Raw genomic sequence first — 115,343 nt, 5'->3', positions numbered from 1 at the left:
TCAAACAGCGACTCTAGCGCCAACTATGCCAATCCCCCACCTCAAAGTGCTCATAAGGGGCAGTACAGACAAAAAAGGAGAGCGAACGTCTGCATCGGCCGCCGAAGAAAAACGCGCTCCCCCCCACCTCATATACAACCATTATGCTAATTGGTATTTTCCCGCAAGCTCACCCAACAGAAGACTGCGTGTGCTTTTGCAGAAACAAACCCCGACATTTGCACAAAAATGAGGAGTCAGCCGCCTTTGAGCGACTGGCTCCTCGTTCCATTACAACAAAGGGAGCGATCCGCCCTCTCTGCACTTTACAGCCCCAACCCATCGACCCAGGCCTTTAGCTCCGTCGCCGACACACCGGCGCGAAAGCACCTGCCCTCCCGCAGGTCGGCCCCGCGACAGGAGCCCTGCAGCTCCTGGTTGGTGCGGCCCATCCCGCTGCCGCCGGAGGTGGCGAAGGGGACGATCACCTTGCCGTCCAGGCGGTAACTCTCCAAAAAGGTGTTGATGATGGTCGGCGCCAGGTACCACCAGATGGGGAACCCCAGGTAAATCACGCCGTACTCCTCCATCCCCTCCACCCGGCCGGCGATGGCCGGGCGGGAAGAGGGGTCTCTCATCTCCACGCTGCTGCGGCTGTTTTTGTCCGTCCAGTCCAAGTCTGCCGGGGTGTAAGGCCGCTCCGGGCAAATTTCATACAGGTCCGCCCCCACGGTGGAGGCCAGTGTCTTTGCCAATTTTTCGGTGGTTTTGCTGGCGCTGAAATACGCCACCAGTTGTCTGCTCATCCCGTCCATCTCCTTCTTTCTCACTGTTCTGCCCGCGGCGGCAGTTCCAGGCCGCCGACCCACTGGGCCATCTCCTCATAGGAGGTGCCGCCGGCAAACCGCCGGCCGGTAAGCCAGGTGACCCCTTCCCCGCAGAGGGGGTGCAGCTGCTCGGCGCTGGAACCGATGTCGCTGCTGCCGGAGGTGCAAAAGGGCACCACCGTCTTGCCGCCAAAGTCGTAGCTCTCCAAAAAGGTGCTGACGATCCGGGGGGCCTGGCCCCACCAGATCGGGTAGCCCAAAAGGACGATGTCGTACCCCTCCATCCCCTCCATCCGGGCGGCGATGGCCGGGCGGGCGGCGGCGTCTCCCATCTCGACGCTGGCGCGGCTGCCGTTGTCGCTTTCATTCAGGTCGTCGGCCGTGTAGGGGATTTCCGGCTCGATTTCATAGAGGTCTGCGCCCAGGGCCTGCGCCGCATAGCGGGCCAGGGTCTCGGTGTTCCCCGTGGCCGAAAAATAGGCCACCAGCACCCGTTGCGGCCTTTCCTCGCTCTCTCCCGTCGGGGCCGACTGGCTGGGCGAGGGGTCGGACCGGCCCCCGTTTGCCGGCGCGCCGCAGCCCGCCAGGCAGCAGAGTGCCAGCACCAGTGTCAGCAAAAAGGGCGATCGCTTCATCTTTGATTCCTCCCAAAGGCCCGCGCGCGCTGCGCGGGCCGGTCTCTGTTTTGTCCGGGGCCGTCGGCCCCTTTACAGGCTGGTCAGCACCGGGTTTCGCAGGTAGTCGTACACCCGCTTCACCTCGCTGGGCTCCCCGGGGTCCAGCAGGGTGGGGCGGCCCCTGTCCAGGGTGGCGATTTGGGCCATCTCCCCCTCGTCCAGCGCAAAGTCCCAGACGGCCAGGTTTTCCGCCATCCGCTCCCGGTGCACCGATTTGGGAATGACCGCCACCCCCTGTTGCAGGTCCCAGCGCAAAATCACCTGGGCGGGGGTCTTGCCGTGCCGCCGGGCGATGGCCACCAGCACCTGGACTGGTTCGGGGTGGACAGCGCCGCCCTTCAGGTCGTCGCCACCTACAACCTCATCTACAACGCCACCTTCTTGGTGGAGCGGGGGATCGGCTACGCCCTCTGTCTGGAGGGGCTGGTGAACACCCAGGGGCGCGACCTGGCTTTTCGCCCCATCGAGTCGGAACTGTCGGTGGGGCTGTACATCGCCACCAAGAAGTACCAGACCTTCTCCCCCGCCGTCAAGGCCTTTCTGGAGCAGATCCGGGAGGGGGCGCGATAGGGCTTTTGTCGGAGAGAGAGGGTTTTGGGGGAAGAGAGGTGGTCAAAGACGCCCCTCTCGCTCACCAACTGCGGGTCGCCCTGTGGCTTTGCGCGCAGATTGCCGGATGGGCAAAGGGGGGGGGGAGGATGCCAATTGGCATCCTCCCCTTGTTTTCTGTCGGTTTTATATTGCGGGCATGGGCACAAGGCGGCCCCTCCCACAAAGTGGGGGCGTTCTGGATGCAGTGATCGATCGCTGCGCCCGTCCCGCATAAAAGGGCGCCACTTTCAGCGCGGGTGCAAAACCGCATCAAAAAAGTCCCGAATGCAAATTGCACGTCGAGACCCCCGCCCGAATCCGAGTTGCTAAAAAAGATGCCTGCCAAAAACGCAGGCACAAAGCAAAACGCACCCCATAAAGTGAGGTGCGTGACTTGGGAGCGGCAGCTTGCCGCTGGTTGGACCGGCAGGATTCGAACCTGCGGAATGACGGAGTCAAAGTCCGTTGCCTTACCCCTTGGCGACGGTCCAATAAAATGTTTAAAGCTGTGAAGGTCGTTCACAGCTTTAAACACACATATGGGGTGGATAGTGGGATTCGAACCCACGATCTCCAGAGCCACAATCTGGCGTTCTAACCAAGCTGAACCATACCCACCATAATGGCGCGCCTAAAGAGACTCGAACTCCTGACCCACTGCTTAGAAGGCAGTTGCTCTATCCTGCTGAGCTATAGGCGCATAGTTGTGGCGACTGCCGCCCTTGTGGCAAACCGGCAGGAGCGCTGGAGCGGGTGATGGGAATCGAACCCACGTAGCCAGCTTGGAAGGCTGGAATTCTACCATTGAACTACACCCGCATGTGGCAGCGATAGTTAGTTTACCACATTGGCCCCCTTTTTGTCAAGACAATTGGGGCACAAAATTAAGGCGTTCGCGAGACAGATGCGGGACGGCGGTCGGGGGGGACATCCTCTCCCCCACCCCCTTCCCCACAGCCACAAAAAGCGCCCCTGCGGGGTCAAAATCCCGCAGGGGCGCTTTTCCTTTTAGATGCTAAAATCTCACATGGCGGCGACGACGAGGCCCTCTTCGCCCACGGTGACGGCGATGTCGGTGGGCGGGGCGGCAAACTGCTGCACAATGAGCTCGCTCACCGGGTCCTCCACCTCGCGGCGGATGCACTTGGCAATGCTGCGGGCGCCGGCCTTCTCGTCAAAGGCCTTCTGGGCGATGAAGCGCAGGGCGTCGTCGCCGTAGCGCAGGGCGATCCCCCGCTTGGCGATCGACTCGGCCAGCTCCTTCATCTGCATCCCGGCGATCTTGGCGTACTGCTCCACATTCAGGGGGTCAAAGACGATGATCTCGTCCACCCGGCCCAAAAACTCGGGGCGCAGGAACTCGGAGAGGGACTTCTTGGCGTTCTCGCGGGAGACCTCGGCCTTGGTCTTGGCAAAGCCCATGGCGTTCTGGTTGCGCTCGCTGCCGGCGTTGGAAGTCATGACGATGATGGTCTTTTCAAAGTTGACCCGGCGGCCGTGGGCGTCGGTGATGCGGCCCTCGTCGAGGATCTGCAGGAGGACGTTGAGGACGTCGGGGTGGGCCTTCTCGATCTCGTCCAGGAGGATGACCGAGTAGGGCTTGCGCCGCACCTTTTCGGTGAGCTGTCCGGCCTCGTCGTAACCCACATACCCCGGAGGGGAGCCGATGATTTTAGAGACCGAGTGCTTCTCCATGTACTCGGACATATCCAGCCGGATGAGGGGGTCCACCGAGTCGAAGAGGATGGAGGACATGACCTTCACCAGCTCGGTCTTCCCCACCCCGGTGGGGCCCACAAAGATGAAGGAGGCGGGGCGGTGTTTGTCGGTCAACTGCACCCGGTGGCGCTTGATGGCCTTGCAGAGCTGGTCCACCGCCTCGTCCTGGCCGACGATCTTCTGGTGGATGGCCTCCTTCAAGCCGGCGACCTTCTGCAGTTCGGTCTCCTTGATTTTGGAGGCGGGGATGCCGGTCCAGAGCTGGATGACGGTGGCCAGGTCGTCCTCGGTCACCTGGACCGAGCAGGCCGCGGGCTCCAGCTCCAGCAGCCGGTCTTTGAGCTGCAGCACCCGGCTCTTGACCTCGGCCAGCCGCTCGTAGTCGATCTCCTCCCCCTTCTCCTGGGCGCTCTCGATGTCCCGCTGCTCCTGCTGCAGGGCGTCGTACTCCTTGCCCAGCTTCTCGTACTCGGCCAGTTCCTTGCTGGCCAGGGAGGCGCAGGCGCAGGCCTCGTCGATCAGGTCGATGGCCTTGTCGGGGAGGAAGCGGTCGGTTATGTAGCGCTCGGACATCTCCACGGCGGCGGCGACGATGTTGTCGCTGAGCTTGACCTTGTGGTAGCGCTCGTAGTACTGCTTGATGCCCCGCAGCACCTCGGTGGCGTCCTCGATCGAGGGCTCCTCCACCTTGACCGGCTGGAAGCGGCGCTCCAGGGCGGCGTCCTTCTCGATGTACTTGCGGTACTCGTCGTAGGTGGTGGCGCCGATGACCTGGATCTCCCCTCGGGAGAGGGCGGGCTTTAAGATGTTGGCGGCGTTCATCGATCCCTCGGAGTCGCCGGTGCCCACCAGGTTGTGGATCTCGTCGATGAAGAGGATGATGTTGCCCAGGCCCTTGACCTCGCTGATGAGGCCCTTCATCCGGCTCTCGAACTGGCCCCGGAACTGGGTGCCCGCCACCAGGGAGGTCAGGTCCATCAGGTAGATCTCCTTGTCGGCCAGCCGGGCGGGGACGTTGCCCGAGGCGATGCGCTGGGCGATCCCCTCGGCGATGGCAGTCTTGCCGACGCCGGGCTCGCCGATGAGGCAGGGGTTGTTCTTGGTGCGGCGGGAGAGGATCTGGGTCACCCGGTAGACCTCGCTGTCCCGGCCGACGATGTTGTCCAGCTTCCCGTCGAGCGCCTTCTGGGTGAGGTTTTCACAGTAGGTGTCCAGGTACTTGCGCTTGGGGCGCGCCTCTCCCTTTTTCTTCTTTGAGGGCTGTTTCTGGCCCTCCTTGGGGGGCTCGGCGCTGGTCTCCGGCACCTCGCCGTTTTGGAACATGTTGAGGAAGGGGAAGGTGGCGGAGCCGCCGGCCTCAAAGTCGGACTCCTCCCCCTCGGGGCTCTGGCCGGCCAGCTCCATGAGCTGCTCGCTCATGGCCTCGATGTCGTCGTCCCCAATGCCCATTTTATCCAGCAGGTCGTTGACCGGTTTGACCCCCAGCTCTTTGGCGCAGGTGAGACAGAGGCCCTCGTTGATGGTCTTGTCCCCCTCCATCCGGGTCATAAAGACCACGGCCATACGTTTTTTACAGCGCGAACAAAGCATAACAATAACTCCTAAATTTGAAGGCTCCCACCGGGCAAAGCCGCCCGGGGGCGCGGAATAACGAGACTATTATACACCAATCTGGTAAAAAAGGGTACTGGAATCATCAAGAAAACGGGAGAGCACACGCCCTCCCGCCTACAAATCGATCCTTCCCTGGTGCCCGAAGGACAGTATACCAAATATCCTCCCTAAATAAATGGACCCATTTTGTAGAAAATGTTAAAAAGATATGACTGGGAGATGACCTCGCTGTTGACGCCCGGCCAGCCCCCGGTGAGGGAGATGAGCAGCCCCAGCACCGCCGCCGCCAGAAAGAGGATGAGGCAGCCCTGCAGCACCCCCAGCAGCGCCCCCAGAAAGTGGTTGGCCCCGCTGATGAGGGGGAGGTGGTTGAAGATGTCGAAGGCCCGGGCGATGAGCCCCACGGCGATGCCGAAGAGGATGAGAAAGACCAGGAAGAAGGCCATGTGCAGGGCCATCACCACCACCGGCCCGCAGGCGTAGTCAGTGACGGCGGCGGCCATCCCCTCCACCCCTTTGGAGAGGGACTGTTCCAGCTGGTGGGCGGCGATCTGCCCCTCCTCGCCGCTGAGGTGGGCCAGCCAGCCGGCCCACTTCCCCATCCCCTGCTGGAGGGCAGCCCCCGCGTCGGTGCCGGTAAAGCCCTGCAGGTTTTGCAGCACGCTGTCGTAGACCGGCTGGCGGACAAAGTGGGCAAAGACCCAGCGGGCCGCCGGCTCGCTGGCAAAATAGGCCCCGACCAGGGCCGCCAGCCCCCCCACAAAGCTCACCAGGGTGCGCATAAAGCCCCGCTTGGCGGCCGTGCAGGCGGCGATGATGACGATGAGCAGGGCGGCCAAATCGTAGAGCAGCCAAATCACGCGCATTCTCCTCTCTCAGCGGTCGGCCCTGGGGCGGGCGGGTTTCGCGGCCGTTCCCCCTTCTCCCACCCCAGGACAGGGGTTGAAGGGGCTACAGGGTCAGTTTTTCCAGGCTGTCGTTGGTCTGCACGAAAAGGGCCTTGCCGGCGCCGCTCAAGTCCAGACAGGGCTTGCCGATGTCGGTGGTGGAGAGGACGGTGCCGTCCTTTTTGTAGACGGTGAGGTCGCTGTGGCCGAGGACCGCGATCTTCCCCCCGGAGGCGTAGACCCCCACGATCTCGCGGCCCACCTCCACCGTGGCCTTGACCTGGCCCTTCTGCCCCACCAGCAGCACCTTGTTCAGGTGGCTCTGGGTGTTGTCCCCCAGGGCCACGGCGTAGTCGCCGCCGCCGATGTTGCCGATGGCGAGGACGCTGCCCTCAAAGGCGGTGCTCCCCGCCAGGGAGCCGTCCTTCTTCAGCGCGAAGACCTGGTCGTCGCAGACCAGTTGGATAGTGCTGCCCTCCCACCGCATCTGCAGGGCGAGGGAGCCGGGGAACTCGGTGCGGGAGAGCTCCTCCTCCCGGTGGATGTTCAGGGCGTAGACCACGGTGGTGACCCGCCCGTCCACCGCATTGACGCAGGCCACCGCCAAATTCCCCCCGCTGCCCATGGACACCGAGAGGATGTACTCCTTGGAAGAGGACCAGCCAAAGACCAGCTGCTGGTTGCGGTCGTAGACCGAGACCTGGCCCAGGTACCGGTCAGAGCCGGTGGCCACCGCCACGTTGCCGCTGGCGTCCACGTCGGCGTCGACGATGGTCATCTCGGCAGTCTTTTTGTAGACCTGGGTGGTCTTGGAGTAGAGGGCGAACTCCCGGTTGCCCCGGTCAAAGACCACCGTGTTCCCCCCCCGCACCTTCATCTGGGGCTCGTCCATGCTGTGGGGGATGTTCTTCACCTGTTTGGCGGTCTTGTTGTAGGTGATGATCTCGCTGTCGGTCAGCACCTCCAGCGCCCCCATGGTGGAGCACTGCAGGTCCCTGGGGACCCCGCTGCCCAGATCCAGGGGGTAGCCCTCCCCCTTTTGCAGGTTGGAGGTCATGTTGCCCCAGACGGCGCCCAGGTTTTCCGCCGTGAGGAGGTGGCGGTAGCCGTACCCCACCACCAGCACCACCGCCAACAGGGCCAGCAGGACCAGCTTTTTGACGGTCTTCTTCCGCTTTTTCTTGCGGCGGGCAAGTTCGATGTCAGAGAGTTCTCGCACGGGGAGTCACCTTCTTTCTCACCAGAGTGTGGGGGCCAGGGAGCGCACCGCTTCCCAGCCGGGGAGGTCGTAAAAGACCCGATCTAAGTAGAGGCCCCGGGCCGGGGCGGTCTGCCCGGCCTGCAGCCGGTCCCTGCCGGCCAGGAGGGCGCAGACGTCGTCGGGGAGGAGGCCACGCGCCATCTCCACCGCGGTGCCCACCAGGATGCGCACCATGTTGTAGAGAAAGCCGTCGGCCCGGGCGGTGAAGATCAGCCGCGGCCCCTCCCGGCGCACCGAGAACTCCTCCAGACAGCGGACGGTGTCCTCCTGCTCGGTCTTGGGGGAGCAGACGGCCCGAAAGTCGCGGCGGCCCTCAAACTGGCGGCAGATGGCGTTCAGCCGCCCCTCGTCCAGCCGCCCGGCCTGCTGCCAGCAGAGGTCGGCCCCGAAGGGGGGGCGGCAGTGGCTCTCCAGCAGGCGGTAGCTGTACGCCTTGCCCAGGCAGTCGTAGCGGGGGTGAAAGCCCGCCGGCACCTCCCTGGCGTGGTAGACGGCGATGTCCGGCGGGAGGTGAAAGTTCAGCGCCAGGGGCAGTTTTTCGCAGGGGATCGGCCGCTCGGTGCCAAAGGAGAGGCAGAACATGTTGGCGTGCACCCCCGCGTCGGTGCGGGAGCAGCCCTTCACGTCGGGCCGGTGGCCCAGCACCCGCTCCAGCGCGTCCTGGATGGCCGCGCAGACGCTGGGGGCGTTTTTTTGCACCTGAAAGCCGTGGTAGGCGGTGCCCCGGTAGCACAGGGCGATGAGGATGTTTCGCATAGGCCCCTCCCGTGGGTGGTTTAGAGGTAGTTGAGCAGGATGCAGCCGGTCACCACCGCGGCCATGCAGAGGGTGGCGCCGCCGTCCACCAGCCGCAGTTTGAGCTGCTTCATCCGGGTGCGGCCCTCGCCCCCCCGGTAGCAGCGGCACTCCATGGCCAGGGCCAGCTCGTCGGCCCGGCGGAAGGAGGAGACAAAGAGGGGGATGAGGATGGGGATGAGGGATTTGACCCGCTTCATCAGCCCGCCGGAGTCGATGTCGGCCCCGCGGGACTTCTGGGCGGCCATGATCTTGTCGGTCTCCTCCACCAGGGTGGGGATGAAGCGCAGGGTGATGGTCATCATCATCGCCAGCTCGTGGGCGGGGAAGTGGAGCTTGCTCAGGGGGCTGAGCAGCCGCTCCAACCCGTCGGTGAGGGCGATGGGCGAGGTGGTGTAGGTCAGCAGGGAGGTGCCGGCGATGAGGCAGACGATGCGCACCGACATGACGGCGGCAAAGCGCAGCCCCTCCCAGGTGATGTGAAAGACCCAGAACTCCCAGATGGGCTCGCCGGTGACAAAGAACATGTTGAGGACGCCGGTGAAGAGCACCAGGGGGATGACCGGCTTGAGGCTGCGCAGGATGACCTTGAGCTTGATTTTGGCCAGGGCGTAGCAGAAGACCAGAAAGGCCCCCGCCAGCAGGTAGCCCCAAAAGCTGTTTGTCAGAAAGAGGGCCACCACATAGGCGATGGTCAGCAGCAGCTTGACCCGCGGGTCCATCCGGTGCAGGGGGGAGTGGCCGGTGAAGTACTGGCCGATGGTGATGTCCTTGATCATCTCTCCGCCCCCCTCTCCGCCAACAGGCGCAAAATCTCCCCTTTGGCCTGGGCCACGGTGTAGACGGTGTCGCTCACCGGGTAGCCCCGCTGCCGCAGGGCCCTGAACACCTGGGTGATCTGGGGGATGCCCAGGCCGATGGCGCGGATCTCCTCGGCCCGGGAGAAGACCTCGTCCACCGTGCCGTAGAGGAGCACCCCGGTGTCGTTGAGCACCAGCACCTTGGTGGCGAATTTGGCCACGTCCTCCATCGAGTGGGAGACCAGCAGCACCGTGTTCCCCTTTTCGGCGTGATAGGCCTTGATCTGGCCCAGGATCATGTCCCGGCCCCGGGGGTCGAGGCCGGCGGTGGGCTCGTCGAGGATCAAGACCTCGGGGTCCATGGCCAGCACCCCGGCAATGGCCACCCGGCGCTTCTGCCCGCCGGAGAGCTCAAAGGGGGACTTGTCCAGCATCTCCTCCCCCAAACCCACAAAGCGGGCCGCGTCCCGCACCCGGGCGTCCACCTCTTCCTCCGAAAGGCCCATGTTCTTGGGGCCAAAGGAGATGTCCTTGTAGACGCTCTCCTCGAAGAGCTGGTACTCGGGGTACTGAAAGCAGAGCCCCACCTTGAAGCGGAACCTGCGGAGCTGCTCTTTGTCCTGCCAGATGTCCTCCCCGTCGATGAGGACCTGGCCCGAGGTGGGCCGCAGCAGCCCGTTGAGCTGCTGGATGAGGGTGGATTTGCCCGAGCCGGTCTGGCCGATGACCCCTACGAACTCCCCCCGCTCGATCTGCAAGTTGACATCCCGAAGGGCCACCTTTTCCGTCGGCAGGCCGGGGTTGTAGACATACCCCAGGCCCCGGGTCTCGATCACCGGCGCGCTCATCTGTCCACCTCCCCTAACAGGCCGCAGAGGGCCTCGACACAGTCCTCCACCGAGAGGGCGTCCTCGGGGCAGTCGATCCCCTCGCGGCGCAGCTGGTGGAGCAGTTCGGCGGTCTGGGGCACGTCCAGGCCGATGGCCTGCAGCTCCTCCACCCGGGCAAAGACCGCCGCCGGGCTGTCGTCCATCAAAATTTCGCCGTCGTTCATCACCACCACCCGGTCGGCCTGGGCGGCCTCGTCCATGTAGTGGGTGATGAGGACCACCGTCATCCCCGCCCGGTTGAGTTCGCGCAGGGTGGCGAGGATGCGGCGGCGGCCGTGGGGGTCGAGCATGGCGGTGGGCTCGTCGAGGACGATGCAGTCCGGGCCCATGGCCAGCACCCCGGCGATGGCCACCCGCTGTTTCTGCCCGCCGGAGAGCTGGTAGGTGGCGCTCTCCCGCCGGCTCGCCATCCCGGTCTGTTCCAGTGCCCAGTTCACCCGCTGGCGGATCTCCTCCGGCGGGACGCCCAGGTTTTCGGGGGCGAAGGCCACGTCCTCCTCGACGATGGTGGCGACGATCTGGTTGTCGGGGTTTTGAAAGACCATCCCCACCTTCTGGCGGATGTCGAAGATCCGCTCGTCGTCGCGGGTGTCGATCCCCTCGACCAAGACCGTCCCCTCGGTGGGGAGGAGGATGCCGTTGAGGTGCTTGGCCAGGGTGGATTTGCCGCAGCCGTTGTGCCCCAAAACAGCCAAGAACTGGCCGCCCGGCACCGAGAGGGAGAGGTCTTTGAGGACGGTTTCGCCCTGCTGCCCCTCCCTGCTGTACCGGAAGACCAGGTCTCTGCACTCGAGTAAGTTCTCTGCCATTTTCTCCAATGTATCTCCTAACTGGTTGTCTGTGCGGGGAGGACCCCGCCGCGCGGTCCCGTCCCCCCTGCCGGGCAGAGGGGTTCCAGGCCGAATCAAGGGTCGCCGGAGCGGGCGGGATGTGCGCGCCCGCCCCGGCGGTGTTTGGGTCCGCGCCAGCGCGCAGCCCCCTTTCCATGCAAAAAAATGCTCTGTCCCCGGCCACACCGTTTCACCGGGAGCGGGAGACCCGCCTGTCTCCGACAACGCCGTCCCGCCGGAGTGCTCCCGGAAGCGGGACACAAGCCGGTTTGCCGGGGGAAGACTGCCAGACGGCAGTCGACAGGCGGAGGGTGTCAAGGCGCAAATGCCTTTGGGGACCGGGAATTTGCCCATTCCCGACAGCCCCCGCCCCGCCGGGGAACTCCCAGCAGCGGCACGCGGCCCGGTTTTGCCAAGGGCAAAACCGCCAAATGGCGGTTGGCAAAGAGCGGTGTCAAAGCGCAAACGCCATCAGGTACCGGGAAGCCGCTCGCTTACGACAACACCGCCCCACCGGGAAACTCCCGGCAGCGGGACACGGCCCGGTTTTGCCAAGGGCAAAATCGCCAAACGGCGGTTGGCAAAGAGCGGTGCCAAAGCGCAAGCGCCGCCGGGTACCGGGAACCCGCTTGCTCCCGGCAGTGGGACACGGCCCGGTTTTGCCAAAGGCAAAATCGCCAAGCGGCGGTTGGCAAAGAGCGGTGTCAAAGTGCAAGCGCCGTCAGGTACCGGGGAGCCGCTCGCTCCCAAACTCACCGCCTCACCGGGGCGCTCCCAGCAGCGGGACACGGCCCGGTTTTGCCAAGGGCAAAATCGCCAAACAGTGTTTGGCGAAGGGCTGTGTCAAAGCTCAAACGCTGAAAGCGTTTGAGCGGAGCCAGAGCGCCGTGTTCCCGCAGGGGAGGGCCAGGCCGGTGGACTGCACCGGCAGGCCGATCTCGTCCGCCTCCACCCGGCCGCCCCGGCGGGGGATGAGGACGGCCCCCAGCAGGTGGGCCATCACCGAGGGGGAGAGGCCGGTGGTGTAGCTGTTGAGGGCAAAGAAGAGGGGGGCGTCGGAGAGCACCTGTTCGCAGAGGCAGACCAGGTCGTAGATCTGGTCCTCCAACTTCCACACCTCGCCCCCCGGCCCCCGGCCGTAGGAGGGCGGGTCCATGATGACGGCGTCGTAGCGGTTGCCCCGCCGGATCTCGCGGGCGACAAACTTCTCGCAGTCGTCCACGATCCAGCGGATGGGGCGCTCCCCCAGGCCGGAGAGGGCCGCGTTCTCCCGCGACCAGGCCACCATCCCCTTGGAGGCGTCCACGTGGCAGACGCTGGCCCCGGCCGCCGCGCAGGCCAGGGTGGCCCCGCCGGTGTAGGCAAAGAGGTTGAGCACCTTCACCGGGCGGCCGGCGGCGCGGATCAGTCCGTCGAAGAGGTCCCAGTTGGCGGCCTGTTCGGGGAAGAGGCCGGTGTGCTTAAAGCCGGTGGGGGAGATTTTAAAGGTCAGCTCCCGGTAGCGGATCTGCCAGCTCTCGGGGAGCTTTTTGCGGTACTCCCAGCGGCCGCCGCCGGTCTTGGAGCGGAGGTAGCGGGCGTCGGCCCTGTCCCAGAGGGCGGGGTCTTTCGGGGTGTTCCAGATGATCTGCGGGTCGGGGCGGATGAGAAGTTTGTCGCCCCACCGCTCCAACTTCTCCCCGCCGGAGCAGTCCAGCACCTGGTAGTCCCGCCAGTTCGCAGCCGGGCGCACGGCTTACAGCTGCCCCCGGATGGCGTCGGCGATGGCCTCGCCGATGCGCTGGATCTGGGCGTCGTCCTTCCCTTCGAGCATCACCCGCACCAGCGGCTCGGTGCCGGAGGCGCGCACCAGGATGCGGCCGCTCTCCCCCAGCTCGCTCTCGCCGGCGGCGATGGCGGCGGCCACCGCCGGGTTGGCGGCGATGTCCTTTTTGTCGCTGGGCACCTCCAGGTTGATGAGCACCTGGGGGTAGACCGCCATCACCGACGCCAACTCGCTGGCGCGGCGGCCGCTCTGGGCCAGCGTCTGCAACAGCTGCGAGGCCGAGAGCTGGCCGTCGCCGGTGGTCACGTGGTCCAAAAAGATGATGTGGCCCGACTGCTCGCCGCCGATGTTGTAGCCCTCTTTGAGCATCTCCTCCAGAACGTAGCGGTCGCCCACGGTGGTGACGGCGGTCTCGATGCCGTTGTTCTTGGCAAACTCGAAAAAGCCCATGTTGGTCATGACGGTGATCACCGCCGTGTCCCGCTTGAGCTGGCCGCTCTTCTTGAGGGCCTTGGCGAAGATGGCGATCATCTTGTCGCCGTCGATGAGCTCGCCGGTCTCGTCCACCGCCAGGCAGCGGTCGGCGTCGCCGTCAAAGGCCACCCCGATGTCGCAGCCGTTTTCCACCACGCACCGCTGCAGCTCTTCGATGTGGGTGGAGCCGCACTGCAAGTTGATGTTGGTGCCGTCGGGCCGGTCGTTGATGATGGTGCAGGAGGCCCCCAGGGCGGTGAAGAGCTTGCGGGCGGTGGCGCTGGCCGAGCCGTTGGCGCAGTCGATGGCCACCTTGAGCCCGGCGGCTGCCCGCTCCTCCACGGTGGAGAGGATATGGGCCACGTAGTCCTCCACCGCGGTGGTGCTGACGTGGACCTTGCCGATCTCGGTGCCGGTCTTGAGGGTCAGCTTCTCCGGGTGGTCGATGTGGTCCTCGATCTCGGCCTCGATGGCATCGGGCAGCTTGAAGCCCTGGCCGTTGAAGATCTTGATGCCGTTGAACTCCACCGGGTTGTGGGAGGCGGAGATCATCACCCCGGCGTCGGCGCCGTAGGCCCCCACCAGATAGGCGACGGCGGGGGTGGGGACCACCCCCAGCAGCTCCACGTCGGCCCCCACCGAACAGAGGCCGGCCGCCAGGGCCGACTCCAGCATGTCCGAGGACATGCGGGTGTCCTTGCCGATGATGATCCGCGCCTTCTTGTGGCTGTGCTCGGTGAGCACGGTGGCCGCGGCGCGGCCGATGGCCAGCGCCATCTCGCAGGTCAGTTCGCTGGTGTTGGCGACGCCGCGCACACCGTCGGTCCCAAAGTACTTGCCCATTTTCGATTCCTCCAAAATGAATTCTCTATAAGATACCACCAGGATATGAACAAATTGCAAAAAGCGGACGCCTTTTGCCCCGGCAGCCGTGTTTTTTTGCCGATTTTGCCCCGTTTTAGACCAGCCGCTGCTGGCCGTCGTCGGCCGGCGGGGCCTGCCGGGGGTCGGGGAGCCCCAGATGGGCGTAGGCCTTGGCGGTGGCCACCCGCCCCCGGGGGGTGCGGCCCAAAAAGCCCAGCTGGATGAGGAAGGGCTCGATGACGTCCTCGATGGTCACCGACTCCTCCCCCATGGCGGCGGCCAGGGTGTCCAGCCCCACCGGCCCCCCGCCGTAGTTGTGGATCATGATCTCCAGCATCCGCCGGTCGTTCTGGTCCAGGCCCAGGGGGTCGATCTCCAGCCGGGAGAGGGCCTCGTCGGCGATCTGGTCGGTGATGACCCCGTCGCCCATGACCTGGGCGAAGTCCCGCACCCGCTTGAGCAGCCGGTTGGCGATGCGGGGGGTCCCCCGAGAGCGGACAGCCAGCTCCCGGGCGCCCCCCTCCTCGCAGGGGATCTCCAGGATGGCCGCCGAGCGGGAGACGATCTTCTGCAGCTCGGGGTGGGTGTACATCTCCAGCCGCAGCACCACCCCGAACCGGTCCCGCAGGGGGGCGGTCAGCTGCCCGGCGCGGGTGGTGGCCCCGATGAGGGTGAAGGGGGGCAGGTCGATGCGGATGGAGCGGGCGCTGGGACCCTTGCCCACGATGATGTCCAGGGCGTAGTCCTCCATCGCCGGGTAGAGCACCTCCTCGACGCTGCGGTTGAGGCGGTGGATCTCGTCGATAAAGAGGATGTCCCCAGCGGACAGATTGGTCAGCAGGGCCGCCAGGTCCCCCGGCTTCTCGATGGCCGGGCCGGAGGTGATGCGGATACCCACATTCATCTCGTTTGCGACAATGCAGGCCAGGGTGGTCTTGCCCAGGCCGGGAGGGCCGTAGAGGAGGAGGTGGTCCAGCGGTTCGCCCCGCTTCTTGGCCGCCTCGATAAAGACCGAGAGGTTTTCCTTGGCCTTGGTCTGGCCCACATACTCCTCCAGGGTGCGGGGGCGGAGGTTTTGCTCCAGCTGGGCCTCGTCGGGGGTGTATTCGGGGGTCACCAGCCGGTTTTCATAGTCCATCTCATAACTGTCCACAGGCGCGCTACCTCCTTCCCGCCAGGGCCTTGAGGGCCCCCTTGATCAGCTCTTCCACCGGCAGGCTCTGCTCCAACTTGGAGACCGCCAGCGCCGCCTCGGACTGGGTGTAGCCCAGGGAGGTGAGGGCGGCCACGGCCTGTCCCACCTCGCTGTCCTCCCCGGCGGGGGTGATATCCTCCAGCGAGACCCCCTGGCCGCCCCCGAAGTCAAGGCCCTTGATTTTGTCCTTGAGTTCGAGGACGATGCGGTTGGCCAGCTTCTGCCCCACCCCGGGGGCGGCCGTCAGGCTCTTGGCATCGGAACTGGCGATGCAGAGGAGCACCCGGTCGGGGGGGTAGCTGGAGAGGATGGAGAGGGCGTTTCGCGGCCCCACCCCCGAGACGGTCACCAGCAGTTGAAAGCAGGAGAGCTCGGCCTGGGTGGAAAAGCCGTAGAGGTCGAGGGCGTCCTCCTTCACCGCCAGATGGGTGTAGAGGGTGGCCGTCTGCCCGGTGCGGGGCAGGTCGGCGATGGTGTTGCGGGTGGTCTTGCAGGAAAAGCCCACCCCGCCGCAGTTGATGACGGCCAGCTTGTCGGTCTTGACGGCCACCTCGCCGGTGAGGCTGTAAATCACGGGCACATGTCCCCTTTCTCGGCTTGTAAAATGGACGGTTTGCTATCTGCGCCCCTGGCGGGCGATGGCCGCCTGCAACAGGGAGCCGGAGCTGTGGGCGTGGCAGATGGCCACGGCCAGGGCGTCGGCGGTGTCGTCTGGTTTGGGGACGGCCTTCAGGTTGAGGAGGACGCGGGTCATCTCCATCACCTGGCTCTTGACGGCCTTGCCGTAGCCCACCACCGCCTGTTTGACCTGCATGGGGGTGTACTCGGCCACCGGCACCCCCCGCTGGGCCGCCGCCAGGAGGACCACCCCCCGGGCCTGGGCCACGTCGATGCCGGTGGTCTTGTTGTTGGTGAAGTAGAGCTTTTCCACCGACATGCAGTCGGGCCGATGGAGGTCGAGGATGCGGCACATCTCCTCGTAGATGGTGCACAGCCGCCCGCCGAAGGGGGTGTGGGCCGGGGTGAGGATGGCCCCGTAGTCCAGGGTGGTAAAGCGGTTGGCCCGGTACTCCACCACCCCGTAGCCCACGATGGCATAGCCGGGGTCAATGCCCAGAATCTTCATACGCACACTTCTCCATCTTAGAATTTGAACGGTATCAGTATAGCACAAACTCCCCGGCGCAACAACCGGAAAAGCGGTCCTGCCCCAGGGGGAACGAGAAGCCCTCTCCCCCGCCCGACGGGTGGGCCGGCAGGGGGGCAAGGGGCGGCCCGCGCCGGCCTTCCCCCCGGATCCCCCGCCCCCCTCAGAGCAGCCCGGGAAAGGGGGCGCGCCCGCCCCACCAAAAAAAGTTGCAAAAAATGAAAAAAAGGACTTGCTTTTTTCACCGCCTTGTACTATAATTTCAACCACAGGACAAGAGACGTTAAAGTTCTTTTAACAATCTGGTTCTGTTCTTTTTCCGAATGGACAAAGGTCATATGGACGATTAACTCAGCTGGTAGAGTGTCTGCTTGACGTGCAGGAAGTCGGGGGTTCGAGTCCCTCATCGTCCACCAGGGGTGCTGTTCCTGCAATAGCGGGGGCGGCATTTTTTTGCGCCCATTTTCTGCCGACGGCCAAGGGGGCCGCCCGGACAAATGCTCGTCCGGGCGGCCCCTTTTTCTTTTCCCCTACTCTTCCCTTTTCCTGCTCTTGCCCTTGCCCCTCCCCTTTTCTCTTGCCCTTTGCCCCTTTACTTGCCCCGCCAAAGCGCCTAGGCTGCGGCCCCGCGGTACCCCCAGCACCGCAGCCACGCCTGGGCGGCCCGGCGCAGGCCCGCCGGCGCGCCCTCGATCTGGAGGATGGCCTTGTAGACCACCGCCCAGAAGGAGCGGCTGTCTCCCGGCAGGGAAATTTGGTATTTCTGTGCGTAGGCCTCGATCCGCCGACGGTCCAGCGAAAAGAGCGCCCGGTCCCTGTCCTCTATGTACTGCTGCATGTTCGCTTCCCCCTTCTCTTGTTGACAGAGAGAGCATTGCCCCAAAATCGCCCCGTTATACCCCCGTCGGCGAAAAAATTTGACAGACCGGCAATCAGCGCGACATCTTTTATAAAAAAGGAGGCGGAGGCGGCGATCCGACAGGCGGCGGGAGCCGTTGTCAGGGACCGGGCGGGCCGGTTTCTGCTGGTGCGAAAGGTGCGGGTGGACACCCGGCAGGGCGATGGCGCCCCCCAGTAGGGGGTTGTCAAAGGGGGCGCTCGGCCGGGAGGGGGGGGCCGAAGGGGCCCTCTGGCGGGAGCTGTGGGAGGAGACCGGCAGCCGGGCGTTTGTGCTGGAGGCGCCTTCGCAGAGCCCATCTCCTTTTTCTTCCCGCCGGAGATGGCGGCGCGTTTGGGCGTTGCCGGGCAGGAGACCCGGATGTTTTTGCTGCACTACACCGACCGAACCCCTCTGGCGCCCGCCGACAGCGAGACCGACGCCCTGGAATTCGTGGGGGAAAGATGAGCTCCTGCGGCGGATGGCCCGCCGGGAGAGCCGGGACCCCTCCCCCAAAACCGAAGAAAAATGAGCCAAATCCCCCCTTCCCTTTAAAAAGGAAGGGGTTTTCCCGCCGCCATTGCAATGGCCGGCGGCCCCATGTAAAATGGAGGGGAAGATTATTCCCTTCTCTTTTTTTGCCTTTTGCCCGTTGCCCTTTACCCGTCGCTCCCACCGGCAGCGGCGGGGGCGGGGCCCACATCTCACCTGAAAAGGGGTTTTTGAACATGTCAAAGAAGATCCTCCTCCTCTCCACTGGGGGCACCATCGCCTCGGCCCCCACCGAACACGGGCTCGCCCCGGCGGTGGACGGGCGGGAACTGCTGTCGCGCATCGCCCCCTCGATACAGCAGTACCAGCTGGAGAGCGAGGACGTGCTCAACCTGGACTCCTCCAACATCCAGCCGGAGGAGTGGCAGGTCATCGCCCGCCGGGTCTACCAGCGGCACCTGGGGTACGACGGGATCGTCATCACCCACGGCACCGACACCATGGCCTACACCGCCTCGGCCCTGAGCTTTATGCTGCCGCAGATCCCCATCCCGGTGGTGTTCACCGGCAGCCAGCTCCCCCTGGCCGACCCCCTCTCCGACGCCTGGGAAAACCTGCGCGACGCCTTTGCCATGGCCGCCAGCGGCCAGCCGGGCATCTTCCTCTGCTTCAACCGCAAGGTGTCCCTGGGCTGTCGGGCGGTGAAGGTGCGCACCACCGGCTTTGACGCCTTTGAGAGCGTCAACTGCCCCTACGCCGCCAAGGTGGACTCCCGCGGGCTGCGCATCAACCCCTCGGTGGTGCGGCCGGCAGCCGGTCTCTGCCAGCTGAAGGACCAGCTGGACTGCCGGGTCATCCTCATCAAGCTGACCCCCGGCTTCAACCCGGACATCTTCGACATGCTGCTGGGGATGGACTACCGCGGCATCGTCATCGAGGCCTTCGGCATCGGCGGGCTGCACTTCATCCACCGGGATCTGGTGAGCAAGCTGCAAAAGGTGACCGAGGCCGGCATCTCGGTGGTGGTCTGCAGCCAGTGCCTCTACGAGGCCAGCGACTTCTCCGTCTACGAGACCGGCAAGCGGATTTTGGAAAAGGGGGTCATTCAGGGCCGGGACATGACCTCGGTGGCGGCGGTGACCAAGCTGATTTGGGCCCTGGGCCAGACCCAGGATCCCGCCCAGGTGCGGGCCCTCTTCGAGACCGACCTGGCCGGGGAGATCACCCTGGACTGATTTCCCCGCCCTGGCCGCGCAAAAAGTGGGGACAAGGGCGGCGGACATCCGGCACCCACTGGTGCGGGAGTCGAAGAGGGCGTTTGAAAAGGGAAAGCGGTTTTCTGCAACTGTCCAGGGCCGATCTTCCCTCTGCCGACGCTCTCTCAAAACGCCGCCGCTCTCACCGCCCCGATGGCGGGGGCTTTCATCCCGCCATGCCAGTTTTCCAAAAACAAAAGAGCGCTGGGATCGGGCGATCCCAGCGCTTTTTCTTTGCCCCGCAGGGCTATTTGACGGTGATCTGCACCCCTTCGGGGGTGTCTTTGAGGGTGACCCCCATGGCGGCCAGCTGGTCGCGCAGGGCGTCGGCCTCGGCGAAATCCTTGGCCTTGCGGGCGGCCTGACGGCGGTCCACCAGCTCCTGGATCTCGGGGGTGACCTCGTTTTTCTTGCGGTTGTAGAGCAGGCCCAGCACCCCGGCCAACTCGTCAAAAATCTGGGCGGCGTGCTCCAGGGCGGCCTTCTGTTGGGGCTCCTCCCCGTTGAGGCGGAGGTTGATCTCCTTGCAGAGGTCAAAGAGGGCGGCGATGCCGTCGGCGGTGTTCAGGTCGTCCGAGAGGGCGGCGACGAACTTCTCCTTGGCCTCGTCCGCGGCCTTTTGCAGGGCGTCGCTCCCCTCTGCCCCCGCTTGGGAGAGGGCGAAGTCCAGTTCGTCCCGGCAGTTGTAGAGCCGCTCCAGGGCGGAGATGGACTGGTTGATGACCTCGACGCTGTAGTTGATGGGGCTGCGATAGTGGGCGGCGATCATCATAAAGCGGATGGGCTCGTACCCGAACTGCTCGGCCACCTCGCGGACGGTGAAGAAATTGCCCAGAGATTTTGACATCTTGCGGTTGTCAATGTTGATGTAGCCGTTGTGCATCCAGTAGTGGGCGAAGGCGCAGCCGTTGGCGCACTCGGACTGGGCGATCTCGTTCTCGTGGTGGGGGAAGATCAGATCCTGCCCGCCGCAGTGGATGTCGATGGTGTCGCCCAGGTAGTGTTTGGCCATGGCCGAGCACTCGATGTGCCAGCCGGGGCGGCCCTTGCCAAAGGGGGACTCCCAGTAGGGCTCCCCCTCTTTGGCGGCCTTCCAGAGGGCAAAGTCCATGGGGTCCTCTTTGATCTCGCCCACGCTGATGCGGGCGCCGGCCTCCAGATCCTCCAGCGGCATGTGGGAGAGCTTGCCGTACTCGTCAAACCGGGCCGCCCGGAAGTAGACGTCCCCGTTTTCGGCCCGGTAGGCAAAGCCCTTGTCCATGAGGGAGGAGATCAAGTCGATGATGTTCTGGATGTTCTCGGTGGCCTTGGGGTGGTAGGTGGCCTCTCTGACCCCCAGGCCCTTGGCGTCCACCCTGTACTCGGCGATGAAGCGCTCGGACACCTGGGCGTAGTCGCTCTCCTCCTCGTTGGCCTTGCGGATGATCTTGTCGTCGATGTCGGTGAAGTTCTGCACAAAGGTCACCTGGTAGCCGATGTACTCCAAAAACCGGCGCAGGGTGTCAAAGACACAGATGGGCCGCGCGTTGCCGATGTGGATGTAGTTGTAGACGGTGGGGCCGCAGGCGTAGATCTTGACCTGGCCCGGGGTGATGGTTCTCAGCTCTTCTTTCTGTCTGGTGAGGGTGTTGAAAATTTTCATAAAAGCCCTTCTCCCTTTCTCTCGCAATCGGGTTTGTCGTCTTTTCTATCAAAAAAAGCCGCCTCCGGCGGCGCCGGGTCCACCGGCGCGCGACCGAAGGCGGCTTTTGGGTACCAAAAGTCCGCGGTTCCACTTCTGTTTCTCGCTCTTGGGGCCGCTAACGGGGCCAAACCGCGCCGGCCTACTGGAGAGGGGATCGCTCCCCTCCCGTTCGGCCCGCGTGCTGGCGGGGGCACCTTCCCCGGCGGGTGCGGCCGGCGCGCTCTCAGCTCGCTGCGCGCCTCTCTGTCGCCGCCCTCTCATGCCGGGTACTCTTTCCCGTGTCATCGCATGTCGCGTCATTCAATTTGCTATTTGACCCCCAGGTACTCCTCGTAGGTCTGGCCGCTCTTGTAGAGGGTCTCGGCCAGGTCCTTGCCCAGGTAGCGGTAGTGCCAGGGCTCGTAGCCGTACTGGGTGATCTTGACCTTGTCCTCGGGGTAGCGGAGGATGAAACCGTAGTTGTGGGCGTTTTTCATCAGCCATTTGCCCTCGGCGGTGGTCTCAAAGTTGTCGGGGATGCCGGCGGTGTTGCTGATGTCCAGGGCCAGCCCCAGCTCGTGTTCCGAGCGGCGGGGATAGGCGCTGTACTGGGCGGTGTACTCCTTGCCGTACTGGCTGGTGTAGCGGGTGAAGAGCCCGTTTTGGTAGTCCTTGGTGCGGTAGGCGCTGACGGCCTTGAGGGTGATGCCGTCGGCCTTGGCCGCCTCCATCATCTGCTCCCAGCTCTCGGCCGCCTCCCTGCGCAGCTGCAGGTTCTTGCCGCAGTTGGTGGTGATGGCCACCAGGTCGCTGGGGGCGTAGCCCTCGGGCAGGGCGTGGTACTTGTTGACGATGGCGGTGATGGCGGAGGGATTGGAGATGACCTCCGGGGTGATGGAGGCGGGCTCTACGATCCCGCCGGAATAGACCACCTCATCGGTGTTCCCGCCGGAGGACTGCCCCCCCTGGGAGGAGGAGCTGCTCCCCTCCCCGCCGGACGGGGTCTCGGGCTCCTCAGGCTCCCCTTCCGGCTCGGTGGGGGCCTCGGGGGCCGCCTCCCAGACCACCGTCAGGGTGAACTGGGCCTGTTTGCCCAGGCCGTCTTCGGTGGTGAGGGTCAGGGGGTATTCCCCCGGCCCGGCAAAGCCGATCTCGGGACACTGCACCGGCCGCTCTTTTCCCAGCCAGTCGTATGCCTTGACCCGCCCCAGCTCCCCGCCGATGTCGGCGGAGGAGACGGTGACGGTGCCGGCGGCGACCTTCTCCCCGTCAAAGGTGAAGCGAGGGGCCGGGTGGAGCAGCAGGGTCAGCCCCACGGCCGCCGCCAGCACCACCACAGCCGCCACACAGGCCACGGCGATCCGTCTTCTTTTATATACTTTTTCGTTCCTTCGCATTCTCTTCATAAGCTGTTATAAACCCCGTTTTTCGCTTCCCAGTTCCCATTTTATCCCCGATTTTTGGCGCTTTTACTAGGCGAATGGAAAAGTATTCCATTTCATTCTACAATTCCAAAAAGCAGGTCTTTTTATTTTGTGGCGTTGATGCAGCCGATGTTGTCCACCACATAGGTGGCGCCGGAGATCACCGTCAGCGCCGCCACCAGCCACATGCCGATGTTGCTGATGAGGGGGACGTCGATCCCCGCGGGGAGAAGGCCGTTCTGCCCCAGCCCCAACAGCAGCAGCACCCCGATGATCACCGCCATCTGGGCCACCGTCTTTACTTTGCCCCAAATGTTGGCAGCTATGACCGTCCCCTCGCCCGCGGCCACCAGGCGGATGCCGCTGACCACAAATTCGCGGGCGATGACGATGAGGACCGCCACGCTGTGGGCCAGACCCATGTCGATGAAGCAGATCATGGCCGAGACCACCAGCAGTTTGTCCGCCAGGGGGTCGAGGAACTTGCCGAAGGTGGTGACCTGGCCGTTTTTGCGGGCCAGCTGTCCGTCCAGCAGGTCGGTGAGGGAGGCCGCGGCAAAGAGCACCAGGGCGATGAAGCTGTTTTGCCACAGCCCCTGCCAGAGCAGGGCCGCCACAAAGAAGGGGACCATGCACATCCGCAGGACCGTGAGCTTATTGGGCAGATTCATCGCCGTTCCCCCCCTCCTCGATCAGCCGGCCGTAGAGGTCGAAGTCGTCGGCCTCCTCCACCAGCACCTGTACGAATTCGCCGGGCACAAGCTCCCGCTCGGAGGAAAAGCGGACGGTGCCGTCGATCTCGGGGGCGTCGTACTGGGTGCGCCCCACGTAGCAAAACTCCTCCGGGTCGTAGCCGTCCACCATCACCTCGACCTGGGCGCCCACCTTCTTTTGGCAGTACTCGCCCATGATGAGGGTCTGTTTGTCCATGATGAGCTGAGCGCGGGCCCGCTTCTCCTCCTCCTCGAGCTGGCCGTCCAGCCGGGCGGCGAGGGTCCCCTCCTCCTGGGAGTAGGCAAAGCAGCCCAGCCGCTCAAAGCGCATGTCGTCCACAAACCGGCAGAGCTCCTCGAACTGCTCCTCGGTCTCGCCGGGGAAACCGGCCAGCAGGGTGGTGCGGATAAAGACCCCGGGGACCTCGCGGCGGATCTGCTCGATGACCGAGCGCACCCAGCGGTCGTCCCCCTTGCGGCCCATCCGCCGCAGCACCTCGCGGTTGGTGTGCTGCAGGGGGATGTCGATGTACTTGACGATGTTGTCGCTGTCGCGGATGATGGAGAGCAGCTCGTCGGTGATCCGGTCGGGGTAGCAGTACATCAGCCGGATCCAGCGGAAGGGCAGCTTGACCAGCTCCCGCAGCAGCCGGGCCAGGCTGGGCTCGCCGTAGAGGTCCTCCCCGTAGCGGGTGGTGTCCTGGGCGATGACAATCAGCTCCTTGACCCCGAAATCAGCCAGTTCGCCGGCCTCCTGCACCACCTCTTCGATGGGGCGGGAGCGAAAGTCCCCCCGGATGTAGGGGATGGCGCAGAAGGTGCAGCGGTTGGAGCAGCCCTCGGAGATCTTCAGGTAGGCGTAGTGGGCCGGGGTGGTGAGGATGCGGCCGCCCCCCAGGGGCAGGTCGTACTCGCTGCCGAAGGACTGGGCCTTTTCGCCCCCCAGGGCCCGCCGGATGATGGAGACGATCTCGGCGTTGGAGCCGATGCCCACCACCCCGTCCACCTCGGGGATCTCCCGCAGGATCTCCTCCTTGTAGCGCTGGGCCAGGCAGCCGGTGACGATGACACACCGCAGCCGCCCGGTCTCTTTGAGGGCGCAGAACTCGAGGATGGTGTCGATGGACTCCTGCTTGGCGTCGTCGATGAAGCCGCAGGTGTTGATGAGCACCACGTCGCACTGTTCGGGGTCGCCCTGCAGGGCGAACTCGGGATCTTGTTGGATGAGGTTTAAGAGGATCTCGCCGTCTACCTGGTTTTTGGGGCAGCCCAGCGAGACCATTCCCACATTAATCGACATAAGGGTCTCCTGTCTCGTAATCGGTGTCGTATTCTTCCATGGCGGCCCGGCAGTCGCCGTAGCCAAACCCGCGGTGGGCCAGGGCGGCCAGCACCTTCTGCCGCTGCGCCCGGTCGCCCAGGCGGGCGGCGTACTTCTGTTCCAGCAGGGCGCGGATGCTGGCGCCGTCGTCAAAGCCGCCGGCGTCCAGCACCTCCCGGCAGAGCGCGGGGTCGATCCCCCGCTTTTGCAGCTCCAGCTCGATGAAGCGGCGGGAGAGGTGCTTATAGCGGTAGAGTTCGTCGGCCAGGCGAAAGGCGTAGTCGCCGTCGCTAACCAAGCCGGCCTCCTCCAGCTGGGTCACCACCTGGCGGGCGGTGGGGCGGGGCCAGTCGCGGCAGAGCCGCTCCACCAGTTCCCCCCGGGCGTAGGCCCGCTGGCCCAGCAGGGTCAGGGCCTTCTCCCGGCAGCCCACGGCGTCGGACTGGGCCTTGACCTCTTCCAAATAGGCGTATTCCAGCACCGCGCCCGGGCGCACCCGGCTCTTGAGCAGGGTCTCCCCGTCCAGCGACCAGAGGAATTCCCCGTCCACAAAGACGCTGTACCGGCCCCGCTTGGTCTTTTCCAGCCCGGTGATCTCGCCGCACTCGGACATGGCCTAGTCCTCCACCTCGATGTCGATGTCCATCACGGCGGGGGCGGGCTGGGCGGGGGCGGCGCTGGGGGCTGAGGCCGGGGCGGGGGCGTCCGCCGGGGCGGCGGGCTTTTTGGGCATCAGCGACTTCTCGGCCTCGGCCGCGTTCTGGCGGATGGCCGCCTCGATCTCCTGGGCCACCTCCGGGTGCTCCAAAAAGTACTTCTTCACGTTGTCGCGGCCCTGGCCCAGCCGCTCGCCCTTATAGCTGAACCAGGCGCCGGATTTCTGGATGATGTTCATGTTGACGCCGATGTCGAGGATCTCGCTCTCCTTGGAGATGCCGGTGCCGTACATGATGTCGAACTCGGCGATCTTGAAGGGGGGGGCCACCTTGTTCTTGACGATCTTGGCCTTGGTGTGGTTGCCCACGAACTCGCCCCCCACCTTGAGGGTCTCGGCCTTGCGCACGTCGATGCGCACCGAGGCGTAGTACTTCAGCGCCCGGCCGCCGGCGGTGGTCTCGGGGTTGCCGTAGATGACGCCGATCTTCTCGCGCAGCTGGTTGATAAAGACCGCCACGCACTTGGTCTTGCCGATGATGCCGGTGAGCTTGCGCAGGGCCTGGCTCATCAGCCGGGCCTGCAGCCCCACGTGGCTGTCGCCCATCAGCCCCTCGATCTCGGCCTTGGGGACCATGGCCGCCACCGAGTCGATGACCACCACGTCGATGGCGCCGGAGCGCACCAGCGCCTCGCAGATCTCCAGGGCCTGTTCGCCGGTGTCCGGCTGGCTGACCAGCAGGGCGTCGATGTCGACCCCCAGGGCGGCGGCGTAGACCGGGTCGAGGGCGTGCTCCACGTCGATGAAGGCGGCGGTGCCCCCCTCCTTCTGGGCGGAGGCGACGATGTGCAGGGCCACGGTGGTCTTGCCCGAGCTCTCCGGGCCGTAGATCTCGACCACCCGGCCCCGGGGCACCCCGCCCACGCCGATGGCCATATCCAGCGACAGGCTGCCGGTGGAGATGGCCTCGATGTTCAGGGTGGAGTGCTGGCCCAGGCGCATGACAGCGCCCGCGCCAAATTGTTTTTCGATGTTGGCCAGAGCTGTTTCCAGCGCCTTCTGGCGGCTCTCCTGAGCCGTCTCCTTGGCCTTGTTCTTTTCCGCCATGGATCGTCCTCCCAAACGTTCGTTCACTCTGTTGATAAAAATAGAACCATTCCCGCCGGGGCGGGCATGGCGCAGACAGCAGTTCCAAAAAAGACGGCCGCGCCGCCCGGGCCGCGACTGCCATTACAGGGTTATTATACTGCATTTCTCCCGCTGCCGCAAGCGTTCAGCGGCCTTTGCCGCCCCTGGCAGAAAAAACCGGCTCCCTGGGCCGCCCGCCCCCCAAAGGGCAAAAAAAGAGGGCCGCAGCCCTCTGCTTCTTCTATTTTGGCCGCCGGCCCAGCACCACCCGGTCCAGGCCGCCCAGGTCCTGCAGGCAGGTGACCCCCTCGTAGCCCTGGCCGCGAAAGAGGGCGCAGACCTCGGCCCCCTGGCCGCAGCCGATCTCCACCGCCAGCAGCCCCCCAGGGCGGAGGACCGGGCGGTAGGCGGCGGCGAAGTGGCGGTAGAAGGCCAGCCCCCGCTCGGGGGCCTCCAGCGCCTCCCGCGGCTCGGCGAGCACCTCGGGGGAGAGGGTCTCCATCTCCTCCGGGCGGATGTAGGGGGGGTTGGCCACCAGCACATCCAGCGGCGGGCAGACCCCCTGGTAGGTCAGCGCGTCCCCCCGCACCGGCCAGACGTTCGCGGCCCCGTTCAGGCGGATGTTGGCCTGCAGATAGCCGAAGGCGCGCCCGCTCTTCTCCACCGCCAGCACCCGGCTCTGGGGGAGGGCGGCCCCCAGGGCGACGGCGATGCAGCCGCTGCCGCTGCAGAGGTCGGCAATGGTGCAGGGGCCCTGGGGGGCCCGCGCCAGCACCGCCTCCACCAGGCACTCGGTGTCCGGCCGGGGGATGAGCACCCCCTCCCCCACCCGGAAGGGGTGGCCGTAAAACTCCCAGCAGCCCAGCAGGTACTGCAGCGGCTCCCGCCGGGCGCGGCGGGCAAAGAGGGCCCGCACCCGCCGGGCCGCGTCCGCGGACAGCTCGTCACGCAGGTGTAGGGGCAGTTCGCCCCGGGGAAAGCCCGCCCCGTGGCAGAGGAGCTCGGCCGCGTCGAACTTGGGGGACTCCACCCCCCGCTCCCGCAGCAGGGCCTCCCCCTCCCGCCAGAGGGCGCGGACCGTGCGGGGCTCTACCACCGGTCGTCCTCCCCGTTTTGGGGGATGACGGCCTCCATGGCGGCCACCGCCACCTCGATCATCGAGTCGTCCGGCTCCTTGACGGTGAGGCGCTGCAGCCAGAGGCCGGGGGCCGAGAGGACCTTGGTGAGGAGGTTGTCGTGCCCGCCGGCGTACTTGATGATCTCGTAGGAGATGCCCATCACCAGCGGCAGGAGGAGGACCTTCAGCGCCATGCGCAGCCAGAGGCTCTGCCAGGAGACAAAGGAGGAGACCAGGATGCTCACCAGGATGACGATCAGCAGGAAGCTGGTGCCGCAGCGGGGGTGGAAGCGGCGGTGGCGGCGGACGTTCTCCACCGTCAGGGCCTCGCCGTGCTCATAGCAGGCGATGGTCTTGTGCTCGGCCCCGTGGTACTCGAACATCCGCCGGATCTCCTTCATCCGCGAGACCAGGGCCATGTACCCCAGGAAGATGCAGAGCTTGACCAGCCCCTCCAGCGGGGTGCGCCAGCGGCCCAGCTCCACCAGCTTGCCCAGTCCCCCCACAATGGCGGTGGGCAGCACCATGAAGAGGGCCAGGGCCAAAAAGACCGCCAGCACGCTGACCGCCACCGAGAAGCCGGCCCCCAGGCCCTTCTCCTCTTTCTCCTCCGCCGCCGGGGCGGCGGTATGTAGGGGCGCGGACCGCTCTCCGCCCGCGCTCTCGCCCTCTCCGTTGGGGGCGGCGGCCGGGAAGGAGGGCGTCTCCCCCCCGCTGCCGGCCCCCGCCGGCGCGCTCCCCTCGCCCGCCGGGGCGGGGGGTGCCGAGGGCGCTTCCTCGCCCGCACCGGTCGGCGGGGCGGTCTCCCTTTCACCGCTCCCCTCGTCCGCCGGAGCGGGGGCCTTGGGGGGCTCCTCCTCGTCCAGGGCGCCCGAGATCTCGGCCGAGCGCATCAGGCAGGTGTAGCCCAGCACCAGGGTGGAGACAAAGTTGAAGATGCCCCGCACAAAGGGCACCCGGCTGTACCACCGCGCCAGGTGCTTGTCGGGTTTGACCTCCAGTTCGATCCCCCCGTCGGGGCGGCGGACCGCCACGCTGTAGCAGTCCAGCCCCCGCATCATGATCCCTTCCATCAGGGCCTGCCCGCCGATCTTGGTGCGGCGGGGGCCGCTATTTGTCCCGTTGTTGCTGTTCACGATAGCGCTGTATCTCCTCTTCATCTATTTTTGCGATCTGCATGGTGGTGGAATCCACCTTTTTGTCCATCACCGGGATGGAGATGGTGACGGTCGTCCCCTCCCCCTCGGTGCTGTCGATGGTCAGAAGGCCCTTGTGCAGGGCGATGATCTCGTCGGCCACCGCCAGGCCGATGCCGGTGCCCCGGCGGCTGTTGGAGCCCTTGATGAACTTCTCCTTGATGCGGGGCAGGTCGCTGCGGGGGATGCCCAGGCCGGTGTCGGCGATGCGGATGACCACGTAGCCGGTCTCCTCGGCCGCCGAGGTGCGGATGGTCCCGTCCTTCTCGCTGTACTTGAGGGCGTTGTCGAGGATGTTGACAAAGACCTGCCGCAGCCGGTTTTTGTCCCCGAACACCGGGGAGACGAACTCGGGCAGCTCGCTCTCCAGGGTGACCCCCTCCCGCTTGGCCCGCTCGCCGAACATGATGAGCACGTCCTCCAGCTCGGCCAGGACGTCGATTTTCGAGAGCACCAGGGTCAGCCGGCCGCTCTGCATCCGCGAGAAGTCCAGCAGCTCCTCCACCATCCCCGAGAGGCGGTCGGTCTCGCTGAGGATGACGTGGATGCCCCGCTCCACCGTGTCCCGGTTCTCCACCGGGTCGGCGTCGAGGACCGTCTCCCCCCAGCCCTTGATGGCGGTGAGGGGGGTGCGCAGCTCATGGGAGACCTGGGAGATGAAGTCGTTTTTCACCTCTTCGGCCTTCTGCAACTCGTCGGCCATGTAGTTGATGATGTTGCACAGCTGGCCGATCTCGTCGTTGTGCTGGGTCTTGAGGCGGACGCTGAAATCCCCCGAGGCGATCTTGGTGGCGATGACCCCCACCTGCCCGATCGGGGTGACGATGGAGCGGATGAAGTAGGTGCTGGAGAGGACCACGAAGAGGACCACCACCGTGGAGAAGAGGAGGAAGAAGAGGGCGGTCTTAAAGATCTCTCCGTCCACCAGGGAGAGGTCGCAGACCAGCCGGATGCCGCCCACGCCGTCCCCCAGGCTGTCGGACACATAGCACACCGACATCACGTTCCCCGCGTCCTTCGCCCGGCCGGTGTAGACCCCGTAGCCGTTGTCCGACTGCAGGGCGCGGGCGTAGTCCACCCCGGTGAAGGTGTCGCCCGGGTAAAACCCGCTGGAGGTGACGGTGGGGGCGCCGTTTCGGTCCAGGGCCATCACCTCGTATTTGGTCTTCTCCTCAAAGCCGGTGATCACCTGCTCCACCCGCTCCTGAGGGGTGAGGGCGTCGCTGGTGCGGTACTTGATGGCGTTGACCATCACCTCGATGCGGGAGGTCAGCACCTGCTGGGCGCTGGAGTAGTAAAACTCCCGCACCCCCACCACGATGAGGAGCATGACGACGGTGAGGATGACGACGATGATGGTGAGAAAATTGAGCATCCACCGCTTGGTTACGCTCTGCATGAAAACTCCCCTTCGCGCCCGGGCCCCGCGCGGCGGCGGGACGGGCCTTCTTTACGCTTTGAACCGGTAGCCCACGCCCCAGACGGTGTTGATGTGCCGGGGGTGGGAGGGCTCCTCCTCGATCTTCATCCGCAGCCGGCGGATGTTCACGTCGATGATCTTGTCGTCGCCGTAGTAGTTGTCGCCCCAGATCTTCTGCAAGATCTCCATCCGCCCCAACACCGTGTCGGGGTTTTTCAGGAACAGCTCCATGATCTGGTACTCCACCTGGGTCAGCTCCACCGGCTGCCCGCTCTTGAAGAGCATCCGGCTCTTGAGGTTGAGGGTGAAAGGCCCCACCTCCAGCTCCTCCTGGGGGCGGCTGTTTTGCAGCGAGACCCGCCGGTAGATGGCGTCCACCCGGGCCATCAGCTCGGAGACGCTGAAGGGCTTGGTGACGTAGTCGTCCGCCCCCAACATCAGCCCGCTGATCTTGTCCATCTCCTGGGTCTTGGCGGTGAGCATGATGATCCCCACCGCGCTGTTTTTCTCGCGGATCTGGCGGCAGACGCTCAGCCCGTCGATGCCGGGGAGCATGATGTCCAGCATCACCATGTCGATGCCCTCTCCCCGCTCGGCAAAGATCTCCAGCGCCCGCTCGCCGGTGCCGGCCTCCAGCACCTCAAACCCCGATTTTTGCAGGTTCAGGCAGATGAGTTCGCGGATGTTCTCCTCGTCCTCCACCACCAAAATCGTCTTTTTTGCCACGCAAAGCCCCTCCTGTCTGTCGTTAGTTGAGAATGGAAAACCCGCTCTTGACCACGTTGAGGATCGACTCCCGGTTGCTGTCCTCCTGCGGCTTGCAGTAGTAGATGTAGTTGCCGCTGCTGCCGATCTTTTCAAAGCCGGAGGACTGGTAGCTCTGGGCGCTCTCGTCCCGGGGGAGGCGGAGGATGGAGAAGCGGACCGCGTCCCCCCGCTTGCAGGTGATAACGGTGTTGTCCAGGTTGCTCTCAAAGGTGACCCCGGTCTGCCACTGGGTGGGCAGGGTCAGGCGGAATTTGTAGACCTCGTTTTCATAGGTGGTGCGGTCGTAGACAAACCGCTTCTCCCCCACCTCGTACCAGTCCACCTGGTAGCCGGAGGCCGGGCGCATCTGCACCAGGCTGGCCTTCTTGTCGGCGGTGAAGATGGGGACCTCGACCTTCTCGTCCCGGTCGATATCCTGGCTGTAGAGCTCGGTCTTCTGGCGCTGGCTCTGGCTCACCACCGCCTCCTGCTGCACCAGGCTCAAAACGCCGTTTTGGTAGGCCAGCACCTCGGTGGCCAGCAGGTTTTCCTTGGTCAGCCCGTCGATGTAGAGCAGTTTGCCGCTCTCCCCCTCACCCGCCTCCAGCTTCCGCACGGCGACGATGCGGGGGTCCAGGGTCTGCTCGGTCACCTTCTCCACCGCCGAGCGGCCCACGTCCTTGTAGACCGAGGCCTTGACCCCCTCCTCGGTGCGGGAGGCCGAGAGGAAGACCAGCTCGGAGAAGTAGTCGCCGTCCATGTCCTCGCAGACAAACTGCTCGTACTCCCGGCTCATGAACTCGACGATGTGCTCGCCGTCCTCCCCCTGCTGGTAGCCGTAGATGGCCAGGCTGTTGTTGCTCTCGCCAAAGACGTTCCACCCCACCAGGATGTTGTAATAGGAGAGGTGGCTGATGTGGTCGAAGCGGACAAATCCGATCTGGTTGCCCCGCCCCTCCTGGTCAAAGACGATGTTCCACTCGCTCTCCCCGTCCCCGTACTGCTGCAGCTGCAGGACCGCCAGGTGGACGTTGACCTTGTCCTTCTCGGTGTAGAAGGCCAGCGCCTCCTCCGTCCCGTCGGAGTTGATGTCAAAGAGGACGACGGGGGTGCGGTACGCCCCCTCCTTGGGGTAGATGAGCTTGATCTCCCCCCTGGTGCCCCGATCCAGCGCCTGGATGATGGCCTGCTGCTCCTTGGAAAAGAGGGGGGCCTTCATCAAGTCCTCCACCGAGGCGGAGAGGCCGAAGGTACAGCCGCTCAGGCAGAAAAGCGCCGCCAACAGCAGCGGCAGGACCCGCCTCGACAGGCGGTTTTTGTGGGCCACAGGTCATCCCTCCTTTGGCAGCGCCCCTTTGTCGGTATTGTATCACACCCGCCGCCTCGATTGGGTTACCGTTTGGTTACAATCCCCCCGCGGCGGCGGAAAGGGCGCCCATTCGCTTTGTATTTTAGCACAATTTTGACTATAATAACAGACGATGGTACAAATCACCTGCCCGCCCCGCTGCGGCGGGCGCCAAAGGAGGTAATACGCCGTGTCCGATCGCCGTTGTCAACTGCCCTCCCCCGCCCTGGTGGAGGAGGTGCTGGCCGCCGCCTGTTCCCAGGGGGCGGATTTTGCCGAGCTCTTTTGGGAGGACACCCACACCCACTCGGTCAACCTCATCGACCAAAAAATCGAAAACGCCCTGCGAAACCACATCCGCGGGGCGGGCATCCGGGTGGTCAAGGGGCTGCGCTCCACCTATGTCTCCACCGCCGACGTGGGCAGAGAGGGGCTTTTGAAGGCCGCCCGGGAGGCCGCTGCCGCCTGTTGCGACAGCCCCGCCCTGGTGCTGCCCCAGCCCTTTGTCCCCCTGTCATTTGACGACTTGCACCCTTGCCGCCTCTCCCCCACCGAGGTCCAGACCGCCGAGAAGGCGGCCCTCCTCCACCTGGCCGACCGGGCCGCCCGCAGCTGCGGGGAGGAGATCGCCCAGGTCAGCGCCACCCTGGCCGACCGGGTGCAGCGGGTGCTGATCGCCAACACCGAGGGCCTCTGGGCCGAGGACCGGCGCGCCCGCACCCGGATGGGGATCAGCGCCGTCGCCTCCGACGGGGTGCAGAACCAGACCGGCTTCGAGGGACCCGGCCGCAGCGCCGGGTACGAGATCTTCGCCGGGGAGGTGGACGTGGAGGCCGCCGCCAGGGAGGCCGCCCGCACCGCCCTGACCATGCTCCACGCCCCCGAGTGCCCCGGCGGGCGGATGCCGGTGGCCATTGAAAACGGCTTTGGCGGGGTGCTCTTTCACGAGGCCTGCGGCCACTCCCTCGAGTCGGAGGCGGTGGGCCGGGGCAACTCGGAGTTCGCCGGGCGGCTGGGCGAAAAGATCGCCGGGGAGAAGGTCACCGCCATCGACGACGGCACCCTCCCCGGGGCCTGGGGCTCCACCAACATCGACGACGAGGGCCACCCCACCCAGCGCACCGTCCTCATCGAAAACGGCATCCTCAAAAGCTATATGGTCGACTGGCTGGGGGGGCGGCGGATGGGGCTGCCCTCCACCGGCAGCGGCCGGCGGGAGTCCTACCGCTACGCCCCGGTCTCGCGGATGCGCAACACCTTCATCGCCCCCGGGCCCGACGAGGACGAGGCCATCATCCGCTCCATGGACAAGGGGCTTTACTGCAAGAAGATGGGGGGCGGCTCGGTCAACCCGGTGACCGGGGAGTTCAACTTCGCCGTCAGCGAGGGCTACCTGGTGGAGCACGGGAAAATCACCACCCCGGTGCGGGGGGCCAGCCTCATCGGCACCGGCTCCCAGGTGCTGCTGGACATCGACATGGTGGGCAAGGACCTGGCCCACGGACAGGGGATGTGCGGGGCCGCCAGCGGCTCGGTGCCCACCAACGTGGGGCAGCCGCTCATCCGCGTCAGAGAGATCACAGTGGGGGGGAAATAACATGACCTTCGATGCATTTAAAGAAGAGGTGGCCCGCCGGGCCGAAGAGGCGGGGGCAGAGGCGTTCGAGCTCTACAGCGTCCGCAACAAGACCATGGAGGTGGCCGCCCACGAGGGCGAGGTGGACACCTTTTCCAGCGACCAGGACTTCGCCGTCAACCTGCGGCTGCTCGCCGGCGGGAGGATGGGGTACGCCACCACCCAGGTCCTCTCCCCCGAGGAGGCGAGCTGGCTGGTGGAGAGCGCCCTGGACAGCGCCCGCGCCACCCAGAACGCGGACATCGACGAGATCTGCGCCCCGGCCGAGGGCTTTGCCGCCCAGACCGACGGCCTCTCGGAGCCCGAGGCCCTTTACAGCCAGCTGCAGCGCCAGGTGCTGACGGCCGAGCGGGCCTGCCTCGCCGCCGACCGCCGCATCGCCTCGGTCAGCGACGCCCAGGCCGCCTGGGGCGGCGGGACCCGGGCCATCTACAACAGCCGGGGGCTGGACCTGTCCGACGAGACCTGCTACGCCGTGGGGGTCATCGGCCCCACCGCCAAAGAGGGGGGCCGCTCCTACAACGAGTACGAGGTGGCCGCCGCCCCCGACCCCTCCGCCCTCGATCTGCCGAGCGCCGCCCAGAAGGCGGTGGAGGCCACCCTCTCCTTCATCGGCAGCGAGCCCGCCGACACCGGCCGCTACGCCGTGGCCCTGGCTCCCGAGGTGGCCTGCGACCTGCTGGGCACCTTCTCCGGCGTCTTTTCCGGGCTGTCGGCGGTGAAGGGGCTCTCCCTCTTAAAAGGGCGGGAGGGGGAGGCGGTGGCCGCCCCGGCCCTCACCCTGCGGGACGACCCCTTCTGCATGGAGGCCATCCTCCACCGGCGCTTTGACGACCAGGGGGTGCCCACCTTCGGCAAGGACCTCATTGAAAAAGGGGTGCTCAAGACCCTGCTGCACAACCGCAAGACCGCCGCCCTGCTGGGGGCAGAGACCACCGCCAACGCCTACAAGGCGGGCGCCTCCGCCCCCCTGGGGGTGACCCCCACCAACCTCTACTTCACCCCCTCGGACCGCAGCCGCGCACAGCTGTTGGAGGAGATGGGGGAGGGCGTCTTCATCACCAACGTCAAGGGGCTGCACGCCGGTGCCAACCCCACCACCGGCGACTTCTCGCTGGAGGCCAAGGGCTACCTGGTGACCGGCGGACAGCTGGGGCGGCCGGTCTCGGGCATCACCGTGGCGGGCAACTTCTACCAGCTCTTGAAGGACGTGCGGGGGCTGGCCGACGACCTGGCCTTCGACGCGCCGGGCGCTGCCGGGCAGATCGGCTCTCCCACCGTCTGGGTGGACGGCCTCTCGGTCTCCGGCCGGTGACAGGCCCTGCCGATAAAAGGGCAAAAAGCGGGCTCCGGGCTTCGGCTCGGGGGCCGCTTTTTTGCCCCCTTTGGGCCGCCCTTTACACCCCGTTCATCCCCCCGCCCAGCGGGTCCGGAAACAGATCCTTTACAAAATCCGCCTTTTTGCTTCATTTTTTCATCATCCAGCTTTCACAGAGGGCCGGTATCCTAGAATCACCGAAAGCGAACAAGACAGAAGGAGGCCCACCCGCCATGAACGACCAATTTTGGAACCAACAGCACCCCACATCCCCTCCCCCACATCCGTCCCAGCCAGCGGCCCCCTATTCGCCCTACGCCCCCTATGCAGCGGGCACCGCCCCCTGCGCCCCGCCCCCCAAGAAGGCGCGGAAAAAGATGGGGGCCAAGGCCAAGACCGCCGCCCTGGTGACGGCCTGCTGCATGGGGGCCGGCCTCTTCGGCTTTGGCGGCACCGTGGCGGGCAACCTGCTCACCCGGCAGCTTTCGGGCGGCTCCCCGGTCCTCTACCAGGGCGTTCCCACCCAGAACACCAGCACCGGCGAGAACAGCGGCACCGTCTCCGCGGTGGCCGCCAAGGCCGCCCCCTCGGTGGTGGCCATCACCACCGAGACGATGCAGGGCTACTACGGCCGGGTGCAGCAGTCGGTGGCCACCGGCGCCGGCAGCGGCGTCATCCTCACCGCCGACGGCTACATCGCCACCAACAACCACGTCATCAGCGGCGCCTCCAAAATCACCGTCACCCTCTCCGACGGCACCCAGTACCCCGCCACCCTGGTGGGGACCGACGCGCAAAACGACCTGGCGGTCATCAAAATCGAGGCCAGCGGCCTACAGGCCGCCGTGCTCGGCAGCTCCTCCTCCCTGCAGGTGGGCGACCTGGCGGTGGCCATCGGCAACCCGCTGGGCGAGCTGGGCGGCACCGTCACCGACGGCATCATCAGCGCCCTGGACCGCAACATCACCGTCGACGGCGAGACTATGACCCTGCTGCAGATCTCGGCGGCCGTCAACCCCGGCAACTCGGGGGGCGGGCTGTTTGACAAAAACGGCGAACTCGTGGGCATCGTCAACGCCAAATCCTCGGGCACCGGCATCGAGGGGCTGGGCTTTGCCATCCCCATCGACACCGCCAAGCCGATCCTCGAAAAGCTGATGGCCGGCGGCGGGGACGACCTGAGCGGCCAGGGGAGCTACGGCGGGTCTGACGCCACGCAGACCTTCCCCCAGGGGGGCAGACAGCGCATCTACTAGAGCGCCCCCTTTCAAATTGCCTTCCCACTTTTTTCATTTTCTCTTCTCCTCTTTTCAAGGGGGGCGGGGGCGAACTCCCAGAAGGTCCGCCCCCGCCCCTTTTTTGTGGGAAGATGGGCGCTTACCTTCCAGCCGCTGCCCTCTCCCCTCGAGTTGGCAGGGGCCGCTTCCTCCTCTGCCAGAGGGCGCGCTGTCGCTCAATTTTCTGCCGCGGTGGGCGCGCTCTTTCACCTGTCGGAGGGCGGGGCGGCTACTGGGTGGGGTGGGCGGCCGAGAAACTCTTTCCTGTCCTCTGTCTGGCAGGGATGTGCCGTCGCCGCAGGCGACAGAGATGGCGCATCGGCGCTCTTTCACCTGTCGGAGGGCGGGGCGGCTACCGGGCGGGGTGGGCGGCCGAGGAACTCTTTCCTGTCCTCTGTCTGGCGGGGACGTGCCGTCGCCGCCAGACAGAGATGGCGCATCGACGCTCGATTTTTCTGTCGCGGCGGCGGGCGCACTCTCCCATCTGCCGAAAGGCGGGACGGCCAACCGGGTGGGGGCGGACGACAGAGAGGCCCTCTTTCCCCCCTCTCTCTGGTGGGGCCTTCCCCATCGCCACGGGCGACAGGGGAAGGCGCGCCGCCGCTCGGTTTTCCACTGCAGCGGCGAGTACTGTCCCCCCGGCAGAGGGAAAACGGCCCCTCCAGCCGCCGTCCAGCGGCCCGCTGGGCCAAGGGTGGCCGTCTGGCCTGCTTGGCCGCGAACAGCTCCTCCCGCCGGGCCCAGGCCGGGCTCTCAAGGGGAAAGAGAGGCTCTCCGCCCGTCTCATCCCCGCGCCACTGAAGAGGGAGAGAACGGATAAAGGAGAGGGCCGTCGGGGACACTTTTCCTCCCAAGAGAGATGGCTGCAGAGGGGGCGAAAGACCCTCCCCCCTCTCCTGCGTGTCGCCCCGCGCGCGGCGCGCCCGGCCACCGCGGAAAAGGTGCCCCCCCGAGCGCCAAAGAGAGGGCGGTCCCCCCGTTTGGGAGGTCCCGCCCTCTCTCTTTTCTATTCCAGTATCTCCGCCTCAAGCGCCCCGGTTGCACGCGGCCGCCCCTCGCCCGCCGCCCGCGCCAGAGGAATGCGCCCAACAGGGCCGCCCCCGCCAACAGGGAGAGGGTGCAGAGACCCAGCACCGCCTGCAGCCGGTGCTCCTCGATGAAGGGCCAAAAGGCATAGCCCCGCTGGGTGGTGTACCAGATGCGGCCCAGGCCGTCCATCGAGGTGGCGGGCAGGTCGCTCTCGACCATGGTGGAGAGCACCCAGAGCACCAGGTCCCCCAGCCTGCCCAGGGCCGCCAGGCAGACGCCGGCTACCAGCAGGGCCCGGTTTGGGCGGGTGGCGGGCGCCTGTTCGCCCGCCGGGGGCGGGGCGGCCGGGGGGAGGTCCCTCTCCGCCAGCAGCAGGTCGTCGGTGCTCACCCCGAACAGCCGGCTGATCTGCACCACATTCTCGGTCCCGGGGACCGCCTCCCCCAGCTCCCACTTGGAGACCGCCTGCCGGGAGACCCCCAGCGAAGCGGCCAACTGCTCCTGCGAGAGCCCTTCCCTGCGGCGCAGCCGCTGCAACTTTTCCCCAAAGGTCATCTCTTGCCACTCCCCTTCCTCTCTCGCTGTCCATTATAGCCGGTGAAGCCACCGCCCGTCCAGCAAACCGGGGTGGCAGATGGGCAAACCCCGGTTGCAGCGCCGCCACCGGGCCCGATCGGGCGCAAAAAAGGGCGGCCTGCGCCGCCCCCGTTGGAGTTTTCATTTCCGGGTTCACCCCTCCGCCCTCACCTCGGCCCGCTGCCGCTGGCGGTGTTTCAAAAACTGAATGTGGACCGCCATGCTGACCCCGCCGCTGATGAGGAGGAAGGCGTAAAAGCTGATCCCCCGGCTCATGAGCATGGCCGGCAGCACCAGTTCGGCCCCGAAGAAGAGGCGAAAGAGGGTGACAAAGCCCCCCTCCTGGGCCCCCACCGCCCCCGGCAGGGGGAGGGAGGAGACCGCCACCGTCAGCAGGGCCTGCACCGCCAAAATCTGCAGGGCCGAATGGCCCGAGAGCCCCAGCGCCTTGTAGACGCAGACCGGCACCAGGTAGAGGGCGGTGAGCTGGGCCACCGTGTAGAGGAAGACCCGCAGCAGCACGGTGGGGTGGCGGCGGATGTGGGCCGCCCCCTCGCGGTACTGCTCCAGCTGGCTGTCCAGCCGGGCGGCGGTCTCCTCAAAGTGCTTGCACAGCCGCAGGCGGCAGAGGAGGCGCAGCACAAAGTAGCAAAAGCGCCGCACCAGCTTGTGGGAGAACATGGCGCAGGTGATGCCGACGATGCACAGCCCGTTGACGGCGATGCCGTAGACCAGCAGGATGCCGATCCCCTTGACGTTCTGGCTGACAAAGTCGCGCTGCAGGAGGAACATCGCCCCGCCGTAGCCCAGCATCACCGCCTGGTAGCAGACGGTGATGAGCAGAAAGTTCAGGGAGGCCAAGGAGAGGGGCACCTTGTCGCGCTGCATGTAGTAGACCTGGGCGGGCTGCCCCCCGGTGGCCGAGGGGGTGATGGAGGAGAAGTAAAACCCCACAAAGGCCGACTGCAGGCAGTGGCCAAAGGGGAGCTTTTTCCCCAGGGAACCCAGCACCAGGTGGGTGTTGCAGGCCTCGCAGCTGACAAAGGCGAACATGCACAAAAGCCCCAGCAGCAGGTAGAGGGGGTCGGCCCGGCGGATCACCGCCCAGAGGGCGGGCAGGTCGCTGCCCCAGAGCAGCACCACAAAGGTCAGGGCGATCAGGGCGCCGAAGAGGGTCAGGTTGAGGGCGAACTTCTTCTTGTCGCCCAGGGGGGATTTCTGGTTCATCGCGCCATCTCCTCCGGCAGAATAAAGGTGAAACCGGCCCGCTGCAGGGCGGGCAGCGCCAGCCGCAGGGCCTGGATGGTCCGGCCCGGGGCGGTGTCGTCGGCGCTCTTGCCCATGCTGCGGTCGTGCAGGCAGATGATCGACGAGCTGCCCACCCGCCCCAGCAGCCGCTGGGCGGTGCGGCGGGGGGTGGCCCCCCGCTCCCAGTCCTGGGCCATGACGCTCCAGAGCACCGTCTCCAGCCCCCGGGCCCGGGCCTCGTAGAGGGTAAAGGGGTTGCAGTTGCCCCAGGGCGGCCGGTAGTAGCGCGGCTCTGCCCCCAGCCCCCGCAGGGCGGCGAGGGACTGCTCCAGGTCCGCCCCGGCAAAGGAGGGGCGGCGGAAGCGGGCGTTCTCGTGCCGGTAGGAGTGGATGCCCACCTCGTGCCCCTCGGCTGTCATCCGCCGGATGAGGTCCGGGCAGGCGGCGGCGTTCTCCCCCACCACAAAGAAGCAGGCGGGGACCCCCCATTCCCCCAGCAGGTCCAAAAGGGCCGGGGTGTAGCGGGGGTCGGGGCCGTCGTCAAAGGTGAGCAACAGCTTGCCGGGGCGGCCGGTCTGCCGCCAGACCGAGCGGCTAAAGGCCTTGCAGGAGAGGCTGGGGGCCACAAAATAGGCGGCCGCGCAGGCTGCGCCGGCCGCCAGTACCGATTGGGTGGTAGCGAGAGGGATCACGAGGCGCGCACCTCCAACCCGCTGCGCATCCCGGTGACGATTTTGAGGATGGCGTCGGAGTCGATGCCGGCCTTGAAGGTCTGCATGTTGGTGCGCAGCCGCTCCAGCTGGGTGTCGTTGTGGATGACCCGCTCGATCTCCTCCACGCAGTCCTCCGGCCGGGTGGGGAGCACCAGGCCGATCTTCTGGTTCTCGATAAAGGCCGCGTTCTTGATCTCCTGCTGCAGATAGGGGCTGAACACCAAAATCGGCAGCTCGGAGAAGATGGTCTCAAACAGGGTGATGCCGCCCGGCTTGGAAATGACCAGGTCCGCCTCCTGCATGTAGCGGTAGACCTGATCGGTGTAGCCCACCACCTCGATGTTCTCGTACCTGCCGTGGATGCGCTGGTAGAGGTCCCGGTTCTTGCCGGTGATGATGGTGGTCTTGACGTCCTTGAGGCCGTTGAGCCCCTGGTAGAAGGACTTGGCGCGGGGGAGCATCCCCAGCCCGCCGCCCATGATGAGCAGGTGCTTGCCGTCCTTTGCCAGGGGGTGGACGTTGGCCTTGAACTGCTCCTGCACCGGGATGCCGCTGATGAAGACCTTGCCCGGGGCGATCCCCTTTTCGATCAGGTTTTGGCGCACCGCCTCGCAGGGCACCAGGTACATAGTGGTGCCGGGGTTGATCCACTCCCGGTGGGTGCTCACGTCGGTGATGCAGGTGATGAGGGGGATATTCTGGCCGTTTTTCAGGTTGTACTGGCTCACCAACTGGGAGCAAAACGGCAGGGTGGAGACGATCATGTCCGGTTTTGTCTCGGCGATGAGGGTCTTGAGCTTGGCCTGAAAGTACCGGCAGAAGGGCGGGTGGATGTCCCGCTTCCAATTCTCGGTGAACTTGTAGTACCAGTTATAGAGTTTCCCGGCCCGGTTGACCAGCAGGGTGTAGCCCTGGTAGAGCCGGCTGCTGTAATTGGGGATGGTGTATTCAAAGATGTCCCGCAGGGTGATGTTCACATCGCTGAAGGAACGCCGTATCTCATCGCCCAGTGTCTGGGCAGCAGAAAAATGGCCCTGCCCAAAGTGACCTGTTAAAATCAACACATTCATCTGTGATTCCCCCATGTTGTCCTGTGGTGTTCATTCCCGCACCATCACTATAGCCGATGGCGCCCATCAAACCGCTTAAACGGAGATGAAGAATTTGTTACGATTTTGGCTGCGGGTCCAACTGGGCACGCCGCCCCCGGCCCCGCGCCGACCGCTCATCTTTACGCGGTCATTATACCGCACTTTACCAGATTGCACAACTCCTCCAAGGTGTTTTTGGAGCAATGTGACAAGATTGTAATTTATTCGCCCCTTTGCACCAGGGAGAGGACCCCTGCCCGGTAGCGCAGCCGCCCCTCCTGCACCAGCTCTTTGATGGTGCGGTTGAGGCTGCGCACGCTGGTGCCCAGCTGGGCGGCGACGATCTCCTTGTCCAGCCGCAGCACCCCGCCGGGGGCCTCTGCCACCAGCAGCGCCAGCCGGTGGCGCAGGGGGGTGGTGATGTTGGTCACCGCCTTGTCGGAAAAGTCGTAGAGCTTGCGGGAGAGGCCGCCCACCACAAAGCGGGCAAAGCGCTCGTCCGCCTTCAGCCAGCGCAGAAAGGTCTCCCGGCTCATGGCGGCCACCCGGCACTCCCCCAGGGCGGCCACCTGGCCCATGGCAGGCAGGTCGTCCACCACCTCGGCCTCGCCCACCATGTCCCCCGCCCGGTAGATGCTCAGCACCATGGCGGCGCCGCTCTCCCCCACGGTGGAAACAGTGGCCGCCCCCTCTAATAGGAGGTAGACCCGGCCCCCCCGCTGCCCCATCTCCACCAGGTGGGCCCCGTGGGGAAAGGTGCGCCGCTCAATGCCGGCGGCCACCTCGGGCGGGCAGGTGGACAGCAGCTCTTGTGCACTCGCGCGGCCCATCTCCCCACCCCCTTTACAGCGGCGCGGGAGCCGTCCCGCGCCGCCCGTTCTGTCAACTTTCAATCGCTTTTATTATACCACATCCCCCCAAGGGGGACAAACGCAAAAAGGGGGACGCCCGTCCTTTCGCCCCCTCTTTGACCTCTGGTATACTAGAGTCGATCAAGGGCCCCGGCCGCCCTCCGCCTTTGCTGGGGCCACCACAGAGAAAAGGAGTGTTTGCTGTGTCACCCATTCTCGTAGACATGGACCGGGCGGGCGCCGCCGGTCTGGCGGCCCTGCTGCAGAGCGGCCACCCCGTCTGCGCGGCCGTCGCCTCTTACGGGCGCGGCGGCGCGGGGGAGGCCCTGGCCGCCGCCGGGGAGAGCTGCCGCCTGGCAGGGGGAGAGCCCCCCCTGTACCAGGGGATGTGCGGCCCCATGGTCCCGCTGGCAGAGGCCGCCCCCAGCGCCGGGGAGAAAGACCCCCTGGCCGGGATCCTGGCCCTGGGCAGCGCCCTGGCCGCCGCCCCCCAGCAGGTGCAGATTTTGGCCCTGGGCCCCCTCACCGACCTGGCCATGGCCTTTCTGCGCGACCCCGACGGCTTCTCCCAGGCCGCGGGCATCCTCCTCTGCGGGGGGGCCCAGCTGGGCTACCCCGCCCAGACCGAGACCGCCGAGTACAACCTGCTGTGCGACCCCGAGGCGGCCTCGGTGGTCCTCTCCTGCGGGGTGCCGGTGAGCGTCCTCCCGCGGGAGACCGCCGCCGAAGCCGCCGCCGGCCTCTCCCTCCCTGAGGGGGGGCGGTGGCGCGCCCTCCTGGACCGGGACGGCGGCCAGGGGCTTTTGGGGGCGATAGGGGCCGCCGTGGCGGCCGAGCCCGCCCTCATTGCCGAGAGCTTTGCCTGCAACCTGTCGGTGGACACCTCCGGCAGCCGCACCCGCGGGCAGCTCAACGCCACCCGGCTAGCCGGCACCATCATCGACGGCCAGGCCGAGCTGCTCACCGCCCAGGTGATCACCCGCCTGGAGCACACCGCCCTGCAGGCCTGGTTTGACCGGGCCGCCGCCAACCTGGAAAGGGGGTCTCTCTGATGCGCCACATCCTCTTTGACACCGACACCGCCTCCGACGACGCGGTGGCCCTGGTCATGTCCCTGCGCTGCGCGGACATTCACATCGAGGCCGTCACCTGCGTCTGCGGCAACATCACCCTGCCCAAGGTTATCCGCAACGCCCGCATCGCCGTGGAGAAGGCCGCCACCTACCGCCCGCCGGTCTACGCGGGGATGGCCCGCCCCCTCTTCGGGCAGCCCACCTCCTTTGGCGAACAGGCCCACGGCCCCGACGGCCTGGGGGGGATGAACTACCCCGAGCCCTCGGTCCCCCTGTCGCCGGGCCACGCGGTGGACCAGATCATCCGCCTGGCGCGGGAGGTGGACGATCTGGAGATCCTCGCCCTGGGGCCCCTGACCAACATCGCCATGGCCATCCTCCTGGCCCCCGAGGCCATGAAGCGGGTGAAGAACATCACCCTCATGGGCGGCCAGTACCGGATGATCGACGCCTTTACCGCCAATGCCGAGTTCAACATCGCCATGGACGCCGAGGCGGCCAAGATCGTCTTTGCCAGCGGGATGCACCTGACGGTGGTCCCCATCGACGTCTGCTACGGCCACACCGAGATCGACGCCGCCGACCGGGCCGTCCTGCGGGGCTACCACACCGAGGTGGGGGATTTCTACATCGACGCCAACCGCACCCTGTTGGAGATGAACAAGGGCGCCTACGGCAAGGACATCATCTCCATGCCCGACCCCACCGCCGCCGCGGTGGTGATGGACCCCGGGGTGGTGCGCGGCCAAGTGGAGTGCTTTGCCGACGTGGAGGTCAAGAGCCCCTTTGCCATGGGTGAGCTGCTCTACGACTTCGACGGCCGCAGCGGCAACCCCCAAAACTGCACCCTCATCACCGAAATCGACCCCGCCCGCTTCAAAGAGATGGTCTTTGCCAGCGCCGACCACTAAATGCGCCTCCCTATTTTGCGGTGGGCGGCTCCCCTCTCGGGAGTCTGCCCGCCGCTTTTTCTCGCAAAATGTTCACCCATTCAAACAAATGATAGAAAATGATTTACAAATGAACGCGCATTTTTTACAAATACCCATTGACTTTTCCCGCAAAAGGAGAAATAATAGAGGCAGTACAACCGGGCGGAGCGCCGCCCTTTTCGCCTGCCCACCAACCCATCTTTGAGGAGGAATTTGTTATGACCCAGCAGGAGATCCTGGCAAAAGTCGACCACACCCTTTTGAAGCCCGAGAGCACCTGGGCGCAAATCAAGCAGATCTGTGACGACGCCATCGAGTACAAGACCGCGTCCATCTGCATCAACCCCTGCTATGTGAAGCGGGCTGTCGAGTACCTGAACGGCCGGGTGCCGGTCTGCACCGTCATCGGCTTCCCTCTCGGGGCCACCCCCACCGCCGTCAAGGTGTTTGAGGCCAAGCAGGCCCTGGCCGACGGGGCGGAGGAGTTCGACATGGTCATCAACATCGGCGCCCTCAAAGACGGCGACTACGAGTATGTCAAGCAGGACATCGCCGCCCTCAAAGAGGCCGTGGGCGATCACGTGCTGAAGGTCATCATCGAGACCTGCCTCCTCACCGACGAGGAGAAGGAGAAGATGTGCGACATCGTGGTGGAAGCCGGGGCCGACTTCATCAAGACCTCCACCGGGTTCTCCACCGCCGGGGCCACCTTCCACGACATCGAGCTGTTCAACCGCTGCGTGGCCGGCCGCTGCAAGATCAAAGCCGCCGGCGGCATCAAGTCGGTGGACGACATGGAGAAGTTCATCTCCCTGGGGGCCGACCGTCTGGGCACCAGCTCCGCCATCAAACTGCTGAAAAATCAGGAGACCGGCGGCGCCTACTAAGGCACCGTCTCCCCTGTCCCCAAAAGAGGGGGCGCGCAGAGTCTGCGCGCCCCCTCTTTCTGTTCTTCCCTCCCCCTTCCCCGCGCGACCTGCCCGGCAGGCAGGTTTTTCTTCCCGCAAGTTTCCACCCCGTCCATTGCGGGGGCCCGCTCCCCCGTGGTAGGATAAGAGCAGACAGAACAGCGGAGAGGAGCGGCGGACATGGAGCTAAAAATCGGCGAGACCATCCTGCGCCTGCGCAGGGAGAGAGGGCTGACCCAGGAACAGCTGGCGGCGGCGGTGGGGGTCTCCCCCCCGGCGGTGAGCAAGTGGGAGCGGGGGGTCACCTGCCCCGACATCGCCCTGCTGGCCCCCCTGGCCCGGGCCCTGGGGTCTACGGTGGACCGGCTGCTCTCCTTCACCCCCGGCCTCACCGACGAGGAGGTGCTGGTCGCCGAGGGGGAGGTGCGCGCCCTCATGCAGACCGAGGGGTTCGCCGCCGGCTGCGCCCGGCTGGAGGAGCTGCTGCACCAGTACCCCAACTGCGACTATCTAAAATTTCGCCTGGCCGGCCTCCTGCAGATGGGGCTGGGGATGACCCCCACCCCGGAGGGGGACGAGGCCCAGGCCCAGGCGGCCCTGCGCCGGGCCGCCGCCCTCCTCGAACAGGTGGAGCAGGGGGGCGACCCCCGGCTGAAGGGCCCCGCCGCCGCGGTGCTGGCGGGTCTCTACCTCTCCGGGGGCGAGTTCGAGCGGGCCGAGCAGCTTCTGGACGGCCTGCCCCGGCAGGAGGTGGACCCCGCCGACCTCTACACCTCCCTCTACCTGGCCAAGGGGGACTTGGAGAGGGCCGAGGCCAGTGCCCAGGGCCGGCTCTACCAGTCCCTGGCCACGGCGGGGCTCGCCCTGGGGCAGCTGCAAAACATCGCCCGCCAGCGGGGGGACGAACAGCGCCTCCGCCTCTACGCGGCCGACTGCGCGGCCCTGACCGGCCGCTTTGGGGTGGGCGGCGCCTTCGGCGGCTGGGAGGTGGAGGCCGAGTACCTGGCCCGGGAGGGGGCGATCGAGCAGGCGCTGGACGCCTTTGATCGCTATGTGGACGACCTGTCCCGCCTGAACTTCGACTTCTCCCAGAGCCCCCACTTCTCCGCCGCCCCCCTCAAGCGCCCCGACCCCCGCCAGGTGAAGAACAACCGCCTCCTCATCGCCCGGATGCTGGAGGGGGACCACCGCTTTGCCCCCCTGCTGGCGCACCCCCGCTACCGGGCCGCCCTCCGGCGGCTGGCCGAGAGCGCCGACGGCCTGGAAGAGAAGCCGCCCAAAAATTCAGTTGACAAGGGCTGCGCGCCGTGCTAGCATAGAACACATCACAAAGACCGACACAGGCAATGAAGAGAAGAGTACGCTTCGCACAGTCGCCAAAGAGAGTCCCGGACGGTGAAAAGGGGTGCGAAAGGCGGGGCGGAAAATGGTCTCGGAGCTGCGCACCGACCGGGCGGAAAGGCCCCTAGGCTGCGACGGGGGCGCCCGTTACCGCGCCGGGGTATCGACAGGCAAAAGGGGGAAAAGCCCCGCCCGTCCGCACCCGCCGAGGCCCGCTTCTTTCGGGCAAAATCAAGGTGGTACCGCGAAGCTGACAGCTCTCGCCCTTGCAGCGCAGATCATGCGCTCTGGGGCGGGGGCTTTTTTGCTGCCCCCTCCCCCCATCGGCCGGTCTTGTGCCGCGAAGGACAAACAGCGAAAAGGAGGATCCCCCCATGAAATTGGAAACCAAGTGCCTGCACGCCGGCTACGCCCCGGAAAACGGCCAGCCCTGCGCCCTGCCCATCTACCAGTCCACCACCTACAAGTACGACTCCACCGACCACGTCGGCGCCCTCTTTGACTTGAGTGCCCCGGGGCACATGTACTCGCGCATCTCCAACCCCACCGTGGCCGCGGTGGAGGAGAAGATCGCCGCCCTGGAGGGGGGGATCGGCGCCCTCTGCACCACCTCCGGCCAGGCGGCCAACCTGCTGGCGGTGCTCAACATCTGCTCGGCCGGGGACAGCCTGGTGGCCGTCCCCACCATCTACGGCGGCACCATCAACCTCTTTGCCGTCACCCTCAAACGGCTGGGGATCGAGTGCATCTTCGTGGACGGGGACGCCAGCCCCGAGGAGATCCGGGCCGCCTTCAAGCCCAATACCCGCCTGGTCTTTGGCGAGACCATCGCCAACCCGGCCATCAGCGTCTTCGACATCGAAAAGTTTGCCCAGGTGGCCCACGAGCAGGGGGTCCCCCTGGTGGTGGACAACACCTTCGCCACCCCCATCCTCTGCCGGCCCTTCGCGTTCGGGGCCGACATCGTCACCCACTCCACCACCAAGTACATGGACGGCCACGCCATCCAGGTGGGCGGGGTGATCGTGGACAGCGGCAAATTCGACTGGCAGAACGGCCGCTTCCCCGAGCTGACCGAGCCAGACGAGTCCTACCACGGGGTCTGCTATGTCCGCGACTTTGGGGACGCCGCCTACATCACCAAGGCCCGGGTGCAGCTGATGCGGGACTTCGGCTGCTACCCCGGCGCCCAGGCCGCCTTCTACCTGAACCTGGGGCTGGAGACCCTGCCGGTGCGGATGGAGCGCTACTGCAAAAACGCCGAACAGATGGCCCGCTTCTTCGCCGCCAGCGACAAGGTGGAGTCGGTCAGCTACCCCGCCCTGCCGGGGGACCCCTACCACCAGTTGGCCCAGAAATATCTGCCCGACGGCTGCAGCGGCGTTCTCTCCCTGACCATCAAGGGCGGCAGAGAGGCGGCGGTCCGCTTTATGGACAGCCTGCAGCTGGCCACCAACGAGGTGCATGTGGCCGACATCCGCACCTGCGTCCTCCACCCCGCCAGCGCCACCCACCGCCAGTTGACCGACGCCCAGTTGGTGGCCGCCGGCATCAACCCCGGCCTCATCCGCTTCTCGGTGGGGCTCGAGCACATCGACGACATCATGGACGACGCCCGCCAGGCCCTGGAAAAGGTCTAGTCCTTCTTCTCCCGGAAAATGTTTACCCTCTCCCTGTAGACTGCCGACAGAAAGGCCGCTCCTCCGCCCCGCTGCGACACAGTGGGTGGAGAAGCGGCCTTTTTCTGCGGATTTTTAAATACAATTTGTATAATGTTTTGTAAATACAACAAATTATCCCCTTTTTCAGGGCGTTTCTCCTGTGACGGGGACAGATTTCACCAACCTTGAACGGGGCGACGGCGACCCGGGATCCACTGCCGCATGGAAAGGGGAGCGCCGAGGACACCCCTCCGCTTTGGCCGGGGTGCGGTCGAGAAGTGGCCGACCACACCTTCTTTTTTGACCCTTGCCCCCATCCCGCAGCGGTCATGGCGCTCGCTGCCCAGCCAACGGGCCGATTTCAAGAGCCGACCATCCCCCGCCGAGTTTGCCGGGCATCCTCCTGCCGGTTTGCCCACCTTGCCAGGCAGTAAGTCGATTTTGGCCACCCCAGGAGCGCCGCCCCCCTCGGGGAAGGGAGCCCAGGCCAAATCGGGCCGGAAACTCCCCCTGGCCAACTGTCCACAGCGGAAGGTCCTGCCGGACCCGGGCAACCGGGCGTCTGCGCTACTCCCTTGCCGGTTTTTCCATCCTGCCGAACAGCGAGCCGGTTTTGGCCATCTCATGGGTATCATCCCCTCGGGGAAGGGAGCCCAGGCCAAGGAGAGCTGGAAACTCCCCCTGGCCGACTGTCCACAGCGGAAGATCCTGCCGGGCCCGGGCAACCGGGCGTCTGCGCTACTCCCCTGCCGGTTTTTCCATCCTGCCGGACAGCGAGCCGGTTTTGGCCATCTCAGGGGCATCATCCCCTCGTGGAAGGGAGCCCCGGACAAATCGGGCCGGAAACTCCCCCTGGCCGACTGTCCACAGCGGAAGGTCCTGCCGGGCCCGGGCAGCTGGGCGTCTGCGCTACTCCCTTGCCGGTTTTTCCATCCTGCCGGACAGCGAGCTGGTTTTGGCCATCTCAGGGGCATCACCCTCGTTCAGGCAGACGACAGTCAGGCCAGAGCAGACCCAGAACTCCCCCCGGCCGGCCATCTGCCGCAGAGGACCCTGCCGGATCCGGGCAACCGGCCATCTACTCCCCTGCCGATTCTTCCATCCTGCCGGACAGCAAGCCAGTTTTGGCCGCCCCAGGGGCATCATCCCCTCGTGGAAGGGGGCCCCGACCAAATCGGGCCGGAAACTCCCCCTGGCCGACTGTCCACAGCGGAAGGTCCTGCCGGGCCCGGACAGCGAGCTGGTTTTGGCCATTCCAGGGGCATCACCCTTGTTCAGGCAGACGACAGTCAGGCCAGAGCAGACCCGGACCCCCCGGCCGGCCATCTGCCGCAGGGGACCCTGCCGGATCCGGGCAACCGGCCACCTGCTCCCCTGCCAGTTTACCCGCCCTGCCTGGCGGCAAACCGATCCCGGCTGGCCTAGAGGCGCTGTCTCCGCTCGGGCAGGCGACGCCCAGGCCAAAGTGGCCCTGAAAGGCCTTCTCGACCAATCATCCGCCGCGGATAGGCCAGAAAGCCGCGTCACCTCTGTAAAGGCACTCGCCTTTCCCCCATTTTGCCGCAAAAAAGGAGCCCCTCCCGGCGGGCGGAAAGGGCTCCTCTTTGTTTTTGGGGTGCTGTTTTACTTGGTCGCGAGGGAGGTCTCGGTAGCCATCCGCTGGGCGCCGAAGTAGGTGAGGGCGAAGTAGGCGCCGTAGATGACGAGGACGATGCCCAGGGTCCAGAGGGTGCTGGGCCAGATGTTCTGCACCCCGATGGAGGTGAGGGCGCTCTGCATCACGTAGAAGAAGACCGCCGAGTGCACCAGCGCCAGGGCCAGGGGGATGAAGAAGTAGAGGGCCACCTGGGAGAAGACCGCCCCCCGCAGCATTCCGTCGGCGGTGCCCAGCTTGCGCAGCAGCCGGTAGCGCTGGTTGTTGTCCGCCGCCTCGGAGAGCTGTTGCAGGGCGAGGATGGCGGCGCTGGCCAGCAGGAAGACGATGCCCAGGTAGATGCCAATGTAGAGGAAGGTCACCTTGCTGCCCAGGGCGATCTGGTAGACCAGGGTGGAGGTGGCGCCGTAGATCTTGATGCTGCTCCCCTCCTCGATCTCGCCGCCCACCCGCTCGACAAAGTCGAGGAAGGCCGTTTCCGCCGCCCCCTTGTCGCCGGCGTAAAAGCCGCTGATGGTGGAGCGGTAGGCGGGGATGGCGGCCGCCACCTCGTCGGGGAGGACAAAGATCACGTCCTCCGCCGCGCCGACACCGGTGCTGGTCTCCAGCGCGCCGGTGAGATAGCCGTCCCGGTGGGCGCGCAGGGTCTGCCCGCCCAGGGTCACCGTGCGCTCACTTTTGAGGTAATTTTTCACCGCCTGTTGGGAGTCGTGGGAGAGGGCGATCACCGCGAACTCGCCCTCGGGCAGGTCGAAGGTGGGCTGGCCGGACAGCTTCATCAGGGCGTTGTAGTCGCTCTCGGAGACGGCGTCGACGGTGATGTTGGTCCCCGGCACGTCATCCCCCTCGTAGCAGCCGGCCAGCAGGTCGGCCTTGTGGATGCCGGTGTCGTGGTAGGCAAAGGTGACCGAGCCGTCCAGATACCCCGCCAGGTCAAAGCCGTGCTCCTGCAGGATCTCCATCACCGGGCGCTCGCTGTGCTCCTTCGAGCCGTTGTAGAGGCTGACGTCGTAGACGGTGATCTCGGCCAGCTGGTCCTGCATGGACTGGGCCACCCCGATGCCGAAGGAGAGGGCCCCCACCGACAGCAGGAGCATCAGGCAGATGAAGGTCACCGAGAGGTAGGTGGTGTTGATCTTGCTGTTGAGCTGGCGCAGCACAAACATGTTGAGCTTGTTGTAGTAAAGCCGCTTGTTGGACTTGCAGATGCGCAGCAGGAACCCCGAGAGGGACATGAAGAAGAGCAGTGTCCCCACCCCGCCGACGAGCATGATCAGGGGGATCTCGCTTCCCAGCATCCGCATCCCGTTGCGGATGAACATCCAGTAGGCGGTGCCGATGAGGGCCACCGAGAGCAGGAAGAGCACCACCGAGTGCCAGAGCTTTTTGGCGCGGAAGGTCTGGTTTTTCTTCTGGGCCGAGAGCAGGTCAATGAGCTTTTGCCGGGAGATGGAGACACTGCCCAGGGCCATGACCACCACAAAGATGATGGCGAAGTAGAGGATGGTCTTCCCCGCCGCTGCCGGGGAGAAGACGAAGTGGAAGGTGTCCAGCTTGACTTCAAATACCTGTGCGGTCAGCAGGGAGACCGCCTGGGAGGCGGCCACCCCCAGCCCCAGCCCGCAGGCCAGGGAGAGGGCCCCCACCACCGCCGTCTCCAGCAGGAAGATCAGGTTGACCTTGCCCTTGGGCATCCCCAACAGGGCGTAGACCCCCAGCTCCTTTTTGCGGCGCTTGATGAGAAAGGTGTTGGCGTAGAGGATCAAAAAGCCGAGGATGATGGAGACAAAGACCGAGAGGACGTCCATGATCTGGACCAGCATGGCAAAGACCGAGGACTGCACCGGGTTGGTGAAGGCCTGCTGGGCGTCCATCGAGCCGAAGACGTAGAAGATGCAGACGCCGAAGGTCAGGGTGAGAAAGTAGACGAAGTAGTCCTTCAGGCTGCGGCGGACGTTGCGAAAGGCGAGTTTACAGCACATCTGCACTCTCACCTCCCAGCAGGGTCACCACTTCGATGATGCGGGCGAAGAACTCCTTTCGGCTCTGCTCACCCTTCACCAATTCCGAGAAGATGCGCCCGTCCTTGATGAAGAGGATGCGGTCGCAGTAGCTGGCAGTAAAGGCGTCGTGGGTGACCATGAGGATGGTGGCCTCCATCACCTGCACCATGGTCTGCAGGCTGTGCAGCAGCATCCGGGCGGACTTGGAGTCTAGCGCCCCGGTGGGCTCGTCGGCCAGCACCAACTGCGGGTTGGTGACGATGGCCCGGGCGCAGGCGACCCGCTGCTTCTGCCCGCCGGAGAGCTGGTAGGGGTACTTCTCCAGCACCTCGGCGATCCCCAATTCGGCGGCCACGTTCTGCACCCGCACGTCGATCTCCCGGGCGGGGGTGCGCAGGATGGTCAGGGCCAGGGCCACGTTCTCCCGGGCGGTGAGGGTGTCTAGGAGATTGAAGTCCTGAAAGACAAAGCCCAGCTGGCTGCGGCGGAAGGCCGCCAACTTCTTTCCCCGCATCCGGGTGATGTCCTGGTCCCCCACGAAGATGTTGCCGCTGGTGGCGGTGTCGATGGTGGAGATGCAGTTGAGCAGGGTGGTCTTGCCGGAGCCCGAGGCCCCCATCACCCCCAGGAATTCCCCCTTCTGCACCGAGAAGGAGATGTCGTCCACGGCCTTGGTCACATTCCCCCGGCCGCCGTAGTATTTGTGCAGGTGTTCCACGCGCAAAATTTCCATAAGAAGCGCTCCCTCCTTGTATCCGCTTTGTGTTTGGCTCTGGTATCAGTATACCCGCACACCCAGGGGGGAGAAAGGGAACTACCTTACATCCGCCTTACGCTTTTGTCACCTTGTCTCGCCCGCCTCGCCGCCCGCCAGGTGATAGCTCCCCTTGGGGAAGGTGAGGGTGACGCAGGTCCCCTCCCCCACCCGGGACTCCAGCCGGATGCCCATCCCCAGCTTTTTGCAGAGGGTGGCGCAGAGGTAGAGGCCCATGCCGGTGGAGCGGGCGAAGGCGCGGCCGTTTTCGCCGGTGAACCCCTTTTCAAAGACCCGGCCCTGGTCCTGCAGGGGGATGCCCACCCCCCGGTCGCACACCGAGAGGGAGACCCCCTCCGCCCCGGCCTCCCCCCGCAGGGAGAGGGAGAGGGGCTCTTCCCCCCGGTACTTGGCGGCGTTTTGAAACAGCTGCCCCAGGATGAAGACCGCCCACTTGGCGTCGGTGTAGACGGTGCGGTCCAGGCCGTCTGACTGCACCCGGGCCCCGCTTTCAATGAGGAGGGTGGCGTTTTTCTTCAGCGCGTCGGCGGTGAGTTGGCGCAGGCTCACCGGGCGGATGGCGTAGTCCTTCTCGGGGGCGCCGCTGCGGGTGTAGTAGAGGGCCTGCTCCACATATCCGTCGATGCGCTCGGCCTCCCGGCGGACGGCGGCGGGGTCGGGCTGCCGCCCCCCCTCCACCGACAGCAACAGCGAGGCGATGGGGGTCTTGACCTCGTGTACCCAGGTCTCGATGTACTCCTGGTACTCCCGGGCCTCCACCGCCCGGCGGTCGATCTGGTCGTTCATCGACTTGCCGCAGGCAGCCAGCACCTCTTTCCAGAAGCGGCCCTCGGCAAAGGAGGGCTCCTCCATCAGCTGGGGCAGCAGGCTCTTGCGGTCGAGCTCCCCCAGCACCCGGGCCAGGTGTTGGTAGTAGCGGCTGCGGATGTAGGCCTCCACCCCGCAGCAGACGGCCACCGGCACAAACAGCACCAGGCAGATAAAGGCGGTGGACGCGCCCCCCACCCCCAGCAGGTGCAGCAGCAGGGCCGAGAGGACGCAGCCCCCGGCGCTGGCCAGCAGCAGGGGCAGCCGCTGGGCCAGCAGATCCCTCACTCGCACAGCTGGTACCCCTGGCCCCGGCGGGTGATCAGATACCCCTCCACCCCGATCTCAGCCAGCTTGCCCCGCAGCCGGTTGATGTTGACGGTGAGGGTGTTGTCGTCCACAAACTCGTCGGACTGCCAGAGCTCGTTGATGAGCGCGTCCCGGGAGACGATCTCCCCCCGGGCCCGCATCAGCACCCAGAGGATCTGGCGCTCGTTCTTGGTCAGCTCCACCCGCCGCTCGCCGCAGATGGCCTCGCTGCGGGAGAGCTCCAGTTCCACCCGGCCAAAGCGGGCCGTCCGGCTCTCCCCGCTCTGGTAGCTGCGGGCCAGCACCCGGGCGATGTGGGCCTGCAGCAGTTGGGGGTTGTAGGGCTTGGCCACAAAGTCGTCGGCGCCCAGGTTCATCCCCATCAGCTCGTCCATCTCGGTGTCCCGGCTGGTGACGATGATGATAGGCACCTGGCTGTGCTGGCGCAGCTGACGGCAGACGGTGTACCCGTCCTGCACCGGCAGGTTGATGTCCAGCAGCACCAGGTGGGGGGCCGCCTCCAGGATCTCCTCCACCGCCCGGCTGAAATCCTCCACCTGCAGGGCGCGGTAGCCGTAGTTTTCCAGCAGCCGCACCAGCTCTCTTGCCATCTGCCGGTCGTCCTCCACCACCATAATGGTCTCTGCCATGGTCTCTCTCCTCCCTGTCTCGCGTTTTGTCCAGTATACCACAACCCCTCCCCCAGGCAAAGGAGGGGCGCGGCATCTCCGCCGCCGGCGCGGGAAAATGCCCCAAGCGCACCCGGTTCGGCCGCACTTTTTAAGGGGGCCGAAGGATGTGCCGCGATGGGGGAAAGGGCGGCCCGGGTGGCCGGGCAGGCAAAGGCAGGGGAGGTATTTTTCTATACGGCGGTGTGGGTCGCGCTGGGCGCGGCGATTTTGTGCGCGCTGTCTGTGGGTCTCTCAAAGCAGATTTTCCTCTGACGCCGATGCGGGATCTGTCTTTCCGGCAGAGGGCGGTCTTGACGGGCTATAGCCGCGCAGCAAACAGATACTCAAACGGCAAAAACGGGTGCAGATGCGGCGCTTCCCCCCTCAGGCAGGACGGAGGAGAAAGGGCAAGTTGCCCGCCCTGCCGCCGCACGCCAAAAAACAAGGGCAGCCGATGCGATCCGTCATCGGCTGCCCTTGTTTCACACATTGCCCCTCGCGGCGGGGAGGGGGGATCACCCGTTCCCCGCACCCTCCCCAGAGACAATGGAGGACACCACCTTTACCAGCTCCTCCAGTTCCACCTGCTCGGCAACGATCTGGTACTGTATCTCCCCCCGCTCGAACTCGGCGACATACATGTCATAGTGGCCGGCCGGCTCGTGGGTCTCGGGGTCATAGGGGCCGCAGGGCATGGAGCGGTAGCCAAATGTGACGGCCGTCCCCCCGATGTCCGAAACCCTGACCTCGCTTTCGGGCAGAAGGTAGGCGCAGTCGCTGAAAAGCCCCAGCTTGGAAACCCTGACTGAAATGCCCTTGCAGGCGGCGATCCCTTCGGTCTGTTTGGGGCTGCCGTCCCCGTAGTACCCCTGGTAAAAGGCAAGCCACACGGTGTCCAATACAACGCTGCCGCTCTTGTCGGCAATGGCCACCGCCGTCCCATTTTGGGGGGAGGCGATCAGTCCGGCCGGAATGTAAGCGGGGGTCAGCTCCCCTCCGTAGTACTCGGTGACCTCTTCCCTGCCCCACTCGACCCAGTCGTAGAGGGCCGGGTCATACCGCCTGCGGGCGGCGTCTGAAAAGCCTGCAATGTCGTTGAGGAAGACGCTGTTTGCGCCGATGCGGATTTCGGGCGCTCCCGGCGACAGATCCCCGCCGGGGCCGATGGGAGGCGGCGCGCCCTGCCGGTTCAAAAAGGAGGGCAGAACAGAGAGGGCAGCGGCGGTAGCGACGGCGAGACAGGCGGCTGCCGCCCATTTCCCCCAGCCCCGCGCGGCCCTCCCGCGCCGGTACCGGGCGGCCTCCTCGTAGTACCGATCGCCGACCTCCCCCACCGCCTCAAAAAACAGGTTTGCGCTCACAAAACCACCCCTCTCTCCTGCAGGTATCGCCTCATCTTCCGGCGGATGCGGGTCAGCCGGACAGACACGTTTTTTTCGGACAGCCCAACGCCCGCCGCTATGTCGGAATAGGCGTCCAAATACCCGTAGCGGCGCATAAAGATGACCCGGTCTCTTTTGCCCAGCGTGTCCAAAAATCCCTCTATCATCCGGGCCAACTCCCCCGCCTCGATCTCCCCCTCCACCGTCTTGGGGTCTGCGATGCTGGCCTCGATCTCCTGCACGGCAACCGCAAACCTGCTGTTTCGCTTGGCCGCCTCCCCTCTCCAATAGGCCTTTAGCGAGCAGTTCCTGACGATCTTTGCGATGTAGGCCAGCAGGGGGTCGGGCCGCGCCGGGGGGATCGCATTCCAGGCGCCCAGATAGGCGTCGTTCACACACTCCTCCGCGTCCCGCCGGCTGTTCAGGATGTTGTTTGAAAGGGTGTGGCAAATCGCCCCGTACTTTCTGTCCAATTCCACTATGGCCTGCTCTGAACGCGCAAAAAACAAGGCGATAATCTGTTCGTCTTCCATCGGCCTCACCGCCCTTTCCCGCCTCACCTATATACTACGGTTTTGCCGGCAAAAACTACAGGGGCTCGCCAAAAAAACACGGCGCACCCTCCACCAATAGCCGCCTTCCTGAAAACAGGTCCCGCCGGCGGCCCCGCGCCGGCCCCGGGTTTGCAGCGGAGGACTTTGCCGCCGCGCCCAAAGCGGGCGGCAGCCGGTGCTTTGATGCATTAGAGCGCGCCCACAGAGCCGCTCTATTGCCGCGCAAGACCGGGCGACGAGGGAGTTCCCGGCACCTGCAAGCGGGGTCGGCCCCCGCCCGCCCGGTTTGAGGGCAGACAGAGGGGGCCGGCGCTCCCTCCAGAGCACCGGCCCCCCATCTCACCCATCGGCCCCTATTTGCCGAGCAGTTTCATGGCGATCATCACCACACCCAGGCCGGTGAGCACCCCGCCGGTGATCCGGTTGAGGGTCTTTGCCTGGGCGCGGTTGGCGATTTTGGCAGCCACCTGGGCCCCCAGCAAGGTGGCTGCCACACAGACCACCAGGGCAAAGACGTCGGGCGCGCCGCCGATGGCAAAGTGGGAGAGGGCCCCGGTGAGGGCGGTAAAGGTCATGATGAAGACGCTGGTGCCCACCGCCGTCTTCAGCTCATATCCCAGCACGCTGGTGAGGATGAGGAGCATCATCATCCCGCCGCCGGCGCCGATAAAGCCGCAGATCAGGCCGATAAAGGCCCCGCAGACGATGGACTGCACCACCTTCTGCCGCAGGGTCTTCCCCTCCTGGCTCTCCTTGGTGTTCATCACCGGGCGCACCAGGAACTTGATGCCCAGAAGCAATGTCATAAAGACCGAAAAGCTGCCCATGGAGGCGTTGGGCACCAGCGAGGCCACATAGCTGCCCGCCATGGTGAAGACCAGCACCGCCGCCAGCATCACCAGCCCGTTTTTGATGTCGATGTTCTTGTTCTTGCCGTAGGTGTAGGCCGAGGCGGCCGAGGCCAGCACGTCGGAGGCCAGGGCGATGCCCACCGCCTCATAGGCGGGAAAGCCCAAAAAGGTGATCAGCATGGGGGAGATGACCGCGGCCGCGCTCATCCCCGCAAAGCCGGTGCCCACCCCGGCCCCCAGCCCCGCAATGATACAGACGATCAGTTTCCAAAACACAGTGTATGCCCCTTTCAGCAGCGATTCAAATTGTCCATCAGCTTGGCGAAGACGGCCGCCATGACCGCCCCCTCCTGGGGAGAGATGCCCCGGCGGAGTTTCTCCCAAAAGGCGGCCTGGGCGGCGCACCCCGCCTCCACCGCCGGGCGGGCGGCGGGCAGCAACTCCAGCCGCACCACCCGCCGGTCCCTGCCGTCGGGCGCAGCGGCCAGGTAGCCGCGCCGCACCAGGGCGTCCACCGCCTTGGAGACCCCCGACTTGGCCATCCCCCGCAGCTCCACCACCTCTCTGGCGGTGTTGCAGCCGGGGTTGTTCTGCAAAAAGAGCAGCACGTCCACCTCGGCCCGGCTCAGCCCCCACTCCTCGGCCATTCCGCTGAGGGCCCGGTTGTAGCCCCGCGCAAAGGCCTGCCCCACCTTGAGGGCGTCTGTCGAAGAGAACACGGCCCTTCCCCCTTTTAAAAGTTCTTTATAGAACAGTTCAAACAAGAACTATTTTAACACGGATATCCCTCCTGTCAAGGGCGGTCTGGGGGATTTTTTGCCGGCCATCGGCAAAATCGTTGACAATTCTGGGGATTAATGCTATTTTTGAAGGGCAATTGATTGTGTGGGGGAGTAGTGGGCGCACCCGGTGCGCTGGCATGTCAACACGCTGGTCTGCGCCCGCAGACCTGGCCTGCCTTAAAAAACGAGACTCACGGGATCGCGCGGCCGCCCAAAACCGGGGGGCCGGGCGGTGCCGTGGGTCTTTTTTGTCTCAACTGACCCCGCGCGAGGAGGAGAAAACATGAGTTTGTGGGAACTTTTTGTCATCGCCGTCGGGCTGTCGATGGACGCCTTTGCCGTCTCCATCTGCAAGGGGCTCTCGGTACAGCGGGCGGGGGCCAAGCACTGCCTCATCGCCGGGCTCTACTTTGGCGGCTTTCAGGCCCTGATGCCCCTTGTGGGCTACCTGCTGGGGCGGCAGTTCGCCTCCCTCATCACCCAATTTGACCACTGGTTCGCCTTTGTGCTGCTGGCCTTCATCGGCTTCAACATGGTGCGGGAGTCCCGCCGGGAGGAGTGCCCGGCAGGGGATTTTGGCCCCAAGAGCATGCTCCCCCTGGCGGTGGCCACCAGCATCGACGCCCTGGCGGTGGGGATCACCTTCGCCTTTTTGCAGGTGAACATCGTCCCCGCCGTCAGCTTCATCGGCGTCATCACCTTCCTGCTCTCCTTTGTCGGGGTCAAGGTGGGCAACGTCTTTGGCGCCAAGTACAAGTCCCGGGCGGAGCTCTGCGGCGGCATCGTCCTCATCGCCATGGGCACCAAGATCCTGCTGGACCACCTGGGGATCTGGGGGTGACCCCCCGCCCCGCCAAAAGCGCCCGGTGAGTCTCCTCACCGGGCGCTTTTCACACCACTTCTCCGCTCGCAGAGCGCTCCCCCACTGCAAGCGGGGCTTTTTCACCCAGAGCGCCGGGCAGGGGGGTTCCCTGCCCGGCGCCTTTTTCTATCTTCTCCTGCACCATTTCACCAGCAGGGAGAGCCCGGCAAAGAGCACCGCGCTCCCCACCAGCACCGCCAGGTGCCCCCAGACGGGGAAGGTCCCCCCGTCCCAGGCAAAGCAGATGCCCATCTCCTCTTTAAACTGGGTGACCAGCCCGGCCGGCACCCCGGCAAAGGTGGTCTCCATCGGCCCGGCGGTGAAGATCTGCCGCAGCAGGGCCGCGCCGTGGGTGGGGGGAAAGCACTTCACCACCACCTGCACCGCGCTGGGCAGGGTCCCGATGGGGATGTAGACGCCGGTGAGGAAGCCCACCAGGGTCCCCACCACCGTGCAGGCCCCGGTAAAGGCGTTCTGGGTCTTGATGAAGAGGGTGAGAAAGTAGAGCATGGCCGCCGACGCGGCCACCGAGAGGGCGGTGACCCCCAGGGCCTGGGCCATCTGCAAGGGGGGGAGCAGTTTGCCCCCGGCGACCACCAGGTAGACCTGCCCGGCCGCAAAGGTCACCGCGCAGAGGACCAGCCCCACCGCCAGGGCGCTGAGGATATAGCCCCCCAACAGGGCCCCCGAACTGGCCGGGGAGACGGCAAAGTCCCGGTCCACCCCGCGGGCCCGGTCCTCCACCATCGCCCCGTAGCCCGAGAGGGTAGTGGTGACCGCCGCCACCGCCAGCACCCCGGCGATGAGCCAGCTGTCCACCAGCCGCCCGGCCCCCTCCAGCGCCGCCAGATCCCCGCCGAGGATGGTGCTCTTGAGAAAGAGGGCGTAGAGGCCGAGGACGATAAAGACCGACATCAGGGAGAAGAAGACGCCCCCCTTGTCCCTGAAAAAGAGTTTCACATTCCTTCTGGCAATGGCTAGCACGGCCGCTCCCCCCCTTCGATGATCTGCAAAAACACGTCGTCCATGGTGCCGCCGATGAGCTCGGCCCCGTCGAGCAGGTCCCGGCACCGCTCGAGGATGGGGATGGCCTCCAGGGTGCTCCCCAGCGCCAGGTGATAGCGCCGGCGGGGCTTGGTGTAGGCAAGGCCCATCTGCCGGAGCACCCCTTCCAGGGCGTCGGCGTCCCGGGGACTTAAGTAGAGTTTGTCCCGCCCGTAACGGGCCTTCAGCTCCCCCGGGGTGCCCTGTTCCAGCACCGCCCCGTCGCCGATGACCGTCACCGCGTCGGCCTGGGCGGCCTCCTCCATGTAGTGGGTGGTGAGAAAGACGGTCATCCCCCCCTCCCGCTGCAGGGCGCGCACCGTCTCCCAGACGGCCTTGCGGGTCTGGGGGTCAAGGCCGGTGGTGGGCTCGTCCAAAAAGAGGATCTCCGGCCGGTGCACCAGGGCCCGGGCGATGTCGGCCCGGCGGCGCTGGCCGCCCGACAGCCGGCCGTAGCGGCGACCCCTCAAATCGAGGGCCCCCACCGCCGCCATGGCCGCCCGGGCCGCCTCTCTCCCCCGCTCCCCCCGCAGGCCGTAGAGGGCCGCCCGGGCGAGGAGGTTTTCCTCTACACTCAACAGGTCGTCCAGCAGGCTCTCCTGAAAGACCACCCCGATCTTGCGGCGGATGGCGCCGTTCTCCCGCCCCAGCAGGCAGCCGTCCACCTGGGCCCGGCCCCCGTCGGGGGCGATCTGGGTGGTCAGCATGCTGATGGTGGTGGACTTGCCGGCCCCGTTTTGCCCCAAAAAGGCAAACAGTTCGCCCCGGCGGACCGAAAAGTCGATCCCCCGCACCGCCTCAATGGGGCCGTAGTGCTTTTTCAGCCCCTGTACCTCGATGATCTCGCTCATCGCTTTTCTCCTCTCTCCCTGCGGGCCCGCAGCTCCCGGTTGATTTTCCCCTCGTCGCTCTTGGCGCGGATGAGGGAGATCCCCACCACCCCGGCGTAGACCGTCAGGATGACCACAAAGATCCCCACCAGGGTGAAGGCGTCCGCCTCGAAAAAGTCCCACCAGAGCCCCAGGGGGTAGACCACCAGGGCAATGTCGGCCACGTCGATGAGGGCGCGCAGGGGGAAGCTGGCGACCTGGATCTTGTCGGTGAGGAACATCACCACCGAGATGAGGCTGGTCATCAAAAACATCTGGATGGCAACGTTGGCGTCGATCCCCTCTCGGTGGCCCTGCACGCTTGCCAGCGTGCACTCGATCATCATCAAGATGGTGTAGGAAATGCAGTCATAGGTGAAATACTGCTTGAATGTCGACATCGTCTTCCCTCCTTTACAGGCCGAATTTCTCTTTAAAGGCCGGCAGGTAGTGGCGGCTGATCACCACCGACTCGCCGTTTTCCAACTTGGCTTCCATCCGGCTCCCGGCCAGGGCGCGGACGCTTTCGAGCCGGGCGGTGTTGAGGATACAGCTCTTGCTGACCCGCACAAAGGCGGTGTTCTCCAGCTGCCGCTCCAACTCGTAGAGCTTGGGGTCGCACTCGTAGACCTCTTTTTCGCAGTAGAGGTAGGTGCGCTCGTCCACCGACTCAAAGTAGAACACCTCTTCCAGGCGAAAAATGCGGCTGCTCTCCCCCCTCCTCCCGGTGATGGAGAAGGAGTAGAGCCGCACCTGTTCGATGAGGCGGCGCAGCGGCTCGTCGATGAGGCCGCAGCGGATGGTGATCTCCGGCTCGGCCAGTTCCAGCGACTGCTCGATGATGAGTTTCAAAATCAGTTCTCCCCTTTCGCTCCGGGTTTCATCCTACCATGTTTGGCCCCGCGGCTCAAGGCGGGGGCGGGTCACCTGCGCCCTGCCGGGGGCAAGATGCAAAAAGGCGGGGGAAACCGCGCGCGCTCACCCGCCCGTCAGCGCCAAAAGGCCGCTTCCCCCGCCCTTGAAAGGGGCGTTCTGGGGGCACAGAAACATTTTTCCAGTTTTGGCGGCGAGAAAAAAAACAAAAAAGGACCCGGAAACGGGTCCTTTTGCGGGGAAGCGAGCGGCCGATCTAGCCCTGGGGCTGCTCCCGCTCGGCGGAGAGGGGGGCGGCGTCGAGGTTGCGGATCTCGCTGCTGTAGATGCTGCGGAAGATGACAGTGCTGGCGATGATGGCGGCGATCTCCGCCAGGGGTACGGCCGCCCAGACCCCGGTGACCCCCCAGACGCGGCTGAGGAGGAAAGCCAGGGGGAGGATGACCACCAACTGCCGCAAAACCGAGGTGAAGAGGCTGCTGGTGCCGTGGCCGGTGGCCTGAAAGAGAGTGGAGAGAATCATCGAGTAGGCCGCCGGCAGGAAGCAGATGGAGAGGATGTGCAGGGCCGGGATGCCGATGCGGCTCATCTCGGCCGAGGGGTTGAACATCCCCAGCAGCTGGGTGGGCAGGAAGTTGAAGAGCAGGGTGCCCAGGGCCATGATGGAAAAGGCCGCCCCCATGCCGATCTTCAGGGTGCCCATCAGCCGCTTTTTGTTGCGGGCGCCGTAGTTGTAGCCCATGATGGGCATCAGCCCCTGGTTGAGGCCGAAGATGGGCATGAACACAAAGGACTGCAGCTTGTTGTAGACCCCCATGATGGAGACTGCCGCCCCCGAGAAGCTGGTGAGGATGGCGTTGAGACCCACCATCATCACCGAGCCGATGGACTGCATGATGATGGAGGGGAAGCCCACCTTGTAGATGTCCCCCACCACCTTGCCCTGGAACTTGAAGCCCCTGAAGGTGATGTGGATCTCGTGGTCCTTGGTGAGGAGGATGTAGACGCTGAAGAACATGGCGATGATCTGCCCGGCGACGGTGGCGATGGCCGCGCCCTTGACCCCCATGGCCGGCAGCCCAAAGTAGCCGAAGATGAGGATGGGGTCGAGGACGATGTTGATCACCGCGCCCATGAGCTGAAAGATCATGGGGTAGATCATGTTGCCGGTGGCCTGCAAAATCTTTTCACAGGCGATCTGCACGAAGGAGCCAAAGCAGAGGATGGTGACGATGTAGCCGTAGTCACAGCCCATCTGCAGCACCTCGGCGTCGCCGGTGAAGGCGGCGAAGAAGGGCTTCACGAAGAGGAAGCCCAGCAGCGCAAAGACCGCGCTGGAGAGAAGGGCCAGCACCAGGCCGTGGCTGGCGGCCTGGGAGGCCACGTCGTGGCGCTGCTCGCCCAGCCGGCGGGAAATCAGCGAGTTGCAGCCGACGCCGGTGCCCACCGCCACGGCGATGAGCAGGGTTTGAATGGGGAAGGCCAGGGAGACCGCGGTGAGGGCGTTCTCCCCGATTTGGGCCACGTACATGCTGTCGACGATGTTGTAAAGCGACTGGATCAGCATGGAGAAGATGGCCGGCAGAGACATGCTGAAAATCAGTTTGGGCAGGGGCATGCTGCCCATCTTGTTCTCTTTGAGATTGGTTTGCTCCATATAGACACTCCTTTTCTTTCGCGCCCTGCACACAAAAAAACGACCCCCACAAGTGGCGGTCGTTTTTAGCCTTTCGTTGACACCGCAGCAAAGGGGGATCGAAGAAAGCCGTGACAGGACACAGTTCTTTTTGATCGAACCTAGTATAGCAACTGTCGGGTGGAATGTCAACAAATTTCGCGCAAATGCAGAGGGCGCGCGCTACCCCTCCAACTCCTGGGCGCAGGTGAGGAAGTAGTGGCGGGCGCAGGCGTTTTCAGCCTGCCGGCCCAGCTCGGTCAGGGCCTGGCGGCAGGTGGCCAGGGAGTCGCCCCTCTCCTCCCCCGCGAGGCGGAGTGTTTGGCAGAGTTCCAGCGCCCACTGGCACTCCCCCTCCGCCAGCGCCTGGGCGGCGGCAGCGGCCACCCGCTCAGCGCCGCCCATCAGCGCCACCTCCCGCTGGGCCCGGTCGTCCGGGGCCAGGGGAAAGAGGCCGGCGGGGTCGCCGTCAAACCAGCCCAGATAGCCCGCGCAGATGCCCCGCACCGTCCAGGCCACCGAGCCGTAGAACTCGTCCAGGGCCGGCTGGCCCCGCCACCGCTCGGGCAGGGCGACGGCGGCGGCCACCTGGTCAAAGGAGAGCCCCTCGTCCAGCAGCCGCAGGGTCTCGTCCAGCACCCAGGAGAGGGCGGCGCGGTAGAGGGCGATCTCCTCCCGGATGGCGATGGCCCCGTGGAGCGCCCGGGTGTGGCCGGGCAGCAGGTGTTCGGCCGGGAGGGTCAGCAGTTTGTCCAGCGAGCGCACCCAGGCGGCCACGTCCCGGTACTGGCCGCCCCGAATGGGGGCGGTGTTGGGCCAGGACTGGTAGTAGTTGTCGCCGCAGCAGACCACCCTGTCCTCAGGCAGCCAGAGGTAGGTCTGGTCGTCGGTCTCCCCCTGGGCGGCCAGGAGGACGGCGGGCACCCCGTCCAGGTCGAGGGCCAGCTCCGCCCCCTCCATCCACCGGGTCACCGGCAGAGGGCAGGGCTTGCCGCCCCGCTCCCCCAGGGGGCCGGCCCCCATGGAGATGGCCTCCTCCGGGGTGAGGGAGAAGCCCCACTGGCGGTCCCCCCGCAGCCCGCCGATCCGGCCCAGCTGCCCGCTGCGGCCGTAGGTCGGCACGTCGGGGCGGCGGGCGATCACCTGGCGGGCGCCGGCGGCCAACACCCCCGCGCCACCGGTGTGGTCGGGGTGCTGGTGGGTGTAGATGAGGGTCTCCACCGGCTTTGCCGCCAGCAGCTCCCCCAGTTCGGCCAGGGCCAGCTCGGCCATCTTGCTGTCGTTGAGGCTGTCCACCAGGGTGCAGCTGTGCTCCCCCTCGATGAGGGTGGCGTTGCTGGCGCCGAACCCGGCGATAAACCAGACCCGCTCCCCCACCTTGTAGACGCCCCGCGCCTCCCCGTTTCCGGCGGCGGCCTGCAGTCGTTTCTCTCCTGTGTACTCTTTCAACTCTTACTCCTCCTCTACTGCCCGGCGCAGGTTCTCCTCGATTTGGGAGAGGACCCGGCGAAAGACCGCCAGCTCCCCCTCGTCGATGCCCGCCCGGTAGCTCTCCTGCAACTGCTGTGAAATGGACGAAAAGGCCCCCTCCAGCGCCCGCCCCTGGGGGGTGAGGGAGACCAGCACCGCCCGCCTGCTGTGGGGGGCGGGCCGGGTCTGCAGGTAGCCCAGGGCCGCCAGCTTCTTCACCAGGGCGGTGGCGGTGGAGGGGTCGCGGCCGATGCAGCCGGCCAGCTGGCCCATCTGCATCTCCCCTCGCGCCAACAGGGCGGTGAGGATCTCGCCGTGGGAGGTGGCCAGCCCCCCCAGCCCCAGCTGGGCCAGGCGGGCCTGCAAAAAGGCGTTGGCCGCCGCCCGGGTGCGGCTGATGCGGCTGACGGTGTCGTCCCGGCTCCAGCTGGCGCGATTCGTCGCTTCCCTCTCCACACATGCTCCCCCTTCCGTTTTCTACCATTATACTTTGATGTCAAAATATTTGCAAGGGGGAATTTCCCCGCTTTGTTCGACCTTTCTCCGGCCTGTCCGGCAGCCCCGCTCCGCAGGCAGAGGGGACAGAGGCCGCCTTGTGGATAACTGCCTCTCGATGGGGCCCTCCCGCGGCCGCAGCGGGAAAACACCTCGCGGCTCCCACCGCTGCCTTGGCTCATAGTTTTTGCCGCCGGCACCCGCTCTTTTTCACGCTCTGATTTTCCCTTGTCATCTCCCGACCACCGAAGGGAAGCACAGGTCATCCGTCGCCCGCGCTGCCCGCTTGTCACAGCTAAAAGTGGTTTGCGCACTGTTGCTCTGCCAGGTTGGCGCGCGCCGTGCGCAGGGGGGATGCCAACTCGCCCCCCTGCTCTGTGGCTTCTTTTTCCCCCCTTTGGCCGCCTGTAGCGCCAAAAGAGATCGTCCCCTTCAGGTCGGCAGCCAGCGCCAGAGGCGAGCGCTTGTTGTTTCCCCCTCCGCATTTTTGAAGCCACGGCGTTCACCTTCCCTGTCCTGCAATCACGTCCGCCCTCTCCCCCCTCCGGCCGTTTGACTGGCAGTGGTATGGGCGTCGCCAAGCCCTCTCAAGTGGGAAATCGGCATCGGCCTCGCTTCTGCTGTTTCCCCCTCCGCATTCTAAAACTACAGCCCATAGGCTATTTCCCCACAGCATGGAGACAACTTCTCATCCCACCGTCACCCATCTTGCAATTGCGTTGGCTTCCCCTTCCCCCTTCAGCCGTTTGACAGCGGCACCGCACCAGAGAAAGCCAACTCTTTTCAACCTCCCCTGTCCTGCAATCATGTCCGCCCTCTCCTCCCTCCGGCCGTTTGACTGGCAGTGATATGGGCGTTGCCAAGCCCACTCAAGTGGGGAAATCAACGTTGGCCTCCCTTCTGCTGTTTCCCCCTCCGCATTCTAAAAACGCGGCCCATAGGCTGTTTCCCCACAACATGGGGGCAACTCCTCCCCCCACCGTCACCCATCTTGCAATTGCGTTGGCTTCCCCCTTCAACCGTTTGGCAGCGGCACTGCACCAGAGAAAAACCAACTCTGTTCAACTCCCCTGTCCCTGCAATCACGTCCGCCCTCTCCCCCCTCCGGCCGTTTGACTGGCAGTGGTATGGGCGTCGCCAAGCCCTCTCAAGTGGGAAATCGGCATCGGCCTCCCTTCTGTTGTTTCCCCCTCCGCATTCTAAAAACGCGGCCCATAGGCTATTTCCCCACAGCATGGGGACAACTTCTCATCCCACCGTCACCCATCTTGCAATTGCGTTGGCTTTCCCTTCCCCCTTCAGCCGTTTGGCAGCGGCACCGCACCAGAGAAAAACCAACTCTGTTCAACTCCCCTGTCCTGCAATCACTTCGGCTTTTCCCCCTGCCTTCACAGCCGCTTGACTGACAAATGCTGCGGGATGCCGCCGATCTCCATTAAGCAGGCAATAGCCAGCCGCGTCCCCGTCTCGGTCCCCTTTGTCATTGAAAGCCCCAGCTCAAACCAGCCCTTCCCTCTACAGGGGCACCCCCTTGTTTGGCTGCCCCCGCCCCGTGGCCGCGCCGCCCCTCCCCCTCCGCAATTCGAAAGCGCAGCCCGAGGGCTGTTTCCCGCGCTGTGGGGAGCGATTTTCCCCCCGCCCCATCGCCACCGCTTTCCCCACCAAAAAAGGGCGGCCAAAACGGCCGCCCCAAGGGCTCTGTTTTTTTAGGCTTCACCCGGCGACAGACACGGCCGCCCAGATCTTAGCGATTTTTTTGCACACATTCCAGCAGCACCCGGCAGAGCTGGTCAATGTCCAGCGGCTTGCTGACGTGGGCGTTCATCCCGGCGGCCAGGGCCGCGGAGATATCGTCGCCAAAGGCGTTGGCCGTGGTGGCGATGATGGGGATCTTCCCGGCGACCGGGTGCTGGGATAGGCGGATGCGCCGGGCGGCCTCGTGGCCGTTCATCACCGGCATCTGCACGTCCATCAGGATGGCGTCAAAGGCGCCGGGGTCGGAAGCCAGGAACGCCTCCACCGCCTCTTCGCCGTTCTCCACCCCCACGACCTCGGCCCCGTTCATCCGCAGCAGCTCCTCGGCGATCTCCCGGTTGAGGGAGTTGTCCTCGGCCACCAGCAGGCGCAGGCCGACCAGGGGCCGTTTCTCCGCGGAGGTGGGCTTGCGGCGGACAGGGCCGCTGCGGCCGGAAACCGCCTCGCGGATGGCGGTGTAGACCGAAGAGCGGTAGAGGGGCTTGGGCAAAAAGCCGTTGACCCCTGCCTCCCGCGCCTCCCACTCCACCTCGGAGATGTCGTAGGCGGAAATCATGACAATGGGCAGCTCGTCCCCCACCTCGCGGCGGATGCGGCGGGTCACCTCGATGCCGTCCATCCCCGGCATCTTCCAGTCCACCAGACAGAGGTCAAAGTCGCAGCCGCTGCGGTGGGCCTCCCCGATGCGCTCCACCGCCTCGGCCCCGGACTGGCGCCACTCGGTCCGAATCCTGATTTTTTCCAACAGGGTGGAGGTCTGCTCGCAGACTTGCTGCTCGTCGTCCACCACCATGGCGCAGAGGCCCCGGTCGCCAAAGTCGGGCTCCTCCAACCGCTCTTTTCCGCGGCGCAGGGGGATGTCCACCTCGCAGGTGGTGCCCTTCCCCGGTTCGCTGTCGATGCGGATTTTGCCCCCCATGAGGGAGACCAGGTTTTTGGTGATGGACATCCCCAGCCCGGTGCCGCCAAAGCGGCCGGCAATGGTGGCGTCGGCCTGTTCAAAGGGCTGGAAGATGCGCTCCACCGCCTCTTTGGACATGCCGATACCGGTGTCGGTGACGGCAAAGCGGACCACATCCGCTCCGGACTTGGCGGCCACCCGAGAGACTTTGAGGCGGACGCTGCCCCCCGGCTCGGTGAACTTGACCGCGTTGGAGCCCAGGTTGAGGAGGATCTGGTTGAGGCGCAGGGGGTCGCCCAGGTAGATGGCCTGGTCGCCAAACCCCTCCATGGTCTCGCCAAACTCCAACCCCCGGCCCTTGGCCTGGGCGTAAATGGTGGAGACAAAGCCGTTGACCAGCTGGAAGATGTCAAAGGGCTCCTCCTGCAAGGTCATCTTGTCGCTCTCGATTTTGGACATGTCCAGCACGTCGTTGATGAGCATCAGCAGGTGCTTGGAGGAGAAATTGATCTTCTGCAGGCAGTCCTCCACCCGGGAGGCGTCCCCCGCCGAGGCCGCGGCGATGGTGGTCATGCCGATGATGGCGTTGAGGGGGGTGCGGATCTCGTGGCTCATGCGGGAGAGAAAGTCGCTCTTGGCCGAGCTGGCCCGCTCGGCGGTGAGCATGGCGTCCCGCAATGCCTGGCGGGAGCGCACCTCCTCGGTGCGGTCGGAGAGGACCGAGATGATTTGGGGGGCGTCGGCCCCTTCGACCCGGTAGAGGCGCAGCAGCAGCCAGCGGTGTTCCCCGTCCGGCTTGCGGTAGTCCAGCATCTTTTCAAAGAGGATGTCGCCCTGCGGCGGTTTTTGGTCCGCCGCCCGAACGGCCTGGCGGATCTCCCCCACATCCTGGTCAGTGAGGCCGTGGTGAGGGGCGTCCCCCCCTTCAAAGGAGAGGCCCAGCACCCGCTCGAGGTTGAGGGAGCTGTATTGGACGGCGCCGGTGCGGGCGTCGCGGATGACAAAGGCGTCGTCGATGCTGCGGGAGAGGTCGTCAAAGAGGCGGCCTCGGTAGGCCAACTCGTCCCGCTGCCGCCGCAAAAGCCGCTGCGAGAAGAGGAACACCCCCACGATGGCGGAAATAAGGAGCACCGACCCCACCAGGGTGGTTCGGCGCAACCGGGTCGCCGTTTCGCCATAGCCCACCTTCTTTTCCTGGGCGACGGCGATGAGCCTCTCCGCCTCGTCGGTGGCCTGCCGGTAGAGGGGGGTCAGGTGTTCGGCGCTGTAGGCGGCGATCTCTCCCTCTTCGGTGTCGTCGCGGGCGGCGTACTCCAAAAACGCCTCCTGCTCCACCCGCACCTTTTCCAGGGTGCCTTTCAGGCGTCGGGTGTCCTCCTCGCCGCCCAGATAGAGTTCCTCTATCCGGGACAGGGGCTGCTGCAGGGTGGTGTAGAGCCCGTCCAGCTCCTGGCGGACGGCATCCACCTCGGCCGCCCCGTGATAGCGCAGCAGCCGCTCGGTGCGCACCTGCATCTCAGAGAGGTAAAGCTTGACGTCGCCGGCGGAGATGACCACCTCGAAGGGGTGCTCGGAGATGATGTCGGTCTGCGCCGCCAGCTGGGCGGAGCTGACGATGGTCATCAACAGGTAGAGGAGCATCATCGCAACCAGGCAGACGGTGCACACCGCGTTGATCCGTCTCCCTTTGGCCAGCTGCTCCCTCCGAAAAACGGTCCTGTTTTCTTTTTTCATTGCGAATTCCTGTCCTCCCAATCGCCATACGGCGCGAAAAACCCTTCGGCTGAGGGGAACGTCACTCTCACCGAATTTTCAAAAGGGTTATTTTTTTACAGTGTAACAAAAACAGCTGTCATTTGCAAATGCTTTTCCCATTTTAAATCAGTAAAACAACAAAAATCCTCCTTTTCCTTCCGCTCTCAGGCCCTTGCCGGACAGCGCGCCCCGCCTTTCAGGGGGAAAGGGCGGGGGCGGGGACCGCTTTGACCCCTCGGGGCAGCTGCTCCCCAACAGAGTGCAAGGGGGGAGGCGGCGGCCCCGCCCCCGCGAACGACGGGCCGAATCGGCACAAAAGGCCCCGCCGGCGGCCAGGGAAACCGCGCGATCGGCGGGGCGAGGGGAGGCGAACGAGCCCGGCGCCTCCCCTCCGCCTGTCCGGCAAGGGGAGAGAGCCGGTCGCCCCTCCCGCTCGGCGAACCGCCCTCCCCGCTTTGGGAAAGGCGGCCAAGGCCCTTTGCAAAAGGGGGTCAAAACGGGTAAAATAGAGACAGAAAAAACAAGAGGGAGGGCCCTGCCGTGCTCACATTCAAATACGACACCCAGCTGCTGCTGGAAGGGGAAAACCTGGACGAGGACGAGATAAACGACTACTTCACCGACCACTTTCAGGGGGACTGCCTGCTGGCGGTGGGGGACGAAGACCTGGTCAAAATCCACTTTCACACCAACGAGCCCTGGAAGGTGCTGGAATACTGCGCCTCCCTGGGGGAGATATTCGACATCGTCATCGAGGACATGGACCGCCAGTCCCGCGGGCTCAAGGGCTGAGGGGCGGCGAGGCGGACGGAAAAGAGAGAGGCGTCCCGGGGCACAGGCCCTCGGGACGCCTCTCTCTATATAACAGGTCAGCGGGCGGGTGTGAACCGCCAGCCGCCCTCTGTCGCCTCGGCGACCACTTCGCCGCCCTTCAACAGCGCCTTGGCCCGGGCGCGGGGGATTTCCAGGCACTGGGACAGCAGCTTGTCGGGGCGGACCCGTATCCGTCCGGGGTTTTGCACCCACAGCCCCTCCTCCCCCACCCGGTCGGGCAGCCGCGAAAGCCGGTAGGGCAGTTCGCCCCCCAGTTGGGCGCCGCAGCGGAGAAAGAGGGCGCGGTCCCGCCCGACGCGGGCCACGGCCGCGGGATCGTTTGCCAGCAGGGCCCGGTACTCCTCCGGGGAGAGGGCTTCCCGCAAGACGCGGGAGTAGACCGGCAGGTTGTAGGTGTGCTTGCAGCGCTCGCAGCGGTAGATCAGCCAGACGTCCAGCCGCTTGCCGTTGGCGTTGACGCGAAACCTGTCCGCACAGCGGTAGGTGTTCTTGCCGCCACAGCCCGCGCAGCCGCGCACAATGGTGTAGGTGTCGGTGGGGACCATCCGAAAGGTCCCCGAAAGGGGAAAATAGCTCATCTTGCATCTCCTGATTTTGATAAAATCGGGGGTGCAGAGGCTATTTCAGCAATTTTTGGGGAGATTGCAATAGCCTCTGCTATGCAATCTGACAGATGGGAGCCAGCATCAAAAGACGACCTCCTTTTTCAAGGGAATGGCGGGATGACAGGCTCTTAAAAGATCGGCGTATCCATTTGGCGCTCCTCTCCCGGGGGCGGGCGGCGGCGCAGAGAGGAGCGCCAGGAGAAACCCCGCGGTCTCCCCTGGCGCTCTTTCCCTGCGGCCGGCAGGCCGCACCCTGTGTTTGATTATGTAGGCAAATTTACAGCAGTTCCACGTTCATGTCCACCTTGCCGGGGATGCCCGGCACCGAACCGCCGCTGGTGTACTGCCAGATGTTGTAGCGGCCGGAGTAGTCGGTCTGGTTGGTGTAGTGGGCCAGCCAGATCTTATAGCTGCCGAACTGGCTGGTATCCAGCTTGTTGTAGAGCCAGCTCTTGTTGGCGTAGACCATGGTCTGGTACCCCAGGCTCTTGGTGGCGGCGCAGAAGGCGTTGACCACCTCGGTGTTCTGGGCCTTGGTCATTCCCTCTACCCGGCCCTGGCTGCACTCGATGTCGATGGCCAGGGGGTAGTCCAGGCTGTAGCCGGTGGAGCGGATGATGCCTGCGGCCACGCCCGCCTCTTCGGCGGCCTCCTCGGCGTTGATGGCGGTGGTGTAGAAGTAGGCGCCCACCTTCAACCCCGCGGCCTTGGCCCCGGCGATGTTCTGGCGGAAATAGGGGTCCTCGACGATGGCGCCAGTGCCGTAGCCCCGGTAGCCCACCCGGATCATGACAAAGGAGCAGCCCGCGGCCTTGACCGCGCTCCAGTTGACATTGCCCTGGTACTTGGAGACGTCCACCCCCCAGCGGCTCTTGAGGACGCCGCTGTTGTCAAACTTGTACTTGATGCCCTCGAGGGTCTGCCAGCCGGTGAGGGGGTTGCCGTTGATGTAGAGGTAGGTCTTGCCGCCGATGACCTGCCAGCCGTTGAGCACCGGGGTGGGGGCCGGTTCGGGCGCAGGCGCGCTGCTGCCGCCGGAACTGCTCCCCTCCCCGCCATTGTCGGGGGCGGGCTCAGGAGTGGGCGTGGGGGCGGGAGTGGGGGGGACCACCACCGAGTCCTCGATCTCGCTCTCCTGCTTCTGGTTGTCCTGCTTGCCCGGGTCCTCGTAGCTGTGGGCGCTGTCGTTTTTGTACTTGCTGGTGTCCTTCTGGGCCTCCTCCGCCGCCTTTTTGGCCTTGGCGGCAGCCTCTTCCCGCTGCTTGGCGGCCTCTTCCTCGGCCCTCTGGGCCTCGGCCTCTTCGGCTGCCTGGGCCTCGGCGGCCATCGCCTCTTCCAGGTCGGCCGAGAGGGCGGCCATGTACTCCTTGGTGTCGATCCGGTTCACAGCCAGGGCAATGCCCTCCTGCCCGCCGGAACTGCCCTCGGCGCTCTTGTCGACGCCGCAGCTGCTGAAGGCCAGCAGGATGGCACAGGCCACCGCCGCCGACACGATCTTTTTGAACATCGCCGCTCTCCTCCTCTTTTCACAGACCCCCGCGGGGGAAAGGGGCGCAAGGCCCCGCAATGATTTCTCTAGACGGTTCCCAATTGTAGCACAGATCCTCCCTCTTTACAAGGAAAGCGCTGCCATTTCGCCCCTTTTCGCGCAAAAAAGCGGGTGGAAAATATTGCCCAAAAACCGCGCCACTCTGCGGTTTTGTCACCACTTTGCATCTGCGAGGGCCCGACTGTGACCAAACGGGGCGGCCAAAGCCGCCCCGTTTGCAAAGGGGTCATCTACTGCATTTTCTCCCGGGCCGCCTGCACCGCCCGGAGGATGTCCGGCTCGACGGGGGCCACCTCCAGCTGGGGGCGGGCTATGTAGTAGCCCTGCAGGTAGTCGACCCCGTGGGAGACCAGGGTCTCCATCTCGGCGCGGGTCTCCACCCCCTCGGCCAACACCTTGATGCCCCGGCTGTGGGCATAGGAGAGCAGGTTTTCAAGCAAGCTCAGCCGGTCGCCGTCCCGGTCGATGTCGTGGACGATGGTGATGTCCACCTTGACGATGTCCGGCGAGAGGAAGATGAGCAGCGACTCGCTGTTGTAGCCCGAGCCGAAGTCGTCGATGGCCAGCTGGCCGCCCCAGCGCTTGGCGGTGCGGATCTTGAAGCGGGTGCGCTCGTTGTCCCAGGGCTCCTGCTCGGTGATCTCCAGCACCACCCGCGCCAGGTAGGGGCCGTAGAGGTCCTCCAGGGCGGTGATGTCCGAACCGGTGAGGCTCTGGCTGGCGATGGAGTTGATAAAGGCCCGCTCGCCCGGGCCGACCCGCCCGGCCTTGACCTGCTGGGTGAAGGAGGCCATGGCCTCAAACCAGGTGAGGCGCTCGATCTGGTAGAGCTTGGACTGGGCCCTGGCAATGCGCAGCACGTCCACCGGGCTGCGCAGCGCCTCCACCTGGGAGCGCATCAGCAGCTCGTAGCCGTAGACGCTGCCGGTGGCCACCTCCAGCACCGGCTGGTAGGCAAAGCGCACCAGCCGGTGGTCGATGAGGCGGTTGAGCTCCTCCTGGCCGCGCACCAAAAAGGAGTCGGCCTGGTAGGAGGTGCGCTCGAACTCCTGAATGCTGCCCTTTTCGCTGTGCTTGACGCTGTACATGGCAAAGTCGGCGTAGCGGATGAGCTCTTCATAGGTAGAGGCGTCGTCGGGGTACCAGGCCAGCCCGCCGGAGACCCGGATCTTGAAGTCCTTTCCCGCCAGGGGGAAGGTGGTGTGCCCGATCTGCGTCCAGACCTTGCGGATGATCTGGCGGATCTTCTCCTTGCTCTGGTAGCCGTAGAGGAAGACGTAGAACTCGTCGCCGGAGCGGCGGGCCACCAGACTCTGTTCTGAGAGGAAGGACGAGAGGCAGCGGGCAAAGGCCTCGATATAGCGGTCGCCGCTGTCGTGCCCGTAGTTGTCGTTGACAAATTTCAGGTTGTCCAGGTCCCACATCAAAAGGGCGGCGGTGCCCAGCACCTCGGGGGTCTCAAAGAGCCGCTCCATGTTGGCGGCAAAGGCGCGCCGGTTGTAGAGGTTGGTGAGGATGTCGTAGTCGCGCTCGTACTCGATCTTCCGCTTTTCGGCCATGTCCTTGCTGACGTCGGTGATGGCGCCCAGGATCTGTCCCTCTTCTCTGAGGAAGGTCAGGCGCACCCAGCGCTCCCCCTCCGGGCTGGAGGGCAACCGGTAGAGGAGCCCCTCTTCCCCGTCCTCCACCAGGCACTCCTGCAGCTCCCTCATCCGCCGCTCAAAGACCTCGCGGGGGAGCCGGCCCTCCACCTGCTCCTCCGAGGGCCAGCCCAGGATGGGGAAGATGTTGGTGCTGCAAAAGACCGAGGGCGCTTTGGCGCTGTACTCGAACACCCCCACCGGGATGTTGGTGGTGGAGATGATCTGCCCGAACTTCGAGGCCGATTCGGCCGCGGCGTTGCTGAGGTTTTCGATGGAGATGGTGAGCTGGTCGATTTCCTCGATGTCCAGCTTTTTGAGCTTGATGGGTTTGTTGGGGTCGCTGCGCTTGAGGTCTTGCACCAGGGCGGTGATGGGCTTTGCCACCATCCGCGAGGCCAGCACCGCCCCCAGGATGCCCAGCAGAAGGGCCGCCACCGTGCACAGGTAGATGATCTGGCGGATCTGGTGCGAAAACTGCAGCAGGGTCTTCCCCTCGCAGAGGCCGATGAGCACCCACTGCTGCCCGACAAAGGGGGTGTTGGTGTTGTACAGGGAAAAGGGCTGCACGCTGCCGTAGAGGTCGCTCTTCCCCCCCTCCCCCGCGCGGGTGAAGGTGGAGATGTTTTTGTGCTCGCTCTTCTTCCCGGCGATCTCTTGGCTGACGCCAAACTTCACCTGGTAGAGGGAGCCGCTGGCAAAGACCGTCTGAAACTGCTGCCCCTCCCTGTCGGTGATCGCCAGGATGTAGGCGCCGCTGTGGTCCACCCCCAACTCCTCGTAGTTCATGAGGGAGGTGAGGTAGCTCTGGGTGATGTCCACCCCCATCACCCCAAAGACGGTGCCATCGGAGGCGATGAGAGGGATGGAGTAGGTGATGACCTGCCCGTCCTGGTCGGAGAGGGAGAAGGCCGGGCTCCAGTAGCCGAAGTTGCTGCTCTCACGGTTGGTGCTGGCCCGGGCGGCGTTCAGGGGGGCGAGGAAGAACTGCTCGTCGGCCCGCCCCTCCTCCCCGGTGAAGAGGAAGTCGGCCCGCCAGAAGCTGTCCAGGGGGATCCCCATCCGCCGGGAGGTGGTGGGCATCCCCCGCTCCATGAGGATGTCGGAGACGCCGGAGGAGTTGTTGACCGGGTCCAAATCCCGCAGGTAGAGGCCCGCCTTGGACTGGCCGCTCTCATCTCCCTGCACCCCCACGCCGTCCAGGACGACGAAGGCCCCGGTGACCCCGTTTTTGCGCAGCATGTAGACCAAACTGTCGGAGAGGCCGTCGAGGATCTGGGCGTTGAGGGCGGCGTCGGTGGCGATGTCGCCCAGGGTGGTGCCCCGGTCCTTTAGGGTCTCCTCCACCGAGGAGAGGATGGCGGTCTCGTGCTCCTTGACGTTGGACCAGCGGTGGATCATCTCGTTTTCCAGGTAGAGCTGGCGGTTGATGGTGCGCTCCCCCAAAATGTCGTAGGCGTTGGCGTCGGTGTGGGAGAGGACGCCGCCCTGTAAAAACACCACGGCGTAGAGGGCCGCCTGGGCCAACACGATGGCGGTGACCGGGATCAGCATCTTCTGCAAGATGGTGCGCCCGCCCCTTTTGCGACCGGCCTTCATTCCCTCACCTCCTTCCCCGTTCAGGTGGCTGCGCCCCGCTTACAGCGCCGCAAGCTGGGCGGAAAAGTCCTGATACCAGCTCTCGAAGTTCTCGTCGGTGTCGTACTGGGCCACCGCGTCGGCCAGGGTGCTGCCCCCGTCCAAAAGGGCCTTTACCGCCTCGCGGTCGGCGACGGCCTTTTGCTGGAGGGACTTCTCCACCACGGCCCGGGCCTCGGTCCCGTTTTCAAACGCCTCGTTGGTGTAGAGGGTGTAGTTCTGGGTGATCTCCACCCCGGTGAGGAGGGTCTCCTCCATCAGCTCGGAGATGGGCTCGGGGGAACTCGCCACCGCCTCGCCGATGGCCTCGGCGGTGTTAGCGTCCTTTTTCACCGGCAGGTAGCCCGAGCCGATGGCAAAGCGGACGTTCTGCTGCTTCTCGGTGAACCACTTCAAAAACAGTGTGGCGGCGTACTCGCGGGTCTCGTCGCTCTTGGTGACCATCATCCCCGCGCCCTGCTGCACCGCATAGGGCTTGGTCCCCTCAAAGTTGGGGAGGGCGTAGGTCTTGGCGTCGATGGGGTAGCTGCTGCCGTCAGACAGGGTGACGGCGGTGGGGAAGTAGGTGTTGCCGCTGGTGGAGCCCACCAGGGCGATGATGTCGCCGGTCTTGGCGTCATCGCTGCGAAAGCGCCCGATGGAGGCGAAGTAGCCGCTGACATAGGGGGTGTAGTAGTTGTCCCAGAGGCGGCGCATCACCGCCTTGTCCAGGTTGTAGGTGACCTGGCCGTTTTCGACCGAGAACAGCTCCTGCCCCAGCTGCATGCTGCCGATGATGAAGTAGTTGGCCATCACGTCCCGGCCGAAGAAGGCCTTGCCGTCGTTTTTCTCCGGGGTGAGGCCGTCGGTCCACTCGTAGTAGCTCTTGGCCAGCTTGCAGATCCCCTCCCAGGTCACGAGGTCCTCCTCGCTGGCGCCGGTGGCGGCGGCGAATTTGTCCCAGTCTGTCTTGTTGAGGGTGAGCACCTCGGTGGACTTGGCGGTGGGGAAGAGTTTGACGCTCCCCTCCTCGCTGAAGGCCCCCTCGTCCAGGTAGGCGGAGACATAGCTGTCCCGCTCCTCCTCGGTGAGGTACTGGCTCAAGTCGGCGGCCATCCCCCGGCGGTTGATCTCGTAGGCGGTGTCGGCGTAGGCGGCAAAGACGTCGGGCACCTCTTCGGCGCCGACTTTCTTGTCGATGGCGTCCATCACCTTGGCGGTGAGGTCGTTGACGCTGCCCTGGCTGTAGGCCTGGACCACGATCCCCTTTTCGGCCCCCACCGACTCGTTGAACTCGGTGACCATCTCGTCAAACATCTGCTTCTGGGCGCCGTTGTAGTAGTGCCAGATGGAGATGGAGACCGGGCTGTCCTTTTTCAGGCCGTGGTTTTTGTCCTTGCAGCCGGTGAAGATCCCCAGGGAGACCAGGGCGACGCTCAGCACCAAAGCCACTGCCCGCAGGCCGCGTCGGGAACGACAATTTCCTTGTTTTGACACAGTACTCTCTCCTCTCGGCGGGGCGGGGCGCTCCCACCCGGACACAGCGCCGGTTCCGCTCGTCCCTGCCCAGCGGGCAGAGACAGCCGATTTTTCTATTATCATATCATCATCTTCCAATCTTTACAATTGGAAGTGGCCATTTATAGACAAAATTTGTTGTGTTTCCACCAAAAAAAGCCGGCCTTTGCATTCGCAAAGGCCGGCGAGCGGGCGATTTTGGACCGCCCCTAGCACAGCAGCAATTGGCAGATGCGGGCCGCCCCCTTGAGGAGGGCGACCTCCTCCTTGTTCCAGTAGCGCCGGGCGCCGTTGACCTCGGCCCCCAAAAGGCCCAGGCGCTCGCCGCCGCTGACGCGGCACTGCAGCACCGCCCGGGCCCCCCGCGCCCGGCAGAAGGCGGCAAAGCGGGGGGCGCTCTCCGCGGCGGCCGCCGCGTCGGGGCAGTAGAGCAGCCCGGCGGCCGGGTCGTAGTAGGGCTGCAACTCCTCCCGGTCGAGAAGGGCGGGCGCCGCCGGCCCCTCGGGAAGATCGGCGGCCACCCCGGGGGCCGTCCAGACGTGCAGGGGGATCTCCCCCTTCCAGACAAAGTAGGTGCGGTGGGCGCCCAGGGCATCCCCCAGATCGGCCAGCACCCGGCGCACCCCCTCCTCCGGGGTGGGGGCGGCCGTCGCCCGCTCCAGCAGCCGCCCCAGGCAGAGGGGGCAGCCGACCTCCCCCTTTGCGCCCCCGCCGACGGGGGCGGCGGGGTTCCCGGCGGCCATCCGGTAGCGGTCCTTCCCCGCCCGCTTGGCCTCGTACATGGCCCGGTCGGCGGCGGCAAAGAGGGCCTCGTAGCTGGCGCCGTCCCGGGGCCAGAGGGCGACGCCGATGCTCCCCCGCACCGAGAGGCCCCGGCGGGAGGGCAGTTCCCGCTCCAGCAGCTGGCAGAGGCGCTCCACCGTCTCCCCCACCACCGGCGCGGCGGCGTCCTTCATAAAGACCACGAACTCGTCGCCCCCCACCCGGCCCACAATGTCGGTGGCGCGAAAGTTGGCCTGCAGCCGGGCGCTGACCTCGGTGAGGACCGCGTCGCCAAACTGGTGGCCGTAGCGGTCGTTGACCCCCTTGAAGTCGTCCAGGTCGATAAGCAGCAGGGCGCCGGAGCCGCCCCGGCAGGGGCTCTGCAGGTAGCCGTCCACCGCCTCGGCGGTGGAGAGCTTGTTGTAGAGCCTTGTCATGGGGTCGCGGCAGCAGCGGGAGCGCAGCTTCTGAGTCTCCCTTTTGTGGGCGCTGATGTCCCGCAGCACCCCCAGCACGCAGGTGCGGCCCCCCGGGCCCTCCACCGGTGCACCGGAGGCCGAAAACCAGCCCCCCTCGTGGCCGGGGAAGGCCCGCCCCTCCAGCTGCACCTCGGCGGGGCCGGCGCTCTCCCCCCGGCAGATGGCGGCAAAGGCCGCCGTCCCGGGGCAGCCGCTCTCTTTCAGGGCGGCCAGATAGCCCTCCGCCCGCCAGATGCCGCCCCCCGCCCGGCCGGGGCGGCGGTCGCAGAAGGTCATCACGTCCTCCGCCCCGTCGTACTCGAAGGCCAGCCCGTCGGTGCAGCGCAGCAGCACCTGCCGCCGCTCCCGCTCCCCCTCCAGCTCCCGCTGCATCTGTCGCCAGCGGCCGACGTCCAGGCAGAAAAACCGCCAGCGGCGCGGGGCCTCCAGCACCCCACACCAGCGCAGCCAGCGCAACTGGCCCGCCGGGGTGTAGCAGGGAAAATCGGCCTGCACCCACCCCGCCCGCCGGGCCCGGGCCAGTTTGCGGGCGGCCAACCGCCGCCCCTGGGCCCCCAGGAAAAACCAGGGGTCCTCTCCCTGGGCGCGGGCAAAGGCCTCCGGCGCGCAGTCCAGCAGGGCCAGAAATCCGCCGTCGGGCGACCAGTGGACCCTGGCCTGTCCCAGCTGCAGCCGGACCAGCCCCCCCTTGACCCCCCGGGCAGCCGCCGCCAGCAGCGCCTCGCCGCTCATCCTCTCGTTCACCCGATCTCCTCCTTTTGCTGTGAACGCCCAACTGGGTCTCCTTCCCAATATAGTCAGAGGAGCTGTAAAAATATGGCGTTTTTTGTCCCTCGACCGCCCCCGTGCGGAGACGGCGGACCGCTGTCGCCGACCCCGCCCAGATCCTCGGCGGACGCCGGGGAACAGGGGCGCCTTTCCGCCCTGCAGCGGCTTGGGCGGCAGGGGGGACGGGTTGGGCCCTCCCCTTTCTCCCCTTCCCGCCGCCCCTATCCCGCTGCGGCCGGGCGGGAAGAGACGGCAAAAAGGCGCGGGGGAGCGTTGCCGCTCTCCCGCGCCGGGACCGCATATCAAACAGGCCTGTCTAAAAGGTGAGGCCGGGCTGGACGGCCCGGAGCTGGGGCTCCACCGCCCGCACCTGTTCGGGGGTGAGGAAGGGGCGCTCCAGCAGGGGGAGGTGCCGCTGCCGGGCGCAGGCGGGGGGGCGAAAGAAGTTGAGCCGGTAGCGGGGCAGCGGGGGCAGCTGTCCCGCCAACTCCACCAGCGCCCCGGCGGTGAGTCCGGGGTAGAGGGTGGTCCGCGCCTCGCAGGGGATCCCCTTCTCGGCCAGTTGGCAGAGGGTCTCGCGGGTGGCGTCGTACCCCTGTTCGGGGGGGACGCCGCACACCTGGAGGTACTGTCGGCGGGGGGCCTTCCAGTCGATGGCCAGGTAGTCGCAGAGCCCCGCCTCCGCCAGGGCCAGCACCCGCTGGGTCTGGCGGCCGTTGGTGTCCAACTTGACCCGGTAGCCCATGGCCTTGAGGGCGGCCAGAAACTCCTCCAGATCGGGCTGGAGCAGCGGCTCCCCGCCACTGACCACCACCCCGTCCAGCAGCCCCTGGCGCTTTTTCAAAAAGGCCTCCACCTCCCCTTCGGGCAGGCAGTCGCCGGGGCCCAACAGGTCGCGGTTGTGGCAGTAAAAGCAGTCGGTGTCGCAGCCGCGGGTGAAAAGGACGCAGGCCAGCACCCCGGGGAAGTCGATGGTGCTGGTGCGCTGGATGCCGGCGACCCTCACTGGGCGGCCGCCCCGGAGAGCTCGCCCTCTTTGATGACGTACTTGACCCGCTGGCGGTACTCCTCCTTCTTGCCCTTGTGGAAGTTCTGCACCGGGCGGAGGTAGCCCACCACCCGGCTCCACACCTCGGTGGCGGCGCCGCAGTCGGGGCAGCTGTACACCTCGCCGCTGATGTAGCCGTGCTCGGGGCAGACCGAGAAGGTGGGGGTCAGGGAGAGGTAGGGCAGCTTGTAGTTGGTAAAGGCCTTTTGCAGCAGGGCCTTGGCCACCTCGATGTCCCGGATCTGCTCGCCCAGGTAGAGGTGGAGCACCGTGCCGCCGGTGTACATGCACTGCAGGTCGTCCTGCAGGTCGAGGGTCTCGAAGATGTCGTCGGTGTAGCCCACCGGCAGCTGGGTGGAGTTGGTGTAGTAGGGCACCTCCTCCCCGGCGGTGAGGATGTCGGGGTAGCGGTCCCGGTCGAGCTGGGCCAGGCGGTAGCTGGTCCCCTCGGCGGGGGTGGCCTCCAGGTTGTAGACGTGGCCGGTCTCCTCCTGGAAGCGGGTGATGACCTCCCGCATGTGGCCCAGCACCCGCAGGGCGAACCGCTGGCCCTCGGGGGCGGTGATCTCGCAGTCCAGGAAGTTGCGACAGGCCTCGTTCATCCCCACCAGGCCGATGGTGTTGAAGTGGTTGAACCAGTAGGAGCCGGTGCGGGCCTTGACCTCTTTGAGGTAGTGGGCCGAGTAGGGGTACATCCCGTTTTCGGTCTGCTTTTCAATGGTCTTGCGCTTGATCTCCAGGCTGTTTTTGGCCAGTTCCAGCAGCCCGTCCAGCCGCTGCATCAGGTCCTCCTCGTCCTGGGCCAGGTAGCACAGCCGGGGCAGGTTGAGGGTGACCACCCCGATGGAGCCGGTCATGGGGTTGGAGCCGAAGAGGCCGCCGCCCCGCTTGCGCAGCTCGCTGGTGTCAAGGCGCAGCCGGCAGCACATGGAGAGGGCGTCCTCGGGGGAGAGGTCGGAGTTGATGTAGTTGGAGAAGTAGGGGATGCCGTACTTGCAGGTGATCTCCATGAACTTGTCCACCACCGGGCTCTGCCAGTCAAACTCCTTGGTGACGTTGATGGTGGGGATGGGGAAGGTGAAGACCCGGCCGTGGCGGTCCCCCTCCATCATCACGTCGCAAAAGGCGGTGTTGAGCAGGTCCATCTCGGCCTGAAAGTCGCCGTAGCAGGCATCCATGGGCTGGCCGCCGATGACCACGCACTCGTCCTTGAGGGTGGAGGGGACCACGATGTCGAACGTCAGGTTGGAGAAGGGGCACTGAAAGCCCACCCGGGTGGGGACGTTGAGGTTGAAGATGAACTCCTGCAGCGCCTGTTTCACCGAGGCGTAGTCCATGTGGTCGTAGCGGATGAAGGGGGCGCAGTAGGTGTCAAAGGAGGACCAGGCCTGGGCGCCGGCCGACTCGCCCTGGGTGGTGAAGGTGGAGTTGACGATCTGCCCCAAAAAGGAGCGCAGGTGCTTGGCCGGGCCGCTCTCCACCTTGCCGGGCACCCCGCCAAAGCCCTGCATCAGCAGCTGGCGCAGGTCCCACCCGGCGCAGTAGGGGCCGAAAAAGCCCAGGTCGTGCAGGTGCAGGTCCCCCGAGGTGTGGGCGCGGCGGATCTCCTCGGGATAGATCTCGTGGAGCCAGTACTGCTTGGTAAATGCCTCGCGGATGTAGTTGTTCATCCCGTTGATGGACTTTTGGGTGTTGGCGTTCTCCTGGATCTTCCAGTCCATGTCGTCCAGGTACTGGGAGAACATGTCGATGGTGGCGCCGATGAGGGCGTTGGCCTCCCGCGCGCCCTGGCGCTTCTCCCGGTAGAGGATGTAGGCCTTGGCGGTGCGGGCGTGGCGGTTTTCGATGAGGACCTTTTCCACCATGTCCTGCACCTCCTCCACGTCCAGCACGCCGGTGCGGGACGTGGCCATCTCCACCACCTGGCGGGAGAGCTCCTCCGCCCGCTGCCAGTCGTCTCCCCCCACGGCGGCGGCCGCCTTGAAGATGGCCCAGGTGATCTTCTCCGAATCAAAGGGGACAATGTCCCCGCTGCGCTTGCGAATCGACTCGATCATCGTATTGTGTCCTCCCATCAAAGTGGTTTCAGAAAACCGCTGGAGACGCCCAGAGCGCTGAAAAGCCCCTGCCGGCCAAAGGGCAGGGGCGCGACAAAGGTCACTCACCAGAGCCCGCTTGACGCCATACACCGTGGCAGCGCGCGCACAGCGGGCAGGTATTCCGGCTCGGATTCCACGCGCGCCCCGCCTTCCCAGCTCCCGGGGAGCCAGTGGCAGTTGGGGCGCGCTCTCTCCTTACGGCGGCGGGACCGCGCGGGCTTTTCACCCGTCTTCCCTGTTGCCGCCCGGCCCGATGACAGGCCGGGCACCCGCGTGCTTTCGTTTCCATATCTAGTTTGATTCTGAAACAGATTGGTCAAATCATACTACATCTTGTGCACCCAGTCAACCGTCATTTCGCCGATATTGCGGCGATAAAGTGCCACAACAAGCGCGTTTTGAGAGGGCATCCCAAGCGCCAGGGCGCATGGAGAAGCCCTCGGCGGGGTTTGGGCAGAGCGTCGGGGGAAAGGCCCATTTCACCCCGCCCCAACCAGGGGGCAGCCGCTTCCCTCCCACAGGGGCGCAGAGTGGACCCCCGCCCGGCAGAAAAGGGGGAACGGGCGCAGGGGCCGGGCGGGCCGTCAGATGACAGGAGGGACCGCTGTCCGCGGCCCAAAGGGCCGAAGGGCCCCGCCGGTCTTTGGGTGCGCTCTCCCCTTCGCGCCTCCCACAAAAGGAGACGGACACCCGCCTCCGCTCCTCTGGCCCTCTTGAAAGAGAAGGCCGACGCCCCCTGCCGGGAAGCAAGCCCCCCTTCCCGGCGGCGATAGGAGACCGGGCCACAGCCGCCCCCGCTCCCCGCCTCGGGGCAAGAGGGTCCCCTACTCCAGACGCCGCTCCGGCCCCTCGCCCCGAGGGCGGGCGGTGCGCAGGTTCTCCCGCGCCGAGCGAAAGAGGCCGCCCACCACCTGGCCCATCAGGCGGCGGGTGTCCTCGTCCACATTCTTGAGGGACTGCAGCACCGCCCCGGCGCTGTGCAGCCAGTCGCCGGAGAGCTCGCCCACCGTCTTGGCCTGGGTGCCCGCCAGCAGCTGGTAGAGGGTGTCAAAGAAGGTGGCCCGCTCCTCCCTGCTCATCCCGGCCACCCAGTCCTTGAGGGTCTTGTCGATGAACTTGCTGCTGGCGCTCACCTCGTCGAGACAGACAAAGCCGGGGCCCTTCACCTCCCAGGAGTAGAGGTCGTGCTGCATCAGCCCCACCTGGCCGCTGTGGACCACCGTGTAGGCCTCCTCGTGTTCCAGCAGCATCCCCACCACCGAGGACTGGGGCAGGTAGGTGTGCACCCGCTCCCGCACCGCCCGGTAGCCCGGGCCCTCCAGCACCCCGCCGTCAAAGCCGGGGCCGTCGTTGTTCTGCACCCAGAGCAGCCGCTCCTGCACCGGGGCCGGGGCGAAGGCGGCGGCGTAGACGGCCAGGTTGCCCCCCTTGGAGTGGCCCCCCACCCGCCAGGTCGCCGGCCCCCGCTCCACCGCTTGGCAGAGGTAGGAGACCGCCTCCCTCTGGGCGGGCACCGGGGTGGCAAAGCCCATATTGAAGTCCTCTTTCCAGCCCACCAGGGTGTTGTCGGTCCCCCGGAAGGCGGCGAAGCCGGTGCCGTCGCCGGGCAGGGCGCAGAGGGCGGAAAACTGCTTTTGCTCGTCGGCGTCCACGTCGTTGACATAGCCCAAAAGGGGCATCTCGCCAAAGCGGGCGCTGGCGGCCAGGGCCCGCAGCAGGTCGCGGTCGCGCGCCCACATGGCCTCCGTCTGGCGGGCAAAGGCCGGGGAGAGGAGCCGCTCCGCCGCCCGGCGCAGGGGGATCGCTCCCCCCTCCCCCAGCGGGGGGACCACCCCGTCAAAGGGGACGTAGGACAGCCGGCAGAGGATGAGGTCGTCCACGCAGGTAAAGGGCGCCTGGTCAAAGCGCAGGTCGCCCCGCCATTCCAGATAGTCAAAGATGTTGGCCACAGTATCCACCCTCCCCGCGCCCCACGCCACATCTCTCTCCGGCGCGGGGCGCGCTTTCTGCCTTTCATTATACCCCTTTTGGCGCCCTTTTCCAAACAGAGGGGCGGCGGGGGGAGGACGGCAGTGGATTTTCATTGCCTTTTTGGCAGTTTTCGACTATGATGAATGTATCTTTACAGTTTTGACATATTTTATCCTTTGATTTTTGATTCTTGATTTTATTCTTTGCCCTGCGGGGCGGCGGAGGGATCACATGCGCTGGGACATCGCGCCGGAATGCGTTTCGGCAGTCATACTGCTCATCATCTGGGGGTATTCCCGCCGGGGCAGCCCGCTGCCAAGCTTAAAAAACCGGGTGTTTCAGGGCTGCCTGATCGTCACCTTTTTGGCGGTGTCCACCAACATCCTCTCTACCCTGCTGCTGATGCGCCCCGACCTGGTCCCCCAGTGGCTGGTCTGGGGGGTGACCACCCTCTATTTTGTCTGCACCCCCTTGATGGGGCTGGCCTATTTCCTCTACTCGGCCGCCATCCTCTGCAAGGGGCAGCCCATGTTGCGCTGGGTCTTTGCCGGGGGAATCGCCCCCGGCGCCCTCTACGCCCTGCTGGCCCTGGCCGACCCCCTCACCGGCAAGCTCTTCTCCATCACCCCCGAGGGCGGCTACCGGCAGGGGAAGTGGATCGCCCTGACTTACCTGCTCTTTTACGCCTACTGCGCCGCCAGCATCCTGCTGGTGCTGCGCTTTCGCCGGGCGGTGGAGCGCTCGACGAGGACCATCCTCCTCTCCTTCCCGGCGGTGGCCTTCGTCGTCATTTTGGTGCAGCAGTTCTACCCCACCGTCATCCTATCGGGCTCGGCGGCGGCCTGCGCCCTGCTCATCATCTACCTGCACCTGCAGAACAAGCAGATGTCTCTGGACTCCCTCACCGGCGCGCCCAACCGGCAGGAGCTGGTCAACCTCATCGACCTGCTCCTCTTTGAAAAGCGGCTGCCCACCTTCACGGTGGCGGTCCTCTCCCTGCGGGACTTCAAACAGATCAACAGCCGCTTCGGCCAGTCGGTGGGGGACCTCTTTTTAAAAGAAGTCTGCGGCTGGCTGCAGCGGCTGGCGGGGGAGAAAAACGTCTTTCGCTTCGGCGGGGACGAGTTCGCCGTCCTCATCCGCGACGGCGGGCGGGAGGAGGTGGGCCGGGTGCTGGGGGCCATTCGGGAGCGGATGGCCCTGCCCTGGCGGGCGGGCAACTACCTGCGCCCCCTGTCCTGGGCCATGGGGGTGGTGCAGTACCCCAACAGCGCCGACACCGCCGAGGGGTTGGCCGGCGGGATCGCCTACGCCGTCTCCCAGGCCAAGCGCCGGCCCGGCCGCAACATCTGCTACTGCGGGCCCGCCATGCTGGGGGAGATCCGCCGCCGGGAGCAGGTGTTGCAGGCGGTGAAGCGGGCCTGTTCCCAGGGTGCTTTCTCCCTGCGCTACCAGCCCATCTACGACGTGTCCAGCGGCCGCTTTCTCTACGCCGAGTCGCTGATGCGCATCGAGGGCACCCCCGCCGGCCCGGTCTCGCCGGCGGAGTTCATCCCCCTGGCCGAGGAGACCGGCGACATTGTGGAGCTGACCTACCAGGTGTTGGAGCGGGTCTGCCGCTACCTGCTCTCCCTCGGGGAGCGGGGCATCTCGGTGGAGGGGGTGCACGTCAACTTCTCGGCGGTGATGTTCGGGCAGCCGGGGGTGGTGGAGCGGGTGCGCCGGATCATCGGGGACAGCGGCGTCCCCTTCTCCCAGATCGTGATCGAGTTCACCGAGACCGCCCTGGCCGAAACGCCGGAGCTGGTGGGCGAATTCGCCCGGGAGATGCGGCAGATGGGCATCCGCCTGGGGCTGGACGACTTTGGCACCGGCTACTCCAACTTGAGCTCGGTGCTGGCCCTCCCCTTTGACACCGTCAAACTGGACAAGAGTCTCGTCTGGGCGGCAGTGGAACAGGAGAACACCGCCGTCATGGTCCGGGCCCTGACTGAAATTTTTCACCGCATGGGAATGCGGGTGTTGGCCGAAGGGGTGGAGGACGAGGTGCAAAACCGCTTTGTCCTCGACTGCGGCATCGAGCTGATCCAGGGCTTCCTCTACGCCCGCCCCCTCCCCGGGGAGGAGGCCGCCGCCCTCCTGGCCGCCGAACCCCCCGCCCGCTAAAAACAGCTTCAAGAGTGAGAGCGCCCGCCCCCCTGTAAAAGGGGGGCAGGCGCTCTTTTCTGCGCGCTTACCGGCGGGGCGGCCGTTCCTCCAGGGCCCAGATGGCCCGGGAGCGGCGAAAGAGGAGGCAGGTGCCCACCCCCAGTGCCGCCAGGAAGAAAAAGAGGAGGGCGGCCCCCGCGCCCTTCCCCGCGCCAAAGAGAATATGCAGGGGGCTGCCGGCGGGCTGGGCGGCCATCAGGGGCTCGCAGACCCCGTCCACCAGGGCGCCCCCGGCCAGATAGCCCAGGGGGATGGTGAAGAACTGCAGGGCGTTTCGCACCGAGTAGACCCGGCCCTGCATCTCCACCGGGATGTGCAGCCGCAGCAGCACGTCCAGGTTGGCATTCATGGCGGGGATGCAGAGCCACCCCAGCACCGCCCCCAGGCACCAGACCGGCAGCCCCCGCCCCAGGGAGAGGAGGAGGTTTTCGGTGCTCATGGAGAAGAGGAGGGCCCCCACGATCACCCGCACCCGGCTTTTGGGGGCCGGGGCGAGGGAGACCGCGGCGCTGCCCGCCAGGTTGGCAAGGCCGGCGCAGGTGTTCACCAGCCCCAGGGCCATCTCCCCTCCTCCGGCCCGGGGGAGGAGGAGGGCGGGCAGGGCCGCATTGTACATCGAGGCGGTGAGGTTGATGGCGGCCAGAAAGAGGATGAGGTGGAGCACCCCCTCATTTTGGGCGAGGAAGGCAAGCCCCGCCTTTGCCACCTGCCAGATCGGCTCCCGCGGGCCTGTCTCGGTGGCGGTGTGGGGGAGCCGGACAGCCAGGCAGAGGGCAGCGGCGGCCACGGCGAAGGTGGCAAGGTCGACTGCGATCACCGCCCCCAGCCCCCCAAAGGCGAAGACCGCACTGGCCAGGATGGGGGCGAGCACGGTGACCAGGGAGTTGGAGAGGGCCCGCAGCCCGCTCACCTGGTGGTACTGCTCCCGGGGGACCAGCAGGCTGACGGCCACGTCGGAGGCGGGCTGCTGAAAGGTGTTCATCAACCCGCTCACGGCGTTGAGGAGGTAGAGGTGCCCCATGGCCAGCCGCCCGGTGGAGAGGAGGGCGAGGGCGCAGAGGGTGCAGAGGGCCGCCGCGCTGTCGCACAGCAGCATGGTCTTTCGCTTGTCCCAGCGGTCGCTCAGGGCGCCGGAAAAGATGCTCAGCGCCACGTAGGGGGCGTAGGAGCAGACCGAGAGCAGGCCGGTGGAGAGGGCCGAGCCCCACTGCTGGTAGGACCAGACCACCAGGGCAAAACTGGTCATGGCGCTGCCCAGGGCCGAGAGGGATTGGGTGGACCAGAGGACGAAAAAGGGCCCCAGGCCGCGATAGCGGGCTTTGATTTTTGAAAACACGATGGACTTTACTCCTTTGTTTGGATTTCCGGCCGGGCCGGATGGCTGTTCCAAACGCGCAAAGTCCCTCTGTCGGGCGAAAAGCGTATCTTTACTACTTAATCATTTGCTCCGCACAGCGCCGCCCGACTAGCGGACCTTGCGCGGAGCTCCCTCAATGCAAAGGCGCAAAGCCAGCGCCCCCTCTCTCAAAAAATTTCCTCTATCGTACCGCCCCCCTCCCCCTTTGTCAACTGCGGCGGGGGCGGCGCATAAGCTGGGGGGCACGGCGCCGCCCTTCCGGCAAAGAGGGGCGGCGCCGCAGGACAAGGGAGGGGATCGCCGTGAGAGAGGCGGACGAGGGTCGGCGGGTGGCCATGCGGGTGTCGGGGGTGAGCATTGCGGTCAACCTGGCGCTGACGGCCTTCAAGTTGGCGGCGGGGCTGTTGGCCCGCTCGGGGGCGATGGTGTCCGACGCGGTCCACTCCGCCTCAGACGTCTTTAGCACCCTGGTGGTGATGGGGGGCATCAACCTGGCCGCCCGGCAGCCCGACCGGGACCACCCCTACGGCCACGAGCGGCTGGAGTGCGTGGCCGCCATCCTGCTGGCGGCGATCCTGGCGGCCACCGGGGCGGCCATCGGCGCCCAGGGGATCGCCCAGATGTGCGGTGGACGGGGAGAGCTGGCGACACCGGGGGTGCTGGCCCTGACGGCGGCGGTGGTCTCCATCGCGGTGAAGGAGTGGATGTTTCGCTACACCCGAAAGGCGGCCCGGCGGGTGCACTCAGGGGCGCTGATGGCCGACGCCTGGCACCACCGCTCCGACGCCCTCTCCTCGGTGGGGGCCTTTGTGGGCATTTTGGGGGCCCGTATGGGGTGGCCGATCCTCGACCCCCTGGCCAGCGCCGTCATCTGCCTCTTCATCTGTAAAGCGGCCCTGGACATCTTTTGCGACGCGGTGGACAAGATGGTGGACAAAGCCTGCGACGCCCAGACGGTGCAGGCGATCGCCGCGGCTGTCCGCGCCCAGGAGGGGGTGGCGGGGCTGGACGAGATGCGCACCCGGCAGTTTGGGGCCCGGGCCTATGTGGACATGGAGATCGCGGTGGACGGCCGCCTCTCCCTCGAGGCCGCCCACCGAATCGCCGAGGGGGTGCACCGGGCCGTCGAGGCGGGGTTCCCCCAGGTCAAGCACTGCATGGTGCACGTCAACCCCGCCCGCCCAGGGGGCAAGGCGGGGCCGGGAGAAGGAGACGCGATTTTAGAGAGGGCGGCCCCGTTGAAACCGCCCCCTCCGGCTGTCTGCAGGCAACCGGCAAAAACAGCCAGGTCCCAAGGGGAATAAAGGCAGGCGCTCCCTGCCGCCCGCAACAGGGCGAGGGCTGGCCGGGCGACAGCTCCCAGCCCCCTCGGGCCAGGGCCGCTCCCGCCGGCATCTCCCCACAGCGCCGCGACCGGCCGCCCCGTCTCCCCCGCGCCGGTGGGGCCGGGCAGTGAAGGGCGCGGCAGAGGGGCGGCGGCAGGGAACCCCGCCACGGCGGGGCTGCTGGCCGCCCTGGACCCCGTCGGCCCCCGCCCGGGGAGAAGGCCGCGGGGCAAAAGGGCCCCCCTTTCCCCTGCGAAATGGCGGCGAAATACCGCCGCCCCCCTTCGGCCGACAAAAGGGGAGCAACCTGCCCTTCAGGGCAAATTGCTCCCCTGCAAACCAAATCGTCGCGCCCCCTGCCGGGGCCAAGAAATCAGGAGATGTGAATGTCGATCCCGTTGACCTGTACCCCCTCCTCGGCGCGGATGAGGATGTAGCGGACGCCGTCGATGACCCGGGTCTCCACCAGATCCCCCCGCTCGGGGTTCACCTTGACGGTGACGTCGGGGGTGGTGACCTCCAGCGCCCGGGCGTTGACCAGGTTGCGGGGGCTCAAATCCAAATCGGGGCCAAAGGCCTCGTCGTAGCGCTGGGTAAAGGTGCTCAACCGCTCCTCCGGCACCCCGCAGCCCTCCAGCACCCGCTTGACGGCGTACTTGGAGACGGCCAGGGGCTCCTCCTCTTTGCGCTCCTTGTGCGCCTCAATCATCTCGGTGAGCTGGCCCTCCACCGCCTGCACCACCTCCAGGCTGCAGTCCTCACCCAGGCTCTCCCCCAAAAGGGACTGAAAGGTCTCCTTCTGCTCGGCGGCGGGCATGGGGATCTCCCGGTTGAAGACGGCGTCGGCAAACTCCTGGTGGTTTTCGGCTGGGTTGCGGGTGTAGTAGAGGGCGCTGTAGATGTTGGCGCTGCGGCTGTCAAAGGCGGGGAAGAGAAAGCCCAGTTCGGGGGGCGAGACCAGCCAGTCCGCCGGCCGGTTGGAGAGCTTGTTCTCGTAGATGAAATAGCTCAGGGCGGGGGTGGTGAGCTTGACCGGGCAGATGCTGCAGAGAAAATAGGTGTAAACCTGGTCGGAGGCGTCGTCCTGCCGGCCCCCGTCGGCCGCGCGGTAGGGGACGTCGTAGGTCTCGTGGGCCAGGAGGATGAGGTAGCTGCCCTCCATCGACAGGGAGGCGATGACCTTCTGCAAAAAGGCCTGCACCGCCTCCTCGTCCCCCAGACCGGAGCTGCGCAGGGACATGAGCAGCCGGTGCTCCTCGCTGTCCACCACCTGCTGGGTGGCGAACTCCACATCAAAGAGGTTGCGGCCCTGGGCCCCCGAGAGGGTGCGCTTGAGGGTGGCGAGGATCTTCTCCGCCTCCTCCTCGCTCATCATCGAGAGGGGCTGGTCAAACTGGGAGACGATCTCCCGCTTCTCATTGACATAGCAGCCCCGCAGGTGGGTGATGTTGGTCTTCTCCGGCCGGTAGCGGCGGCGGATCTCGGCGATTTCCCGTTCGGTCATGACGATCTCCCTTCCTTTCGCTCTGTCCGGGGCGGGGCGATACACCCCCGGGCCCCCTCTGCAATATCCTGTAAAAAAGGCGTCCCCCTCTGGGCGGCGCCCAACATTCTGTGGGAGTGATGCGGCAATGAAAAACATCATCTGCAATTCGCGCTGGTGCCCCGGGCCCGACGGCGGCCCCCTCTACTTTTCGGGGAGCGGGGTGACCTACGACAACCTCTGCGTCTGCGGCTACCGCACCTGCACCACCACCCTGCCCGAGGGCGGCAGCGGCTGCGACCAGTACGACCCCGCCATCCCGGTGCGGGGGCAGCAGGCCATCACCTGGGGGTATGTGCTGCGGGCGGTGGAGGCCCAGGACATCCGCCTGGCGGCCGAGTTTTGCGGCCCCAACGGGCAAACCGAGCGGCGGGAGGAGGTCATCACCCACCGGGTCTGCTACTGCTTTTGCCGGCAGATGGCGACCTTCCCCATCCCCGATTGGGCCGAGACGGTGCGCCTCTCCCTCCACTTTGCGGGAAAGACCACCGCCTGCACCTACTACGCCCCCGCGGCCTATTTCTGCTAGAGCAGCCGCACAGGGGCGGTCGGGGGCAAAGGAAGGGCCCGGAGCGCACATTGGCTCCCGGCCCTTTTTGGATGGTGCGGGAGATGGGACTTGAACCCACACTCCGAGGAACTGGCTCCTAAGACCAGCGCGTCTGCCATTCCGCCACTCCCGCACACAGGGGCACAAGGCGGCCGGCGGCCGCCTTGTGCCCCTTTATGATACCCCACATTCCCCCGCTTTGTCAATCTCCTCCCTGGGCGAAAAGAGGGTCCCTTCACACGGGTTTCACATTGTGCCGATATGCTGTATAATAGCAGAAAAACAGGTGGAGGAGGGGTTTTGATGCGCCTATTGGTGGTCGATGACGAGGCGCGCATCCGCGAACTGGTGGCCAAGTACGCCCGGCACGAGGGGCACCAGGTGAAGGAGGCAGCCGACGGCGAGACGGCGGTGGCCCTCTGCCGGAGCGAGCCATTCGACATGATCGTGCTGGACGTGATGATGCCGGGGATGGACGGGTTTGCCGCCTGCCAGAAGATCCGCGCCTTCACCGACACCCCGGTGCTGATGCTCTCGGCCCGGGGGGAGGAGTTCGACCGCATCCGCGGCTTCGAGGCGGGGGTGGACGACTACGTCTGCAAGCCCTTCTCCCCCAAGGAGCTGATGCTGCGCATCGCCGCCATCGCCAAGCGGACCGCCGGCGGCGCCGAGGGGGCCAAGAAGGACATCTACACCAGCGGCGAGCTGACGGTGGACTTCACCGGCCGCCTGGTCTACGTCAAGGGGGAGCCGGTGGACCTCTCCCCCAAGGAGTACGACCTGCTCTTTTACATGGTGAAAAACCGGGGCATCGCCCTGAGCCGGGAACGGCTGATCACCACCGTCTGGGGCTACGACTTCTTTGGGGACGAGCGGACTCTGGACACCCACATCAAGCTGCTGCGCCGCCAGCTAGGCGACTGCGCCGGGCTGATCACCACCCTGCGCGGGGTGGGCTACCGCTTTGAAGACCGCTAGCCGCCCCGGGCGCCGGGGCCGGCGGCGGCTGGGCATCAAGTGGAAGCTGCTGGTCTACCTGCTCTGCTTCGTGGCGGTGATGCTGGGCTGCCTCTGGTTGTTTCAGGTGGTGTTTTTGGAGAGCTTTTACAAGTCTATCAAGGAGCAAAACCTGAAGGACTGCCGGGCCCAGGTGGTGCGGCAGCTGGCCCGCCAGGAGAGCCCGGAGGACTTTCTGGCCACCCTGGCCCTGAAGGAGGGGGTGGCCGCGGCCATCTACACCACCCAGGGGCAGCTGCGCTACAGCGTGGTCACCAGCCCCGGCGAGACCATCACTCGGCTGGGGAGCAACACCATCGACCAGCTGGCTGCCCAGATCGAGGCGTCGGGGGAGATCCTCTTCGTCTCCGCCCCCCGGCTGCAGTACAAGAGCTGGATGGCAGCGGACGACGGTGGGGGCTACCTCTTCGGCAAGAGCAAGTTCCCCACCCAGCTCTCCCCGCCCGAACTGAATATCCAGCCCCGCGACAGCACCATCGACAACATCCAGACCCTGATTTTGGGGACGGCGGTCTCCCTCCCCGGCGGGGAGGAGGGCTACCTCTTTTTGAGCACCGCCCTGACCCCGGTGAGCACCACCACCCAGACGCTGCAGGTGCAGCTCATCTACATCAGCCTGCTGCTGGTGGCCCTCTCGGCGGTGCTGGCCCTCTTCCTCTCCCGGCGGATCACCTCCCCCATCGTCAGCATCAGCCAGACAGCCAGGGAGCTGGCCGGGGGCAATTACAGCGTCACTTTCCACGAGAGCGGCTACCGGGAGGCGGGCGAACTGGCCGAGACCCTCAACTACGCCGCCGGGGAGCTCTCCAAGGTGGACCACCTGCGGCGGGAGCTGGTGGCCAACATCTCCCACGACCTGCGCACCCCCCTGACCCTGATTGCCGGCTACGCCGAGATGATGCGGGACCTGCCCGGGGAGAACACCCCGGAAAACCTCAACGTGATCTTAGAGGAGGTCAACCGGATGAGCAGTCTGGTGACCGACGTCCTCGACCTCTCCCAACTGGAGGCGGGAGCCCAGAAGCTCACCCCCACCCGCTTCTCCCTCACCGAGCTGGGGCGGGAGACGGTGGAGCGGCTGGGGGCCCTGTTGGCCCCCCAGGGCTACCGGCTCATCTGGTCGGCCGACCGGGAGGTGCAGGTGCGGGCCGACGAGAACAAGATCTACCAGGTGCTCTACAACCTGGTCAACAACGCCGTCACCTACACCGGGGCGGACAAGGCCGTCTTTGTCAGCCAGACGGTGCGGGAGGGGATGGCCTACCTGCAGGTGCGGGACACCGGCAAGGGCATCGCCCCGGACGACCTGCCCTATATCTGGGACCGCTACTACAAACAGACCGGCAGCCACAAGCGGCCCACCGTGGGCACCGGGCTGGGGCTCTCCATCGTCAAGGGGGTGCTGGAACTGCACCAACTGCCCTACGGGGTGGAGAGCAGCTCCGCCGGCACCACCTTCTGGTTCGCCATCCCCCTGGCAGAGGGGGAGGCCCCCCCGGCCGGCAGGTAGGGGCGGGCGGCGCCCTGCGAAGCGGGTCCTTTGCCGGAGGGCGGGCTCCCCTCGGCGCTCCGTCCGGTTTCCCCAAATCCCCCCGCAGGGAGCGGCCCCCCTCCAGCCCCAAAACGGCCCTGTCAAAACGGGCCGTTTTTTCATTTTTTGCGCCAATCTGCCCAGGTGGGGACCGCTGGGTTTGGCCAAGCCGCCAAAATCGTTGGAAACGCCGGCTTTGTTGGGGGAAAACAGTTGCCAAATCGGCCAAATGCGCTATAATCAGAGATGTGAAAAAACGGTTCGACAAAAAGGGGGAAGCCCCCCTGCCGCCGGGCTGAAAGGAGTGCGATGGCATGAAGAAAAAGGGAGTTCTCAACGCCCAACTGGCGGGGTATATCGCCGGGCTGGCCCACAAGGAGTGCTTTATGATCACCGATGCGGGGATGCCCATCCCCAAGGGGGTGCCGGTGGTGGACCTGGCGGTCTGCGGCGGGGTGCCCACCTTCCGCCAGGTGATGGACGCGGTCCTGGGCGAGGTGGCGGTGGAGCACTACACCGTGGCCAAAGAAATCGGCGAGCACAACCCGGTGATCTGGTCCTATATTCAGGAAAAATTGCCGGGGGTCAGCCACGAGATGATCGACCATGTGGACTTAAAGGAGATGTCCCAGCAGATCAAGTTTGCCGTGCGCACCGGGGAGTTCACCCCCTACCCCAATGTGATCTTGCAGGCGGCAGTGGTCTATTGAGGGCGGCGTCACCCTTCGAGTTGGGGCCAAACAGCAGCGGGCTGTTTGGCCCTTTCTTTTTGCGCACCCGACAAAACGTGCACCCAAATGGGGGAACGCGGTGTATTGAGGGGTGAAGAGCTTTTGGAGAGGAGGGAGTCGTCTTGAAGGAGAACGAACTGATCGCCCGGCTGCAGGCGGGCGACGCCACGGCGCTAAAGGCGGTGGTCTACCAGTACGGCGGCTACGTCTACACCGTCGTCAAGGCGGTGCTGGGAGGGCGGATGGCCGAGGAGGACATCGAAGAGGTGGCCGCCGACGCCTTCGCCAACCTCTGGCGGGTGGCCGAGCGGCTGGACGGCCGCCCCGGGGGACTGAAGGCCTACCTGGCCGCCACCGCCCGCAACCTGTCCAAAAACAAGCTGCGGCGCTTTACCCCCGGCCTTCCTCTGGAAGAGGGGGTGGAGGGCCCCGAGCTGGACACCCCAGCCGCCCAGTTGGAGGCCAGAGAACAGGCCCGATTGCTGCGGGAGGCCCTGGACGAGCTGGAGGAGCTAGACCGGGAGATCCTCGTTCGCCACTACTACTTCTACCAGCGGGTGAGCGAGATCGCCCGCCTGCTGGGGCTCAACACCAACACCGTCAAGAGCCGGCTGCTGCGGGGGCGCAAGGCCCTGCAAAAGAAGCTGGCAGAAAGGGGGATCGATCACATTGAAGCTGTCTGATTGGATGGACCTCCTCCCGGCGGAGGAGATGGCGCACTTGATCCGGCAGGAAGAGGAGCCGCCCCTGGACGCCATCTGGGCCAAGGCACAGCGACGGGCCGAGCGGGCGAGAAAAGCCGCAAAGAAACCCGCCAAGCACTGGAAGCGGACCCTTCTCATCGCCGCGGCCATCTGTGTGGCGGCGGCGGGGACCGCCCTGGCAGCGGCGATCTTTCGCTGGAACCAGCCGTTGGTGGAGCAGTACAACCCGCCCGAGACCATCCGCGAGGGGCTGATCCAGACCGGCAAAGATTTGAACTACCGGGTGGAGCACGACGGGGTGGCCGTCACCTTTCAGCAGGTGATTGGGGACGAGAATGAGATCAAGGTACTCTGCCAGGTCGAGAGCGTGGATGGCAGAGGGTGGCAGGGCGGTTTTCGCACCATCGAGTACTTCCTGGATGGAGAAGAGCCTGACTGGTGGGTCTGTGACGGTGGCGGCTGGTTAGAAGCTGGCGATATGAGCCAAGGGAATATGCAAAAAGGGGCTGCCATACAAAACTACATGTTTACTGCATCTCCCAAAGAATCCATCGACGGGCGAATCCTCACTGTCCGCCTCTCCGATTTCTTTTACAGTTCTTTTACAGACTTGTACAAAGCTGGCATTGACCACATGACAGCTACTCCCGAAGTACCGGGCAGTTGGGAGGTCTCCTTTCGGGTGGATTACAGTCTGCTTTTGAAAACAGAGCGCTACACCCCCAACCAAACCATCACTGCCGGCGGCGACTGGACATTTAGTGAGATCGCCCTCTCCCCTCTAACGGCACGGATCGTGTTGACCCCCCAGTACAAGGGCGCCCGATTCGATCTCAACGACGAGGGCCTATCTTTTGACAACGGTGCAGGCGCAGAAATTATTCTCTACCTGAAAAACGGCTCCACCCGCATTTTGAACACCGGGTGCGGCGGCGGAAAGAACCAGGAACTCATCTTTCAAGGAGAGGATTTCTGGGCTGTGGACACCAGCCAAATTCGCGCCATCGCCCTCGGAACGATGGTCACCGCTAAGGGACAGGTAGTTGTCGAGCCCAAAGAAAACCCGGAGGACTACACCATCTACTACTATTTTGAATAGTCTCCACCCAGCACCCCAAGAGCCCGGCGCAAAGTTTGCGCCGGGCTCTTCCCTTTTGCCCGCACCGGCAAAAGGCACAGAAAAAGCTGGGTATCCGGGGGCATATCGCCGGTTCTCGCGGGAGCGGTTGCTTTTCCCCACCCCGGCTTTTATAATGAATTTTGCATTGACATTTTAAAAAGAGGAGTGCCAAGATGTTAAAGAAGTTCATCGGCTATTACAAACCGCAAAAAAAGCTCTTTTTTGCGGACATGCTCTGCGCCCTGGTGGTGGCGGTCTGCGACCTCTTCTACCCCATGATCACCCGCAGCATCATCCAGGACTACGTGCCCAACAAAAACCTGCGGCTGATCGTCGTCTGGGCCTCGGTGCTGCTGGGCATCTACCTGCTCAAGGCCGGGCTCAACTACTTCATCCAGTTCTACGGCCACGTGATGGGGGTGCGCATTCAGGCCCACATGCGAAGGGACGTCTTCACCCACCTGCAAAAGCTGCCCTTCTCCTACTTTGACGAGAACAAGACCGGCGTCATCATGTCCCGCATCCTCAACGACTTGATGGAGGTGACCGAGCTGGCCCACCACGGGCCGGAGGACCTGTTCATCTCCCTGATCATGCTGCTGGGCTCCTTCATCATCCTCTGCGGCATCAACGTCCCCCTGACCCTCATCGTCTTTGCCCTGCTGCCCGTCGGCGTCTTTCTGGTGGCCAAACTCCGCACCCGGATGAACCACGCCTTCCGCGTCACCCGGGAAAAGACCGGCGAGGTCAACGCCGAGCTGGAAAACAGCATCTCCGGCATCCGGGTGGCCAAGGCCTTCACCAACAAGGAGGGGGAGATCCGCAAGTTCGAGCACCGCAACGGGGAGTTCGTGGAGGCCCGCTCCAACGCCTACAAGGTGATGGGCCAGTTCTCGGCCAGCACCAACTTCTTCACCGACGCCCTCAACTTCACCGTCCTCATCGCCGCGGCCTGTTTCCTCTTCGCCGGGGCCATCACCGTGGGGGACTTTGTGGCCTACCTGCTCTACGTCTCGATGTTCCTAAACCCCATCCGCCGGCTGCTGGCCTTTGTCGAGCAGTTCCAGGAGGGGATCACCGGCTTCAAGCGCTTTTGCGAGATCATGGACCAGCCCGAGGAGCGAGACGACCCCGGCGCCGTCCCCATGGGCGACGAGGAGGCCCGGGGCGACATCTCCTTTGAGGGGGTGCGCTTCTCCTACGACAACAACACCCAGATCCTGCGCGACATCGACCTGCACATCGGCAGCGGCAAAACCCTGGCCCTGGTGGGCCCTTCGGGCGGCGGCAAGACCACCCTCTGCCACCTGTTGCCCCGCTTCTACGAGTTGGACGACGGCTCGATCCAAATCGGCGGGCGGGACATCCGCCAGTACACCCGCCACTCGCTGCGCGAACACATCGGCATCGTACAGCAGGACATCTTCCTCTTCACCGGCACCATCCGCGACAACATCGCCTACGGCAAGCTGGGGGCCACCGACGAGGAGATCGTGGAGGCGGCCAAGCGGGCCAACCTGCACGACTTCATCCTCTCCCTGGACGACGGCTACGACACCTATGTGGGCGAGCGGGGGGTCCGCCTCTCGGGCGGGCAGAAACAGCGCATCTCCATCGCCCGGGTCTTTTTGAAAAACCCGCCCATCCTCATCCTGGACGAGGCCACCTCCGCCCTGGACAACGCCACCGAGCACCTGATCCAGGAGTCGCTGGGCGAGCTGTCCCAGGGGCGGACCACCCTGGTGGTGGCCCACCGGCTCTCCACCATCAAGAACGCCGACGAGATCGTGGTCCTCACCCCCGAGGGCATCGCCGAACAGGGCAACCACTGCCGGCTGCTGGAACAGGGCGGCATCTACGCCGAACTCTATAACTCCCAGTTCGCCGAATAGCGGCACAAAAAAGAGCCCCCCTCCCCTGACGCCAGGGGAAGGGGGCTCTTTTCAAGGGAGGACGACTCTACATCTCCCGAAAGCCCTTGCCGACGATGGTGGTGGCGTTGGAGATAAGCATAAAGGCGTGGGCGTCGGCGTTTTTGACGTAGTTGCGCAGGGCGGCCGCCTGCATCCGGCTCATCACCGAGAGGATGACCCAGTGGGGCTTGTCGGTAAAGGCCCCCTTGGCCTGCCAGATGGTGGCCCCCCGGTGGAGGTTTTTGTTGATGAACTCGCAGACCTCCTCCGGGTGGGTGGTGACGATGGTGAAGCTCTTTTTCATGTTGATGTTCTCGATCACCATGTCCACCAGGAAGGACTTCATCACCAGGCCTACGATGGAGTAGAGCCCGGTCTGAATGTCAAAGACAAAGAGGGCCGAGAGGGCGATGACCGCGTCGCTGAGCAGGAGTGCCTTGCCGATGTTCAGCCGGGTGAACTTGCGCATGATCATGGCCAGGATGTCGGTGCCCCCTGAGCTGGCATCGATGTTGAAGAGGATGGCCGACCCCACCGCCGGCAGGGCTGCGGCGAAGATGAGCTCCAGCATCTTCTGGTCCGTCAGGGGTCCGGCCAGGGGGAAGATGTACTCCAGCCCCTGGGTGAGCCCGGCGAAGAGCAGGCTGCAATAGACGGTCTTAAAGCCAAACCCCCGGTCGAGAAAGACAAAGCCCAGCACCAGAAAGAGGAGGTTGAAGATGGTGTTCCAGGCGCCGGGGCTGAGAAAGGAGAAGACCTGCCCCAGCACCACCGAGAGGCCGCTGACCCCGCCGAAGGAGAAGTGGTTGGGGAATTTAAAGAAGTAGGTCCCCACCGAGACCAGGACGGTGCCAAAGGTCATCAACAGAAAATCGGTCGCTTTTTTCTTCATGAAAATTGCCTCCCGCTGCGGGGGCGTCGCTGCCGCGGCCCCGAATTTGCGGTATCAGTATACCACAACCAAATCCTTTTGCAACCGCCATTCTCCCCGCTGCAAAGCCATTTCCGCCCGTCTCTCTCCTTCGAGAGGGCGACGGCTGAAAGCCGGTTTCCTGCATCCTGCACCGCCTCCCGCATTCTCCCTTTTCGCCAAAAAAACGCGCTCTATTTTGGGCGATCTGTTTTTTGAATCTGCATTTATCCCCTCTGAAAATTTTTTTGGTTTTTTGCTGCGGGGGCGCAAAAAGCGGGCGGGACAGCCCTCTTTTCCGGCTGTCCCGCCCGTTTGCAGCGAGGGGCGGCGGCCTGCCCGGCCCCACGCCCTGCCTGCACACCCGCTATTTTTGCACCAGGGGGGCGCTGGCGCTCCCCGCCTCGGCGGGGGTCACGTCGCCCCCGACGATGGTGTTTTTGTAGAGAAGGAGGTGGACGTACTCCGCCGGGGCCCCCTTCTCGGCAGTCTTTTGGTAGCGATAGCGCTTGAGGGTCTTGCCCGCGTACTTCTTCAGGTCGAACCCCGCCTGCTTTTGCAGCTCGTTGTAGGCGGTATAGGTGTCGTCAAAGGCGGAGGGGACCTTCACCTCCACCACTTCCAGGGGCTCCGGCTCCACCTGCAGGCCCACGCTCTCCAAAAACTGCAGCCGCTTTTCGGCGGTCTTGCCGTCCAGCGAATAGCCCACCTGCTGGGTGGCGGTCTCTCTGGCCTCCCCCAGCTGCTTGCGGTCGGCGGCATAGCGAAACGCCCCCGCCGTACAGAGCAGGGCCAGGGCAAAACAGCCCGCCCCCAGCGCCAGCTTTTTGGCTTTGATCATACAAACGAACATCGCCGTTCCCCGCCTTCCCCACTGTCTCATTTCTGTTATCAAGTGTATGCGCGCCGGGCGGTGAGTATGCCGGGCAAAGGGGAACACGGGGCGGGCAGAGGCGGGAGAAAAGATGAGAGCGCAGGAGGGGGATGCCCCCTCCTGCGCTCGGCTGTCTTTTCGGTGAAACGCCCCTAGTCGTCCAGCCCGTCGGGGTCGGGACCGACGGTGTAGTCCTGGTCGGGCTCGAAGTCGGCCCGGATGTCGACGATGGCTTGCAGCACCGCCGGGTCGAGGACCCGCAGGTTTTCACCGTCCACCGCCAGCACCCCCTCTTCCCGCAGGGTCTTGACGATGCGGTTGGTGCTGCGCATGCTGGTGGCCAGCAGCCCCGCCAGGGTGGTCTTGTCGATCCTCACCCGGCCGTCGGGGGCCAGGTTTTCCTGAATGAGGACGGCGGTGCGCACCCGCAGGGGGAGCAGGGCCGCCATCACCCCAAAGCGGGAGGCGTCGCTGCTGCGGCGGTTCTGCCAGCGGATGAGGTAGATGCAGAAGGCGTGGTCCCTCTCCAACCAGCGCCAGAAGTCGTCCTTCGAGAGGCGCAGGGTGTCGCAGTCGGTCTCTGCCTGGACGTTGTAAAAGATGGTGGGCAGTTCCTGCAGCACCTCGGACTCGCCGAAGATGGTGCGGTTTTTGTGCCCCAGGTAGTTGATGACCAGGTCGCCGCCGCCGGTGTAATAGAACACCCGGATGCGCCCCTTGGCCAAAAGGTAGACCCAGCGGGCCGTCTCGCCCGCGCGAATGATGTACTCCCCCTGGGCGTAGTGGCAGCGCTCCATCCGGTTTTTCACCGATTGGGGACAGGTGGCCAAAAGCCGCTCCAACTCTCTGCTGTCCAACGGGGACCCCCTCTCTCTGCCGGTCCTGCCGGCGATGTGCATCAGTGTTCACAACAAGTATAGCAAAAACGGTTTTTCAAAGAAAGGGGGGAATCGACCTTGGGAGAGGGTGATTTTTCACAAATCCGCCCTCCCCTTTTTGGAAGGGGCCGCAAAAGGGCCGCCCCAGCAGTGGCGGGGCGGCCCTTTTCTCGCAGCGTGCTCTGATTACTTGGTGTATTCCAGCAGCTGGCAGAGGATGTCTACATACTTCTGCCGGTCGGCGGCCAGGGCCACCTTGCAGTTGGGCTCCTTGGCCTCCATCCGGCCGTTTTTGATGTCGAACATGGTCACGCCATAGGCACTGCCGCGGCCGCAGTCCACCTCGCAGGGGGCGTCCACCAGCTCGGTGATGACGGTGGGATCCACCAGGTAGGCCACGCAGAGGGGGTCGTGGATGGGGGCAGCCGGCTCCTCGGCCACCTTCTGCCAGGTGCTGTACCCCTTGATGCGCTGCTCGCAGAGGGAGGCCACCACCTCGGCCGGCTTGGTGCCGATCGCGCGGATGCGGGCCACGTCCTCCATGTTGAGGTAGGCGGCGTGGGTGGCGTCCAGGGTGACGAAGGTGAAGGGGATGTTGGCGTCGATCACCGCCTGGGCGGCCTCGGGGTCGAGCCAGACGTTGAACTCGGCCAGGGCCGACTTGTTGCCCACCCGGAAGCCGCCGCCCATGTAGACGATCTCCTTGATTTTGGGGATGATGCGGGGCTCGATGCGCACGGCGTGGGCGATGTTGGTCAGGGGGCCCAGGGGGATGAGGGTGATCTCCCCGTCCTCGGCGGCCATCAGGGTGTCCACCAGCCAGCTGACGGCGTTCTGGGGCTGGGCCTTGAGGGTGGTGGGGGGGCACTGATCGATATAGGTGCCGTGGATGTTTTTGTAGAGGGCCTCTTCCGGCGCCTTGTACTGGGGGTAGTTCTTGCGCAGCCCCAGCATGCAGGAGGTCCAGGGCAGGGCGCAGCCCTGGAAGACCGGCACCTTGCCCCCCATCAGCTCGCTGATGCGCAGGCTGTTTTCGGTGGTGATGGGGACGGCCCGGTTGCCGTTGACGGTGGTGATGCCCAGCACCTCAAACGCGGGGTTGGCCATGGCACAAATGAGGGCGATGGCGTCGTCCGAACCGGTGTCTACATCCAAAATGACCTTTCTCTTTTCCACAGTTCATCTCTCCTTTGCTACTCTCGGTTTCTATTTTTCTGCGCGGCCGCCAGGGCCTGCGCGGGGGTTCAGCGGGTGTGTTCCAACAGCTCCTCCAAAATCTGGGCGAAGCGGACGCGGTCGGCCCCCAGGGCCACCTTGCAGTTGGGGGCCTTGGCCCCCAGCCGCCCGTTTTTGATGTCGAAGATGGTCTGCCCATAGGCCGCGCCCCGGCCGCAGTCCACCTGACAGTGGGCGGGTATCAGCTCGGTGATGACCGCCGGGTCCACCAGGTAGGCCACGCAGAGGGGGTCGTGGATGGGGGCGGCCGGCTCCTCGGCCACCTTCTGCCAGGTGCTGTACCCCCGGATGCGCTGGCTCACCAGGTCGGCCGCCACCTGGGCGGGGCGGGTGCCGACCCGCCGCAGGCGCTGGGCATCCTCCTCGGTGAGATAGGCCTGGTGGGTGGCGTCCAGGGGGATGAAGGTGAAGGGGATGTTTTCATCCAGCACCGCCTGCAGCGACTCGGGGTCGACCCAGACGTTGAACTCGGCGACGGCCGTCTCGTTGCCGATTTTGTAGCCGCCGCCCATGTAGACGATCTCCCCAATTTTGGGGGCGATGCGGGGCTCGATGCGCAGGGCGTAGGCGATGTTGGTCATCGGCCCCAGAGGGATGAGGGTGATCTCCCCGTCCTCGGCGGCCATCAGGGTCTGGATCAGCCAGACCACCGCCGGGGTCTCCTCCTCGCGGATGGTGGCGGGCGGGCACTGCTCGATATAGGTGCGGTGGATGCCGGCATAGGCCGGGTCGGCCGGCTCGTACTGGGGGATGTAGGGGCGCAACCCCATCATCGCGCTGACCCAGGGCAGGGCGCAACCCCGGTAGACCGGCACCTTGCCCCCCATCAGCTCGCTGATGCGCAGGGTGTTCTCGGTGGTGATGGGGACCGCCCGATTGCCGTTGACGGTGGTGATGCCCAGCACCTCAAAATCGGGGTTGGCCAGGGCACAGATGAGGGCAATGGCGTCGTCAGAGCCGGTGTCCACATCCAAAATGACCTTTCTCTTCTCCACGGGGGAAAACCTCCTTCTCGTGCTGGCGTGGGGGTGTCTCCTGTCTTTCAGTATAGCGCGAAACCGGCCGTTTACAAGGACATCCGTCCGGCCCGCCGCAACCAACAAAAGGGCCGGGGACTTTCCTGTCCCCGGCCCTTGCCACCTCCCTGCCCTGCCTGTAGGCCGATCTGCTCTCAACTCACCCGTACAAAAGTCCCCATTCAATCGGACAGGGGCATAGGGCAGGAAAGCCGCTGCGGATAGCGGGGTCGTTTCCCAGCCATCCTCCCCCTCTCGTCGCCTACCCTTCCCCAAATCCTCGACACGTAGGGAGAGGGTGGCGCTCTTTTTCCCCCGAGGGGAAAGCCCTGCTGCCGCAGGAGGGCAAGAGGCAAGGGGCAAGGGGCAAAGGGCAGAGAGCAGGGGGCGAAGGGCAGGGGGCGAGGAGGCAGGACGGTTGAAAGAAAAAGACTGCTCTATGCAAGGGCGCTTTCCCCTTCCCGCCCCTCGTCGACTGTTCCCCCCTGTCTGTGAGCCGGTCCGCCTCCTGCTTGCTGTGCAAACCCACCTTCGATTGGGCAGCGACACAGGACAGCCAAAGCGCCGTGGATAGCGGGGAGGGCCCTTGCGGCCTTCCTCCGCCCATCCTTCCTCACAAGTCCTCGGTGTGCGAGGGAGCGAAGGCCACCCTTTTTCTTTCCCCCGGGGAAAAGCCCTGTTGCCGCAGGGGACAAGTAGGCAAAAAGAAACGGAGAAAGGTCGCCTTGCGCATGAACACTTCTCCCTCCCCCGTCCCCGCCAGCCGTTCTCCCCTGTCTGTGGGCCAGTCCGCCTCCTGTTTGCTGTGCAAACCCACCCTCGATTGGGCAGCGACACAGGACAGCCAAAGCGCCGCGGATGGCGGGGAGGCTCTCCGGCTATTCTCCTTTACCGTCCGTCCTTCTCCAAGCCCTCGGAGCACCGGGAGGAAGTAGCGCTCTTTTCTCCCCGGGGAAAGCCCTGCTGCCGCGGAGAAAAAAGGTCAGAGGGGCAAATGAAAAGGAAAAGGTCGCCCTGCACATGGGCGCTTTTCCTCCTCAGCGAGTTCCCTACTGCCCGTCCACCTCCTCTGCGCGCTCGCAAAGGGCGACAATGGCTCCGTCGGTCGAGCAGCAGCCAAAGACCCCCTCGTAGATTGCCAGATAGTGTCTGGCCTGCTTGGCCTTTTCGCGAAAGACAAATTTCTGATGGCGGACGGTGGAGACCGACACCCCCAACCGGGCGGCAACCTCTTTGTCGGGCAGTCCCTGGGCAAAGAGGGCGTAAAGCCGCCGCTGATTCCTGGTGAGGGTGTTGTACTTGGAGTCGCTGTCGATGAGTCCGGTCTGCAAATAGTCGGGGTGCTCCCTCTCCAGGTGGAGGACTACCGCCCGGCTGGCGGTGTAAAACCGGCCCCCAGAGGGATAGACCTCCCCCTCTTCAAACAGGCGACCGCAGGCGGCGCAGCGGTAGCCCCCCTCCTCTCTGGCGTACCCCCGGGCCAAGTCCTCCGGCGTCCAGTGCGCTCTGTCCATCTCTCTATCCTCCAAATTGTTTTTTTGTAAATTTAATCATATTATATTTATTAAATTTGTCAATATATTTAAATGTCATTTACTCCATTGAAAAGAGAGCAGCCCGGCCATGCCGGTCTGCTCTCTTTAAAACGGTCTAAACTAGGGCCTTATGGATACGGCTACTCGCCCTTTTGGAAGAACTTCTTGGCCTCTTCCACCACCTTCTCCTCCAACTGGGGGGGAAGGGGCTCGTAGCGGGCAAAGGCATAGGTAAAGCTGCCCCGGCCCTGGGTCATGGAGCGCATGACGGTGGAGAAGTCGGCCATCTGGGCCATGGGCACGTCGGCCACGATCTCCTGCAGGCCGTCCTCTGCCGGGTTCATGCCCAGCACCCGGCCGCGGCGCTTGTTGATCTCACCCATGATGTCGCCGGTATAGCTGTCGGGCAGGTAGGCCTTGAGGGTGCCGATGGGCTCGAGCAGGGAGGGCGCGCCCTGCTTCATCCCCTCTTTGTAGGCCAGGGAGGCGGCGGTCTTAAAGGCCAACTCAGAGGAGTCCACCGGGTGGTAGGAGCCGTCGAGGAGGGTGGCCTTGAGGCCCACCACCGGGTACCCGGCGATGACGCCGTGGCGAACGGCTTCCTGCAACCCCTTTTCCACGGCGGGGAAGTAGTTTCTGGGCACCGCGCCCCCAAAGACGTTCTCCTCAAAGACCAGCTCTTCGCTGTCGCAGGGCTCAAATTCGATCCAGACGTGGCCGTACTGGCCGTGGCCGCCGGTCTGCTTTTTGTATTTTCCCTCTACCTTGACCTTCTTGTTGATCCGCTCGCGGTAGGCGACCATCGGCACCTCCAGCTTGGCGTCCACCCCGTAGCGGGCTTTCAGGCGGGCGATCACCACGTCCAGGTGCTGCTCGCCCAGGCCGGTGAGGACCTGTTCTTTGGTCTCCCGGTTGGTGGCGAAGTGGAGGGTCGGGTCCTCCTCGCAGAGGCGGAGGATGCCCTGGCCGATCTTTGACTCGTCCCCCTTGTCGAGGGGGTGTACCGCCATCGAGAGGGTGGGCACAGGGAAGGCGGGCCGGTCGAGCTTGTAGACCTTGCCCTCGGCGCAGAGGGTGTCGCCGGTGAGGACCCCCGAGAGCTTGGTCACCGCGCCGATGTCCCCGGCGGCGATGGCCTTGATCTCACTCTGTTTTTTGCCGAAGAGGGAGACCATCTTGCCCATCTTTTCGCCCTTTTGCTGGGTGGCATTGTAGAGCTTTGTCTCAGGCAACAGGGTGCCGCTGAACACCTTGACAAAGGAGAGCCGCCCCACAAAGGGGTCGTTGACCGTCTTAAAGACCAGGGCCGCCAGGTCGCCGGCGGGGTCACAGGGCAGTTCGGTCAGGTCGCCCGCCTCGGTCTCGGCCGCGGTGGGGGCCGCGTCGGCGGCGGTGGGGAGCAGTTCGGCCATCATCTCAAGGGTCAGGTCGATCCCCTCCATCATCAGGGCGCTGCCGCAGACTACCGGGGTGATGCTGCCGGCCTTGACGCCCTTTTTGATGCCGCGGATGAGCTCTTTCTCGGTGAACTCCTCGCCGGAGAAGAACTTCTCAAACAGCTCCTCGTCGGCCTCGGCCACCGCCTCGCTCATGGCCTCCCGCAGGCCGTCGATTCGGTGCTCCAGGTCGGGCATGGGCACCTTGGAGGGGGCGCCCTTGTCGTCGTACTGGTAGGCCTGGCCGGAAATCAGGTCGATGTAGCCGTTTTTCTCGCCGTCCTTGTAGGGGACCACCACCGGGCAGACCGAGGGGCCAAAATGGGTCTTGAGCTCCTCGAGCACCTTGTAGAAATCGGCGTGGGGGCGGTCCATCTTGGAGACAAAGAAGATGCTGGACTTCCGGTTTTTCACCGCCATCTTGTAGGCCTTCTCGGTGCCCACCGAGACGCCAGACTTGCCGGACACGGCGATGAGGACGCTCTCACAGGCCATCAGCGCCTCGTACTGGCCCATCTCGTAGTCAAAGAGGCCCGGGGCATCGATGAGGTTGAACTTGTACTCCTCCTCCCCCACGGCGCAGGAAAAGGGCAAAACCGATGAAAAGACCGAGGTCTTGCGGCTCAACTCCTCGTCGGAATAGTCGCTTAAGGAGGTGCCGTCGTCCACCCGGCCCAGCCGGTCGCTGGCGCCGGCCTTCCACAGCAGGGCCTCCACCAAGGTGGTCTTGCCCGCGTTGCCGTGGCCCAGTACAGCGACGTTTTTGATCTGCTCCGGTCGATAGTTTTTCATGGTTGTCTTCCCTCCAAGTCGTTGGCCGGAAGCCCCGGCCATGTTGTGAATGTTACTGAATCGCAGAGCGTATTCCAGTCATATTTTAGTATATACTACCACCCTTTGGGGAAAATAACTATTCATATCCTGTCACAAATATGGCGCGCCGGATTGTAGGATGTCACAAAATCCCCCGGGTGCGCAGGCCGCGGGAGGCCGCGCCTCCCGGCCCTGACAGGGATCTATCAAAAAAACAGGAGGAAAACAAAGTGGAGAAAAATCCAAACAAGGCCGTCATCGTCGGGGCCGGGATGGTGGGGGCCGCCGTGCTGGGCGCCCTGCTGGGCGACAACCTGCTCTCAGAAATCGTCCTCATCGACCAAAATCGGGACCGCGCTGCAGGCGAGGCCCTGGACGCCAGCCACACCACCGCCTTTGCCTATTCCGCCAGGGCCCAAGTCCGCGCGGGCGACTACGCCGACTGCGCCGATGCGGGCATCGTGGTGATGACCGCCGGGCCCAGCATCAAGCCCGGCGAGACCCCCGACCGGCTGAAATTGGCCGGGCAGAACACCCAGATCACCCGAGAGGTGATGGCCCAGATCACCCGCTACACCCGCGAGGCCATCCTCATCGCCGTCACCAACCCGGTGGACATCGTCACCTACTGCGCCCAGGCCGAGTTCGACTACCCGCGGGAGCGGGTGATCGGCACCGGCACCCTGCTGGACACCGCCCGCCTGCGGCAGATGATCGCCGCCAGCTGCCATGTGGACGGCAAGAACGTGCACGGCTATGTGCTGGGCGAACACGGCGGCGGGGCCTTTGTGCCCTGGGGGCTGGTGGACGTGGCCGGGGTGCCGGTGGACAAGCTGCACGCCGCCTTTGACCTCCCCGCCCCCTTGAACCGGGAAGAGCTGCTGGAAAAGACCAAGGCGGCCGGGTTTGAAATCATCACCCGCAAGGGCTACACCAGCGCCGGGATCGCCGCCAGCGTGGCCCGGGTGGTCAAGGGGATCCTGCTGGACGAGCGCTGCATCCTCCCCCTCTCCACCGTGCAAAACGGGGCCTGCGGCCTCTCGGGGGTGGCTCTGAGCCTGCCCAGCATCCTGGGCAAAAACGGGGTGGAGCAGGTCATCGAGGTCCCCCTGCAGCCGGGGGAGCGAGACCAGTTGCAGCAGTGCGCCGCCCACCTCAAAGCCACCCTCGGCCAGGTGGGGCTCTGAGCGCCCTGCGGCAAGTCCCCCCTTTTCAGCGGCCCTGAGCGGTGGTACAATACCCCCAGAGACGCGCAGCGCAAAAGGGGGATGACAGATGGAGAGAGGGGCGGTCAAGGGGCGGTTTGCCCCTACCCCCAGCGGGCGGATGCACCTGGGCAACCTGCTGTGCGCCCTGCTGGCCTGGCTGTCGGCCAGGGCCGAGGGGGGCCGGGTGGTGCTGCGCATCGAGGATCTGGACGCCATGCGCAGTCCCCGGTCATACGCCGACTTGCTGGAGGACGACCTGCGCTGGCTGGGCCTTTTCTGGGATGAGGGCGGCTCCTCCGGCGGGCCGGATGGTCCCTACTACCAGAGCGAGCGCACCGCCCTGTACCAATCCGCCCTGGCCAATTTGGAGGAGCAGGGGCTCGTCTACCCCTGCTTTTGCAGCCGCGCCCAGCTCCACGCGGCCCAGGCGCCCCACCTCTCAGACGGGCGGGTGCTCTACCCCGGCACCTGCCGGAATTTGACCGCCCAGGAGGTCGCCCAGCGGCGACAGCATCGCCCCCCTGCCCTGCGTCTGCGGGTGCCGGACGAGACGGTCTCCTTTGTCGACCGGCACCTGGGCCCCTACTCGGAAAACCTGCAGCGGGAGTGCGGCGACTTTTTGATCCGCCGCTCCGACGGGGTGTTTGCCTACCAGCTGGCGGTGGTGGTGGACGACGCGGCCATGGGGGTGACCCAGGTGGTGCGGGGGGCGGACCTGCTCTCCTCCACCCCGCGGCAGCTCTACCTCTACCGGCTGTTGGGGCTGCCCGCCCCCACCTTTGCCCACATCCCCCTCCTCACTGCGCCGGACGGGCGGCGCCTCTCCAAGCGGGACGGGGACCTGGACCTGGGGGCCATCCGCCGCCGGCTGCCGGGCCCCGAACCGCTGCTGGGGTTGCTGGGCTGGCTCTGTGGACTGCTGGAACGGCCGGAGCCGGTACACGCGCAGGATCTCGTCCCCCTCTTTTCCTGGGACAAGATCCCCAAGGGGGACCTGCCGCTGCCCGCGGCGCTGTGGGAGCTGCTGGGGTAGAGACCGATGCAATAAAACGCGACAAAAAGAGAGAGGCCAAAGGGAGAGGCTTCGTAAGGAAGTTCTCTCCCTTCGGCTTTTGTAATCAGCCGGAATGATTGGATTGTAGGTAAAATCAATCATAATTGGAGGATTACAAAATGGATAAGTACATTTATGACGAGAAAAACGGACTTTGGTATGAATTGCAGGGCGATTACTATCTTCCCTGCCTGAAACTGCCTAAAGAAGAATCAAGGCATATCGGCATATGGGGACAGCGGCATTTGCGGTATCTGAAACAGCACCGCAAGGTACTCTATTCCGAACTGCTGATAAGCGGAAAGCTAAACGATTACCTTGCCGACCTAAACGAGCAGGCAGAGAAACTGTTCTTTCGGCTGGTAAAACAAATGGCAAAGGCTGAAGGCATTAACGAACAGTTAAAAGCCGCCGACTTCATGGCTTGGATAAGCAAAATGAACAATATCCGAAACCGAGCCATCGAAATTGTCAATTCTGAAATCATATACACATAATCAGCAAAATGACCGGCAGGGAAACCTGTCGGCCATTTTTTATACAGCTCTTTTATGTATTTATGTGTTCTTTGCTATTTGCTTTCTGTTATCGGTGGAATAAAGTTCTCTATCGCACTACGCAATTTAGGATGATGAATGACGAAATGGATTGCAGGCGCTTTTCCTTTGGATACCATCGCCCAGCGGCCTTCGTGAATCAGAATTTGCAGATTGTGAAAAGCGTGAGCTGTACTGCATTTTACTTTGTAATTCTGATTCTGCTCGGCAAACGCCATGGTTTCTCTTAGATGCTCTGCATATTCTTCTTCGCTGTACGGAATGTCCGTTTCATAGAACAGCGATGAAAGCTCCAAAACCGGCGGTCTTTCCTTGAAATCGTTCGACAGGAAAGTTGTTATCTCATCTTCAAGCGTTTCGGATGAAAGGATTGACAACACTCTTTGCCTTTGTGCTACGGCGTGTTTTTTGATGCGCTCTTTTTGCTCGGCTTCCACACTGTTCCGAGTCAGAATCCGATCGAGCAGTTCCTCACTGATTGTGTACAGCGGCAATGTAGAATAGATGCCTCGGCGGCCGCCCGGCTTTCCTGCATTGGAGAGCAGAAAGGTAGTCAATTCATTTTCCTGTTCACTGCGGTAAATATCCATCAGTGGATAGGCATTTTTCAGCATTTCCTCCGCCCGTTTTCGATAATACTCCACCTCACGCTTTGATTTTGTAAGATAGTATTTTCCATCGGAATGGTATCCGGCAATGGCTTCACCCGAAAGAGCCGCAGTTCCGGACACCTTCAAAAGGTGCAGGAAGAGGTTATTTTGCGCGTTCTTGAAGTAATACGGCGAGATTTGCCCTGTCATATACATCGGAATCCAGCTTTCAAGACCCAGCATCATCTCGTCAAAGGAACGGTCAAGATTATGGATTTGATTGAGATGTAATCCTTTTTTCAACATCATCGCCATACCGAACATCCACTTTTTCGGGAAATCCGGATCCTTCGCCATCTCTTTCATGGGCATATCGCTGTACATGATTACAGGAGTCATGGATTTAGATAGTACCGTCGCTTTTAAGAAATCCAGTTCGCTTTCCATCATTTCTTCTATTCCCCAGTAGGCCTTAGAGGTCGGAACCTGAAACGGTACGGACGGAACTTTCAATTCATCAAATTTGATAACCTTGATATACTCATTCAAATCAAATTCATCAAGTTTATGTAGGAACTCTGATATGCTGTCACTTCCGGTCTTCTGCGCCTGTCTCTCCAAAAGCCAGCCTTTAATTTTGGAATGACGTACTGATATATCCTGAATTTTGTCGGCGTTACAACCGATAAGCTCTGCCACGGCAGCAATTTCTGGCAGAGTCTGATTTTCCCTTGCCACAAAGGAAGCAACCGCAGAGGCAAACTGTTCGGAATTTCCCGGATTTCTTGTGCCGTTTCGGATACGAAAAATGGCGGAAACATCGTAGTTTATGTACTGACACAGTCTCGTCAGGTTGATATTCAGGGTGGTAAGAAGCGTGTTAAAGTTCTGTCGGAGAATCTCCTTGTCGGTCGATACAAAATCCTCGCAGGCAAGAAAAGATGCTTTGACGGAGTCCACCGTAATGTCCGTGATTCCTTTTTGTACGGCAATTTGTGCAATGGCGCTGCATAATCCCTCAAAGGCCTTTGTTCCCAATTCCGGTACACGCTCCCCATTTCTGTATCTGCTGAAAGAGGCTGCCGAGATTCCGGACAAGCTGCAAAGCTCTTTTGCAGTACAGGAAAGTCGCTCCATATATTCATTCAGTTTGTAATTAAAGTCCATAAAAACTACCTCGCTGCGCTTCATTTAATAGTATTATAACGGATTTGTTCACAAAAGGGAATAGAAACCCTATATAGATTTTCAAAAAAGTCAATTGACACTTCGGGAACTATACTGAAATTCTCTCTTGACCTATGGTAAAATGATACTGCGAAACAATGTCCTAAATACGCTTCATTAGGTTATGGATCGTTGCCGTCCATTTTCAATGTGGCGGTAGAAACAGACAATTTTAGCATTGATTTTTTATGCGGCGATGGTCGCAGAAAGGAGAAAATTATATGAAAACAAAACCAAAACGACTGTTGGCTGTTCTGCTGACTCTGTGCTTGGCACTGTCAATTGTGCCGATTACGGCGTTTGCGGCCGAGATCGATTTCCTTCCGCAGGGAGTAACATACTTTAATGACCTCAAGCACACATATCGCACACAAGTCAATATAACAGCCAATGTCTCCGTTAAGGATTCCAATGGCGCAGTGGTTGAAACCAAACAGGTTACGAAAAGCTCCGAAGAGTTTCTGAAAGGCGGTGTAGGTGCATTGCAGGCCAAACTTGCAGCCCTTCAGGCCGAGATCGAAACACCGTATCAGGCCAGTGGAACTGTTACGCGCGGAGACGGGGCCGCGCAGACAATCGTTGACCATTTTGAGACTGCGTCTTTTTATACTTTCACGCCCGCGTCCGGTGACCCGGTTAAGTTTAGCACGGATTTAGACGCAGCAAAACAGTATTTCAGTGAGCATCCGGATGCGACCGGTACTTTCACTAAACTTCTGGATATGCACGAATATCGGAAATATAATTACACCTATGACCTGACCGTGCAGGAAAACAACGATTTGGAAGAGGAGCAGGTTATTACCAAAGTCGATGTGGGAAACATCTGGAAAGTGCTTGATTCCACAAAGCCCGTTGTATTCACCACGGAGCTGAATCCGAATACCGACTGCCCGAATCAGATGGAGATTACCGATCAGGCATGGGTCGAGAATGATAGCAGTGCTTCTATCTCAAGCGGTTCATACCCGGAGGCAGGCAAAGAATACGTATATGAGATAACCCTGACTGCGAAAGAGGGATATTATTTCCAGACTTTTTATGGCACTTTTGATGGTAAAGTTATTGTCGATGGAGTTGAAAAATATAGCCATGGACATGGCGATGCTGTTCCCGGCGTGTACGATAACGGAAAAACCCTTAAGGTGAAGGTATATCCAGCTGTAATCGCTACAAATGGCACATCGCAGGGCGACACAACCATAAATAACGCCTACATCGAGAATGTAAAATTTGATTATCGTCCGGGTGACGCTCCGCAGGCAACGGCACAGGTATCGGACACTTCATTAGACCAATATGAGATTGCCTATGAATGCTGGGAGGAAATGGAGAACGGAGAGCCGGTTGCGTTCTGGTATTCGGATGAAGGCAAATATACACCTTCCATGAAAAGGATTACTCAGTTTGAGGATGGCAAAACCTATATGTACTCCATCGAGCTGAAGCAAAAAGATGGATATACCTTTGCGGATAACTGCTCCGTTATGATAAACTGGAGCCCGATATCGGCAACCGCCAACGTCGTTAAAACCGTGGACGGCTTGTTCGCTATGAATGTTGAAACAATTCGCCCGCAATCAACCAAGGAAATCTCCGTTATTGAAATCAATAACGCAACCTTGACCTTTAAGGACGGCGACAAGCCTGTCTTTACCGGAACGGTGTCTGAAAACGATCAGTATGCATTCCGTTGCGAGTGGTGGAGCTTAGATGAGAATACCGGCATTGTTTCCACAGAGCCGGAGTGGGGCGGCGACATTTATACTAACAAGATCACCGCTTTTGAGGCCGGAAAAACCTATCACTACGGCGTATATGTGACTGCCTATACCGCCGACATCTCCCCCGATGCCAAGCTAAAGATCAACGGCCGGGAAGTGGAGTACACTCGTATAGGCGATGAGAATGACACTCAGAGCTTCTGGGTCGAAACCGACCTTACTATGACGCCTGCCGCAGACGGACATACGCACAGCTACGGTACGGCTTGGAAGTCTGATGCAACCAACCATTGGCATGAGTGTGCTTGCGGCGATAAGTCAGATTTAACTGCACACAGCTTTAAGTGGCTCGTTGACAAGGAAGCGACTGCCACCGAGAAGGGATCTAAGCACGAGGAATGTACCGTCTGCGGGTACAAGAAAGCGGCCGTTGAGATTCCGGCTACCGGCTCTGCAACACAGCCTACAGATCCGACAAAACCTGCGGAGAATAAACCCGGCAATACCACTTCACCGAAAACCGGCGACAACAGCAATATGCTCCTGTGGGTTGCTCTGCTGTTTGTCAGCGGCGGTGCAGTAACCGCAACAACCGTTTACGGCAGAAAGAAAAAGCGTAGCGTAAAGTAAAATCAAATGTTTAACCCAAGGGCGGCTGTCGGAAACGGCAGCCGCTTTTTCTGCAACAGTATGTCAAAATCGCCTGACGAACAAGTGTTCTGTATGATATAATCTATATACTCTCATTGGAGAGCCACAACTGAATATCTGAATGAAACTCAAAGCAGCCGCCGAAAGGAATTTGCGGCTGCGCCGCTCCTGTTGCAGCGTCTGCCTGCGGGGCGGAAATAGCAGACATTGAAGGTTTCTGAATTTCAGAGCCGGTACATAGTTTCATCAAAGATATAGCGAGAGATTTTCTCCCGCTGATTTGATGTGCTGTGTACCGGCTCTTTTTGTCGTTATAGCCGCCGTTCACAAAAAGTTTACAAAAATTCTTTCGCGCAAACAGCAAAAAAGTTCCCAGTTGGTTATTGAGGGGCAAATTGAAAACTGAATGACCGTCCGAATGGGATATGATTCTGCCACGACCTCCCCGATGGGAGCAAGCAGAACAACGCTGCGGTGAGAGTCCGGGGCAGGCACAGAAAAACGCCATTCGGAGAAACCGGCAAAGAGAAAAACGACGTCCACAGGGATAGCGAGCATCGGATTGTGACCCCACAATCCCAATCCGCAGCCTTACGGCCTGCGGACTTCTCAGGGCGTTCCGCCCTATAACCCTAAAAAATCAACAAGGAGATGATCTAATGAATGAAGAAAAAGTGCGTATCAGAGTACGCCTGACCGAAGAAGAAAATCAAAAGCTGGAACACGACAGCGCTCTATGTGGTCTGTCCCAAAGCGAGTATGTCCGCCAGCTCTGCCGGGGCATTCACCCGAAACCAAAACCCCCGGATGTGTTTTGGAGGCTGATGGACGAACTATACAAGGCTCATTCCGACCTGAAAGAATATGCCAAATACGAGCCGTCCGCCCTCGAAATCTGTACCGACATCGAGCAGTTGGTGCTGGACTTGCAGGAGGCGATCTGATGGCGACGACTTCTCTTTGGCACATCGAAGGCCGCTTGAAAGACCTCATCGACTATGTAGAAAATCCCGAAAAGACGAAGGTCAAAACGCCGGAGCTGCAAGACCTGTACAATGTGTTTTCCTATGTCCAGCGCCCGGAAGCCACGCAGAAGAGAGAGTATGTCACTGCCCTTAACTGCCTGAAGGAAACCGCTCTGCGGCAGATGATTCTCACCAAGAAGCGCTACGGAAAGACCGACGGCTATATTGCTTGGCACGGGTATCAGAGCTTCAGGCCGGAGGAGGTCACGCCGCAGCTTGCCCACGAGATCGGCGTAAAGCTGGCAAAGGAAATGTGGGGCGACCGCTTTGAAATCATCGTCACCACCCACCTCGACAAGGAGCATATCCACTGTCACTTCTGCTTCAATTCCGTTTCTTTTCGGGATGGCGGCAAGTATAACTACTCCAAGGCGGAGCGAAAGCGAATGATGGAAATCTCCGACCGACTGTGTCGGGAATATGGCTTATCCGTCATTGAAAAGCCCCACAAAGCGCCCTCCCGTCCGGTATGGCTGGATGAGAAAAGCGGCAAGCCTACCCGCTACAATGTCTACCGTGCCGATGTGCGGGAGGCAATGGAGTTCAGCAGAACGCCCTACTATATGGAGGACTATCTGCGGCGCAAAGGGTATGTGACCGACTTCACGGGTAGGCACTGGAAAATCCGCCTGCCCCAATATGACCACTTCACGAGGCTGGATACTTTGGATGAAAGGTGGACGTCGGAGAACATCCGGCGCTCTATGGGCAGGTATACCACCTTCGGCAATCGCAGAGCGTATATCAGTTATCCGCCCCAAATGCCGCAGGAGCTTTCGGATTGGTTTCAGCCGTTCCACAAGACCGGTCATATCTACAAGCTATACCTGCACTATTGCTATCTGCTGGGGTACTTACCGAAGCATACCGACTACAAGCCCACCAGTCCATATCTGAAAGAGGATTT

The 115,343-nt window shown here is 64.3% G+C and carries 93 protein-coding genes, 6 tRNA genes and 1 riboswitch; of the genes, 28 read left to right on the top strand and 71 right to left on the bottom strand.

Annotated features, from left to right (window positions below; translation table 11 throughout):
• Positions 1-305 precede the first annotated feature (305 nt).
• The 3 genes from KQI11_RS10075 to KQI11_RS13330 form a co-directional block, all read right to left on the bottom strand.
• Positions 306-785, bottom strand: coding sequence for a flavodoxin (locus KQI11_RS10075; protein WP_216402027.1), 480 nt, complete (start codon positions 783-785; stop codon positions 306-308).
• Between the two features lie 20 nt (positions 786-805).
• Positions 806-1,441, bottom strand: coding sequence for a flavodoxin (locus tag KQI11_RS10070; protein WP_216402026.1), 636 nt, complete (start codon positions 1,439-1,441; stop codon positions 806-808).
• A 72-nt stretch (positions 1,442-1,513) separates the two neighbouring features.
• Entirely contained in the window at positions 1,514-1,783 is a 270-nt protein-coding gene (locus KQI11_RS13330) for an aldo/keto reductase (protein WP_353653968.1), read from the bottom strand.
• Here KQI11_RS13330 and KQI11_RS13325 point away from each other — a divergent pair.
• Positions 1,763-2,053: a LysR substrate-binding domain-containing protein gene (locus tag KQI11_RS13325; protein WP_353653967.1), complete on the top strand. Its 291-nt coding sequence runs from the start codon at positions 1,763-1,765 to the stop codon at positions 2,051-2,053. The two genes, KQI11_RS13330 and KQI11_RS13325, sit on opposite strands and share 21 nt — an antisense overlap.
• 436 nt (positions 2,054-2,489) lie before the next feature.
• On the opposite strand, the gene KQI11_RS10060 is transcribed toward KQI11_RS13325, so the two are convergent.
• From KQI11_RS10060 to ruvC, 16 genes are all read right to left on the bottom strand, one after another.
• Positions 2,490-2,565 (bottom strand) — tRNA-Gln (locus KQI11_RS10060).
• A gap of 49 nt (positions 2,566-2,614) precedes the next feature.
• Positions 2,615-2,692, bottom strand: a tRNA-His gene (locus tag KQI11_RS10055).
• A 5-nt stretch (positions 2,693-2,697) separates the two neighbouring features.
• Positions 2,698-2,774, bottom strand: a tRNA-Arg gene (locus KQI11_RS10050).
• Positions 2,775-2,819: 45 nt separating this feature from the next.
• Positions 2,820-2,893 (bottom strand) — tRNA-Gly (locus KQI11_RS10045).
• 204 nt (positions 2,894-3,097) lie between these two features.
• Complete coding sequence (locus tag KQI11_RS10040; RefSeq protein ID WP_216402025.1) at positions 3,098-5,383, bottom strand: ATP-dependent Clp protease ATP-binding subunit; 2,286 nt, start codon at positions 5,381-5,383, stop codon at positions 3,098-3,100.
• Positions 5,384-5,574: 191 nt separating this feature from the next.
• Entirely contained in the window at positions 5,575-6,273 is a 699-nt protein-coding gene (locus tag KQI11_RS10035; RefSeq protein ID WP_216402024.1) for a CvpA family protein, read from the bottom strand.
• 85 nt (positions 6,274-6,358) lie between these two features.
• Positions 6,359-7,513: a DUF5711 family protein gene (locus tag KQI11_RS10030; protein ID WP_216402023.1), complete on the bottom strand. Its 1,155-nt coding sequence runs from the start codon at positions 7,511-7,513 to the stop codon at positions 6,359-6,361.
• An 18-nt stretch (positions 7,514-7,531) separates the two neighbouring features.
• Positions 7,532-8,311: a tRNA pseudouridine(38-40) synthase TruA gene (gene truA, locus KQI11_RS10025; RefSeq protein ID WP_185916484.1), complete on the bottom strand. Its 780-nt coding sequence runs from the start codon at positions 8,309-8,311 to the stop codon at positions 7,532-7,534.
• Between the two features lie 20 nt (positions 8,312-8,331).
• Positions 8,332-9,129: an energy-coupling factor transporter transmembrane component T family protein gene (locus KQI11_RS10020; RefSeq protein ID WP_216402022.1), complete on the bottom strand. Its 798-nt coding sequence runs from the start codon at positions 9,127-9,129 to the stop codon at positions 8,332-8,334.
• Positions 9,126-9,998 carry an energy-coupling factor transporter ATPase gene (locus KQI11_RS10015; RefSeq protein WP_216402021.1) on the bottom strand — a complete coding sequence of 291 codons (873 nt, stop codon included), beginning with the start codon at positions 9,996-9,998 and terminating at the stop codon, positions 9,126-9,128. The genes KQI11_RS10020 and KQI11_RS10015 overlap by 4 nt, the downstream gene beginning before the upstream one ends.
• A complete protein-coding gene (locus KQI11_RS10010) occupies positions 9,995-10,849 on the bottom strand; it encodes an energy-coupling factor transporter ATPase (RefSeq protein WP_185916486.1) in 855 nt (284 codons plus the stop codon). Before KQI11_RS10010 ends, KQI11_RS10015 begins: the two co-directional genes overlap by 4 nt.
• Positions 10,850-11,720: 871 nt before the next feature.
• Complete coding sequence (locus KQI11_RS10005; RefSeq protein WP_216402020.1) at positions 11,721-12,602, bottom strand: class I SAM-dependent methyltransferase; 882 nt, start codon at positions 12,600-12,602, stop codon at positions 11,721-11,723.
• Positions 12,603-12,605: 3 nt separating this feature from the next.
• Positions 12,606-13,952, bottom strand: a complete 1,347-nt coding sequence (gene glmM, locus KQI11_RS10000) for a phosphoglucosamine mutase (protein ID WP_216402019.1) — start codon at positions 13,950-13,952, stop codon at positions 12,606-12,608.
• A 115-nt stretch (positions 13,953-14,067) separates the two neighbouring features.
• Positions 14,068-15,111: a Holliday junction branch migration DNA helicase RuvB gene (ruvB, locus tag KQI11_RS09995; RefSeq protein ID WP_216402059.1), complete on the bottom strand. Its 1,044-nt coding sequence runs from the start codon at positions 15,109-15,111 to the stop codon at positions 14,068-14,070.
• 22 nt (positions 15,112-15,133) lie between these two features.
• Positions 15,134-15,742 (bottom strand): Holliday junction branch migration protein RuvA, encoded by a 609-nt coding sequence (ruvA, locus tag KQI11_RS09990; protein WP_185916489.1) that lies wholly within the window; start codon positions 15,740-15,742, stop codon positions 15,134-15,136.
• Between the two features lie 42 nt (positions 15,743-15,784).
• Positions 15,785-16,294, bottom strand: coding sequence for a crossover junction endodeoxyribonuclease RuvC (gene ruvC, locus KQI11_RS09985; RefSeq protein WP_021661278.1), 510 nt, complete (start codon positions 16,292-16,294; stop codon positions 15,785-15,787).
• Between the two features lie 361 nt (positions 16,295-16,655).
• Here ruvC and KQI11_RS09980 point away from each other — a divergent pair.
• A tRNA-Val gene (locus KQI11_RS09980) sits at positions 16,656-16,731 on the top strand.
• A gap of 197 nt (positions 16,732-16,928) precedes the next feature.
• Here the strand turns inward: KQI11_RS09980 and KQI11_RS09975 are convergent.
• Positions 16,929-17,153 carry a hypothetical protein gene (locus tag KQI11_RS09975; RefSeq protein WP_021659955.1) on the bottom strand — a complete coding sequence of 75 codons (225 nt, stop codon included), beginning with the start codon at positions 17,151-17,153 and terminating at the stop codon, positions 16,929-16,931.
• 767 nt (positions 17,154-17,920) lie between these two features.
• On the opposite strand from KQI11_RS09975, the gene KQI11_RS09970 reads away from it, so the two are divergent.
• Entirely contained in the window at positions 17,921-18,919 is a 999-nt protein-coding gene (locus KQI11_RS09970; protein ID WP_216402018.1) for an asparaginase, read from the top strand.
• Between the two features lie 268 nt (positions 18,920-19,187).
• Here the strand turns inward: KQI11_RS09970 and cysS are convergent, their stop codons facing one another.
• The 11 genes from cysS to KQI11_RS09915 form a co-directional block, all read right to left on the bottom strand.
• On the bottom strand, positions 19,188-20,582 hold the full coding sequence (gene cysS, locus KQI11_RS09965) for a cysteine--tRNA ligase (RefSeq protein WP_216402017.1): 1,395 nt from the start codon (positions 20,580-20,582) through the stop codon (positions 19,188-19,190).
• A gap of 350 nt (positions 20,583-20,932) precedes the next feature.
• Positions 20,933-22,000 carry a M15 family metallopeptidase gene (locus KQI11_RS09960; RefSeq protein ID WP_216402016.1) on the bottom strand — a complete coding sequence of 356 codons (1,068 nt, stop codon included), beginning with the start codon at positions 21,998-22,000 and terminating at the stop codon, positions 20,933-20,935.
• A 131-nt stretch (positions 22,001-22,131) separates the two neighbouring features.
• Positions 22,132-22,698: a CDP-diacylglycerol--glycerol-3-phosphate 3-phosphatidyltransferase gene (pgsA, locus tag KQI11_RS09955; protein WP_021659963.1), complete on the bottom strand. Its 567-nt coding sequence runs from the start codon at positions 22,696-22,698 to the stop codon at positions 22,132-22,134.
• Positions 22,682-24,040 (bottom strand): 30S ribosomal protein S12 methylthiotransferase RimO, encoded by a 1,359-nt coding sequence (rimO, locus tag KQI11_RS09950; RefSeq protein WP_216402015.1) that lies wholly within the window; start codon positions 24,038-24,040, stop codon positions 22,682-22,684. Before rimO ends, pgsA begins: the two co-directional genes overlap by 17 nt.
• Entirely contained in the window at positions 24,030-24,674 is a 645-nt protein-coding gene (locus KQI11_RS09945; protein ID WP_216402014.1) for a regulatory protein RecX, read from the bottom strand. Before KQI11_RS09945 ends, rimO begins: the two co-directional genes overlap by 11 nt.
• A gap of 3 nt (positions 24,675-24,677) precedes the next feature.
• Positions 24,678-25,823: a recombinase RecA gene (gene recA / locus KQI11_RS09940; protein WP_216402013.1), complete on the bottom strand. Its 1,146-nt coding sequence runs from the start codon at positions 25,821-25,823 to the stop codon at positions 24,678-24,680.
• 262 nt (positions 25,824-26,085) lie between these two features.
• Entirely contained in the window at positions 26,086-26,940 is an 855-nt protein-coding gene (prmC, locus tag KQI11_RS09935) for a peptide chain release factor N(5)-glutamine methyltransferase (RefSeq protein WP_216402012.1), read from the bottom strand.
• On the bottom strand, positions 26,934-28,097 hold the full coding sequence (locus KQI11_RS09930; RefSeq protein ID WP_216402011.1) for a DUF1385 domain-containing protein: 1,164 nt from the start codon (positions 28,095-28,097) through the stop codon (positions 26,934-26,936). The genes prmC and KQI11_RS09930 overlap by 7 nt, the downstream gene beginning before the upstream one ends.
• On the bottom strand, positions 28,072-29,556 hold the full coding sequence (locus tag KQI11_RS09925; RefSeq protein WP_216402010.1) for a HAMP domain-containing sensor histidine kinase: 1,485 nt from the start codon (positions 29,554-29,556) through the stop codon (positions 28,072-28,074). Before KQI11_RS09925 ends, KQI11_RS09930 begins: the two co-directional genes overlap by 26 nt.
• Before the next feature lie 51 nt (positions 29,557-29,607).
• Positions 29,608-30,303 carry a response regulator transcription factor gene (locus tag KQI11_RS09920; protein WP_185916502.1) on the bottom strand — a complete coding sequence of 232 codons (696 nt, stop codon included), beginning with the start codon at positions 30,301-30,303 and terminating at the stop codon, positions 29,608-29,610.
• 22 nt (positions 30,304-30,325) lie between these two features.
• On the bottom strand, positions 30,326-31,651 hold the full coding sequence (locus KQI11_RS09915) for a hypothetical protein (protein WP_216402009.1): 1,326 nt from the start codon (positions 31,649-31,651) through the stop codon (positions 30,326-30,328).
• A 232-nt stretch (positions 31,652-31,883) separates the two neighbouring features.
• On the opposite strand from KQI11_RS09915, the gene KQI11_RS09910 reads away from it, so the two are divergent.
• From KQI11_RS09910 to KQI11_RS09900, 3 genes are all read left to right on the top strand, one after another.
• Positions 31,884-33,269, top strand: coding sequence for a TldD/PmbA family protein (locus KQI11_RS09910; RefSeq protein WP_216402058.1), 1,386 nt, complete (start codon positions 31,884-31,886; stop codon positions 33,267-33,269).
• 1 nt (position 33,270) lies between these two features.
• Positions 33,271-34,623 (top strand): TldD/PmbA family protein, encoded by a 1,353-nt coding sequence (locus KQI11_RS09905; RefSeq protein ID WP_216402008.1) that lies wholly within the window; start codon positions 33,271-33,273, stop codon positions 34,621-34,623.
• A gap of 236 nt (positions 34,624-34,859) precedes the next feature.
• The gene (locus KQI11_RS09900) at positions 34,860-35,882 is read left to right on the top strand and encodes a S1C family serine protease (RefSeq protein ID WP_286172701.1); all 1,023 of its coding nucleotides are present in this window, start codon (positions 34,860-34,862) and stop codon (positions 35,880-35,882) included.
• An 804-nt stretch (positions 35,883-36,686) separates the two neighbouring features.
• Here KQI11_RS09900 and KQI11_RS09895 read toward each other — a convergent pair.
• From KQI11_RS09895 to KQI11_RS09875, 5 genes are all read right to left on the bottom strand, one after another.
• Positions 36,687-37,487 carry a helix-turn-helix transcriptional regulator gene (locus KQI11_RS09895; RefSeq protein WP_216402007.1) on the bottom strand — a complete coding sequence of 267 codons (801 nt, stop codon included), beginning with the start codon at positions 37,485-37,487 and terminating at the stop codon, positions 36,687-36,689.
• A gap of 174 nt (positions 37,488-37,661) precedes the next feature.
• A complete protein-coding gene (locus tag KQI11_RS09890; protein WP_216402006.1) occupies positions 37,662-38,735 on the bottom strand; it encodes a lysylphosphatidylglycerol synthase transmembrane domain-containing protein in 1,074 nt (357 codons plus the stop codon).
• Positions 38,732-39,448 (bottom strand): polysaccharide deacetylase family protein, encoded by a 717-nt coding sequence (locus tag KQI11_RS09885; protein WP_216402005.1) that lies wholly within the window; start codon positions 39,446-39,448, stop codon positions 38,732-38,734. Before KQI11_RS09885 ends, KQI11_RS09890 begins: the two co-directional genes overlap by 4 nt.
• Entirely contained in the window at positions 39,445-40,539 is a 1,095-nt protein-coding gene (locus tag KQI11_RS09880) for an MGDG synthase family glycosyltransferase (RefSeq protein ID WP_216402004.1), read from the bottom strand. The genes KQI11_RS09885 and KQI11_RS09880 overlap by 4 nt, the downstream gene beginning before the upstream one ends.
• Positions 40,540-40,781: 242 nt before the next feature.
• Complete coding sequence (locus KQI11_RS09875; RefSeq protein ID WP_082671655.1) at positions 40,782-41,390, bottom strand: Crp/Fnr family transcriptional regulator; 609 nt, start codon at positions 41,388-41,390, stop codon at positions 40,782-40,784.
• 224 nt (positions 41,391-41,614) lie between these two features.
• On the opposite strand from KQI11_RS09875, the gene KQI11_RS09870 reads away from it, so the two are divergent.
• From KQI11_RS09870 to KQI11_RS09850, 5 genes are all read left to right on the top strand, one after another.
• Entirely contained in the window at positions 41,615-42,463 is an 849-nt protein-coding gene (locus KQI11_RS09870) for a nucleoside hydrolase (RefSeq protein WP_216402003.1), read from the top strand.
• A complete protein-coding gene (locus tag KQI11_RS09865; RefSeq protein ID WP_216402002.1) occupies positions 42,463-43,395 on the top strand; it encodes a nucleoside hydrolase in 933 nt (310 codons plus the stop codon). The genes KQI11_RS09870 and KQI11_RS09865 overlap by 1 nt, the downstream gene beginning before the upstream one ends.
• 239 nt (positions 43,396-43,634) lie before the next feature.
• Complete coding sequence (deoC, locus tag KQI11_RS09860) at positions 43,635-44,303, top strand: deoxyribose-phosphate aldolase (protein ID WP_021660650.1); 669 nt, start codon at positions 43,635-43,637, stop codon at positions 44,301-44,303.
• A gap of 201 nt (positions 44,304-44,504) precedes the next feature.
• Entirely contained in the window at positions 44,505-45,638 is a 1,134-nt protein-coding gene (locus KQI11_RS09855; RefSeq protein WP_216402001.1) for a helix-turn-helix domain-containing protein, read from the top strand.
• A 401-nt stretch (positions 45,639-46,039) separates the two neighbouring features.
• Entirely contained in the window at positions 46,040-47,305 is a 1,266-nt protein-coding gene (locus tag KQI11_RS09850) for an O-acetylhomoserine aminocarboxypropyltransferase/cysteine synthase family protein (protein WP_216402000.1), read from the top strand.
• A gap of 1,644 nt (positions 47,306-48,949) precedes the next feature.
• Here KQI11_RS09850 and KQI11_RS09845 read toward each other — a convergent pair.
• The 8 genes from KQI11_RS09845 to KQI11_RS09810 all read right to left on the bottom strand — a co-directional run bounded on the left by KQI11_RS09845 (position 48,950) and on the right by KQI11_RS09810 (position 57,051).
• A complete protein-coding gene (locus tag KQI11_RS09845) occupies positions 48,950-50,962 on the bottom strand; it encodes an FtsX-like permease family protein (RefSeq protein ID WP_216401999.1) in 2,013 nt (670 codons plus the stop codon).
• Positions 50,952-51,716, bottom strand: coding sequence for an ABC transporter ATP-binding protein (locus KQI11_RS09840; RefSeq protein ID WP_185916525.1), 765 nt, complete (start codon positions 51,714-51,716; stop codon positions 50,952-50,954). Before KQI11_RS09840 ends, KQI11_RS09845 begins: the two co-directional genes overlap by 11 nt.
• Before the next feature lie 108 nt (positions 51,717-51,824).
• Positions 51,825-52,859, bottom strand: coding sequence for a sensor histidine kinase (locus KQI11_RS09835; RefSeq protein WP_216401998.1), 1,035 nt, complete (start codon positions 52,857-52,859; stop codon positions 51,825-51,827).
• Positions 52,850-53,524 carry a response regulator transcription factor gene (locus tag KQI11_RS09830; RefSeq protein WP_185916527.1) on the bottom strand — a complete coding sequence of 225 codons (675 nt, stop codon included), beginning with the start codon at positions 53,522-53,524 and terminating at the stop codon, positions 52,850-52,852. The genes KQI11_RS09835 and KQI11_RS09830 overlap by 10 nt, the downstream gene beginning before the upstream one ends.
• 536 nt (positions 53,525-54,060) lie before the next feature.
• The gene (locus KQI11_RS09825; RefSeq protein ID WP_216401997.1) at positions 54,061-54,906 is read right to left on the bottom strand and encodes a hypothetical protein; all 846 of its coding nucleotides are present in this window, start codon (positions 54,904-54,906) and stop codon (positions 54,061-54,063) included.
• Complete coding sequence (locus KQI11_RS09820) at positions 54,903-55,406, bottom strand: RNA polymerase sigma factor (protein WP_353653966.1); 504 nt, start codon at positions 55,404-55,406, stop codon at positions 54,903-54,905. The genes KQI11_RS09825 and KQI11_RS09820 overlap by 4 nt, the downstream gene beginning before the upstream one ends.
• Positions 55,407-55,834: 428 nt before the next feature.
• The gene (locus KQI11_RS09815) at positions 55,835-56,608 is read right to left on the bottom strand and encodes a sulfite exporter TauE/SafE family protein (RefSeq protein ID WP_185916530.1); all 774 of its coding nucleotides are present in this window, start codon (positions 56,606-56,608) and stop codon (positions 55,835-55,837) included.
• 14 nt (positions 56,609-56,622) lie between these two features.
• The gene (locus tag KQI11_RS09810; protein WP_216401995.1) at positions 56,623-57,051 is read right to left on the bottom strand and encodes a MarR family winged helix-turn-helix transcriptional regulator; all 429 of its coding nucleotides are present in this window, start codon (positions 57,049-57,051) and stop codon (positions 56,623-56,625) included.
• 346 nt (positions 57,052-57,397) lie between these two features.
• Here KQI11_RS09810 and KQI11_RS09805 point away from each other — a divergent pair, with 346 nt between their 5' ends.
• Complete coding sequence (locus KQI11_RS09805) at positions 57,398-57,955, top strand: manganese efflux pump MntP (protein WP_216401994.1); 558 nt, start codon at positions 57,398-57,400, stop codon at positions 57,953-57,955.
• Positions 57,956-58,102: 147 nt separating this feature from the next.
• Here KQI11_RS09805 and KQI11_RS09800 read toward each other — a convergent pair whose 3' ends face one another.
• From KQI11_RS09800 to KQI11_RS09765, 8 genes are all read right to left on the bottom strand, one after another.
• Positions 58,103-58,960 carry an ABC transporter permease gene (locus tag KQI11_RS09800; protein WP_216401993.1) on the bottom strand — a complete coding sequence of 286 codons (858 nt, stop codon included), beginning with the start codon at positions 58,958-58,960 and terminating at the stop codon, positions 58,103-58,105.
• Complete coding sequence (locus KQI11_RS09795; protein WP_216401992.1) at positions 58,954-59,871, bottom strand: ABC transporter ATP-binding protein; 918 nt, start codon at positions 59,869-59,871, stop codon at positions 58,954-58,956. The genes KQI11_RS09800 and KQI11_RS09795 overlap by 7 nt, the downstream gene beginning before the upstream one ends.
• Complete coding sequence (locus KQI11_RS09790; protein WP_216401991.1) at positions 59,868-60,290, bottom strand: DUF3021 family protein; 423 nt, start codon at positions 60,288-60,290, stop codon at positions 59,868-59,870. Before KQI11_RS09790 ends, KQI11_RS09795 begins: the two co-directional genes overlap by 4 nt.
• 13 nt (positions 60,291-60,303) lie before the next feature.
• Positions 60,304-60,741, bottom strand: coding sequence for a LytTR family DNA-binding domain-containing protein (locus KQI11_RS09785; protein ID WP_021659061.1), 438 nt, complete (start codon positions 60,739-60,741; stop codon positions 60,304-60,306).
• A gap of 277 nt (positions 60,742-61,018) precedes the next feature.
• Positions 61,019-62,419, bottom strand: a complete 1,401-nt coding sequence (locus KQI11_RS09780) for an MATE family efflux transporter (protein ID WP_185916536.1) — start codon at positions 62,417-62,419, stop codon at positions 61,019-61,021.
• 201 nt (positions 62,420-62,620) lie between these two features.
• A complete protein-coding gene (locus KQI11_RS09775) occupies positions 62,621-63,886 on the bottom strand; it encodes an alkyl sulfatase dimerization domain-containing protein (protein WP_216401990.1) in 1,266 nt (421 codons plus the stop codon).
• A gap of 3 nt (positions 63,887-63,889) precedes the next feature.
• Positions 63,890-64,363 carry a MarR family winged helix-turn-helix transcriptional regulator gene (locus tag KQI11_RS09770; protein ID WP_216401989.1) on the bottom strand — a complete coding sequence of 158 codons (474 nt, stop codon included), beginning with the start codon at positions 64,361-64,363 and terminating at the stop codon, positions 63,890-63,892.
• 1,783 nt (positions 64,364-66,146) lie between these two features.
• On the bottom strand, positions 66,147-68,792 hold the full coding sequence (locus KQI11_RS09765) for a hybrid sensor histidine kinase/response regulator (protein ID WP_216401988.1): 2,646 nt from the start codon (positions 68,790-68,792) through the stop codon (positions 66,147-66,149).
• Between the two features lie 561 nt (positions 68,793-69,353).
• Here KQI11_RS09765 and KQI11_RS09760 point away from each other — a divergent pair.
• Positions 69,354-69,605, top strand: a complete 252-nt coding sequence (locus KQI11_RS09760; RefSeq protein ID WP_021661325.1) for a fatty acid kinase subunit FakA-related protein — start codon at positions 69,354-69,356, stop codon at positions 69,603-69,605.
• A gap of 77 nt (positions 69,606-69,682) precedes the next feature.
• On the opposite strand, the gene KQI11_RS09755 is transcribed toward KQI11_RS09760, so the two are convergent.
• The 8 genes from KQI11_RS09755 to KQI11_RS09720 all read right to left on the bottom strand — a co-directional run bounded on the left by KQI11_RS09755 (position 69,683) and on the right by KQI11_RS09720 (position 83,681).
• Complete coding sequence (locus KQI11_RS09755) at positions 69,683-70,225, bottom strand: DUF1062 domain-containing protein (RefSeq protein ID WP_216401987.1); 543 nt, start codon at positions 70,223-70,225, stop codon at positions 69,683-69,685.
• 304 nt (positions 70,226-70,529) lie between these two features.
• A complete protein-coding gene (locus tag KQI11_RS09750) occupies positions 70,530-71,759 on the bottom strand; it encodes a glycoside hydrolase family 25 protein (protein ID WP_216401986.1) in 1,230 nt (409 codons plus the stop codon).
• A gap of 272 nt (positions 71,760-72,031) precedes the next feature.
• Positions 72,032-75,040, bottom strand: a complete 3,009-nt coding sequence (locus tag KQI11_RS09745) for an EAL domain-containing protein (RefSeq protein ID WP_216401985.1) — start codon at positions 75,038-75,040, stop codon at positions 72,032-72,034.
• Between the two features lie 39 nt (positions 75,041-75,079).
• Positions 75,080-76,555 carry an extracellular solute-binding protein gene (locus tag KQI11_RS09740; protein WP_353653965.1) on the bottom strand — a complete coding sequence of 492 codons (1,476 nt, stop codon included), beginning with the start codon at positions 76,553-76,555 and terminating at the stop codon, positions 75,080-75,082.
• Between the two features lie 230 nt (positions 76,556-76,785).
• Positions 76,786-78,561, bottom strand: coding sequence for a sensor domain-containing diguanylate cyclase (locus KQI11_RS09735; protein WP_216401983.1), 1,776 nt, complete (start codon positions 78,559-78,561; stop codon positions 76,786-76,788).
• Positions 78,562-78,901: 340 nt separating this feature from the next.
• On the bottom strand, positions 78,902-79,591 hold the full coding sequence (locus tag KQI11_RS09730; protein ID WP_216401982.1) for an anaerobic ribonucleoside-triphosphate reductase activating protein: 690 nt from the start codon (positions 79,589-79,591) through the stop codon (positions 78,902-78,904).
• The gene (locus KQI11_RS09725; protein WP_216401981.1) at positions 79,588-81,690 is read right to left on the bottom strand and encodes a ribonucleoside triphosphate reductase; all 2,103 of its coding nucleotides are present in this window, start codon (positions 81,688-81,690) and stop codon (positions 79,588-79,590) included. The genes KQI11_RS09730 and KQI11_RS09725 overlap by 4 nt, the downstream gene beginning before the upstream one ends.
• Positions 81,691-81,826: 136 nt before the next feature.
• A riboswitch (cobalamin riboswitch) is annotated at positions 81,827-82,017 on the bottom strand.
• A 539-nt stretch (positions 82,018-82,556) separates the two neighbouring features.
• Positions 82,557-83,681 (bottom strand): Mbeg1-like protein, encoded by a 1,125-nt coding sequence (locus KQI11_RS09720; protein ID WP_216401980.1) that lies wholly within the window; start codon positions 83,679-83,681, stop codon positions 82,557-82,559.
• Between the two features lie 253 nt (positions 83,682-83,934).
• On the opposite strand from KQI11_RS09720, the gene KQI11_RS09715 reads away from it, so the two are divergent.
• Complete coding sequence (locus tag KQI11_RS09715; RefSeq protein WP_216401979.1) at positions 83,935-85,869, top strand: putative bifunctional diguanylate cyclase/phosphodiesterase; 1,935 nt, start codon at positions 83,935-83,937, stop codon at positions 85,867-85,869.
• Between the two features lie 67 nt (positions 85,870-85,936).
• On the opposite strand, the gene KQI11_RS09710 is transcribed toward KQI11_RS09715, so the two are convergent.
• Positions 85,937-87,247: an MFS transporter gene (locus KQI11_RS09710; RefSeq protein ID WP_216401978.1), complete on the bottom strand. Its 1,311-nt coding sequence runs from the start codon at positions 87,245-87,247 to the stop codon at positions 85,937-85,939.
• A 356-nt stretch (positions 87,248-87,603) separates the two neighbouring features.
• Between KQI11_RS09710 and KQI11_RS09705 the strand changes: the two genes are divergently transcribed.
• Positions 87,604-88,572 (top strand): cation diffusion facilitator family transporter, encoded by a 969-nt coding sequence (locus KQI11_RS09705; protein WP_216402056.1) that lies wholly within the window; start codon positions 87,604-87,606, stop codon positions 88,570-88,572.
• Between the two features lie 394 nt (positions 88,573-88,966).
• Here KQI11_RS09705 and KQI11_RS09700 read toward each other — a convergent pair whose 3' ends face one another.
• On the bottom strand, positions 88,967-90,097 hold the full coding sequence (locus KQI11_RS09700) for a DUF4317 domain-containing protein (protein WP_216401977.1): 1,131 nt from the start codon (positions 90,095-90,097) through the stop codon (positions 88,967-88,969).
• 127 nt (positions 90,098-90,224) lie between these two features.
• On the opposite strand from KQI11_RS09700, the gene KQI11_RS09695 reads away from it, so the two are divergent.
• On the top strand, positions 90,225-90,665 hold the full coding sequence (locus KQI11_RS09695; protein WP_216401976.1) for a hypothetical protein: 441 nt from the start codon (positions 90,225-90,227) through the stop codon (positions 90,663-90,665).
• Positions 90,666-90,737: 72 nt separating this feature from the next.
• Here KQI11_RS09695 and KQI11_RS09690 read toward each other — a convergent pair.
• A tRNA-Leu gene (locus KQI11_RS09690) sits at positions 90,738-90,819 on the bottom strand.
• A 167-nt stretch (positions 90,820-90,986) separates the two neighbouring features.
• Here KQI11_RS09690 and KQI11_RS09685 point away from each other — a divergent pair.
• From KQI11_RS09685 to KQI11_RS09660, 6 genes are all read left to right on the top strand, one after another.
• Entirely contained in the window at positions 90,987-91,664 is a 678-nt protein-coding gene (locus KQI11_RS09685) for a response regulator transcription factor (RefSeq protein ID WP_185915729.1), read from the top strand.
• Positions 91,651-93,213 (top strand): sensor histidine kinase, encoded by a 1,563-nt coding sequence (locus tag KQI11_RS09680; RefSeq protein ID WP_216401975.1) that lies wholly within the window; start codon positions 91,651-91,653, stop codon positions 93,211-93,213. The genes KQI11_RS09685 and KQI11_RS09680 overlap by 14 nt, the downstream gene beginning before the upstream one ends.
• 335 nt (positions 93,214-93,548) lie before the next feature.
• On the top strand, positions 93,549-93,944 hold the full coding sequence (gene rbsD, locus KQI11_RS09675) for a D-ribose pyranase (protein ID WP_216401974.1): 396 nt from the start codon (positions 93,549-93,551) through the stop codon (positions 93,942-93,944).
• Between the two features lie 143 nt (positions 93,945-94,087).
• Entirely contained in the window at positions 94,088-94,648 is a 561-nt protein-coding gene (locus KQI11_RS09670) for an RNA polymerase sigma factor (protein WP_216401973.1), read from the top strand.
• Positions 94,635-95,768: a DUF4179 domain-containing protein gene (locus KQI11_RS09665; RefSeq protein ID WP_216401972.1), complete on the top strand. Its 1,134-nt coding sequence runs from the start codon at positions 94,635-94,637 to the stop codon at positions 95,766-95,768. The genes KQI11_RS09670 and KQI11_RS09665 overlap by 14 nt, the downstream gene beginning before the upstream one ends.
• 194 nt (positions 95,769-95,962) lie before the next feature.
• Positions 95,963-97,681, top strand: coding sequence for an ABC transporter ATP-binding protein (locus KQI11_RS09660; protein WP_216401971.1), 1,719 nt, complete (start codon positions 95,963-95,965; stop codon positions 97,679-97,681).
• Positions 97,682-97,748: 67 nt separating this feature from the next.
• Here KQI11_RS09660 and KQI11_RS09655 read toward each other — a convergent pair whose 3' ends face one another.
• The 7 genes from KQI11_RS09655 to KQI11_RS09625 form a co-directional block, all read right to left on the bottom strand.
• Complete coding sequence (locus tag KQI11_RS09655; RefSeq protein WP_185915735.1) at positions 97,749-98,594, bottom strand: YitT family protein; 846 nt, start codon at positions 98,592-98,594, stop codon at positions 97,749-97,751.
• A gap of 385 nt (positions 98,595-98,979) precedes the next feature.
• Positions 98,980-99,465 (bottom strand): DUF4830 domain-containing protein, encoded by a 486-nt coding sequence (locus KQI11_RS09650; RefSeq protein ID WP_216401970.1) that lies wholly within the window; start codon positions 99,463-99,465, stop codon positions 98,980-98,982.
• Between the two features lie 173 nt (positions 99,466-99,638).
• Positions 99,639-100,343 carry a Crp/Fnr family transcriptional regulator gene (locus tag KQI11_RS09645; protein WP_216401969.1) on the bottom strand — a complete coding sequence of 235 codons (705 nt, stop codon included), beginning with the start codon at positions 100,341-100,343 and terminating at the stop codon, positions 99,639-99,641.
• Positions 100,344-100,550: 207 nt separating this feature from the next.
• Positions 100,551-101,540, bottom strand: a complete 990-nt coding sequence (locus tag KQI11_RS09640; RefSeq protein WP_216401968.1) for a nucleoside hydrolase — start codon at positions 101,538-101,540, stop codon at positions 100,551-100,553.
• Between the two features lie 68 nt (positions 101,541-101,608).
• Entirely contained in the window at positions 101,609-102,595 is a 987-nt protein-coding gene (locus tag KQI11_RS09635) for a nucleoside hydrolase (RefSeq protein WP_216401967.1), read from the bottom strand.
• Positions 102,596-103,665: 1,070 nt separating this feature from the next.
• Complete coding sequence (locus KQI11_RS09630; protein WP_216401966.1) at positions 103,666-104,130, bottom strand: helix-turn-helix transcriptional regulator; 465 nt, start codon at positions 104,128-104,130, stop codon at positions 103,666-103,668.
• Between the two features lie 161 nt (positions 104,131-104,291).
• Complete coding sequence (locus tag KQI11_RS09625; RefSeq protein ID WP_185915740.1) at positions 104,292-106,379, bottom strand: elongation factor G; 2,088 nt, start codon at positions 106,377-106,379, stop codon at positions 104,292-104,294.
• A 251-nt stretch (positions 106,380-106,630) separates the two neighbouring features.
• On the opposite strand from KQI11_RS09625, the gene KQI11_RS09620 reads away from it, so the two are divergent.
• From KQI11_RS09620 to KQI11_RS09610, 3 genes are all read left to right on the top strand, one after another.
• Entirely contained in the window at positions 106,631-107,587 is a 957-nt protein-coding gene (locus KQI11_RS09620; RefSeq protein WP_353653964.1) for an L-lactate dehydrogenase, read from the top strand.
• 88 nt (positions 107,588-107,675) lie between these two features.
• The gene (gluQRS, locus tag KQI11_RS09615; protein WP_216401964.1) at positions 107,676-108,641 is read left to right on the top strand and encodes a tRNA glutamyl-Q(34) synthetase GluQRS; all 966 of its coding nucleotides are present in this window, start codon (positions 107,676-107,678) and stop codon (positions 108,639-108,641) included.
• 140 nt (positions 108,642-108,781) lie between these two features.
• Entirely contained in the window at positions 108,782-109,159 is a 378-nt protein-coding gene (locus tag KQI11_RS09610) for a TnpV protein (protein ID WP_216401963.1), read from the top strand.
• A 74-nt stretch (positions 109,160-109,233) separates the two neighbouring features.
• Here the strand turns inward: KQI11_RS09610 and KQI11_RS09605 are convergent, their stop codons facing one another.
• The gene (locus tag KQI11_RS09605; protein WP_216401962.1) at positions 109,234-110,976 is read right to left on the bottom strand and encodes a helix-turn-helix domain-containing protein; all 1,743 of its coding nucleotides are present in this window, start codon (positions 110,974-110,976) and stop codon (positions 109,234-109,236) included.
• Positions 110,977-111,257: 281 nt separating this feature from the next.
• Between KQI11_RS09605 and KQI11_RS09600 the strand changes: the two genes are divergently transcribed.
• The 3 genes from KQI11_RS09600 to KQI11_RS09590 all read left to right on the top strand — a co-directional run.
• Positions 111,258-113,390 (top strand): LPXTG cell wall anchor domain-containing protein, encoded by a 2,133-nt coding sequence (locus tag KQI11_RS09600; protein ID WP_216401961.1) that lies wholly within the window; start codon positions 111,258-111,260, stop codon positions 113,388-113,390.
• A gap of 680 nt (positions 113,391-114,070) precedes the next feature.
• Complete coding sequence (locus KQI11_RS09595) at positions 114,071-114,355, top strand: plasmid mobilization protein (RefSeq protein WP_216401960.1); 285 nt, start codon at positions 114,071-114,073, stop codon at positions 114,353-114,355.
• The coding region (locus KQI11_RS09590; RefSeq protein ID WP_216401959.1) for a relaxase/mobilization nuclease domain-containing protein at positions 114,355-115,343 on the top strand (989 nt) is incomplete at its 3' end. The genes KQI11_RS09595 and KQI11_RS09590, both read left to right, overlap by 1 nt.

Source organism: Acetanaerobacterium sp. MSJ-12 (genome assembly GCF_018917875.1).
Lineage (GTDB): Bacteria > Bacillota > Clostridia > Oscillospirales > Ruminococcaceae > Bittarella > Bittarella massiliensis.
This window is presented reverse-complemented; position numbering and strand designations above follow the sequence as displayed.

Excerpts from the sequence above, each read along its gene's own strand:
- deoC (WP_021660650.1), top strand. The coding sequence starts at position 43,635 with ATGACCCAGCAGGAGATCCTGGCAAAAGTCGACCACACCCTTTTGAAG.
- rimO (WP_216402015.1), bottom strand. The coding sequence starts at position 24,040 with ATGTCGATTAATGTGGGAATGGTCTCGCTGGGCTGCCCCAAAAACCAG.
- glmM (WP_216402019.1), bottom strand. The coding sequence starts at position 13,952 with ATGGGCAAGTACTTTGGGACCGACGGTGTGCGCGGCGTCGCCAACACC.
- KQI11_RS09600 (WP_216401961.1), top strand. The coding sequence starts at position 111,258 with ATGAAAACAAAACCAAAACGACTGTTGGCTGTTCTGCTGACTCTGTGC.
- recA (WP_216402013.1), bottom strand. The coding sequence starts at position 25,823 with ATGGCGGAAAAGAACAAGGCCAAGGAGACGGCTCAGGAGAGCCGCCAG.
- KQI11_RS09660 (WP_216401971.1), top strand. The coding sequence starts at position 95,963 with ATGTTAAAGAAGTTCATCGGCTATTACAAACCGCAAAAAAAGCTCTTT.
- KQI11_RS09790 (WP_216401991.1), bottom strand. The coding sequence starts at position 60,290 with ATGTCGACATTCAAGCAGTATTTCACCTATGACTGCATTTCCTACACC.
- KQI11_RS09925 (WP_216402010.1), bottom strand. The coding sequence starts at position 29,556 with ATGCAGAGCGTAACCAAGCGGTGGATGCTCAATTTTCTCACCATCATC.
- KQI11_RS10040 (WP_216402025.1), bottom strand. The coding sequence starts at position 5,383 with ATGCTTTGTTCGCGCTGTAAAAAACGTATGGCCGTGGTCTTTATGACC.
- KQI11_RS10070 (WP_216402026.1), bottom strand. The coding sequence starts at position 1,441 with ATGAAGCGATCGCCCTTTTTGCTGACACTGGTGCTGGCACTCTGCTGC.
- KQI11_RS09755 (WP_216401987.1), bottom strand. The coding sequence starts at position 70,225 with ATGAGCTATTTTCCCCTTTCGGGGACCTTTCGGATGGTCCCCACCGAC.
- KQI11_RS09780 (WP_185916536.1), bottom strand. The coding sequence starts at position 62,419 with ATGGAGCAAACCAATCTCAAAGAGAACAAGATGGGCAGCATGCCCCTG.
- KQI11_RS09830 (WP_185916527.1), bottom strand. The coding sequence starts at position 53,524 with ATGGCAGAGACCATTATGGTGGTGGAGGACGACCGGCAGATGGCAAGA.
- KQI11_RS10020 (WP_216402022.1), bottom strand. The coding sequence starts at position 9,129 with ATGATCAAGGACATCACCATCGGCCAGTACTTCACCGGCCACTCCCCC.
- KQI11_RS09765 (WP_216401988.1), bottom strand. The coding sequence starts at position 68,792 with ATGAAAAAAGAAAACAGGACCGTTTTTCGGAGGGAGCAGCTGGCCAAA.
- KQI11_RS09875 (WP_082671655.1), bottom strand. The coding sequence starts at position 41,390 with ATGGGCCGCGCGAGTGCACAAGAGCTGCTGTCCACCTGCCCGCCCGAG.
- KQI11_RS09700 (WP_216401977.1), bottom strand. The coding sequence starts at position 90,097 with ATGACCGAACGGGAAATCGCCGAGATCCGCCGCCGCTACCGGCCGGAG.
- KQI11_RS09625 (WP_185915740.1), bottom strand. The coding sequence starts at position 106,379 with ATGAAAAACTATCGACCGGAGCAGATCAAAAACGTCGCTGTACTGGGC.
- KQI11_RS09655 (WP_185915735.1), bottom strand. The coding sequence starts at position 98,594 with ATGAAGAAAAAAGCGACCGATTTTCTGTTGATGACCTTTGGCACCGTC.
- KQI11_RS09865 (WP_216402002.1), top strand. The coding sequence starts at position 42,463 with ATGCGCCACATCCTCTTTGACACCGACACCGCCTCCGACGACGCGGTG.
- KQI11_RS09900 (WP_286172701.1), top strand. The coding sequence starts at position 34,860 with ATGAACGACCAATTTTGGAACCAACAGCACCCCACATCCCCTCCCCCA.
- KQI11_RS09650 (WP_216401970.1), bottom strand. The coding sequence starts at position 99,465 with ATGTTCGTTTGTATGATCAAAGCCAAAAAGCTGGCGCTGGGGGCGGGC.
- KQI11_RS09895 (WP_216402007.1), bottom strand. The coding sequence starts at position 37,487 with ATGACCTTTGGGGAAAAGTTGCAGCGGCTGCGCCGCAGGGAAGGGCTC.
- KQI11_RS10035 (WP_216402024.1), bottom strand. The coding sequence starts at position 6,273 with ATGCGCGTGATTTGGCTGCTCTACGATTTGGCCGCCCTGCTCATCGTC.
- ruvB (WP_216402059.1), bottom strand. The coding sequence starts at position 15,111 with ATGGACTATGAAAACCGGCTGGTGACCCCCGAATACACCCCCGACGAG.
- KQI11_RS09715 (WP_216401979.1), top strand. The coding sequence starts at position 83,935 with ATGCGCTGGGACATCGCGCCGGAATGCGTTTCGGCAGTCATACTGCTC.
- gluQRS (WP_216401964.1), top strand. The coding sequence starts at position 107,676 with ATGGAGAGAGGGGCGGTCAAGGGGCGGTTTGCCCCTACCCCCAGCGGG.
- rbsD (WP_216401974.1), top strand. The coding sequence starts at position 93,549 with ATGAAGAAAAAGGGAGTTCTCAACGCCCAACTGGCGGGGTATATCGCC.
- KQI11_RS09840 (WP_185916525.1), bottom strand. The coding sequence starts at position 51,716 with ATGGAAATTTTGCGCGTGGAACACCTGCACAAATACTACGGCGGCCGG.
- KQI11_RS09705 (WP_216402056.1), top strand. The coding sequence starts at position 87,604 with ATGCGGGTGTCGGGGGTGAGCATTGCGGTCAACCTGGCGCTGACGGCC.
- KQI11_RS09970 (WP_216402018.1), top strand. The coding sequence starts at position 17,921 with ATGTCAAAGAAGATCCTCCTCCTCTCCACTGGGGGCACCATCGCCTCG.
- KQI11_RS10010 (WP_185916486.1), bottom strand. The coding sequence starts at position 10,849 with ATGGCAGAGAACTTACTCGAGTGCAGAGACCTGGTCTTCCGGTACAGC.
- KQI11_RS09975 (WP_021659955.1), bottom strand. The coding sequence starts at position 17,153 with ATGCAGCAGTACATAGAGGACAGGGACCGGGCGCTCTTTTCGCTGGAC.
- KQI11_RS09750 (WP_216401986.1), bottom strand. The coding sequence starts at position 71,759 with ATGTTCAAAAAGATCGTGTCGGCGGCGGTGGCCTGTGCCATCCTGCTG.
- truA (WP_185916484.1), bottom strand. The coding sequence starts at position 8,311 with ATGCGAAACATCCTCATCGCCCTGTGCTACCGGGGCACCGCCTACCAC.
- KQI11_RS09795 (WP_216401992.1), bottom strand. The coding sequence starts at position 59,871 with ATGAGCGAGATCATCGAGGTACAGGGGCTGAAAAAGCACTACGGCCCC.
- KQI11_RS09855 (WP_216402001.1), top strand. The coding sequence starts at position 44,505 with ATGGAGCTAAAAATCGGCGAGACCATCCTGCGCCTGCGCAGGGAGAGA.
- KQI11_RS09880 (WP_216402004.1), bottom strand. The coding sequence starts at position 40,539 with ATGAATGTGTTGATTTTAACAGGTCACTTTGGGCAGGGCCATTTTTCT.
- pgsA (WP_021659963.1), bottom strand. The coding sequence starts at position 22,698 with ATGAATCTGCCCAATAAGCTCACGGTCCTGCGGATGTGCATGGTCCCC.
- KQI11_RS09805 (WP_216401994.1), top strand. The coding sequence starts at position 57,398 with ATGAGTTTGTGGGAACTTTTTGTCATCGCCGTCGGGCTGTCGATGGAC.
- KQI11_RS09905 (WP_216402008.1), top strand. The coding sequence starts at position 33,271 with ATGACCTTCGATGCATTTAAAGAAGAGGTGGCCCGCCGGGCCGAAGAG.
- KQI11_RS09845 (WP_216401999.1), bottom strand. The coding sequence starts at position 50,962 with ATGTGCTGTAAACTCGCCTTTCGCAACGTCCGCCGCAGCCTGAAGGAC.
- cysS (WP_216402017.1), bottom strand. The coding sequence starts at position 20,582 with ATGAAAATTTTCAACACCCTCACCAGACAGAAAGAAGAGCTGAGAACC.
- KQI11_RS09945 (WP_216402014.1), bottom strand. The coding sequence starts at position 24,674 with ATGTCCGAGTGCGGCGAGATCACCGGGCTGGAAAAGACCAAGCGGGGC.
- KQI11_RS10015 (WP_216402021.1), bottom strand. The coding sequence starts at position 9,998 with ATGAGCGCGCCGGTGATCGAGACCCGGGGCCTGGGGTATGTCTACAAC.
- ruvC (WP_021661278.1), bottom strand. The coding sequence starts at position 16,294 with ATGAAGATTCTGGGCATTGACCCCGGCTATGCCATCGTGGGCTACGGG.
- KQI11_RS09605 (WP_216401962.1), bottom strand. The coding sequence starts at position 110,976 with ATGGACTTTAATTACAAACTGAATGAATATATGGAGCGACTTTCCTGT.
- KQI11_RS09725 (WP_216401981.1), bottom strand. The coding sequence starts at position 81,690 with ATGATCGAGTCGATTCGCAAGCGCAGCGGGGACATTGTCCCCTTTGAT.
- KQI11_RS09595 (WP_216401960.1), top strand. The coding sequence starts at position 114,071 with ATGAATGAAGAAAAAGTGCGTATCAGAGTACGCCTGACCGAAGAAGAA.
- KQI11_RS09610 (WP_216401963.1), top strand. The coding sequence starts at position 108,782 with ATGGATAAGTACATTTATGACGAGAAAAACGGACTTTGGTATGAATTG.
- KQI11_RS09630 (WP_216401966.1), bottom strand. The coding sequence starts at position 104,130 with ATGGACAGAGCGCACTGGACGCCGGAGGACTTGGCCCGGGGGTACGCC.
- KQI11_RS09850 (WP_216402000.1), top strand. The coding sequence starts at position 46,040 with ATGAAATTGGAAACCAAGTGCCTGCACGCCGGCTACGCCCCGGAAAAC.
- KQI11_RS10075 (WP_216402027.1), bottom strand. The coding sequence starts at position 785 with ATGAGCAGACAACTGGTGGCGTATTTCAGCGCCAGCAAAACCACCGAA.
- KQI11_RS09695 (WP_216401976.1), top strand. The coding sequence starts at position 90,225 with ATGAAAAACATCATCTGCAATTCGCGCTGGTGCCCCGGGCCCGACGGC.
- KQI11_RS09960 (WP_216402016.1), bottom strand. The coding sequence starts at position 22,000 with ATGCGAAGGAACGAAAAAGTATATAAAAGAAGACGGATCGCCGTGGCC.
- KQI11_RS09890 (WP_216402006.1), bottom strand. The coding sequence starts at position 38,735 with ATGAACCAGAAATCCCCCCTGGGCGACAAGAAGAAGTTCGCCCTCAAC.
- KQI11_RS09745 (WP_216401985.1), bottom strand. The coding sequence starts at position 75,040 with ATGAAGGCCGGTCGCAAAAGGGGCGGGCGCACCATCTTGCAGAAGATG.